Origin of the sequence: Anaeromyxobacter soli (assembly GCF_022808855.1) — a bacterium.
Taxonomy (GTDB): Bacteria; Myxococcota; Myxococcia; order Myxococcales; family Anaeromyxobacteraceae; genus Anaeromyxobacter; species Anaeromyxobacter soli.
In genome coordinates this window covers 113,169-227,783 of record NZ_JAKZLF010000001.1, presented here as the reverse complement: position 1 = coordinate 227,783, position 114,615 = coordinate 113,169, and the positions used below count along the sequence as shown (strand labels likewise).

General features: G+C 74.2%; 93 protein-coding genes and 1 pseudogene (2 of these 94 running past the window's edge). 60 read left to right on the top strand and 34 right to left on the bottom strand.

The features are described from left to right. Positions 1–147 carry the 5' end (the start) of a CHASE domain-containing sensor histidine kinase gene (locus MLV88_RS00925; RefSeq protein WP_243336594.1) on the bottom strand. 2,148 nt of this gene lie to the left of the window's left edge, so only the first 147 of its 2,295 coding nucleotides appear in the window; the start codon lies at positions 145–147; its stop codon lies beyond the left edge, outside the window. A 323-nt stretch (positions 148–470) separates the two neighbouring features. Here MLV88_RS00925 and MLV88_RS00920 point away from each other — a divergent pair, with 323 nt between their 5' ends. From MLV88_RS00920 to MLV88_RS00890, 7 genes are all read left to right on the top strand, one after another. Next, the gene (locus MLV88_RS00920; RefSeq protein WP_243336592.1) at positions 471–692 is read left to right on the top strand and encodes a hypothetical protein; all 222 of its coding nucleotides are present in this window, start codon (positions 471–473) and stop codon (positions 690–692) included. After that, positions 689–892 (top strand): (2Fe-2S)-binding protein, encoded by a 204-nt coding sequence (locus tag MLV88_RS00915; protein WP_243336588.1) that lies wholly within the window; start codon positions 689–691, stop codon positions 890–892. Before MLV88_RS00920 ends, MLV88_RS00915 begins: the two co-directional genes overlap by 4 nt. A 14-nt stretch (positions 893–906) precedes the next feature. Next, positions 907–5,553, top strand: coding sequence for an Lhr family helicase (locus tag MLV88_RS00910; RefSeq protein WP_243336586.1), 4,647 nt, complete (start codon positions 907–909; stop codon positions 5,551–5,553). Between the two features lie 15 nt (positions 5,554–5,568). Further along, a complete protein-coding gene (locus MLV88_RS00905; RefSeq protein ID WP_243336584.1) occupies positions 5,569–6,408 on the top strand; it encodes an Fpg/Nei family DNA glycosylase in 840 nt (279 codons plus the stop codon). A gap of 90 nt (positions 6,409–6,498) precedes the next feature. Then, on the top strand, positions 6,499–6,888 hold the full coding sequence (locus MLV88_RS00900; RefSeq protein WP_242340460.1) for a cupin domain-containing protein: 390 nt from the start codon (positions 6,499–6,501) through the stop codon (positions 6,886–6,888). Positions 6,889–6,965: 77 nt separating this feature from the next. Then, positions 6,966–7,478, top strand: a complete 513-nt coding sequence (locus tag MLV88_RS00895) for a tellurite resistance TerB family protein (protein WP_242340461.1) — start codon at positions 6,966–6,968, stop codon at positions 7,476–7,478. After that, positions 7,475–8,263, top strand: coding sequence for a spermidine synthase (locus MLV88_RS00890; protein ID WP_243336582.1), 789 nt, complete (start codon positions 7,475–7,477; stop codon positions 8,261–8,263). Before MLV88_RS00895 ends, MLV88_RS00890 begins: the two co-directional genes overlap by 4 nt. Here the strand turns inward: MLV88_RS00890 and MLV88_RS00885 are convergent. Together MLV88_RS00885 and MLV88_RS00880 are read right to left on the bottom strand one after the other, a co-directional pair. Further along, on the bottom strand, positions 8,203–9,153 hold the full coding sequence (locus MLV88_RS00885) for a cation diffusion facilitator family transporter (RefSeq protein WP_243336581.1): 951 nt from the start codon (positions 9,151–9,153) through the stop codon (positions 8,203–8,205). The two genes, MLV88_RS00890 and MLV88_RS00885, sit on opposite strands and share 61 nt — an antisense overlap. 130 nt (positions 9,154–9,283) lie before the next feature. Then, positions 9,284–10,468 (bottom strand): 6-phosphofructokinase, encoded by a 1,185-nt coding sequence (locus MLV88_RS00880; protein WP_242340464.1) that lies wholly within the window; start codon positions 10,466–10,468, stop codon positions 9,284–9,286. Between the two features lie 73 nt (positions 10,469–10,541). Between MLV88_RS00880 and MLV88_RS00875 the strand changes: the two genes are divergently transcribed. Further along, the gene (locus MLV88_RS00875; RefSeq protein WP_243336579.1) at positions 10,542–12,314 is read left to right on the top strand and encodes a monovalent cation:proton antiporter-2 (CPA2) family protein; all 1,773 of its coding nucleotides are present in this window, start codon (positions 10,542–10,544) and stop codon (positions 12,312–12,314) included. On the opposite strand, the gene MLV88_RS00870 is transcribed toward MLV88_RS00875, so the two are convergent. After that, positions 12,315–13,064: an NYN domain-containing protein gene (locus tag MLV88_RS00870; RefSeq protein ID WP_242340466.1), complete on the bottom strand. Its 750-nt coding sequence runs from the start codon at positions 13,062–13,064 to the stop codon at positions 12,315–12,317. Positions 13,065–13,282: 218 nt separating this feature from the next. Here MLV88_RS00870 and MLV88_RS00865 point away from each other — a divergent pair, with 218 nt between their 5' ends. Both MLV88_RS00865 and MLV88_RS00860 read left to right on the top strand, forming a co-directional pair. Continuing rightward, positions 13,283–14,371, top strand: a complete 1,089-nt coding sequence (locus MLV88_RS00865; protein ID WP_242340467.1) for a trans-sulfuration enzyme family protein — start codon at positions 13,283–13,285, stop codon at positions 14,369–14,371. Positions 14,372–14,498: 127 nt separating this feature from the next. Next, positions 14,499–15,443 (top strand): Ig-like domain-containing protein, encoded by a 945-nt coding sequence (locus MLV88_RS00860; RefSeq protein ID WP_243336577.1) that lies wholly within the window; start codon positions 14,499–14,501, stop codon positions 15,441–15,443. A gap of 28 nt (positions 15,444–15,471) precedes the next feature. Here MLV88_RS00860 and MLV88_RS00855 read toward each other — a convergent pair whose 3' ends face one another. Beyond that, positions 15,472–16,092 carry a tRNA-uridine aminocarboxypropyltransferase gene (locus MLV88_RS00855; protein WP_242340469.1) on the bottom strand — a complete coding sequence of 207 codons (621 nt, stop codon included), beginning with the start codon at positions 16,090–16,092 and terminating at the stop codon, positions 15,472–15,474. 105 nt (positions 16,093–16,197) lie between these two features. Between MLV88_RS00855 and MLV88_RS00850 the strand changes: the two genes are divergently transcribed. The 3 genes from MLV88_RS00850 to MLV88_RS00840 all read left to right on the top strand — a co-directional run bounded on the left by MLV88_RS00850 (position 16,198) and on the right by MLV88_RS00840 (position 17,897). Beyond that, positions 16,198–16,806: a phosphorylase family protein gene (locus MLV88_RS00850; RefSeq protein WP_243336575.1), complete on the top strand. Its 609-nt coding sequence runs from the start codon at positions 16,198–16,200 to the stop codon at positions 16,804–16,806. Beyond that, positions 16,803–17,285: a Cys-tRNA(Pro) deacylase gene (ybaK, locus tag MLV88_RS00845; protein ID WP_242340471.1), complete on the top strand. Its 483-nt coding sequence runs from the start codon at positions 16,803–16,805 to the stop codon at positions 17,283–17,285. Before MLV88_RS00850 ends, ybaK begins: the two co-directional genes overlap by 4 nt. 84 nt (positions 17,286–17,369) lie before the next feature. Further along, on the top strand, positions 17,370–17,897 hold the full coding sequence (locus tag MLV88_RS00840; protein ID WP_242340472.1) for a ribonuclease H family protein: 528 nt from the start codon (positions 17,370–17,372) through the stop codon (positions 17,895–17,897). Positions 17,898–17,906: 9 nt separating this feature from the next. On the opposite strand, the gene MLV88_RS00835 is transcribed toward MLV88_RS00840, so the two are convergent. Further along, positions 17,907–18,101: a hypothetical protein gene (locus tag MLV88_RS00835; RefSeq protein ID WP_242360983.1), complete on the bottom strand. Its 195-nt coding sequence runs from the start codon at positions 18,099–18,101 to the stop codon at positions 17,907–17,909. A gap of 133 nt (positions 18,102–18,234) precedes the next feature. Here MLV88_RS00835 and MLV88_RS00830 point away from each other — a divergent pair, with 133 nt between their 5' ends. From MLV88_RS00830 to MLV88_RS00810, 5 genes are all read left to right on the top strand, one after another. Further along, complete coding sequence (locus MLV88_RS00830) at positions 18,235–19,683, top strand: aminoacyl-histidine dipeptidase (RefSeq protein ID WP_242340474.1); 1,449 nt, start codon at positions 18,235–18,237, stop codon at positions 19,681–19,683. Between the two features lie 143 nt (positions 19,684–19,826). Further along, positions 19,827–20,978, top strand: a complete 1,152-nt coding sequence (locus tag MLV88_RS00825; protein WP_242360979.1) for a DUF748 domain-containing protein — start codon at positions 19,827–19,829, stop codon at positions 20,976–20,978. Then, positions 20,975–21,388, top strand: coding sequence for a peptidoglycan-binding domain-containing protein (locus tag MLV88_RS24410; RefSeq protein ID WP_243336573.1), 414 nt, complete (start codon positions 20,975–20,977; stop codon positions 21,386–21,388). Before MLV88_RS00825 ends, MLV88_RS24410 begins: the two co-directional genes overlap by 4 nt. Positions 21,389–21,589: 201 nt before the next feature. Beyond that, positions 21,590–21,781 (top strand): hypothetical protein, encoded by a 192-nt coding sequence (locus MLV88_RS00815; protein WP_243336571.1) that lies wholly within the window; start codon positions 21,590–21,592, stop codon positions 21,779–21,781. A gap of 93 nt (positions 21,782–21,874) precedes the next feature. Then, a complete protein-coding gene (locus tag MLV88_RS00810; protein WP_242340478.1) occupies positions 21,875–22,129 on the top strand; it encodes a hypothetical protein in 255 nt (84 codons plus the stop codon). A gap of 14 nt (positions 22,130–22,143) precedes the next feature. Here the strand turns inward: MLV88_RS00810 and MLV88_RS00805 are convergent, their stop codons facing one another. Both MLV88_RS00805 and MLV88_RS00800 read right to left on the bottom strand, forming a co-directional pair. Further along, complete coding sequence (locus MLV88_RS00805; protein WP_242340479.1) at positions 22,144–22,467, bottom strand: FKBP-type peptidyl-prolyl cis-trans isomerase; 324 nt, start codon at positions 22,465–22,467, stop codon at positions 22,144–22,146. A 130-nt stretch (positions 22,468–22,597) separates the two neighbouring features. Beyond that, a complete protein-coding gene (locus tag MLV88_RS00800) occupies positions 22,598–23,128 on the bottom strand; it encodes a ferritin-like domain-containing protein (protein WP_242340480.1) in 531 nt (176 codons plus the stop codon). Between the two features lie 210 nt (positions 23,129–23,338). Here MLV88_RS00800 and MLV88_RS00795 point away from each other — a divergent pair, with 210 nt between their 5' ends. Further along, positions 23,339–24,295, top strand: a complete 957-nt coding sequence (locus MLV88_RS00795; RefSeq protein ID WP_243336570.1) for a 1-acyl-sn-glycerol-3-phosphate acyltransferase — start codon at positions 23,339–23,341, stop codon at positions 24,293–24,295. Positions 24,296–24,423: 128 nt separating this feature from the next. Here the strand turns inward: MLV88_RS00795 and MLV88_RS00790 are convergent. Beyond that, a pseudogene (locus MLV88_RS00790) lies at positions 24,424–24,843 on the bottom strand (DUF4112 domain-containing protein); the annotation flags it as partial. Between MLV88_RS00790 and cimA the strand changes: the two are divergent. The 5 genes from cimA to MLV88_RS00765 all read left to right on the top strand — a co-directional run bounded on the left by cimA (position 24,842) and on the right by MLV88_RS00765 (position 30,683). After that, positions 24,842–26,410 (top strand): citramalate synthase, encoded by a 1,569-nt coding sequence (gene cimA / locus MLV88_RS00785; RefSeq protein ID WP_242360843.1) that lies wholly within the window; start codon positions 24,842–24,844, stop codon positions 26,408–26,410. The pseudogene MLV88_RS00790 and the gene cimA sit on opposite strands and share 2 nt — an antisense overlap. Continuing rightward, positions 26,407–27,471, top strand: coding sequence for a 3-isopropylmalate dehydrogenase (gene leuB, locus MLV88_RS00780; protein ID WP_242356841.1), 1,065 nt, complete (start codon positions 26,407–26,409; stop codon positions 27,469–27,471). Before cimA ends, leuB begins: the two co-directional genes overlap by 4 nt. Before the next feature lie 176 nt (positions 27,472–27,647). Then, positions 27,648–29,129, top strand: a complete 1,482-nt coding sequence (locus MLV88_RS00775) for a M48 family metalloprotease (protein WP_242356843.1) — start codon at positions 27,648–27,650, stop codon at positions 29,127–29,129. A 42-nt stretch (positions 29,130–29,171) separates the two neighbouring features. Next, positions 29,172–30,149, top strand: a complete 978-nt coding sequence (locus MLV88_RS00770; protein ID WP_242356845.1) for an aldo/keto reductase — start codon at positions 29,172–29,174, stop codon at positions 30,147–30,149. Positions 30,150–30,416: 267 nt separating this feature from the next. Next, positions 30,417–30,683: a hypothetical protein gene (locus tag MLV88_RS00765; protein ID WP_242356848.1), complete on the top strand. Its 267-nt coding sequence runs from the start codon at positions 30,417–30,419 to the stop codon at positions 30,681–30,683. A 63-nt stretch (positions 30,684–30,746) separates the two neighbouring features. Here MLV88_RS00765 and fusA read toward each other — a convergent pair whose 3' ends face one another. Then, positions 30,747–32,816 (bottom strand): elongation factor G, encoded by a 2,070-nt coding sequence (gene fusA, locus MLV88_RS00760; protein ID WP_243336568.1) that lies wholly within the window; start codon positions 32,814–32,816, stop codon positions 30,747–30,749. Positions 32,817–33,100: 284 nt separating this feature from the next. Here fusA and MLV88_RS00755 point away from each other — a divergent pair, with 284 nt between their 5' ends. Continuing rightward, positions 33,101–33,697 carry an outer membrane beta-barrel protein gene (locus MLV88_RS00755; protein ID WP_243336566.1) on the top strand — a complete coding sequence of 199 codons (597 nt, stop codon included), beginning with the start codon at positions 33,101–33,103 and terminating at the stop codon, positions 33,695–33,697. 25 nt (positions 33,698–33,722) lie between these two features. Here the strand turns inward: MLV88_RS00755 and MLV88_RS00750 are convergent, their stop codons facing one another. Continuing rightward, positions 33,723–35,309 (bottom strand): sodium:solute symporter family protein, encoded by a 1,587-nt coding sequence (locus MLV88_RS00750; RefSeq protein WP_243336565.1) that lies wholly within the window; start codon positions 35,307–35,309, stop codon positions 33,723–33,725. Between the two features lie 190 nt (positions 35,310–35,499). Here MLV88_RS00750 and MLV88_RS00745 point away from each other — a divergent pair, with 190 nt between their 5' ends. Next, entirely contained in the window at positions 35,500–36,870 is a 1,371-nt protein-coding gene (locus MLV88_RS00745; RefSeq protein WP_242356546.1) for a tryptophanase, read from the top strand. A 13-nt stretch (positions 36,871–36,883) separates the two neighbouring features. Here the strand turns inward: MLV88_RS00745 and MLV88_RS00740 are convergent, their stop codons facing one another. Continuing rightward, on the bottom strand, positions 36,884–37,123 hold the full coding sequence (locus tag MLV88_RS00740; RefSeq protein ID WP_242356544.1) for a hypothetical protein: 240 nt from the start codon (positions 37,121–37,123) through the stop codon (positions 36,884–36,886). A gap of 197 nt (positions 37,124–37,320) precedes the next feature. On the opposite strand from MLV88_RS00740, the gene MLV88_RS00735 reads away from it, so the two are divergent. After that, positions 37,321–38,079, top strand: coding sequence for a YdcF family protein (locus tag MLV88_RS00735; RefSeq protein WP_242356542.1), 759 nt, complete (start codon positions 37,321–37,323; stop codon positions 38,077–38,079). A gap of 18 nt (positions 38,080–38,097) precedes the next feature. On the opposite strand, the gene MLV88_RS00730 is transcribed toward MLV88_RS00735, so the two are convergent. Together MLV88_RS00730 and thiD are read right to left on the bottom strand one after the other, a co-directional pair. Beyond that, complete coding sequence (locus MLV88_RS00730; protein WP_242340715.1) at positions 38,098–38,541, bottom strand: bacteriohemerythrin; 444 nt, start codon at positions 38,539–38,541, stop codon at positions 38,098–38,100. A 321-nt stretch (positions 38,542–38,862) separates the two neighbouring features. Next, positions 38,863–39,645 carry a bifunctional hydroxymethylpyrimidine kinase/phosphomethylpyrimidine kinase gene (gene thiD, locus MLV88_RS00725; RefSeq protein ID WP_242356540.1) on the bottom strand — a complete coding sequence of 261 codons (783 nt, stop codon included), beginning with the start codon at positions 39,643–39,645 and terminating at the stop codon, positions 38,863–38,865. 114 nt (positions 39,646–39,759) lie between these two features. Here thiD and MLV88_RS00720 point away from each other — a divergent pair, with 114 nt between their 5' ends. The 10 genes from MLV88_RS00720 to aceK all read left to right on the top strand — a co-directional run bounded on the left by MLV88_RS00720 (position 39,760) and on the right by aceK (position 54,311). Continuing rightward, a complete protein-coding gene (locus tag MLV88_RS00720; RefSeq protein ID WP_243336563.1) occupies positions 39,760–42,222 on the top strand; it encodes a DUF3536 domain-containing protein in 2,463 nt (820 codons plus the stop codon). A gap of 145 nt (positions 42,223–42,367) precedes the next feature. Next, positions 42,368–42,940 carry a hypothetical protein gene (locus MLV88_RS00715; RefSeq protein ID WP_243336561.1) on the top strand — a complete coding sequence of 191 codons (573 nt, stop codon included), beginning with the start codon at positions 42,368–42,370 and terminating at the stop codon, positions 42,938–42,940. Positions 42,941–43,005: 65 nt separating this feature from the next. After that, positions 43,006–44,058 (top strand): isoaspartyl peptidase/L-asparaginase, encoded by a 1,053-nt coding sequence (locus tag MLV88_RS00710; protein WP_242360861.1) that lies wholly within the window; start codon positions 43,006–43,008, stop codon positions 44,056–44,058. 92 nt (positions 44,059–44,150) lie between these two features. Continuing rightward, positions 44,151–44,393, top strand: a complete 243-nt coding sequence (locus MLV88_RS00705) for a hypothetical protein (RefSeq protein ID WP_242356534.1) — start codon at positions 44,151–44,153, stop codon at positions 44,391–44,393. Further along, a complete protein-coding gene (locus tag MLV88_RS00700; RefSeq protein ID WP_242356532.1) occupies positions 44,390–45,211 on the top strand; it encodes a hypothetical protein in 822 nt (273 codons plus the stop codon). Before MLV88_RS00705 ends, MLV88_RS00700 begins: the two co-directional genes overlap by 4 nt. Positions 45,212–45,275: 64 nt before the next feature. Beyond that, positions 45,276–48,050 (top strand): MASE1 domain-containing protein, encoded by a 2,775-nt coding sequence (locus MLV88_RS00695; RefSeq protein ID WP_242356530.1) that lies wholly within the window; start codon positions 45,276–45,278, stop codon positions 48,048–48,050. A gap of 66 nt (positions 48,051–48,116) precedes the next feature. Beyond that, the gene (locus MLV88_RS00690; protein ID WP_242356528.1) at positions 48,117–48,794 is read left to right on the top strand and encodes an ABC transporter ATP-binding protein; all 678 of its coding nucleotides are present in this window, start codon (positions 48,117–48,119) and stop codon (positions 48,792–48,794) included. A gap of 3 nt (positions 48,795–48,797) precedes the next feature. Further along, positions 48,798–51,323 carry an FtsX-like permease family protein gene (locus MLV88_RS00685; RefSeq protein ID WP_242360865.1) on the top strand — a complete coding sequence of 842 codons (2,526 nt, stop codon included), beginning with the start codon at positions 48,798–48,800 and terminating at the stop codon, positions 51,321–51,323. Further along, positions 51,313–52,422 carry a lipocalin-like domain-containing protein gene (locus MLV88_RS00680; protein ID WP_242341056.1) on the top strand — a complete coding sequence of 370 codons (1,110 nt, stop codon included), beginning with the start codon at positions 51,313–51,315 and terminating at the stop codon, positions 52,420–52,422. The genes MLV88_RS00685 and MLV88_RS00680 overlap by 11 nt, the downstream gene beginning before the upstream one ends. A gap of 143 nt (positions 52,423–52,565) precedes the next feature. Continuing rightward, complete coding sequence (gene aceK, locus MLV88_RS00675; protein WP_242341055.1) at positions 52,566–54,311, top strand: bifunctional isocitrate dehydrogenase kinase/phosphatase; 1,746 nt, start codon at positions 52,566–52,568, stop codon at positions 54,309–54,311. 6 nt (positions 54,312–54,317) lie between these two features. Here aceK and MLV88_RS00670 read toward each other — a convergent pair whose 3' ends face one another. From MLV88_RS00670 to MLV88_RS00655, 4 genes are all read right to left on the bottom strand, one after another. Then, a complete protein-coding gene (locus MLV88_RS00670) occupies positions 54,318–55,925 on the bottom strand; it encodes a protein kinase domain-containing protein (protein ID WP_242352535.1) in 1,608 nt (535 codons plus the stop codon). Between the two features lie 10 nt (positions 55,926–55,935). Beyond that, complete coding sequence (locus MLV88_RS00665) at positions 55,936–58,014, bottom strand: tetratricopeptide repeat protein (RefSeq protein ID WP_242341053.1); 2,079 nt, start codon at positions 58,012–58,014, stop codon at positions 55,936–55,938. 33 nt (positions 58,015–58,047) lie between these two features. Then, positions 58,048–61,440: a glycosyl hydrolase family 8 gene (locus MLV88_RS00660; RefSeq protein WP_242352533.1), complete on the bottom strand. Its 3,393-nt coding sequence runs from the start codon at positions 61,438–61,440 to the stop codon at positions 58,048–58,050. Between the two features lie 160 nt (positions 61,441–61,600). Then, positions 61,601–62,458: a phosphodiester glycosidase family protein gene (locus MLV88_RS00655; RefSeq protein WP_243336559.1), complete on the bottom strand. Its 858-nt coding sequence runs from the start codon at positions 62,456–62,458 to the stop codon at positions 61,601–61,603. A 62-nt stretch (positions 62,459–62,520) separates the two neighbouring features. Here MLV88_RS00655 and pgm point away from each other — a divergent pair, with 62 nt between their 5' ends. Then, positions 62,521–64,164 (top strand): phosphoglucomutase (alpha-D-glucose-1,6-bisphosphate-dependent), encoded by a 1,644-nt coding sequence (gene pgm / locus MLV88_RS00650; protein WP_242352529.1) that lies wholly within the window; start codon positions 62,521–62,523, stop codon positions 64,162–64,164. 76 nt (positions 64,165–64,240) lie between these two features. Here the strand turns inward: pgm and MLV88_RS00645 are convergent, their stop codons facing one another. Continuing rightward, entirely contained in the window at positions 64,241–64,807 is a 567-nt protein-coding gene (locus MLV88_RS00645; protein WP_243336558.1) for an AAA family ATPase, read from the bottom strand. On the opposite strand from MLV88_RS00645, the gene MLV88_RS00640 reads away from it, so the two are divergent. Continuing rightward, entirely contained in the window at positions 64,806–65,651 is an 846-nt protein-coding gene (locus tag MLV88_RS00640) for an NAD-dependent epimerase/dehydratase family protein (RefSeq protein ID WP_242352525.1), read from the top strand. The genes MLV88_RS00645 and MLV88_RS00640 overlap by 2 nt on opposite strands. A 23-nt stretch (positions 65,652–65,674) precedes the next feature. Here the strand turns inward: MLV88_RS00640 and MLV88_RS00635 are convergent, their stop codons facing one another. Continuing rightward, positions 65,675–66,127, bottom strand: coding sequence for an HIT family protein (locus MLV88_RS00635; protein ID WP_242337929.1), 453 nt, complete (start codon positions 66,125–66,127; stop codon positions 65,675–65,677). A gap of 277 nt (positions 66,128–66,404) precedes the next feature. On the opposite strand from MLV88_RS00635, the gene MLV88_RS00630 reads away from it, so the two are divergent. Together MLV88_RS00630 and MLV88_RS00625 are read left to right on the top strand one after the other, a co-directional pair. Further along, the gene (locus tag MLV88_RS00630; RefSeq protein ID WP_242337927.1) at positions 66,405–66,641 is read left to right on the top strand and encodes a hypothetical protein; all 237 of its coding nucleotides are present in this window, start codon (positions 66,405–66,407) and stop codon (positions 66,639–66,641) included. A 121-nt stretch (positions 66,642–66,762) separates the two neighbouring features. Further along, positions 66,763–68,634, top strand: coding sequence for a M2 family metallopeptidase (locus MLV88_RS00625; protein WP_242352524.1), 1,872 nt, complete (start codon positions 66,763–66,765; stop codon positions 68,632–68,634). Between the two features lie 93 nt (positions 68,635–68,727). On the opposite strand, the gene MLV88_RS00620 is transcribed toward MLV88_RS00625, so the two are convergent. The 7 genes from MLV88_RS00620 to nhaR form a co-directional block, all read right to left on the bottom strand. Continuing rightward, positions 68,728–68,940, bottom strand: a complete 213-nt coding sequence (locus tag MLV88_RS00620; RefSeq protein WP_242337923.1) for a CsbD family protein — start codon at positions 68,938–68,940, stop codon at positions 68,728–68,730. A 158-nt stretch (positions 68,941–69,098) separates the two neighbouring features. Beyond that, positions 69,099–72,209 (bottom strand): efflux RND transporter permease subunit, encoded by a 3,111-nt coding sequence (locus MLV88_RS00615; protein WP_242352522.1) that lies wholly within the window; start codon positions 72,207–72,209, stop codon positions 69,099–69,101. Next, positions 72,206–73,348 (bottom strand): efflux RND transporter periplasmic adaptor subunit, encoded by a 1,143-nt coding sequence (locus MLV88_RS00610; protein WP_242337919.1) that lies wholly within the window; start codon positions 73,346–73,348, stop codon positions 72,206–72,208. The genes MLV88_RS00615 and MLV88_RS00610 overlap by 4 nt, the downstream gene beginning before the upstream one ends. Next, positions 73,345–74,847, bottom strand: a complete 1,503-nt coding sequence (locus MLV88_RS00605) for a TolC family protein (RefSeq protein WP_242352520.1) — start codon at positions 74,845–74,847, stop codon at positions 73,345–73,347. The genes MLV88_RS00610 and MLV88_RS00605 overlap by 4 nt, the downstream gene beginning before the upstream one ends. A 66-nt stretch (positions 74,848–74,913) precedes the next feature. After that, complete coding sequence (gene grxC, locus MLV88_RS00600) at positions 74,914–75,180, bottom strand: glutaredoxin 3 (RefSeq protein ID WP_242352518.1); 267 nt, start codon at positions 75,178–75,180, stop codon at positions 74,914–74,916. Positions 75,181–75,316: 136 nt separating this feature from the next. Continuing rightward, a complete protein-coding gene (locus MLV88_RS00595) occupies positions 75,317–76,222 on the bottom strand; it encodes a zinc metalloprotease HtpX (RefSeq protein WP_242352516.1) in 906 nt (301 codons plus the stop codon). Positions 76,223–76,328: 106 nt separating this feature from the next. Further along, a complete protein-coding gene (gene nhaR, locus MLV88_RS00590; RefSeq protein WP_242352539.1) occupies positions 76,329–77,234 on the bottom strand; it encodes a transcriptional activator NhaR in 906 nt (301 codons plus the stop codon). A gap of 107 nt (positions 77,235–77,341) precedes the next feature. Between nhaR and MLV88_RS00585 the strand changes: the two genes are divergently transcribed. After that, positions 77,342–78,304, top strand: coding sequence for a TerC family protein (locus MLV88_RS00585; RefSeq protein ID WP_242352514.1), 963 nt, complete (start codon positions 77,342–77,344; stop codon positions 78,302–78,304). Between the two features lie 28 nt (positions 78,305–78,332). On the opposite strand, the gene MLV88_RS00580 is transcribed toward MLV88_RS00585, so the two are convergent. Both MLV88_RS00580 and purU read right to left on the bottom strand, forming a co-directional pair. Then, complete coding sequence (locus MLV88_RS00580; RefSeq protein WP_242337909.1) at positions 78,333–78,650, bottom strand: SPW repeat domain-containing protein; 318 nt, start codon at positions 78,648–78,650, stop codon at positions 78,333–78,335. A 124-nt stretch (positions 78,651–78,774) separates the two neighbouring features. Next, positions 78,775–79,635 (bottom strand): formyltetrahydrofolate deformylase, encoded by an 861-nt coding sequence (purU, locus tag MLV88_RS00575; protein ID WP_242337907.1) that lies wholly within the window; start codon positions 79,633–79,635, stop codon positions 78,775–78,777. A gap of 497 nt (positions 79,636–80,132) precedes the next feature. Between purU and MLV88_RS00570 the strand changes: the two genes are divergently transcribed. The 15 genes from MLV88_RS00570 to MLV88_RS00500 all read left to right on the top strand — a co-directional run bounded on the left by MLV88_RS00570 (position 80,133) and on the right by MLV88_RS00500 (position 96,837). Continuing rightward, positions 80,133–81,905, top strand: coding sequence for a sensor histidine kinase (locus tag MLV88_RS00570; protein ID WP_242352512.1), 1,773 nt, complete (start codon positions 80,133–80,135; stop codon positions 81,903–81,905). 51 nt (positions 81,906–81,956) lie between these two features. Continuing rightward, the gene (locus MLV88_RS00565; RefSeq protein WP_242352510.1) at positions 81,957–82,490 is read left to right on the top strand and encodes an archaemetzincin family Zn-dependent metalloprotease; all 534 of its coding nucleotides are present in this window, start codon (positions 81,957–81,959) and stop codon (positions 82,488–82,490) included. Between the two features lie 4 nt (positions 82,491–82,494). After that, a complete protein-coding gene (locus tag MLV88_RS00560; protein WP_242352508.1) occupies positions 82,495–83,895 on the top strand; it encodes a sigma-54-dependent transcriptional regulator in 1,401 nt (466 codons plus the stop codon). Between the two features lie 99 nt (positions 83,896–83,994). After that, complete coding sequence (locus MLV88_RS00555) at positions 83,995–85,785, top strand: DUF6311 domain-containing protein (protein WP_242352506.1); 1,791 nt, start codon at positions 83,995–83,997, stop codon at positions 85,783–85,785. A 529-nt stretch (positions 85,786–86,314) separates the two neighbouring features. Further along, positions 86,315–87,208 (top strand): 4Fe-4S dicluster domain-containing protein, encoded by an 894-nt coding sequence (locus MLV88_RS00550; protein WP_242352504.1) that lies wholly within the window; start codon positions 86,315–86,317, stop codon positions 87,206–87,208. Beyond that, positions 87,201–88,430: an NrfD/PsrC family molybdoenzyme membrane anchor subunit gene (gene nrfD, locus MLV88_RS00545; RefSeq protein WP_242352502.1), complete on the top strand. Its 1,230-nt coding sequence runs from the start codon at positions 87,201–87,203 to the stop codon at positions 88,428–88,430. The genes MLV88_RS00550 and nrfD overlap by 8 nt, the downstream gene beginning before the upstream one ends. Positions 88,431–88,441: 11 nt before the next feature. Next, positions 88,442–89,158, top strand: a complete 717-nt coding sequence (locus MLV88_RS00540) for a glycine cleavage system protein H (protein ID WP_242352500.1) — start codon at positions 88,442–88,444, stop codon at positions 89,156–89,158. A 14-nt stretch (positions 89,159–89,172) separates the two neighbouring features. Continuing rightward, entirely contained in the window at positions 89,173–89,514 is a 342-nt protein-coding gene (locus tag MLV88_RS00535; RefSeq protein WP_242360186.1) for a c(7)-type cytochrome triheme domain-containing protein, read from the top strand. 206 nt (positions 89,515–89,720) lie between these two features. Continuing rightward, on the top strand, positions 89,721–90,422 hold the full coding sequence (locus MLV88_RS00530) for a glycine cleavage system protein H (protein WP_242352498.1): 702 nt from the start codon (positions 89,721–89,723) through the stop codon (positions 90,420–90,422). A gap of 538 nt (positions 90,423–90,960) precedes the next feature. Continuing rightward, positions 90,961–92,001, top strand: coding sequence for a cytochrome c3 family protein (locus MLV88_RS00525; RefSeq protein ID WP_242352496.1), 1,041 nt, complete (start codon positions 90,961–90,963; stop codon positions 91,999–92,001). Next, on the top strand, positions 91,998–92,741 hold the full coding sequence (locus MLV88_RS00520; RefSeq protein ID WP_242337888.1) for a formate dehydrogenase subunit gamma: 744 nt from the start codon (positions 91,998–92,000) through the stop codon (positions 92,739–92,741). The genes MLV88_RS00525 and MLV88_RS00520 overlap by 4 nt, the downstream gene beginning before the upstream one ends. After that, positions 92,719–93,708, top strand: a complete 990-nt coding sequence (locus tag MLV88_RS00515; protein ID WP_242352494.1) for a M56 family metallopeptidase — start codon at positions 92,719–92,721, stop codon at positions 93,706–93,708. Before MLV88_RS00520 ends, MLV88_RS00515 begins: the two co-directional genes overlap by 23 nt. After that, positions 93,705–94,286: a hypothetical protein gene (locus tag MLV88_RS00510; RefSeq protein WP_242352492.1), complete on the top strand. Its 582-nt coding sequence runs from the start codon at positions 93,705–93,707 to the stop codon at positions 94,284–94,286. Before MLV88_RS00515 ends, MLV88_RS00510 begins: the two co-directional genes overlap by 4 nt. Further along, on the top strand, positions 94,283–96,184 hold the full coding sequence (locus MLV88_RS00505; protein ID WP_242352490.1) for a sensor histidine kinase: 1,902 nt from the start codon (positions 94,283–94,285) through the stop codon (positions 96,182–96,184). The genes MLV88_RS00510 and MLV88_RS00505 overlap by 4 nt, the downstream gene beginning before the upstream one ends. Beyond that, entirely contained in the window at positions 96,181–96,837 is a 657-nt protein-coding gene (locus tag MLV88_RS00500) for a response regulator (protein ID WP_242352488.1), read from the top strand. Before MLV88_RS00505 ends, MLV88_RS00500 begins: the two co-directional genes overlap by 4 nt. Positions 96,838–96,956: 119 nt before the next feature. On the opposite strand, the gene MLV88_RS00495 is transcribed toward MLV88_RS00500, so the two are convergent. Then, positions 96,957–100,088, bottom strand: a complete 3,132-nt coding sequence (locus tag MLV88_RS00495; protein WP_242352486.1) for a fused MFS/spermidine synthase — start codon at positions 100,086–100,088, stop codon at positions 96,957–96,959. 194 nt (positions 100,089–100,282) lie between these two features. Here MLV88_RS00495 and MLV88_RS00490 point away from each other — a divergent pair, with 194 nt between their 5' ends. Together MLV88_RS00490 and MLV88_RS00485 are read left to right on the top strand one after the other, a co-directional pair. Then, on the top strand, positions 100,283–101,080 hold the full coding sequence (locus tag MLV88_RS00490) for a glycosyltransferase family 2 protein (RefSeq protein ID WP_242352484.1): 798 nt from the start codon (positions 100,283–100,285) through the stop codon (positions 101,078–101,080). Beyond that, entirely contained in the window at positions 101,077–102,525 is a 1,449-nt protein-coding gene (locus tag MLV88_RS00485) for a hypothetical protein (RefSeq protein WP_242352482.1), read from the top strand. The genes MLV88_RS00490 and MLV88_RS00485 overlap by 4 nt, the downstream gene beginning before the upstream one ends. A 193-nt stretch (positions 102,526–102,718) precedes the next feature. On the opposite strand, the gene MLV88_RS00480 is transcribed toward MLV88_RS00485, so the two are convergent. From MLV88_RS00480 to MLV88_RS00465, 4 genes are all read right to left on the bottom strand, one after another. After that, the gene (locus tag MLV88_RS00480) at positions 102,719–103,831 is read right to left on the bottom strand and encodes a cytochrome c3 family protein (RefSeq protein WP_243336556.1); all 1,113 of its coding nucleotides are present in this window, start codon (positions 103,829–103,831) and stop codon (positions 102,719–102,721) included. 242 nt (positions 103,832–104,073) lie between these two features. Next, complete coding sequence (locus MLV88_RS00475; RefSeq protein WP_242352478.1) at positions 104,074–106,098, bottom strand: CxxxxCH/CxxCH domain c-type cytochrome; 2,025 nt, start codon at positions 106,096–106,098, stop codon at positions 104,074–104,076. Positions 106,099–106,172: 74 nt separating this feature from the next. Next, a complete protein-coding gene (locus MLV88_RS00470) occupies positions 106,173–112,208 on the bottom strand; it encodes a CxxxxCH/CxxCH domain c-type cytochrome (protein WP_242352477.1) in 6,036 nt (2,011 codons plus the stop codon). 259 nt (positions 112,209–112,467) lie between these two features. Next, positions 112,468–113,817, bottom strand: a complete 1,350-nt coding sequence (locus tag MLV88_RS00465) for a cytochrome C (RefSeq protein WP_243336554.1) — start codon at positions 113,815–113,817, stop codon at positions 112,468–112,470. A gap of 421 nt (positions 113,818–114,238) precedes the next feature. Between MLV88_RS00465 and MLV88_RS00460 the strand changes: the two genes are divergently transcribed. Continuing rightward, positions 114,239–114,615, top strand: the 5' end (the start) of a protein-coding gene (locus MLV88_RS00460) for a hypothetical protein (RefSeq protein ID WP_242352473.1). It continues 1,015 nt past the right edge of the window; 377 of the gene's 1,392 nt are visible here — the first part of the coding sequence; its start codon is at positions 114,239–114,241; its stop codon lies off the right edge, out of view.

The window sequence follows — 114,615 nt, the reverse complement described above, 5'->3', positions numbered from 1 at the left end:
GAAGCGCTCCCTCGACTGCATCCGGAGCGTCGATCGCGCGAGCGCCCAGGCGGCGAGCGTGGCCGCGAGCCCCAGGGCCAGCACGACGGCGGGCGTCAGGTGATGGCGGAGCGCAGCCCGCGCGGGTGAGAGGAGGCGCCTCGGCATGAGGAAAACCGCCGTCCCGGCGGTTGCGATCAGGGTAAGGACGGCCCGCGTCCGCGCGCATCCCAGCAGGGGCGGCGGGGGGCAGCGGGCCTGGGCATCGAGGCCCCGAGCGTCGAGCGCGCTGAGGCGCTGTCGCGCCGCTCACCCCTCAGTGGCAATGCGGCCCCGAACGGGGCGCCCGCGCGTTTTGCCCAGGATTCGTGAACTTCGCGTTCGGGGCGAGCCTTGATCCGGATCACGTTGCGGCGGAGAACGGCGTGGTACTGAGATTGAGTCTCACGGGTCGTCGCATCGTGCCTCGGCCCAAGCCTCCCGAGCGTGGCGTGAACCCAGGTCCCGAAGCTCCCTCGCCCTCCGTTCCTCCCTTCGCCGGTCGCGATCGCCTGGTCTGCACCCGCTGCGGCGGCGTCACGCCGCTCGACGCGGCGGGCCTGCTCGACGGCGTGCGGGCTCGCGCCGCCGCGCGCGGCGTGCTCGTGGAGGCTCATTCGCTCACCGTGTACGGGCGCTGCTGGCTCTGCCGGGCGTCGCGGGTGCGGGCATGAAGATCTGCATGTGCCGGGACGTGTCGGACGGGGACCTGCGAGCGGCGGTGCGCTGCGGCCGGACGGTCGAGGAGGTCGTCGCGGCGACGGGCGCCGGCTCCGACTGCGGCGCGTGCGAGGAGGCCCTCTCGCGCCTCGCCGACGCGGCGCGCGCCGAGGGCGTCGTCCTGCAGCCGCCCGCGCAGCGGCGCGCCGCGTGAGTTAAACCTGGCGGATGGACGCGAAGGCCCGCGCGGCCGCGCTCGAGCTCTTCCAGCCCGCCGTCCGCGACTGGTTCTCGCGGGCGTTCGAGGCGCCCACGCCGGCGCAGGCGCTCGCCTGGCCGGCCATCCGGCGCGGCGAGAGCACCCTGCTCCTCGCGCCCACCGGGAGCGGCAAGACCCTCGCGGCGTTCCTCTCCTGTCTGGACCGCCTGATGTTCGCGCCGGAGCCGCCCAGGAAGGAGCGGCTCCGGGTGGTCTACGTCTCCCCGCTGAAGGCGCTCGCCGTGGACGTCGAGCGGAACCTGCGCGCGCCGCTCGCGGGCATCGCCCAGGTCGCCGCGGGGCGCGGCGACGCCTACCGCCTCCCGGCGGTGGCGGTGCGGAGCGGAGACACGCCCGCGGCGGAGCGCGCCCGGTTCGCGCGCGTCCCCGCCGACGTCCTCATCACCACGCCCGAGTCGCTCTACCTCGTGCTCACCTCGAACGCGCGAGAGGTGCTGCGCTCGGTCGAGACGGTCATCGTGGACGAGATCCACGCGCTCGTCCCGACCAAGCGCGGCGCGCACCTCGCGCTGTCGCTCGAGCGGCTCGAGGCGCTCGCGGGGCGCCCCCTCCAGCGCATCGGCCTCTCCGCGACGCAGCGGCCGCTCGAGGAGGTGGCGCGCTTCCTCGGGGGCGCCGAGCCCGTCCCGGCCCCGCCGCCCGCGCGGCCCCGCGGGCGCCGCGGCGCGGGGGAGGGCGCCGCCTCCCCTGCGAGCCCGGGCGCCTCGGCGATGGCCGAGTTCCGCGCCGGGGGCGCGCTCCGTCACAGGCCGGTCACCCTCGTGGACGCCGGCGCGCGCAAGGCGCTCGAGCTCCGCGTCGAGGTCCCGGTCGAGGACATGTCGCGCATCGGCGAGGCGCTCGAGCTCGCGAGCGGCGACGCGAGCCAGGCGCCGGTGCGGGCCTCGATCTGGACCGCCATCCACCCGCGCCTGCTCGAGCTCGTGCGCGCCCACCGGACGACCCTCGTCTTCGTGAACAGCCGGCGCATCGCGGAGCGGCTCGCGGCGGCGCTGAACGAGCTCGCGGGCGAGCTGCTCGTGCAGGCTCACCACGGCTCGATCGCGCGCCCGCAGCGGGTGGCGATCGAGGACGCGCTCAAGGCGGGCCGCCTCCGGGGGCTCGTCGCGACGAGCTCGCTCGAGCTCGGCATCGACATGGGCGCCGTCGACCTCGTGGTGCAGATCGAGGCGCCGCCCTCGGTCGCGAGCGGGATGCAGCGCATCGGCCGCGCGGGCCACCGCATCGACGAGCCGAGCCGCGGCGTCATCTTCCCGAAGTACCGGGCCGACCTGCTCGCCTGCGCCGGCCTCACCGAGGCGATGCACGCGGGCGAGGTGGAGGCGACCCGCTACCCGCGGAACCCCCTCGACGTCCTCGCCCAGCAGATCGTCGCGATGGTGTCGCTCGACGACTGGGAGGTCGACGCGCTCTACGACGCCGTCCGACGGGCCGCCCCGTTCGCCGAGCTGTCGCGCTCGGTCTACGAGGGCGTGCTGGACATGCTCTCCGGCCGCTACCCCTCGGAGGAGTTCGCGGAGCTGCGCCCGCGCGTCACCTGGGATCGCGTGCGCGGCAAGCTGCGAGCGCGCGAGGGGGCGCGCCGCGTCGCGGTCGTGAACGGCGGGACCATCCCGGACCGCGGCCTCTACGGCGTCTACCTGGCGGGCGGGAAGCAGGGCCACACCCGCGTCGGCGAGCTGGACGAGGAGATGGTGTTCGAGTCGCGCGTGGGGGAGACGTTCCTCCTCGGCGCCTCGACCTGGCGCATCGAGGAGATCACCCACGACCGCGTGCTCGTCTCGCCCGCGCCGGGCGAGCCTGGGAAGATGCCCTTCTGGCACGGCGACTCGGCGGGGCGGCCGCTCGAGCTCGGCCGCCGCATCGGCCGGCTCGTCCGCGCCCTGCGCGAGACGCCCCGCGAGGCCGCGCGCGCGCGGCTCGTGCGCGTCCACGATCTCGACGCGCGCGCCGCCGACAACCTCCTCCGCTTCCTCGACGACCAGGCCCAGGCGACCGGCGCGGTCCCGGACGACCGAACCCTCCTCGTCGAGCGCTGCCGCGACGAGCTGGGCGACTGGCGCGTGTGCCTGCTCGCGCCGCTCGGCAGCCCGGTCCTCGCGCCGTGGGCGATGGCGGCGACGGTCCGCGCGCGCGAGCGCCTCGGCGCGGACGTCGAGACGCTCTGGACGAACGACGGCTTCGCGGTGCGGGTGCCGGGGTCCGACGAGCCGCCCGACGTGTCGTTCCTGCTGCCGGACCCGGAGGAGGTGGAGGACCTCGTCGTCGGCCAGCTCGGCGCGACCGCGCTCTTCGCGGCCAAGTTCCGCGAGGCCGCCGGCCGCGCCCTGCTCCTGCCGAAGCGCCGCCCCGGCCAGCGCGCCCCGCTCTGGCAGCAGCGCAAGCGCGCCGCGGACCTCCTCGCCGTGGCGTCCCGCTACGGGGCCTTCCCGCTGCTGCTCGAGGCGTACCGCGAGTGCCTGCGCGACGTGTTCGATCTGCCCGCGCTCGAGGAGGTCCTGCGCGACGTCCGCGCGCGGCGCGTCCGCGTCGTCACCGCCGACACGCGCGTCCCGTCGCCGTTCGCGGCCTCGCTGCTCTTCGGGTTCGTGGCGAGCTTCATCTACGACGGCGACGCGCCGCTCGCCGAGCGCCGCGCCCAGGCGCTCACCATCGACCAGGCCCAGCTCCGTGAGCTGCTCGGCGAGGCCGAGCTGCGCGAGCTCCTCGACGCGGACGCGCTCGTCGCCCTGGAGGCGCAGCTCCAGCACCTCGCGCCGGCCGCGCGCGCGCGGAGCGTGGACGGCGTGGCGGATCTCCTGCTCCGCCTCGGCGATCTCTCCCGTGAGGAGATCGCCCGGCGGTCGGCGACCCCCGAGGTGGCCGCCGGCGCCGAGCGGCTCGTGGCGGAGCGGCGGGCGATCCCGCTCCGGATCGCAGGGGAGGAGCGGCTCGTGGCCGTGGAGGACGCCGCGCGCTACCGCGACGCCCTCGGCGTGCCACTCCCGCCCGGCGTGCCCGAGGCGCTGCTCGGGCCGGTGGCCGACGCGCTCGAGGGCCTCGCCGCGCGCCACGCGCGCCGCCACGCGCCGTTTACGACCGGCGAGCTCGCCGCGCGCTTCGGGATCCCGCGCCCCACGGCGGAGGGCGCGCTCCGGCGGCTCCTCGAGCGCGGCCGGCTCCTCGAGGGGGCGTTCCGCCCGCACGGCGCGGAGCGCGAGTGGTGCGACCCGGAGGTCCTGCGCGGCCTCCGCCGCCGCTCGCTCGCGCGGCTGCGCGAGGAGATCGAGCCGGTCGAGCCGCGGGCGTTCGCGCGCATGCTGCTCGGCTGGCACGGCATCCCGCGCAAGGGCCGCGGCCTCGACGCCGTGCTCGACGCGGTCGAGAAGCTCCAGGGCGCGCCGCTCCCCGCCTCGCTCCTCGAGACGGAGATCCTGCCGGCGCGGGTGGACGGGTACCTGCGCGGAGACGTCGACGCGCTCGCCGCGGCGGGGGAGGTGCTCTGGGTGGGGCTCGAGCCCATCGGCGAGCACGACGGACGCATCGCGCTCTACCTCGCGGACGCGTTCCCCCGGCTCCTGCCCACGACCCGCCCGGCGGCGGAGGCGCCCCAGGGCGAGCGCGGCGCGCGGATCCTCGAGCACCTGGCCCGGCGCGGCGCCTCGTTCTTCGCCGAGCTGCACGCCGCCGCGGGCGGCGGGTACGAGCAGCAGACGGTGGACGCGCTCTGGGATCTCGTCTGGCGCGGGCTCGTCACGAACGACACGTTCCAGGTGCTCCGCGCCTACGCCGAGCCCGCCGCCGCCCGCCGCGAGCGCGGCCGGGTCGTCGCGCGCGCTCCGGCCGCGTTCCGGTCGCGCCGGGCCGCACCGCCCGCCGCCGGAGGGCGCTGGACGCTCGTCGCCGCGCGCCGGGAGCTCGCGGGCGGGATCCCGACCGCGACCGAGTGGAGCGCGGCGACGGCGCAGCAGCTCCTCGTCCGCTACGGCCTCGTCACCCGCGGCGCCGCCGCGGCGGAGTCCTTGCCCGGCGGGTTCAGCGCGGTCTACGACGTGCTCCGCCACCTCGAGGAGAGCGGCCGGATCCGGCGCGGCTACTTCGTCGGCGGCGTGGGCGCGATGCAGTTCGCCCAGCCGGGCGTGCTCGACCTGCTGCGCTCCCTGCGCGAGCCCGCGGAGACGCCGGAGGTCGTGACGCTCGCCGCGACGGACCCCGCGAACCCGTACGGCGCGCTGCTCGACTGGCCCGCGGTGCAGGGCGCCCCGGAGGGGAAGCGGCCCGCGCGCGCGGTCGGCGCGTACGTGGTGCTCGTGGACGGCGAGCTCGCGGCCTACGTGGCGCGCGGCGCCCGTCAGCTCTTCGCGTGGCTCCCGGAGTTCGAGCCGGAGCGCTCGCACGCGGGCGCCGCCATCGCGGCGGCGCTCACCGAGCTCGTCCGCGCCCTGCACGGCAAGGCCGAGGCGGCGCTCGTCGTGGAGATCGACGGCGGTCCCGCGGCGGCGCACCCGCTCGCGGGGTATCTCCAGGCGGCCGGGTTCGTGCCCACCGCGGCGGGGCTCCAGCTCACGCGGCGGGCGGCCGCGGCGGCGCTCTCGGCGGGGAGCGAGCTGCCGTAGCGGAGCGAGGCGCGCGTGCCAGAGGGCGACACCATCCACCGCGCGGCTTCGAACCTCCACCGGGCGCTCGCGGGCGAGACCGTGGTCCGGTTCGAGACGGTGCTGCCCCCGCTCGCGCGCGTCGACGCGGATCGCCCCGTCGCCGGTCGCACCGTCGAGGGCGTGAGCGCCCGGGGGAAGCACCTCCTCGTCCGCTTCTCCGGGGACCTCTGGCTGCGCAGCCACCTCCGCATGAACGGGAGCTGGCACCTGTACCGCCCCGGCGAGCGCTGGCGCCGCCCGCGGGACGCCATGCGCGTCCTCGTGGAGACCCGCCCCTGGCTCGCGGTGGGCTTCGACCTGCCCGCGGCGGAGCTCCTCGACGCGAGAGGCCTCGCGCGGCAGCCGGACCTCGCCCGGCTCGGGCCCGACCTGCTCGCCCCGGACTTCGACGCCGCCGAGGCGGAGCGCCGGCTGCGCGCGCGGCCGGCGCGCGAGGTCGGCGAGGCGCTGCTCGATCAGGGTGCGCTCGCGGGCGTGGGCAACGAGCTCAAGTCGGAGATCCTGTTCCTCGCCGGCGTGGACCCCTACCGGACGGTCGCCTCGCTCTCCGCCGCCGCGCTGGCCGCGCTGGTCACCGTCGCCCGCCGGGTCCTCCTCGCGGCGGTGGCGCCGTACGGCGCGAGCACCCCCACCTGGCTCGGCGGCCGGCGCACGACGGGCCGGTCGAACCCCGACGAGCGGCTCTTCGTCTACGGCCGCGCGGGCGAGCCGTGCCGCCGCTGCGGAGCTGCCATCCGGCTCGGGCGCCAGGGCCCCGGCGCCCGCGTGACCTACCACTGCCCGCGCTGCCAGCCGCCGCCGGGCGGGGGTTAGCGGACGGCGCGTGGGAGCGCGCGGCCTCGCGATGGCGCGGTCGGGCGGCCGGCTCTGAGGTATCTTCCGCTCTCTTCTCGGGAGGGTGACATGGCGGGGCAGGACGTCTTCGATCTGGCGAGGCACGTGGCGGCGAGCGCGGCGACGGCGAGGCTGCCGCGGGCGGGGGGCAAGCGGTTCGAGACCGTCTTCCGCCACGGCTCGCTGCAGGTCGAGATCTTCGCGCCGCGCGGCCGCGACACGCAGCGGCCTCACGACCGCGACGAGGTCTACGTCGTCCTCCGCGGCGCCGGCGCCTTCGTGAACGGCACCCAGCGCTTCGCGTTCCGCGCGGGCGACGTGCTCTTCGCCGCCGCCGGCGAGGTCCACTGGTTCGAGGACTTCAGCGAGGATTTCTTCACCTGGGTGCTGTTCTACGGCCCCGAGGGCGGCGAGAAGGCCGCGGCCGCTCCCCCGCCGGCGGGCGGCGCCGCGAAGTAGCAGGAGGCTGCGGCGCCCGCCCAGGGCGTCGGTCGCGACGCGCTGCGCCGCGGCGGGCGACGCGGTAGAAGAAGGCCATGTCGATCCTGGAGTGGCTCGGGCTCGTCCCCCGTGAGGAGCCGGCGCGCGACGCCGGCGTGGTCCATCGCGTCGCCCGTGCCCTCGAGGCGCTCCCGGCGGAGCGCGCGGAGCACCTCGCGCTGTTCGCGTTCCTCCTCGCCCGCGTGGCCAACGTGGATCTCGACGTCCACTCGGCCGAGACCGAGGCCATGGCGCGGATCGTCGAGACCGTCGGCCACCTCCCGAAGGACCAGGCCGCGCTCGTGGTCGAGATCGCGAAGGCGGAGCACCGCGCGAGCGGCGAGACGCAGAACTTCCTCGCGGCCCGGACGTTCCGGGACCAGGCGAGCGACGCCGAGCGGATGGATCTCGTGCACTGCCTCTTCGCGGTCGCCGCCTCGGACGGCGCCATCTCCGTCGCCGAGGAGGAGGCGATCCGCGGGATCTGCGGCGAGCTCCGGCTCACCGAGCGCGACTACGTCGACATCCGCAGCGCGTACTCCGAGCACCGGTCGGTGAACAAGCGGTGATCCCCTGGGAGACGGTGGACCGCGCCCGCGCCCCGGACGGCGCGGAGCTCGTCCTCTCCCGCCGTGGGGAGGAGTGGTCCGTCCGGGCCGCCGGCCGGGTGCTCATGACCAGCCGGACGCACGGCTCGGAGGAGGCGCTCGCCGCCGCGGCGCTCGCGCGGGTCCGCGCCCCGCGCAACGTGCTCGTCGGTGGGCTCGGCCTCGGGTTCACGCTCCGCGCCGCGCTCGACCGGCTCCCGCCCGGCGCGCGCGTGGTGGTGGCCGAGCTGGTCCCCGCGCTCGTGCGCTGGAACCGCGGCCCGGTCGCGCACCTCGCCGGGCGCCCGCTCGACGACCCGCGGGTGCACGTCGCGGAGGGCGACGTCCTCGAGCACGTCACCGCCGGCCGCGGCGCCTGGGACGCGATCCTGCTCGACGTGGACAACGGCCCCTCCGCGCTCGCGCATCCCGCGAACGACCGGCTGTACGGCGAGGCCGGGGTCCGTGCCTGCCGCGACGCGCTCCGCGCCGGCGGCGCGCTCGCGGTCTGGTCGGCCGGTCAGGACCCCCGCTACGTCGCGCGGCTCGGTCGCGCGGGGGTCGCGGCGGAGGCGATCGCCGCGCCAGCGCGCGGCGACGCCGGGGGCAGTGCGGCACGTCGTGATCGTGGGCGTGCGCGGGCCCGCGGCGGGGGCGCTCGGCCGCCGCCGAGGGACGGTGTAGCGGGCTCTTGCGGCGGGTCGGCTCAGCGGCCCTGCCCGGCCGGATCCTGGATGGCCGGGGGGGCGCTGCGGTCGAGCTCCTGATCCTCGAACGACACCGAGTCCTCGATCGGCTCGAGGTGCGTCGTCACGGTGAGGTTCGGGATGGCGGCGCGGAGGTCGCGCTCGATCTCCTCGAGCAGCGCGTGCCCGCGCTGCACGGTCCACGCGCCCGGCACGAGGACGTGCACCGAGACGAACCGGCGCGACCCGGCCTGGCGCGTCCGGAGCGCGTGGAACTGCACGTGCTCGGCCGCGTGGCGCGCGAGGACCTCCTCGAGCGCGCGCCGCTCGGCGGCGGCGAGGCCCGTGTCGAGGAGGCCGAGCGCGGAGCGGCGGACGAGGGTCACCCCCGTCCAGACGATGTTGAGCGCGACCGCGATGGCGACGAGCGGGTCGAGCCGTGTCCAGCCGGTGATCCCGACCGCCCCGATGCCGACGAGCACGCCGGCGCTCGTCCACACGTCCGTCATGAGGTGGTGGCCGTCGGCCTCGAGCGCGATGGAGTGGCGACCCTTGCCGGTGCGGATGAGCACCCGCGCCACGGCGAGGTTCACGAGCGAGGCGCCGACCGAGACCGCGAGGCCGAGCCCGAGCCGCTCGAGCGCGCGCGGGTGGACGAGCCGATCGGCGGCGGTCCAGATGATCCCGCCCGCCGCCACGAGGATGAGCGCGCCCTCGAGCCCGCTCGCGAAGTACTCCGCCTTGCCGTGGCCGTACGCGTGGTCCTCGTCCGGCGGCCGCGCCGCGATGGTCACCATCACGAGCGTCATCACGGCCGCGGCGAGGTTGACGATCGACTCGAGCGCGTCGGAGAGGAGGCCGACGGAGCCGGTCATGCGCCAGGCGAGCGTCTTCAGCGCGATGGTCGCGATCGCCGCGCCGATGGAGAGCCAGGCGAAGCGCGCGAGCGAGGATGGGGCGGACCGGGTCATGGCGGCGCGGGCGCGCCGCGAGGCGGCGCCCGCACCCCTTCTGCCCGACCTGCCTCCGCTCCGCAAGCGGCACGGAGCCGCGCTGCGCCGGCCGCCGGGAGCGCGGGCGCTCCCTCCCGCCTCGCCCCGCTCACGCGCGGTTCAGGAAGACGGGCAGCCCCCGCTTGTTCGCGTAGATCGGCCGCAGCCGGTCGGTGTTGTACATCGACGCCACGTCCACCTTGCGGGGCCCGAGCTTCGGATCCGGGATGGGCATGAGGTCGTACTTGCCGTCGACGATCGCCGACATGAGCCCGCTCTTCCCCTCGAGCAGCGCGTCGAAGGCCATCGTGCCGAAGGTGTTCGCGACGAGCTTGTCGACGAAGTCGGGATCGCCCGAGCGGAGATCGTAGGTGAGGTCCGAGACGATCGTCTCCTCGCCGGCTCGCGCCTTGATCGCGTCGGAGAGCGACTCGGCGACGCTCGCCTTCTTGCGGTGGCCGAAGGCGTCGGGCTCCCCGTACTCCTGGACCTTGTAGCCCTCCCACTCGGCGCCCTCGGAGAGGACGACGAGCGCGTAGCTCGAGGGGTTCTGGCGCTTGTCCGTCACGAGCAGGTCGACGATGTGCTCGAGCTTCGGCTTGTGCTCCGGGATGATGCAGCGGATCGAGGTGACGTACGCCGTGTAGAAGGCGGTGAAGCCCGCGTCGCGGCCGAAGATGCGGAAGATGCCGATCCGCTCGTGCGAGCCGACGGTCGTCCGCTGCCGCTCGATGGCCGAGATCGCGCGCGTGATCGCCGTCGAGAAGCCGACGCAGTACTCGGTGTTCCGCACGTCGTTGTCCATCGTCTTCGGGATGGCGATCACCTTCGCGCCGAGCTCGTGCAGCCGCGCGGCGTAGGAGAGGGTGTCGTCGCCGCCGATGGGCAAGAGGTAGTCGAGCTTCAGGCCCTCGAGGTTCGCGAGCACCGCGCTCGAGACGTCGTGAGTCGTCGAGGTCTGGCCCTGCTTCGTCGTCTGCGCGGTCGGGAAGGTGCGGCCGGCGAGGTGGGGCGGGAGCTGCTTCATCCGCGCGGGGTTCGTCCGGCTCGAGTGCAGGAACGTCCCGCCGGTCCGGTCGATGGTGCGGGTGTTCTCGCGGGTGAGCGGCAGCACGTAGCGGCCGCGGCTCGCCGGATCGTCGAGGTTCAGGTGGGTGAGCCCTTCCCACCCGCGCCGGATGCCGACGACCTCCATCTGGTGGTCCGCGGCCCGGTAGACGACGCTCTTGATGACGGAGTTCAGGCCGGGGACGTCGCCCCCACCCGTGAGGATGCCGACGCGCATGCGTGCCATGCGGGTAATCCTAGGCGCACTTCGCCCGGAGCGCCGCTAAGAACCGGCAGTCGGCCCCCCGCGGAGGTCCCCCGTGCCGTTCCTGCGCTCGGCGTTCGTCTACCTCGCCGCTGCCGTCGTCGTGGTGCCGCTCGCGGCGCGTGTCGGCCTGGGCTCCGTCCTCGGCTACCTGGTCGCCGGGGCGATCGTGGGGCCGCAGGGGCTCGCCCTCTCGGGCGACGCCGAGGGCGTGCTCCGCGTCGCCGAGCTGGGCGTCGTGCTCCTCCTCTTCCTCGTGGGCCTGGAGCTCGACCCCCGCCGCCTCGTCGAGCTGCGCCGGGACGTGTTCGGCCGCGGCGCGCTCCAGGTCGCGGTGACCTCGCTCGCCATCGCCGGGGTGGCGCTCGCCCTCGGGGTGCCGTGGCGAACTGCCGCGGTCGCCGGGCTGGGTCTCTCGCTCTCCTCCACCGCGCTCGTGGTGCAGCTCCTCGGGGAGCGGAACGAGCTCGGGACGCGGCACGGCCAGCTGGCGTTCGCCATCCTGCTCTTCCAGGACCTCGCGGTGATCCCGCTGCTCGCGCTCCTCCCCGCGCTCGGCGCGCCCGCGCCCTCGGCGGCGCCCGCGTGGCTCACGGTCGCGAAGGCGGTGGCGGTCGTCGGCGGGGTGGTGGTCGCGAGCCGCCTCGTCGCACGCCCGGTGTTCCGGTTCGTGGCGTCGCTCAGGAACCCCGAGCTCTTCACCGCGACCGCGCTCCTCCTCGTCGCGGGCACCGCGCTCGCCGTCTCGGCCGCCGGGCTGTCCATGGCGCTCGGCGCCTTCCTCGCCGGCGTGCTGCTCGCCACCTCCGAGTACCGCCACGAGCTCGAGGCGGACGTCGCGCCGTTCAAGGGGCTCCTGCTCGGGCTCTTCTTCCTCGCGGTCGGCATGACCGCCGATCTGCGAGTGCTCGCCCTGCGCCCGCTCGCGGTCGCCGGCGTCGTCCTCGGCCTGGTCGCCCTGAAGGCCCTCGTGGCCTTCGCCGTCGGCCGGCGGGCCCTCGGGAGCGCGGAGCCCGCGCTCGCGCTCGGTCTCCTCCTCTCGCAGGGCGGCGAGTTCGCCTTCGTGCTCTTCCGGCTGGCCGCGGCCGACGGCGTCATGGACCCGGGAATCGCCGCGCTCCTCGTCGTGGCGGTCACGCTCTCGATGGCGACGACGCCCGTGCTCTTCGCGCTCCACGCGCTCGTGGCGAGGCGCCTCCTGCGGCGCGGCCCGGCCCGCGAGTTCGACGTCGTGCCCCCCGGCGATCCCTGCGTGGTGATCGCAGGATTCGGGCGGGTGGGGCAGGTGGTCGGCCGCGTCCTCGCCGCGAAGCGAATCACCTTCACCGCCATCGACGCCAGCCCCGAGCACATCGACTTCATCCGGCGCTTCGGCAACAAGGTCTTCTACGGCGACGTCTCGCGCCTCGACCTCCTGCGCTCGGCGCGGGTCGAGCGGGCGCGCCTGTTCGTCCTCGCCATCGACGACGTGGACGCGTCGGTGCGCACGGCGGAGGTGGTGCGCGAGCACTTCCCGCAGGTGGCGATCCTCGCGCGCGCCCGCAACCGGCAGCACGCGTACCGGCTGCGCCGCCTCGGCATCCGGCGCATCGTGCGCGAGACGCTCCACTCCTCGCTCGTCATGACCTCGGACGTGCTCGAAGCGCTGGGGGTGGATTACGCCGAGGCGCGGAGCGCCGTCGAGCGCTTCCGTGAGCACGACGAGGCGCAGTTCGAGGCCTCCTGGCAGCACCAGGACGACCTCGACAAGCTCACCGACATCGCGCGGCGCGGCCGCGAGGAGCTGGAGCGATTGTTCGAGGAGGACGCGCGCCAGCGCCCGGCCTAGCTACGCCGGGACCACGTACCACTGCCCCTTCGCGCCCTGCTCCAGCTTCAGGAGCCCTTCCTTCTCCATCGCCTCGAGGAGGCGGCTGAAGGACGAGAAGCCGTGGTCGCGCTCGTCGAAGTCCGGCTCGCGACGCACGATGGCGGCCTTGATCGCGGAGGGGTTCACCGGTCCGCTCGCGCGGGCGAGCATCGCCGCGGCCGCCTCGCGGGCGACGACCGGGATCGCCTTCTCCTTCACCGGCCGGTCCTTCTCCTTCGGCTCCGCGGCGCGCCGCTTCCCGCCGGGACGCAGGTAGATGAACTCGTCGCAGGCCTTCACGAACAGCGGGCTCGTCGACTCGCGCACCGCCATCCCGATCACCACGCGGTCGTTCTCGCGCAGCTTGTAGGCGAGCGGGCAGAAGTCGGAGTCGCCGGAGGCGATGACGAAGGTGTCGATGTGCTCGCGCAGGTAGGCGAGCTCGAGGGCGTCGATGACGAGCCGCATGTCGGCGCCGTTCTTCCCGGCGCGGGTCGAGGGCGGCACGTCGACGAGCTCGACGCCCTTGTCGTGGAGCCGCTGCGTCGCGTCGGAGAACCGGGTCCAGTCCGCGTAGGCGCGGCGGAAGACGACCTTGCCCTTCTCGAGGAGCGTGTCGAGCGCCGGCTGGAGGTCGAACGTCTCCGCCGAGAGGCCGGTGCGGGTGACGAGGTTCTCGAAGTCGATGAACAGGGCGATGCGCTGATCGTGGCTGGTGTCGCGCTTCATTCGGTCTCCCGGGCCCGGACGTGGGCCCGCGCGCGCACCCTGTCAGGGAAGAGGCCCCGGCGCAAGCGAATGGCGGCTCGAGCGGGCTCCATGCGGGCTTCGCGGGCGGCGCGCACGCTGAGCGTAATCGGGAGGCCACCCGCGCGCTCGGCGGCCTGTGACGCGCCGCCGGCGCGCAGGGCTTGCCGTGGACCGGCCGGGGCCGGAGGATGCCGCCCATGGACGACCTCCTCCGGCCCGACACCCTCGCCCTCCACGCGGACGCCGCCGTCGAGCCCACCGCCGACATCGCGCCGCCCATCCACGTCTCGACGACCTTCGCGGCGGACAACGACGCCGGGCTCGTCTACGCACGCAACGATCAGCCGACGCGGCGGCGGCTCGAGGCGGTGCTCGGCGCGCTCGACGGCGGACACGCGGTGACGTTCGCCTCCGGGCAGGCGGCCGCCACGGCGGCGCTCCTGCACCTGCGGCCGCGCCGCGTGGCGATCGCGACCGGCGGCTACCACGGGACCCACGCGGCCATCGACGCGCTCGCGCCGTTCGGCGTGGAGAAGGTCGCCCTCGAGGCCGACCTCGGCGCGGGGGACGTGGTGTGGCTCGAGACCCCGAAGAACCCGACCTGCGAGCTGCAGGACATCGCCGCGCACGTCGCGCGCGCGCGACCGGCCGGAGCGCGCGTCGTCGTCGACGGCACGTTCGCGACGCCCGTGCTGCAGGCGCCGCTCGCGCTCGGCGCGGACCTCGTCTACCACTCGATGACGAAGTTCCTCGCCGGCCACTCCGACGCGCTCGGCGGCGTCCTGGTCGCCCGCGATCCCGCCCTGGCGGACGGGCTCCGCGCGACCCGCACCGTCACGGGCGGCGTCCCCGGCGCGCTCGAGACCTGGCTCGTCCTGCGCGGGGTCCGCACGCTCGGCCTGCGGGTGCGGCAGCAGACCGCGACCGCGACCCGGCTCGCGGCGTTCCTCGAGCCGCGCGTCGCGCGCGTGTGGCACCCGTCGCTCCCCTCGCACCCGGGCCACGCCCTGGCGAAGCGGCAGATGCGCGGGCCGGGCCCGATCCTGTCCATCGAGCTCGCGACGGAGGCCGCCGCGCGGGAGCTCCCGGGGGCCCTGCGCCTCTTCCGCGACGCCACGTCCCTCGGCGGGGTGGAGTCGCTCATCGAGTGGCGACGCAAGCAGGATCCGCACGCGCCGCCGGCGCTCCTGCGGCTCGCGGTCGGGATCGAGGATCCCGAGGATCTCGAGCGCGATCTCGCCCGAGGGCTCGCGGCGATCGGCGGGCGCTCTAGCCCCCGGCCGTGACGGCGGGCGGCCTCACGCCCCGTGACAGTGTCCCGACATCGACGGACTCGCATCCGTCCCCCTGCGACATCACCGTCCGGGCGGGCAGGCGTCCGTCCGGGCGCCGCGTCTCCAGGGGGAAGAAAGTATGCTCGCCTACCGTCACACCGCTCGAAGGCTCGCCGTCCTCACGTTCGCCGCCGTCTCGCTCGCCGCCTGCAGCGGCGAGAAGAGCCCCGCTGCAGGCCCGCACCTGGCCGGGATCCAGGTCCAGCCGGCCAGCGCCGGGGTGGTCTCCGTCCTGGTCGGGGAGTCCGTGCGACTCACCGCGGTGGGGACGTACTCCGACGGCACGACGCGCGACGTCACGGCAGAGGTCGTGTGGAGCTCGGCGGCCCCCGAGATCGTCGCCGTCTCGAACGCGGCGGCCGACGCGGGGCTGGCGACGAGCGCGTCCGTCGGGACGAGCGAGGTCAGCGCCACCGAGCCGATGAGCGGGGTCACGGGGAGGGTGACGGTGGAGGTCGTCCCGCCGATCGTGTCGCTCGCCGTGTCGCCCATCGATCCGACGCTGCTCGTGGGCACCACGCTGCAGCTCCAGGCGGACGGCACGCTCGTGGACGACACGACGGCCGACGTCACCGCGACGGTCATCTGGACGACGTCGGACGCCGCCATCGCGACGGTGTCTCCGGGCGGGCTCGTCACCGCGGTCGCGGTCGGGACCGCCACGATCACCGCCGTGGAGCCGGTCTCCGGCGCGACGGCGAGCATCACCGTGGAGGTGACGACGCTGCCGGCGGCGCTCTCCTACCTCGGCCTCTCCCGCGGGTCGGTCATCGGCGGCGGCCCGGTGCAGGTCGTCGGCACCGTCGCGCTGACCTCGTCGGCGACGGAGGACGTCATCGTCACGCTGACGAGCAGCAACGCCGCCGTCGGGGTCCCCGAGACCGTGACCGTGCCGGCCGGCGCGCAGAACGCGACCTTCGCCGTGACGACGTCCGCGGTGACCCGCAGGACCAAGGTGACCCTCACCGCCACGGACGGGACGAGCACCAAGACCGCGTCGCTGAACCTGCGCGTGGCGAAGTAGCGCCCGCGCGCCTTCCGCGGCGTCCCGGCTACCCGCTGCCCGCCCACCGGCTCCCTGGCCGGTGGCGCGGGCTGCGCCGTTCTCCGCGCGCGCAGGCGAGCTGCTTCTCGACGCTCGCGCGGAACGCGCGGACGAGCGGCTCGAAGCGCGCGGGAGCGCCCTCGAGCGCGCCCAGGGCGAACGCGACCGCCTCCGCGGTGGAGAGGTGCTCGGGCCCTGGCTCGCGGCGCAGGCCGCCGTAGCCGCTCGGCCGCGCCGGCACGATCCCGACCCGCGGCAGCGCCGCGAGCGTGGGCGTCGCCCGGATCATCTTCACCGCCTGAGGCCACGTCCCGTCGACGGCGAAGAGCACGGGGGGCGGCGCGCCGGCGAGCGCCTCGGCGGGCACGGCGCCGTCGCCGGGGAAGAGCAGCGCCGCCCCCGGCGTCGCCGCCGCCGCGCGAACGGCGGGGTGATCCTCGAACGCGACGCCGCGGTGGAGCTCGCAGTTCTCGAGCGCGAGCCGGGTGAGCCAGGCGCTGCAGATCGCGAGGCGCGCCTCGCGAGGATGCTGGAGCAGCACGACGCGCGTCCGCGACGGGATCACCGGGAGGTCCGCGCAGGCGCAGAGCTCCGTGGGGCGCAGGCAGCGGCGGCAGGTCGGGCGCATGGGAGAGCGCGGGAGGAAAGCACGGCGCCGGGCGCGCGTCGAGCGGCCCCGGGGCCCGCCAGGAACGCGCCGCCCGTGCGCCCCGGTTGGCGTACCATGCGCGCCATGCCCGCTCGCCCCGCCCGCCTGCTGCTCGCGGCGTTCCCTCCGGAGCTCGCCGGCCTCGACGCCGCGCCGCCCGAGGGCTGGGCGGTCGCCTGCACCGGCGTCGGCGCCCTCGCGGCGGCCGTGGAGACCGCGCGGCTCCTCGCCCTTCACGCGCCGGAGCGCGTCCTGTTCGTCGGGACCTGCGGCGCGTACGACGCGCGGCTCGCGCCGGGCGAGCTCATCGCGGCGTCGGAGGCCATCGCGACCTCGCTCGACGAGCGGGCCGGCCGCGCCTATCGCCCCGCGCTCGAGCGCACCCGCTGGCCCGCCACCTTCACGCTGCCGCTCCCCGCGCACCGCGTGGCCGTCCCGCCCGCGATCACGCTCACGGAGGAGGGCGCGCGCGCGCTCGCGGAGGTGGCCGCCGCGGAGCACCTCGAGCTCACGGGCGTCTTCGCCGCGTGCGCCGCGGCGAACGTGCCTGCGGCCGCGGCGCTCGCCGTCGCGAACCGGGTCGGCCCCGGGGCGCACGAGGAGTGGAAGGCCAACCACGCCGCCGCGAGCCGGGCGCTCGTCGCGGCGCTGCGCGAGCGCGGCGTGTTCGGCGCCGAGGAGCTCCTCGAATGAGCAAGACCCCGTCGACCCCCGCCACCCGGCTCCTGCGCCAGCAGAAGGTCCCGTACACCGAGCACGTCTACCGCTACGAGGAGCACGGCGGCACGGCGGTGTCCTCGCGGGAGCTGGGCGTCCCGGAGCACGCCGTGGTGAAGACGCTCGTCATGGAGGACGAGACCGGCGCCCCGCTCGTCGTGCTCATGCACGGCGACCGCGAGGTCTCGACGAAGGCGCTCGCCCGTCAGCTCGGGAAGAAGACGGTGCAGATCTGCAAGCCGGACGTCGCCCAGCGCCACAGCGGCTATCTCGTCGGCGGCACGAGCCCGTTCGGAACGCGCAAGGCGATGCCGGTGCACGTCGAGCGGACCATTCTCGAGCTGCCGAAGCTCTACGTGAACGGCGGCTCGCGCGGCTTCCTCGTCGGGATCGCGCCCGCCGACCTCGTGCGCGTCCTCTCCCCCGTCCCCGTGGACGTCGCCATCGAGCAGTAGAGGCGGGCGCGTAGACCGCTCGTGGTCACGAGCGGGGTCGAGGTCGGGGTCGGGGTCAGATCCCTCCGCTACCTTGCCGCCCCCATGCCGAAAGACGCTCCCGCCCGCTACATCGCCTTCTCCGACGGCTCCTCCCTCTCGAACCCCGGCGGCCCGGGCGGCACGGGCTTCGTCGTCGTCGACCGCGTCCGGCCCGCGCTCCGCTTCGGCGCGACGCGCTGGGTGCAGGACGGCACGTACGCGGTCACGAACAACCGGATGGAGCTGCGCGCCGTCCTCGAGGCGCTCCAGGGGCTGCCCGCGGGCGAGTCGGTCGAGGTCGTCTCGGACTCGCGCTACGTGGTGGACGCGCTCTCGAAGTGGATCCACGGCTGGCGCAAGAAGGGCTGGAAGACGGCCGCCGGCGAGCCGGTGCTGAACCGCGACCTCATCGAGGCGCTCGACGCGCGCGGCCGGGAGCTCTCCGTCCGCTACGCCTGGGTCCGGGGCCACGACGGGCACGCGGTGAACGAGGTCGTCGACGCGCTGGCCCAGTCGGCGGCGCGGGGTGTCCCCGGGCCGACGGAGGCGAGCGTCGTCGAGGCGCTTCGCGCGGCCGCCGTCATCCGCTGAGCGCCGCGGTCACCAGGAGGCGAGCCGGCACTCCTCGCACGCCTGCATGAAGTGGCCGTACGGGGCGAGGCAGCGCAGGCAGGTGCGGCGGCCGCAGAGCGCGCACGACCGGGCATCCCGGGGCCGGAGCCGCTCGCCGCAGGAGGCGCAGCGCTCGAGGTCTTCCTCCGACCGGGGGCGTGGCGATGGTGCGGCGGGATCCACGCCGGGAACGTCGCACCTCCGCCGCTCCGTGGCACGCCCCCGGGAGGGAGGGGTCGCCTGCCACGCGGTCCGGGCGCCGGGCGGGGCCGTGGTACCCTGCGCGCCCATTCCATTCCGGCACCGGAGGCCACCCATGAGCGATCTCCTCAGCGACCTCGAGCCCAGGCTCCTCTGGCGGTACTTCCTCGAGCTCTCCCGGATCCCGCGCGGCTCGAAGCACGAGGCGCAGGCGGCCCGCTGGGTCGCCGACCAGGGCCGCGCGCTGGGCTGCGAGGTCCTGACCGACGCGCTCGGGAACGTCCTCATCCGCAAGCCGGGCACGAAGGGCCGCGAGGACCGCCCGGGCGTGTGCCTCCAGGGCCACGTCGACATGGTCTGCGAGAAGAACGAGGGCACCCCCCACGACTTCGCGAAGGACCCCATCCCCGTGTACCGCGACGGCGAGGTGGTGCGCGCCCGCGGCACGACGCTCGGCGCCGACAACGGCATCGGCGTCGCGGCGGGCCTCGCGGTGCTCGCGAGCCAGGACGTCCGCCACGGCCCGGTCGAGGTGCTCGTCACGATCGACGAGGAGACGGGGCTCACCGGGGCGAAGGGCGTCGCGCCGGGCTGGTTCCGCTCGCCCTACCTCCTGAACCTCGACAGCGAGGAGGAGGGGGAGCTCACCATCGGCTGCGCCGGCGGCGTGGACACGGTCGCGACCCGCAAGGTCGCCCTCTCGGCGCCCGCCCCGGGCACCCTGCCGCTCCGGATCAAGCTCTCGGGCCTGAAGGGCGGCCACTCCGGCGTGGACATCGCCGCGGGTCGCGGCAACTCCATCCGCATCCTGGCCCAGGTGCTCGACGCGCTCGTGGAGCGGCACGGGATCGCGCTCGCGACGGTGAGCGGCGGGAACAAGCGGAACGCCATCCCGCGCGAGGCCTCGGCGATGGTGCGCGTGGACGCGGGGCGCGAGGCCGCGCTGCGGGAGGACGTGGCGCGCCTCGCGCGCGAGTGGCGCGCCGCGCTCGGCGCGTTCGACCCGAACCTCGCGATCGACGTGGAGCCGGGCGAGGCCGATCGCGTGATGTCGCCCGGCGACGCGCGCGCCGTCCTCGGGCTCCTCCTCGCCGGGCCGCACGGCGTCGAGGCGATGAGCCCGGCCATCCCCGGCCTCGTCCAGACCTCGACGAACCTCGGGCTCGTCCAGACGCAGGACGGGACGGTGCTCGTGACCTTCCTCACCCGCAGCGCCATCGACGCCTCGCGCCAGGCGCTGGCCGCGCGCATCGCGGCGGCGTGCGCGCTCGCCGGCTTCGAGGCGAGCCAGGAGGGCGGCTACCCGGGGTGGAAGCCGGAGCCCGGGTCCTCGCTCGTGAAGCTCGTGGACCGGGTGCACGCGGAGGTGTTCGGGAAGCCGATGATCGTGAAGGCGATCCACGCCGGGCTCGAGTGCGGCCTCATCGGCGAGAAGTACCCGGGCGTCGAGATGGCCTCGATCGGCCCCGACATCAAGGACGCGCACACGCCCGACGAGCACGCGCGCATCGCCTCGGTGGCGGCGTTCTGGAGGCTGCTCGTGGCCGTGCTCGAGCGCGTCTGAGCGCCCGGGGCGCGACGGCGTGAGCCGCTCGCGCGGTGACCAGGGGGCGCGCGCGTCGGGCGGCCGGGCGGCCCCCGCGTCGCCCTCGCCTCGAGTCGCGTGCGCGCGCGGCGGCGGGTTCCCAGCTTTCGCTGGGGGTCTCGATGCGCCGCGGCCGCAAGCGCCTCCTCGTGGCGCTCGCCATCCTGTTCGTCGTGCTGGTCGGCGCTCGCGCGGCGCTCGACCCGCTCGTCACCTGGCGGACGCGCAAGGTGCTCGCGGGGATGGAGGGGATGCGCGGGCGCTTCCAGGACGTCGAGGTGAGCGTCCACGACCTGTCCTACGCCATCCGCGGCCTGCGCATCGAGAAGCTCGCGCCGGGCGGCTCGGCGCTCCCGTACTTCCAGGTCGAGCGCGCGAGCTTCGGCCTCTACTTCAAGGAGCTCGTCCGCGGACACGTCGTCGCCGCCGTCGAGCTCGAGAAGCCCAAGCTCACGCTCGTGAGCGCCAAGGAGCAGCCGAGGAAGCAGGGCGCCGCGGAGGCGCCGCAGGTCGGCCACGGGATCGAGGCGCTCGCGCCGTTCCGGCTCGATCGCCTCCAGGTGAAGGACGGGGAGCTCCGCTGGGTGGACGAGCGCGAGCCGGAGCGGCCGGAGCTCTGGGTGCACCGGATCGAGGGGACGCTCGAGAACTTCGCGACGCGGAAGGCGCTCGCCAAGAACGAGCCGACGGTGCTCGCCGCGCGCGGCGTGCTGCAGCGCTCGGGCGCCGTCTCGCTCTTCGCGACCGCGGACCCGCTCGCGAAGAAGCTCACGTTCGCCGGGCAGGGCCGGCTCGAGCGCCTGCAGCTCGTCGAGCTCGCCTCGATCGTCGGCGCGAAGGCGGGGATCGCGCCCGACAAGGGCGAGCTCGACATGTCGCTCCGCTTCCGCGCCGAGGGCGGGAAGATCTCGGGCGGCGTCCGCCCCATCCTGAAGGACGCCGGGACGAGGCCGGCGAAGCCGGGGCTCGGGCCGAAGCTGAAGTCGCTCCTCGCCGACGTGACGCTCAGCATCTTCAAGGACGACGTCCCCGGCCGCGAGGCGGTCGCCACGACGATCCCGATCCAGGGGACCGTCGACGATCCGGAGGCGCAGGCCGTCCCGACCATCCTGGGGATCGTGCGGAACGCGTTCGTCCGCGGCCTCGAGGACGGCCTCTCCGGCCTGCCGCCGCCCGAGGCGAAGAGGCCCGAGAACGTCGTCGAGCAGGCGAGGCGCGCGCTGTCGCCCAGGCGGGAGGCGCAGCCGCGCGCCCAGCCGACGGGGGAGAAGTGATCCGGCGGCGGACGCTCGTGGTCGCCGTCGCGCTCGCGGCCGCGGCGTGCCGCCATCCGCAGCACCCCACCTCGCCGGCGGGCGGCGAGTCGCCCCGGCCCGAGGCGCCGGACCGCGCCGGGGAGAAGGGCGTCCCGCCGAAGGCCGGGCGGCCGCGCATCCCGGCGGGCCCCGAGGCGCTCCTCGCCCCCGGCGCGGTGAAGGACATCCAGGGCGCCCTCGCGGATCGCGGCCTCCTCGGGGAGCACCGCGCGGGAGAGCTCGACGCGCCGACCTCGCGCGCGCTTCGCAAGTTCCAGGAATCGCAGGACCTCGCCGCGACCGGCTTCCCGGACCGCGAGACCCTGCAGCGGCTGGGGGTCGACCCCGACCGCGCCTACGGGCGCGACGGGGGCGGGAAGGGGGACTGAACGCCCGGTCCGCCGGGGCAGCCATCCTCGCCCGGGCGAGCTCGCCGGATCCGAGCCCGGCTCCCGCGCGGGCCCACGCGCCGGCGGGCGGCAGGCCCGGCGGACACGCGCGCGCCTCCGCGGTAGATTCGGCGCGGGCAAGCCCCGGAGGCGGTCATCGAGCTCTTCCTCGATCGCGGAAACCCCCTGCACTGGCTCGCCGTGGCGGTGCTCCTCGTCTCGGGCCTCGCGTGCGCCTGGCTCGGGGTCCGGGACGGATTCCTGCGCAGGTCGATGCGCACGAGCGCGGGGACGCTGACGGGGGGCCGGGCCATGGCCGCGGGCGCGCTCTACGTCGCGACCGGCCTCGCCGGCCTGTGGGGCGGCGTGGCGTTCCTGCTCCGAGCGCGGTGAAAGCGCACGTCCCCGCTTCGGCCGAACACATCGAGGACGCCGCCGGCGAGCGGGCCACGCTGCTAGCGTGCTCGGAGCAGCGCGGAGGTGAACATGGCCCTGTTGCCGACCGCCCCGGAGCCGGACTGCTGGCAGCTCGAGGGGGAGGACGACGCGTCGACGCCGCCGACCGTCGCCCGGGTGCTGAACACCGTGGGGACCCGCCGCGAGTGGCGACGCGCCGGGTTCCCGGTGCTCTTCGACGAGGCCGGGGAGGTGAGGCACGTCCAGCGCTGCGGGCGGACGTACCGCTTCCGCCGCGTGGACGACGAGCACGCGGCTCGCCTGCCGCACTGCCAGCCGCTCTGATCCGGCCTGCTCGCTCAGTAGACCGCGAGCAGCTCGACCTCGAACACGAGCGTCGCGTCGGGCGGGATCGCCGGCGGCGCTCCGCGCGCCCCGTAGGCGAGGTCCGGGGGCAGCGTGAGCTTTCGCTTGCCGCCGACGCGCATCCCCGCGACGCCGCGGTCCCAGCCCTCGATCACCTCTCCGGCGCCGAGCCGGAACGAGAACGGATCGCCGCCGACGGACGAGTCGAACTGCTTCCCGTCGGTGAGCCAGCCCGTGTAGTGCACCTCGACCGTCTTGCCCCGCACCGCCTCCGGGCCCTTCCCCTTCACGACGTCCTCGATCTTCGGCTTGGCCATGCGTGTACTCCTCGCGCTCGGGTGGTCGGGCCGCATCCTAGACGACAGCTCGTGATTCGCGATCACCTTCGGTGGACGTCGGGGGCCTGTTCGCGAAACGTAATCGGCCGTCGGCGCGCAGGGCCGGCCGTCAATTCCCGGGATCGGAGCCCGGCTCGTCCGCCTCCTCCTCCTCCACGTCCGGGCCGGGCGGCAGCTTCTCGAGCCGGTCCCGCACGAGGGTCTGGTGCTTCTGCTCCTCGGCGCGCAGCTCCTCGAAGAGCGCCCGCACGTCCGGATCCTTCACGTAGGGCAGCGCGGAGGAGAAGAAGTCGAACGCCTTCTTCTCGGACGAGAGCGCGACCTCCAGCGCCTGGCGGGCGGACATGAACACGCGCGGCTGGCCGGGGTCGGGGGCCTCGACGTCGTAGAGCTGCTCGCGCGAGACGCGCCGCGGGGCGTCGCCGAACCTCGCGCGGCGCCGCTCGGCGAGCTCCGTGCCGTGGCGCTTCTCGTAGGAGGCCATGAGCATGAACATGTCGGAGGCGTCCCCGGCGTAGCGGCCGCCCACGATCCGGGTGAACTCCTGGTAACGATCGCGCGCCTCCTCCTCGATCAGGATCGCGAGATCGAGGGCGTCCTGCAGGTTCAGCTTGGCGAAGTCGATCGCGGCGTCGTTCATGGTTCCTCCAGGCGTGGGCGCCTGCGCTGCGCGGGTCGAGGGAGCCCAGCAGACCTAACGCTGCACATCGCCGAGCGATGCACCGCCCTGGGTCTCCGTGTGGGGGCTTCTCGCCCCGGCGGCTGGAGCGCAGCGTTGCCGTGGCCCGCCCGGGAGCCGGACGTGCGGGCGAGGCGGTTCCCGAGCTTGCCCGGCCCACAGGCCCTCAGGATGTCCACGCCGCATCGCCCCTCGGCGCTCGAGCCGGCCGCGCCCCCGGCCATCGACGAGGCGCTCGTCGGCGGGAAGCTCGTCCCCCTGATGGAGCGGCTCGTCCGGCTCGGGTGGTTCTCGTTCGAGGTGGAGGGAGCGGAGCACCTCCCGCGGAGCGGCCGGCTCGTCCTCGCGCCCAACCACGCGGGCTGGTTCGCGCTCGACGCGTTCTTCCTCGCGCTGGCGGTGCGCCGTGTCCTCGGGCGCGAGGCGAGCCCGTACTTCGCCGCGGCCGACGCGGCCCTGGCCGCGCCGGTCCTCGGGCCGTTCCTGCGGCGCCTCGGCGCGCTGCCGGCGTCGTCCTTCCGGCGGCCCGAGCGCCTCCCGCCGGAGATCCGCACGGTCGGCGTGTTCCCGGAGGGCGTCGAGGGGAACACGAAGCCCTTCTGGGAGGCCTACCGGATGCGGCCGTGGAACCGCGGGTTCGTCCGCGTCGCCGCGGCCCTGGACGCGCCCATCGTCCCCGTCGCGATCCTCGGGGGCGAGGAGAGCCTGCCGGTGGCCTGGACGGTGCGCTTCCTCGAGCCGCTCATCGGCTCCTCCATCGGGCTGCCGGTGTTCGCCCTCCCGCTGCCGGCGCGGTGGAAGGTGGTGTTCCACCCGCCCGTCGAGGTCGGCGCGCGCGGGCGCGACGCCCTCGTCGACTCCGAGTACAGCAGCGCCGTCGCGCGCGAGGTGCAGCGCACGGTGCAGGAGACCCTCGACCACGCCGCGGCGCACCGGACGCTCGCGCAGGTCGCCTCGCTCGTCGCGCTCGTGCGCGGAGCGCGCCACGCCGAGGCGGAGGAGGCCGCCGGGCCGCCCACCCCGCCGCGCGGCGCTGCGCGCGAGCGGCGCGCCGCGCCCCCGGCGACGGACGGCCGCGCCCGCGCCCGCGCCCGCCGCGCCGGGCCCCCCGCCCGCAGCGCGCCGTAGGCCCACGCGGCGACGCGAATGGCGGCGAACGCCACCGCCGCCGTCACGGCGAGCGCCGCGGCGAGCACGCCCGCGACGACGAGCCCGCTCGCGCGGCGCGTCGGCGCGGGCGCCGCGAGCCAGGTCTCGAGGAGCCGCACGTTCCTGAGGTTCGCCTTGAAGCCGGCGTCGAAGAGGTCGCCGAGGAGCGGCACCGCGCCGACGACCGCGTCGACGGCGAGGTTCATCCCCATCCGCGCGACGAGCACCGTCGGGGCCCCGAGCCGCCACGCCACGAGGAGCACGTACGCCGCCGCCACGCTCGTCGCGACGTCGCCCACGCCGGGGAAGAGCCCGATGATGGGGTCGAGGCCGATGCGCAGATCGGTCCCGGGGATGCGGAACGCGGCGTCGAGCCAGCGTGCGACGAGCCGCGCCTCGCGCAGCCTGGGATCGGGCGCCCGGCCGGCGCCGCCGATTTCGAAGTCAGCGCCGTCGAGCACGCGACCGCCCCGAGACCCGGGCGCGCGGCGTGTATACTCCCCCTTCTTTCTCGACGGACGGCCCATGATCCAGATCTACGACACCACGCTGCGCGATGGCACCCAGCGCGAGGGGATCTCCCTCTCGTGCGAGGACAAGCTCCGGATCGCGCGCCGCCTCGACGAGCTCGGCGTGGCCTTCGTGGAGGGCGGCTGGCCGGGCTCGAACCCCAAGGACGCCGAGTTCTTCGCGCGCGCGCGGGACCTGCCGTGGCGGCGGGCGGCGATCGCGGCGTTCGGCTCGACCTGCCGCGTCGGCGGGGTGCCGGAGGACGACGCGAACCTCCGGGCGCTCCTCGACTCGGGCGCGCCGGTGTGCACCGTGGTCGGCAAGACCTGGACGCTGCACGTGACCGACGTGCTGCGCGCGAGCCTCGACGAGAACCTGCGGATCATCGAGCAGAGCCTGGCCTGGCTCCGCGAGCGCGGCCGCCGCGTCATCTACGACGCCGAGCACTTCTTCGACGGCTGGCGCGCCGACTCCGGCTACGCGCTCGCCACGCTCGAGGCCGCCACGCGCGGCGGCGCCGAGACGCTGGTGCTGTGCGACACGAACGGCGGGACGCTGCCGTGGCAGGCCGCCGAGATCATCCGCGCGGTCCGCGCCCGGGTGAAGACGCCGCTCGGCGTCCACGCCCACGACGACTCCGGCACGGCGGTGGCGACCTCGCTCGCCGCGGTGCACGAGGGCGCGATCCAGGTGCAGGGCACGATCAACGGCTACGGCGAGCGCTGCGGCAACGCCGACCTCTGCTCGGTCATCCCCGGGCTCGAGCTGAAGCTCGGGCTGCGGTGCCTGCCCGAGGGCCACCTCCAGTCGCTCACCGAGCTCTCCCACTTCGTCGCCGAGGTCGCGAACCTCGCCCCCGACGAGCACCTCCCGTACGTCGGCCGCTCGGCCTTCGCCCACAAGGGCGGGATCCACGTCGCGGCGATGCGGCGCAACGCGGCCTCGTACCAGCACGTCCTGCCCGAGCTCGTCGGCAACCAGATGCGCGTCGTCGTCTCCGAGCTCTCCGGCCGCGGCAACCTGCTCTCGAAGGCGGAGGAGCTGGGGCTCGGCGCGGGCGAGGGGGTCGCCGACGTGCTCGAGGAGATCAAGACGCTCGAGGCGCGCGGCTTCTCGTTCGAGGCGGCCGAGGCGTCGGTGGCGCTCATGATGAAGCGGCACGATCCGGGGTACCGCGCGCCGTTCGAGCTCGTCGACTTCCTCGTGAACGTCGAGCACCGCGACGGGCGAGGGCTCTTCTCGGAGGCGATGGTGAAGGTGCGCGTCGACGGCGAGCTCCTGCACACTGCCGCCGAGGGCGACGGGCCGGTCGACGCGCTCGACGCGGCGCTGCGCAAGGCGCTCCTGCCGCGCTACCCTCGCATCGCCGAGCTCAAGCTCGTCGACTACAAGGTCCGCATCCTGGACGGCAAGAACGGCACCGCGGCGGTCACGCGCGTGCTCGTGGACACGCAGCACGGCAAGCGCGTCTGGAGCACGGTGGGCGCCTCGCCGAACATCATCGAGGCGAGCTGGCGCGCGATCGTGGACGCCCTGGAGTACGGGATCACGATCGCCGCGGAGAACGGAGGGAGCGAAGCGTGAGGGCGAAGATCGTCGTTCTGCCCGGTGACGGCATCGGGCCTGAGGTGACCGCGGAGGCGATCCGCGTGCTCGAGGCGGTGGCGCGGAAGGGCGGCCACGTCTTCGAGCTGTCCGAGCACCTCATGGGCGGGTGCTCCATCGACCGGCACGGCACCGCGCTCACGCCGGAGGTGCTCGCCGCCTGCCAGGCCTCGAGCGCGGTCCTCCTCGGGGCGGTCGGCGGGCCGAAGTGGGACGACCCGGCGGCCAAGGTCCGGCCGGAGCAGGGGCTCCTCGGGCTGCGCAAGGGGCTCGGCGTCTTCGCGAACCTGCGCCCGGTGCGCGTGCACCCCGCGCTCGTGGACGCGTCGCCGCTCAAGGCGGATCGCCTCGCCGGCGTGGACCTGCTCGTGATCCGCGAGCTCACCGGCGGCCTCTACTTCGGCCAGCCGAAGGGCCGGGAGGAGAAGGACGGTCACGTCCGCGCCGTGGACACGCTCGAGTACCACGACTACGAGGTGCAGCGGGTGGTGGAGCTCGCGTTCAGGCTCGCCCGCGGCCGCCGGCGCAAGGTGACGTCGGTCGACAAGGCGAACGTGCTCGAGTCCTCGCGCCTGTGGCGGCAGGTGACGAGCGCGATCGGCGCGGCGAACCCCGACGTGGCGCTCGACCACATGCTCGTGGACACCGCCGCGATGCGGCTCGTCGCGGCGCCCGCGTCGCTCGACGTCGTCGTCACCGAGAACATGTTCGGCGACATCCTCACCGACGAGGCGTCGGTGCTCGCCGGCTCGATGGGCATGCTCCCGTCGGCGTCCATCGGGGCGGGCGGGCCGGGCCTGTACGAGCCGATCCACGGCTCCGCGCCGGACATCGCCGGCAAGGGGATCGCGAACCCGCTCGGGACCATCCTCTCGGCCGCGATGATGCTCCGCCACTCGCTCGGGCTCGAGGCGGAGGCGGCGGCCGTCGAGAAGGCGGCGGACGCGGCCGTCACCGACGGCGCGCGCACCCGCGATCTCGGCGGCACGCTGTCCACCCGGGCGATGGCGGACGAGGTGCTGCGGCGCCTCGCGAGTTGAACGCCCGGGTCCGGCCCCGCCCGGTCGCCCGCGCGACCGCCTCCATCGGGTCCAGGCGACCGAGGGTGAGGCGCGGAGCAGGAACGGTCCGTAAAATGAATTCGAGGCGTGCCCGTCCGTGATCCGCGGGGCGGGCGCCTTCGACTTTCGACCGTTCGCTCGAGGAGACTGCTCCCATGACCCGTCGCTCCACGGCCGCTCGCTCGCTCATCGCCCTCCCGATCGCCCTCGCGCTCGCCGGCGCGTGCGCGGTGAACCCGGTCACCGGAAAGCGCGAGCTCTCGCTCGTCTCCAAGGATCAGGAGATCGCGCTCGGCAAGCAGAGCGCGGAGCAGGTGAAGCAGCAGATGGGCGTCTACCCGGACGAGAAGGTCCAGGCCTACGTCCGCGAGATCGGGATGCGCATCGCCAAGGCCTCGGAGCGGCCGGATCTCCCGTGGCAGTTCACCGTCCTCGACGACCCCACCGTCAACGCGTTCGCGCTGCCGGGCGGTCCGGTGTTCATCACGCGCGGCATCCTCACGTACCTCGGCTCCGAGGCCGAGCTCGCGAGCGTGCTGGGGCACGAGATCGGGCACATCACGGCGCGCCACTCGGTCGAGCAGCTCTCGAAGCAGCAGCTCGCCCAGCTCGGGCTGGGGGTCGGGATGATCGTCTCGCCGGAGCTCGCGCAGATGGGACAGGCGGCCGCCGCGGGGCTCCAGCTCCTGTTCCTCAAGTACGGCCGCGACGCCGAGCGCCAGGCGGATCAGCTCGGCTTCAAGTACATGTCGCAGCAGGGCTACGACGTGCGCGAGATGTCCAAGGTGTTCGTCACTTTGGAGCGCTCCAGCGCGCAGCAGGGGGCGGGGCGCGTGCCGGAGTGGCAGTCGACGCACCCCGACCCGGGCAACCGCGCCGAGACCGCGCGCGAGCGGGCCGCCAAGGCGACGATCCCGCCGGGCGCCAAGGTGGAGCACGATCGCTACGTCCAGCTCGTGTCCGGGATGGTCTTCGGCGACGACCCGCGGCAGGGCTTCTTCAAGGGCGACACGTTCCTGCACCCGGGCCTCAAGTTCCAAATGAAGTTCCCGCAGGGCTGGAAGGCGCAGAACTCCCCGAGCGCGGTCGTGGCGGTGAGCCCGAAGCAGGACGCGGCCCTCCAGCTCGCGGCCGCCGGGAAGCTCTCGCCCGAGGAGGCGACGAAGAAGTTCTTCCAGCAGGAGGGGGTGAAGCCGCTGCAGGCGCCGCAGTCCGGGACGCTCGGGGGACAGCCCGCGACCGCGAGCTACTTCCAGGCGCAGACGGACCAGGGCGTGCTGAACGGGATCGTGTCGTTCGTGTCTCACGGCGGCCTCACGTACCAGCTGGTCGGCTACTCCCCGGCCCAGGCGTTCTCCGGCTACGAGGCGACGTTCAAGCAGGCCCTCTCGACCTTCGGCCCGCTCACGGACAAGTCCGCGGAGAACGTCCAGCCCGCCAAGGTGGAGGTCGTCCGCGTCCCGCGCGAGATGACGATCTCCGAGTTCAACCAGCAGTTCCCGTCCACCGTGCCGCTCGACGTCGTCGCCATCGTGAACGGCGTCGACAAGGACGGGAAGCTCCCCGGCGGCACGACGGCGAAGCGCATCACGGGCGGTGTGCCCGCGAAGCAGCTCCAGCAGCAGCCCGGGTCGTGAAGGGCTCCCTCGCGCCGGCCCGCGTCGGGTAACCTCGCGGCCATGGAACTGGATGCGCTCGGCGCGGCGCGGCTCCGCCGCCTCGCCCTCGGCACGGCTGCCATCGGCCGGCCCGCGTACATGACCCTCGGCCACGCCGAGGACCTCGCGGGCGGCCGCTCGCCGGAGCAGCTGGAGCGCCACGCCCACGCGGTCCTCGACGCCGCCTTTGCAGCCGGCGTCCGATGGGTGGACGCGGCGCGCTCGTACGGCCGCGCGGAGGCGTTCGTCCGCTCGTGGCTCGACGCGCGCGGCCTCGCGCCCGGCGAGGTGACCGTCTCGTCGAAGTGGGGCTACCGCTACGTGGGCGGGTGGCGGCTCGACGTGGAGCGGCACGAGGTGAAGGATCACTCCCTCGCCGCGCTCGAGGAGCAGCTCGCCGAGACGCGCGCGATCCTCGGCACGCACCTCGCCCTCTACCAGATCCACTCCGCGACGCTCGAGACCGGGGTGCTCGACGACGCGGGGGTGCTCGACGCGCTCGCGCGGCTGCGCGACGGCGGGGTCCGCGTGGGCCTCACCGTGACGGGCGTGCGCCAGGCGGAGACGGTCCGGCGCGCGCTCGCGGTGTCGCGCGGGGGGACGCCGCTCTTCGCGAGCGTGCAGGCCACCTGGAACGTGCTGGAGCGCTCCTGCGAGGAGGCGCTCCGCGAGGCGCACGCCGCCGGCCGGACGGTGATGGTGAAGGAGCCGCTCGCGAACGGCCGGCTGACCGCGCGAGGGGACGCGGGCGCGTCGGGCCCGCTCGCGGAGCTCGCGCGCGCCCGGGGCTCGACTCCCGACGCCGTCGCGCTCGCCGCGGCGCTCGCGCAGCCATGGGCCGACGTCGTGCTGCTCGGCCCCACCACCGTGGCGCAGCTCCACTCGAACCTCGCCGCCGCGCTCCTCGTGCTCGCCCCCACCGAGCTCGCCACCCTGGCGACGCTGGCGGAGCCCGCCGCCGCGTACTGGGAGCGGCGCGCGCGGCTCGCGTGGACGTGACGCGCGAGTGCCTGATGGGGCTGGAGTCTCGCCGAGCTCCTCCGGTGAAGGCGTGTGATGGACCGATGTAGTCCATGTTGACTGAATCAGTCCACTTCGTTGTGCCGGTGGGATATCCCGGGACGCGGGTTGGTGGGCGACGTGATCGGCGTCAAAGCGCGGCCTGCAACCCCGCGGATTAATTCAACAGGGCGACAAGTTGCCGCATGGCGCGGGTCAGCCGGGCCCCGTATCCCGAGTCCAAGCACCTGGACACGGGAGACGCCCATGAGCGAGTCCGAGACCGAGGTCGTCACCATCGCGGCAGAGATTCAAGCGGCGCCCGCAGCTCCCCTCTCGATCGCGAAGCGCCTCCGGGCCTTCGGAGACTTCATCTCGCAGGCCGTGGCGGTCGCCTTCACGGTGGCCCTGGCGGCGGTCACGGCGCTCGCGGCCCTGCTCGCCGTGACGCTGTTCGCCCCGGTGTTCCTCTTCCTGTTCGCCCGGGCGCTGCGGCGGCAGGAGCAGCTCAGGCTCTCCCGCGCGGCGGTCTGACGGGCCGTCGAGGATCGACGCTCCACGGCGCCGTCGGGCCCGAGCGCCGCGGCCGCGGGCCGCTCACGACAGGGCGTCGAACCGGTCGAAGCGCATCGTGAATACCGCCCGGCCCTGCGTGAGCGACCGGAGCTCGGTCGCGTACCCGAACATGCGGCGCAGCGGCGCCTCGCTCTGGATCGCCTTCGTGGCGGCGCCGCGATCCGCCACGTCGAGGATCGTCCCGCTGCGCTGGTCGAGGCTGCCGATCACCGCGCCGAGGTGCTCGCCGGGCGCGACGATCTCCACCCGCATCACGGGCTCGAGGAGCACCGGCCGGGCGCGACCGGCGGCCTCGCGCACCGCGTCGGCCGCGGCGACCTTGTAGGCCATCGGCTTCGACCCGCCCTCGCGCCACGTCGCGCCGGTGAGCACCACCTCCACGTCCTGGAGCGGATAGCCCTCGAGGACGCCGGCCTCCGCCGCCTCGCGCGCGCCCTGCTCGACCGCCCCGCGCACCTCGGCGCGCAGGAACGGCAGCGCCGCCGCTGCGGGGTCGACGCGGAAGCGGAACCCGCCGCCCCGCGCGAGCGGGCCCACCCGGACCGTCACCTCGCCGAAGAGCTCGAGCTCCTCGGTCTTCCGCTCGAACGCGGCGGTCGCCTCCCCCTCGGCGGTGAGGGTCTCGCGCATGAGCACCTGCGGCTGGCCGGTGCGGACGGCCAGCCCGAACTCGCGGCGCAGCCGCTCGGCGACGATCTCGAGGTGCAGCTCGCCCATCCCCGACACGATGAGCTGACCGGTGTCCGGGTCCTCGCCGAAGCGGAAGCTCGGGTCCTCGTCCGTGACTTGCGCGAGCGCCTCGAGGAGCGCCTCGCGGTCGGAGAGCGACGCGGCCTCGATCGCCTGCGAGATGACGGGCTCGTACGCCGAGAGCCGCTCGAGCACGACCGGGTGGCCGGGGTCGGAGAGCGTGTCGCCGGTGCGCGTCTCCTTGAGGCCGGTGACCGCGAAGATCTGACCCGCCCCGAGCGCGGGCGCCCGCTTCTTCTGCACGGCGTGCATGAGGAGCACGCGCGAGACCTTCTCGTGCCTGCGCAGGCTCGCGTTCCAGACGGTGTCGCCCTCGGCGATCCGCCCCGAGTAGACGCGCACGAAGACGTGCCGCCGCTTCTCGTCCAGGAGCGACACCTTGAAGGCGAGCGCCACGAGCGGCGCGTGCTCGTCGGCCGGACACGCCACCGCCTCGCCCGTGCGAGGGTCCTCGCCTCGCGCCGGCGGGACGTCGAGCGGGGAGGGGAGGTAGTCGCAGACGGCGTCGAGCACCTGCGGCACCCCCTTGTTGCGGAGCGCGGAGCCGCACAGGAGCGGGACGAACCTCCCGGTCAGCGTGGCGCGCCGGATCGCGCTCCGCAGCGCGCCCTCGTCCACCGAGGCGTCCGAGAGGACCGCCTCGGCCACCGCGTCGTCCACGTCGGCGAGCCGCTCGACGAGCGCCTGGCGCTCGGCCTCGCCCTCGCGCGAGATCCCCTCCGACTCGGTGAACGCCCGCGGGTCGTCCACGTCGCCGAAGCGCAGCGTGCGCCGGGAGACGAGGTCCTCGAACCCCTGGAACGCCGCCTCGGCGCCGAGCGGCCGCTGCACGGGCGCGATCACCTGGTCCGGGAAGCGTCGCCGCATCGAGGCGAGCGTCATCGCGAGGTCGGCGCCGACGCGGTCCATCTTGTTCGCGAAGGCGATGCGCGGCACCCGGTAGCGATCGGCCTGCCGCCACACCGTCTCGCTCTGCGGCTCGACCCCGTGTCCCGCGTCGAAGACCGCGATGGCGCCGTCGAGCACGCGCAGGGAGCGCTCCACCTCGATCGTGAAGTCCACGTGGCCGGGGGTGTCGATGAGGTGCAGCTCGTGCCCGCGCCACTCGAAGCTCGTCACCGCGGAGGTGATGGTGATGCCCCGCTCCCGCTCGAGGTCCATCCAGTCCATCACCGCGAGGCCGTCGTGCACCTCGCCCATCTTGTGCGTGCGCCCGGCGACGAAGAGCAGCCGCTCGGTGAGCGTCGTCTTCCCGGCGTCGATGTGCGCCATGATCCCGATGTTCCGGATGGCGCGGATGCGCCGCTCGCCCGCCGCAGGTCTCGGGCCGTCGCTCGTCATGGCTGCCCCCGGCGCCGCCTCGACCGCGGCGCGCGAGGAGTATACGGCGGCGCGGCGCGCGGCGGCGCGCGACCGGTGCCCGCGCGCACGGGCGGGCGCCGGGCTCCTCGCGCGCGGGGCCTGGCCCGTGCTCCGACGGGGCCCCGGCGCGCACGACACGCGTCCGGCGCGATGCCGCTCCGTGAAGGGCCTCGACAAGTGGTTTCGCTGCGCGCAGCGCCCCCGCCCTCTACAACAGGCGCTTCACCGGCGCCCGCAGCGGGCGCGCTCGACGGGAGGTGGACATGGCAGTTCGCGGCTCAGCCGTCGCGGGGCTCGCCCTCGCGCTCCTCGCCGCCCGCGCAGAGGCGCGGGAGGTGGCGCCGCGTCCGGCGGTGGGGGCGCCGTCCACGGAGCAGGCGCTGAGCGCCGGCGGCCTCGTGGGGTTCGAGTTCGCGAGCGGCACGACCGGCTTCGGGCTGCGGCTGGACGGCGAGCTGCCCGTCCAGGCGCTGGGTCCGAGGATGAACCTCAGCGCCCTGGGCTCGCTCGGGTTCACGCGCTTCTCGGACTCGACCTCGACGGGAGTCGGGGACTACTCGCAGGCCACCAACATCTTCAAGCTCGTGCCGGCGGCGCGCTTCACGCTCCCGCTCGCGCCTGCCGTCGCGGTGTACGGCGACGCGGGGCTCGGGCTGTACTGGGCGCGGTCGACCATCGACACGCCGTTCGGGAGCTCCTCGGATAGCGCGGTGGGCGTCACGATGCGCCTCGCGGCGGGCGGCCTCTACCACGTGAACGACAAGCTCCGGGTCGGCGTGGAGCTCGGCTGGAACCCGTACTTCGGCGACTTCTCGGAGGACACCATCAGCGTGCTCGCCGCGCTGATGGTCCGGCTGTAGCGCGCGGCGCGCCGCGGCGGCGAGCTCACCCCGCCGCGCGCGCGTCGCCGTCCAGGCCCGCCTCCGCGGGCGCGCCCGCGAGGCCGGCCTCGTCCCCGAACGCGCGCGCGACGCGGGCGGCCTCGGGGGCGCGGCCGAGCACGCTCACCAGCGGCAGGACGGCGAGGGGCACGAGGGTCGCGATCGCGCCGGCGAGGGGGACGCCGTCGGGGCCCCAGGCCGGGAAGAGCACGAAGGCCGCCGCGAGACCCGCGGCGATCGCGGCCCAGGCCCCCGCCCGCGTCGCGCGCCGCCAGAAGAGGCCGTAGACGAAGGGCGCGAGGAACACCGCCGAGAGCGTGCCCCAGCTCATCACCATGAGGTTCACGATGACCGCTGGCTTCGCGAGCGCGATGGCGAGCGAGAGCCCCACGAACACCGCGCAGAGCCCGCGCAGCACCGCCATCTGGTGCCGCGGCGTGCGCTCCCGGCCGGCGATCGCGCCGTAGAGGTCGATGCCGATCGCCGAGCTGGAGACGAGCACGAGCGACGACAGGCTCGACATCGACGCCGAGAAGACCATGAGCACGATCACCAGCACGAGCGCCTCGGGCAGCCCGGAGGTCGTGATGAAGTGCGGCATGATCTTGTCCCAGATCGGCCCGGACGGCCCCATGAGCTCGGGCGGCAGGCGCGCCCCGTAGCGGAGGTGCGTGAGCGCCCCGCTGTAGTACGCGCCGAAGGCCATGAAGAGGGCGAAGACGCCGGCGATGACGAGCGCGCGGCTGACGTCGGCGCGCGAGCGGATCGAGTAGAACTTCTGGACCATCTGCGGGAGCGCCCAGGGCCCGAGGCTCGTGATGAGCACGAGCGCGGCGAGCGTGAGCCAGCCGGGCACGGCGAGCGCGAGCGGCGTCCCCGCACCGACGTGCTTCACCGCGACGAGCCCGGGCGCCATCGCGGCGGGATCCCCGAGGAGCCGCCGCGTGGCCTCGACGAAGCCCCCGGCCTCCGGGCGGTGCGCGAGCAGCCACACCATGATCATCACGCCTGCGAACTCGACGATGCCGCGCAGGAAGTCGCTCACCGCGACGGCGAAGTAGCCGCCCATCACGAGGTACACGGCCGTGATGGCGGTGAGGAGGTAGAGCGCCGTCTCGTAGCGGATGTGGAGCGTCAGCTCGAACAGGTACGAGAGCCCCATCAGCACGGACGCGGAGTAGGGGACGAGGAACACGAAGACCACGAGCGCCGCGACGATCTGGAGCGCGCGCGAGCCGTACCGCGCCGCCAGGAGCTGCGGCATGGTGATCGCGTCGAGCCGCGCCGTCATCTCGCGCGTGCGGGCGGCGAGGAGCCTCCAGGCGAGGACCGTCCCGACCACGACGTTGCCGAGGACGATCCAGAGCGTGTGGATCCCGAAGCCCCAGCCGAGCTTGCCGGCGTAGCCGATGAACAGCACCGCCGAGAAGTAGGTCGTCCCGTAGGCGAACGCGCTCATCCACGGCCCGAGGCTGCGGCCGCCGATGAAGAAGTCGTGCACGTCGCGCGTGCGGCGCATGGCGAGCCAGCCGACGGCGAGCATCGCGACCACGTACGCGACGACGATCCCCACGTAGACCCAGGAAGGCATGCCCCGCATGGTAGTCGGGCGACACTCATCCGTGAACACCCGGTGAGCGGGGGAGGGATGCCGGCGGGAGCTATGCTCCGCGGCGCAGGGGCGCAGCCCCGGCGAAGGGGCGCCGGACGACGGGCCGATTCGCGAATCACGCGGCGAGGTCGTCCAGCTCGGCAGCACACCACGGCGGGAGGTTCATCGCGTGCCACGCACCATCATCGAGCCGTTCCGGATCAAGTCCGTCGAGCCCATCCGCATGACCACGCGGGAGGAGCGGGCGCGCCTGCTCGAGGCGGCGCACCTCAACCCGTTCAACCTGCGGGCCGAGGACGTGCTCCTCGACTTCCTCACCGACTCCGGCACCGGTGCGATGTCGGCGCACCAGTGGGCGGCGCTCGTCGAGGGGGACGAGAGCTACGCCGGGGCCCGGAGCTTCTTCCGCTTCGAGCGGGCGGTGCAGGAGCTCACCGGCTACCCGCACGTCATCCCCACGCACCAGGGCCGCGCGTCGGAGCGGATCCTGTTCTCGGTCGCGACGAAGCCGGGCGACGTCGTCCCCTCGAACACGCACTTCGACACGACCCGCGCGAACCTCGAGTACGACGGCGTCGAGCCGCTCGACCTCGTGGTGCCCGAGGGGCTCGAGCCGAGGAGCCGCCACCCGTTCAAGGGGAACATCGATCTCGGCAAGGTCGAGCGCCTGCTCGCGGAGCGCGCGGACCGGGTGCCGTTCGGCATGATCACCCTCACGAACAACTCGGGCGGCGGACAGCCCGTCTCGCTGGAGAACGTCCGCGCCTACGCGGCGCTGCTCCGCAGGCACGGCAAGCCGCTCGTGCTCGACGCCTGCCGCTTCGCCGAGAACGCCATGTTCGTGAAGCTGCGCGAGCCCGGCCAGGCGGACCGCACGCCCCGCGAGATCGCGCGGGAGATCTTCTCGCTCGCCGACGGCTGCCTCGTGTCGGCCAAGAAGGACGGGCTCGCCAACATCGGCGGCTTCATCGCGCTGCGGGACGAGCGCTGGGTGGAGGCGGCGCGGAACCTCCTCATCCTGACGGAGGGGTTCCCCACCTACGGCGGCCTCGCCGGGCGGGACCTCGAGGCGATCGCCGTCGGGCTCGAGGAGGTCCTGCACGAGGACTACCTCCGCTACCGGCTCCGCACCGCCGAGTACCTCGGCGAGAAGCTCCTCGCCGCGGGCGTCGCCATCGTGGAGCCCACCGGCGGCCACGCCGTCTACCTCGACGCGCGGAGCTTCCTCCCGCACCTCTCGCCCGCCGACTATCCGGCCTGGTCGCTCTCGGCCGCGCTCTACCTGGAGGGCGGCATCCGCGGCGTGGAGATCGGCTCGGTCATGTTCGGCAAGCGGCTCGACGACGGCTCCGAGACCTACCACCCGCTCGAGCTGGTGCGGCTCGCCTTCCCGCGCCGGGTCTACACCCAGAGTCACTTCGACTACGCGGCCGAGGTGATCTGCGAGCTCAAGGCGAAGGCGCGCGAGGTGCGCGGGGTGCGCTTCACCCACCAGGCGAAGTACCTCCGCCACTTCACGGCGGAGTTCCGCTGGGCGTGAGCCGGGCGGGGCGCTACTTCGGGACCTTCCGGTCGAACTCCCGCACGTCCTCCGCCGTGGGCGCGCCGCTCGCGTCGGTCTCCTGGGCCGGCGGCGCGGCGAGAGCGGGCCTCGCCGGCTCCGCCGCCGCGGCGAGCGGGATCGCCGGCGGGATGAGGCGCGTCTCGGGCTCGCGCGGCTTCGAGCAGGCGGACGCCGCCGCGATGGCGGCGAGCAGGGTGACGGGGACGAGCGGCAGGTAGATGCGGGACATCGGGGCTCCTCGGTGCTGCGGGTTCGAGGCACGCGAGTGCAGCCGGCGTGCCCGCGCGAGAAGCCTCACGCGGACGGGCGAATCGGCGTGCGGTGGACGGTGGGACACGGCCGGCGTGTCCTCACGCCCACGGCCGCCGTTCCCCGGGCAGGGCGACGCCGTCGAGGGCGCGGATCGGGTATTCATGGCGCCGTCACGTGTTCCTCTCCCTCTCCAAGCTCCTCGACCTCGCGGTCGCGCCCCTCACCTGGAACCTGGTCCTGCTCCTCGGCGCGGCCCTCCTCCACCGCCGCCCGCGCGCGCCGTGGGCGCTCGGGCTCGCCGCGGTCGCAGTGCTCGTCGCGCCGTCGCTCGCGCCGGTGGCCAACGGGATCCAGCGCTTCGCGGAGGCGGGCGCCGAGCGCACCTTCCGCCCCGAGGTCGTCTACGACGCCGCCATCGTGCTCGCCGGGCAGGTGGACGCCGACGCGTCGCGGGAGAGCGGCGAGACCGAGCTCCAGGACGCGGTCGACCGCGTGCTGCGCGGGCTCGAGCTCTGGCGGGCGGGGCGGGTCCGGCACCTCCTCCTCTCCGGCAGTCCGGTCGAGCTGGCGCCGGGCGAGCCGTCCGAGGCGGAGCGGCTGCGCGACGCGCTCGTCCGGTGGGGCGTGCCCGCAGCGGCGATCGTGATCGACCCGCGCAGCCGCAACACGCGCGAGAACGCCATCGAGTCCGCGCGCCTCGTCGCGGCCCACGGGTTTCGCTCGCTCCTCCTCGTCACGAGCGCCGCGCACGTGCCTCGCGCGCTCGGCTGCTTCCGCGCCGTCGGCCTGTCACCGGACGTGTTGCCGGTCGACCGGCGGGCGGGGCGGGGCGGGAGCTGGCTGCCGCGGGCGGGCGCGCTCGCGCAGAGCACGAAGGCCCTGCACGAGCTCGCGGGGAGGGTGGTCTACCGCCTCGCCGGCTACAGCCGGTGAGGCGAGAGATCGCGCGCGCTACGCGACGCGGTCGGCGGCGACGCGTGCGGTGAGCGCGGGCGCGGCGCGCGAGGGGGCGAGCGAGGCGAGATCGCCGTGCGTGCGGGCGACGTGGATGTCGATCCAGCGCGGCAGCCAGGAGGTGAAGCGGACCTCCTGCAGCGCGACGAGGCCCCGCCGCGTGACGCTGTCCACGAGCTCGTCGAGGTCGGAGAGGAAGCGCTCGTGCTCGTGCGCGTGGCGCGCGAGGCTCCTCGCGCCGGCCTGGCGGAGCTTCGCCTCCTCCTCGATGAACTGGGCCTCGGCGGCGACCCGCAGCAGCTCGAGTCTCGTCACCGCCTCGTCCACGCGTCCGGCGCGCACGGTCTCTACGAGGCGATTGGTGCGGTGCAGGAGATCGCGCTGCTTCGCGTCGATCGAGTCGATCCCAACCGCGTGACCCGAGTGCCACTGAATCCACATGAGGCGCGCCTCCTGCCGTGGGAGCTCCGGTGCGTCGGAGCCGTGTTTCGAGTGGAAAGGTCTCGCGAATTACCACGTCGGCCCCATGCGGCGCGAGGCCGCACCCGAGATTTCTAGACATCGCGCTCGAACCGCCGTGTTCCCGCGGGTCTCGCGATCTAGACCGCAATACTCGGCAATGCGCTCGATTCGAGAGTCGGTAGAAGACCGCTCCGCTCGATCTCGGAGATCCTGGCGGGCGGCCGAGCGAGCGATCTGGGTGTAGCACGTACGGTGAACCACCTCCCTCGCCCGTTCATCACGGAGGGTGAGGTGCGCGGCTCACCGCAGTGGGTGCAGGTGGTCGACGACGCCGCGGCCCCGCCCGACGGCGTAGGACCGCCTGAGCCCCTCCGTCAGGTAGGCCTTCGCGGCGCGCACCGCGTCGAGCAGCCCGTCGCCGAGCGCCAGGCGCGCGCAGATCGCCGCGGAGAGGGTGCAGCCGGTGCCGTGCGTGTTCTCGGTCTCGACGCGCGCCGCAGGCAGCTCGATGATGTCCTCGCCGTCGAAGAGCACGTCGACCGGGTCGCCCTCGAGCGCCCCGCCCTTCACGAGCACGGCCCGCGCGCCGAGCGCGGCGAGGTCGCGCGCGGCGGCGCGCATGGCGCGGACGTCGCGAACCGGGCGCCCGAGCAGCGCGGCGGCCTCGTGCAGGTTCGGCGTGACGAGCGTCGCGCGCGGGAACAGGCGCTCGACGTAGGCGCGCTCGGCCGCCGCGTCGAGCAGCGCGTCGCCGCTCTTCGCGATCATGACCGGATCCACCACGAGCGGTCCCAGCGGCAGCCGCGCCGCCGCCTCGGCGACGGCCGCGATGATCCCCGCGTTCGCGAGCATTCCGGTCTTCGTCGCGGCGACCTGCATGTCGGTCGCGACCGCCTCGATCTGCGCCACCACCATGGCGGGCTCGAGCGCCACCCAGGCCGTGACGCCGATCGAGTTCTGCGCGGTGACGGCGGTGAGCGCCGAGGTGCCGTGGAGGCGGTGGGCTGCGAACGTGCGGAGGTCCGCCTGGACGCCGGCGCCGCCTCCGGAGTCGGAGCCGGCGATGGTGAGGGCCACCTTCATGGCGCGGCAACATAACCGAAAGCCCCCGCCCGGGCGGGCCCATGTCGGCGGCCCGCCCGCCCGCGGCCCACCGGGGGGCGGGGCCCGGGGTCCGGGCGCGCCTAACATGCAGCGGTGACGCGCCGCTTCCTCTGCCTGCACGGCCACTTCTACCAGCCGCCGCGCGAGAACCCCTGGATCGAGGCCATCGAGGTCCAGGACTCCGCCGAGCCGTTCCACGACTGGAACGAGCGGATCGCCGTCGAGTGCTACGCGCCGAACGGCGCGGCGCGCCTCAAGAGCGCGGAAGACCGCATCGTCGACATCGTCAACAACTACGTCCACCTGTCGTTCAACTTCGGCCCGACCCTGCTCGCGTGGCTCGAGCGCGAGCGGCCGGACGTTCACGCGCGCGTCGTCGAGGCGGATCAGAAGAGCGTCGATCGGCGCGCGCACGGGAACGCGCTCGCGCAGGGCTACAACCACGCGATCCTCCCGCTCGCGTCGCCGCGCGACCGGCGCACGCAGATCCGCTGGGGCATCGCCGACTTCCGCCGCCGCTTCGGGCGGGCGCCCGAGGGCTTCTGGCTGCCCGAGACCGCCGCGGACACGCCCACGCTCGAGGCGCTCGCGGAGGAGGGGATCCGCTACACCGTGCTCTCGCCCTACCAGGCGCGGCGCGTGCGTCCGCCGGGCGGCGAGTGGCTGGACGCGACGGACGCGCGCTTCGATCCCACCCGGCCCTATCGCGTGCGCGCGGGGCAGCGCGAGCTCGCCGTGTTCTTCTACGACGGGCACATCGCCCGCGACCTCGCCTTCGGCGACGCGCTCTCGTCCCCCGACGCCCTCATCCGCCGCCTCGAGGGCGGCTTCGATCCCGGCCGCGCGCACGACGAGATCCTCACCATCGCCTTCGACGGCGAGACGCTCGGCCACCACAAGAAGGGCGGGGACGAGGTCCTGGCGGCGGCGCTGCGCCTCCTCGGCCGGCGCGACGACCTCGAGCTCGTGAACCTGGGGCAGGCGCTCGACCGGATGGAGCCGGAGTGGGAGGCGGAGATCGCGGAGGGCTCGTCCTGGAGCTGCGCGCACGGGATCGAGCGGTGGCGCTCCGACTGCGGCTGCAACGCGGGGGCCGAGCCGGGCTGGACGCAGGCGTGGCGCGCGCCGCTGCTCGCCGCGCTCGAGACGCTGCGCGCAGCGCTCGGCGACGTGTTCGAGCGCGAGGCCGCGGCCCTGCTCACCGATCCCTGGGGCGCGCGCGACCGGTACGTCGAGGTCGTGCTCGATCCGGATCGGCGCGAGGCGGACGAGTTCCTGCGCCGCGAGGCGGGGCGGCCGCTCGGGGCCGACGAGACGGTGAAGGCGCTCCGCCTCCTGGAGATGCAGCGGCAGGCGCTCCTCATGTTCACGAGCTGCGGCTGGTTCTTCGCGGAGCTCTCCGGGATCGAGACGGTCCAGGTGATGAAGTACGCGGCGCGCGCGATCCAGCTGGTCCGCGACGCGTCCGGCGTGGACCTCGAGCCCGCGTTCGTCGAGGCGCTCGCGCGCGCCCCGTCCAACGTCCCCGCCCTCGGCGACGGGCGGCGGGTCTACGAGAGCCTCGTCCGCCCCAGCGTGGCGTCGCTCGAGGGCGTCGGGGCGCACCTCGCCATCGCGAGCACGGTGCGCGAGCTGCCTCCGGACGGTCAGCTGTTCTGCTTCCGCTACCGGCTCGACTCTGCGCGCCGGGCGCAGTCCGGGCCCGCGACGCTCGCCGTCGGGCGGATGCACCTCGAGAGCGTCATCACGCGAGAGGCCGTCGACGCGCTGTACTGCGTCGTCCACTTCGGCGCGGCGGACTTCCGCTGCGGGCTCGTGCCGTACCCGGGCGCCGAGGCGCAGGCGGAGGTCGAGCGGATCCTCTTCGCGCAGCTCGAGCGCATCTCCTTCGCCCGGCTCCTGCGCGAGGTGGATCGCGCGTTCCCGGGGCGCGACTACGCCCTGCGCGACCTGTTCCTCGACGAGCGCCGCCGCGTGGCGGGCGTGCTGCTCGAGGGGACGATGCGCCGGTACGAGGACGACTACCTGCGGGTGTTCGAGGACAACCGGCGGCTCATGGAGTTCCTGCGGGAGATCGACTCGCCGGTGCCGACGCCGCTCAGGGTCGCCGCGGACGTGACGCTCACCCGCCGCATCCTCGACGTCACGACCCGCGCGCGGGCGGGCGCGGTGAGCATCGAGGAGGGGATCGCCGAGCTCCTCGCGACCGTCCAGCTCGCCAGCGCGCTGGGCGCGCACTTCGACGTCGTGAGGGTTCGCCGCGAGGTCGAGGAGCTCGTGCGGACGCGCCTCGAGGCGCTCGTCGCGGGGCGCGGCGGTCCGGCGCGCGCAGACGAGCTCATCGCGATCCTCGAGCTCGCGCGGCGCGTCGGGCTCTGGCTCGACCTCTGGGAGCCGCAGAACCGCTTCTGGGAGTGGGCGGGCACGCGCGGGATCACGCTCGACCGGGAGCGGACCGCCCGGCTCGCGCGGCGGCTCTGGTTCGACGAGCGGACGCTCCTCCTCCGCGCCGGGTACGCCCCGCGCCGGACCGAGGCGCCGCCCGCGCTCCGCTGATCCCGCCGCGAGGCCGCTCGCGCCGGCGCCTGGGCGACCACATCGCCTCCGTCCGTCCCACCACGGCGAGCGTCGCGCTCGCGCCGCCCCCGTGTAGAATCCGCCGCCCGGCGACTCCTCGCCGGCGGCAGGAGGCACGAGGCGCATGACGAAGACGGAGCGGACGGTCGCGCTGTACGTGGCGGCGAGCATCACGGGTGCGCTCGCCCTCGCGCTCCTCCAGGCGATCGCGGGGGGCGTGCTCACCCGGGCGCTGGAGCTGTCCGAGGACTCGATCTGGCGCGGCCTCGGCGTGGCGCGGTTCGGCCTCTTCAAGCTCGGGCTCTTCTTCGCGGTGTTCGGCGTCCTCTGGCTCGTGCTGCGCGGCGAGAGCCTCGCGCGGCGCGTCGGCGCCGGGCTCCTCGCCACCGCCGTGCTCGGGTGGGTCGGGAAGGAGCTGGTGTTCGCGGATCGCGGTCTCGCCGCGCTCTACGTGCTGCTCGGCCTCGCGGCCACGCTCGCGTCCGCGTTCGAGGCCTGGCGCCGGTGGGCGGCGGCGGGTGTCCTCGGGCTCGTGGTCGCCGCGACGGCGCTCGCCTCGCAGGGCGACTCGCTCGTCGAGGGCCGGAACTTCTTCGCTGCGATCGTGGTGGGCGTGCTCTTCTGCGCGCCGGCGATCGCCTGGGTGGCCGCGACGGGCGAGGCGGTCGACCGCGCCGGCGTGGCGCTCGATCGCTGAGGCCCGCTCGCCCGGGACCAACCCACCGTTGATTCCCGGCGTCTTCGGGGAGACGATGCGCGGGCATGACGACGCTCGTCGCGCTGACCGCCGTGCTCCTCGCGTCCGGCCCCGTGCCGGCCGCGCCGATCGAGCCTCCCCCGCCCGCGCCACCGGCTTCTCCGGCGACGCGCGCACCGCCCGCCGTCGTGGTCCACGGCGGCGCGGGGAGCGCGCGCGTCCGGATGGACGCGACGGGAGCGTCCGCGCAGCGCGGCCTCGAGGTGCTGCGCGAGGGCGGCTCCGCGCTCGACGCGGCGATCGCGGCGGTGGTGCGGCTCGAGGACGACTGCCGGTTCAACGCGGGCACCGGCGCGAACCTCAGGATGGACGGGAAGACCGTGCAGATGGACGCGGCGGTGATGGACGGGGCGACGGGTGGGTTCGGGGCGGTGGCGGCCATCGAGCGGGTGAAGAACCCGGTGCTCGTCGCGCGCAAGGTGCTCGAGACGCCGCACCTCCTCATCGTGGGCGACGGCGCGACGCGGTTCGCCCGCGCCATGGGTTTCCGGGATCACGACCCCGTCTGCCCGGAGAGCCGCGCCCGCTACGAGCGGGTCCGCCGGATCCTGTCGGGCAAGGAGCAGGGGACGGTCCCGGCCTGGCGCCGTTACGACTGGCGCAAGGCGTGGAACTTCCCGGGGCCGATCCCGGCGGCGCTGAAGGAGGCGCTCGGGACGCCCGACACCGTCGGCGCGGTGGTGCGCGACGCGGAGGGCCGCTTCGCCGCCGCGATCAGCACCGGGGGCACGACGATCACCTTCGACGGGCGGGTCGGTGACGTCCCCATCTACGCGGCCGGCATCTACGCCGGCCCACACGGCGCCGTCGCGTGCACGGGCAACGGCGAGGACATCGTGAAGCGGCTCGTCGCGAAGACCGTCTACGACGATCTCGCGCGCGGGGCGCCCGCGCAGGAGGCGGTGGAGCGCGCGCTCGAGGCGTTTCCCCCCGAGGTGGACCTCGGGGTCGTCGCCCTGTCCGCGGACGGCGAGGGCGGCGGCTGCAACTACTCGGCGGAGCGGAAGGCGTTCGACCGTCGCTACCGCGAGAACATGGCCTGGAGCGTGGCCCGGTGAGCGCGTCCGCGCAGGCGAGGAACGCGCCGTCACGAAACCGTCACACTTCACGGCCTTTGCCTGGCGCGCCGCGCGGGTCTAGGCTGCGCGCCGTGCCGGGGGGCAAGTCTAGGGGAGACGTCATCGCGACGGCGCTCGCGAGGTGGATCGGGCCAGACACGGCCCGCGCCGTGGTGCGTACGTTCTCCGATCGCGTGCTCGGCCTGAGACCGGACGAGATCGGCCCCGCTGACGTGCCGCGGCTCCTCGAGTCGCTCCGCCCCATGCTGCGAACGCTGCTCGGGCAGGGGCCAGCGGAGCACGTCCTCGCCGAGCTCGAGGAGGCGCTCCGGTGAGCATGCGCTACGGATGGCTCGCCGCGATCCCCGTCGCGGGCGCCCTCGCGGTCGCCGCGCTCGCGCTGACGACCGGAAGGGAACCCGAGCTCTGGTTCGCGACCCAGCTCGTCACCCAGTCGCTCGCGACCGTCGGGTGCCTGGCCGCCGCCGCGGCGTTCGAGCGGCGTGACTTCATGTTCCGCGCCTGGCTCCTGTCGGCCGTGTCGTTCCTCCTGCCGGTGGTGAACAAGCTCACCACGGGCCCGCACGGCGACTGGCTCGTGGGCCCCGAGCCGGCCTGGCTTCAGGTCGGCTACATCCTCGCGGTGAACGTCGCCGCCGTCGGCAGCGCGCTCCTCTTCGTCGCCGCCTTCTTCCGCGCGGGGCTCGCGCTCACCGGCTCGCGGGTGCAGGGCGCGCTCGACGGCGCCGCGGTCTTCGTCGTGGGGCTCGGGCTGGGGATCCCCACCCTCCTGCGCGACGCCGCCGACGCGCTCGTCGCGGGCGGCGCCTCGCAGGCGTTCTTCGACGCGGTCTCGGTCGCGGGCGACGTCATCTGCTTCGTGCTGGTCGCGCCGCTGTTCCGGATCGCGCGGCAGTTCCGCGGCGGCGCGCTGCAGTGGCCCTGGGGGCTGCTCGCCGCCTCCAACCTGTGCTGGCTCTTCTACGACGCGGCGGCGACCGGCGCGCGGGTCGCGGGCTCGGACGCGCTTCACTCCGTGAGCGAGGTGGTGCTCGCGCTCGCGAGCCTCAGCGCGCTCTCGGCGGCGCTCGCCCACCGGCAGGTCGTCGCGGACTCCCGCCGCGCTCCCGCGCCCTCGCGCTCCGAGCCGTGACCGGGACGCGGGCGGGAGGCGCCCGTGTCACGGAGCGCACTTTCCTGATAGCGTAAGTCGCCCGATGACGCGCCCCGTTCACCCGGGCGTCGGAGGGGACCCGCCGCCTTCCCAGAACGGCGTCGTCCTCGGCCGCGCCGTCGCCTTCTTCGTCGCGTACCTCCTCCTCTGCAGAGCGGGGGACGCCTTCTCGGCCTACCCGGGCGCGTTCGCGACCTACTGGCCGCCGGTCGGGCTGCTCGCGGGTGCCCTCCTCCTGGGCGGTCGCGGTCGCGAGCGGCTCGCGCTCGCCGGCGCCGCGATCGCGGCCGAGATCGTCGCGAGCGGCGCGACCGGCCGCAGCGCCGCCCTCGTCACCGTCAACGTCGTGGTGGACCTCCTCGACGCCGCCCTCGCGGCGGCGCTCGTGTCGAGGCTCGCCGGACCGCGGCGGCCGACGGCCAGCGTGCGCGGCGTCGCCGCCCTCGTGCTGCTCGGGGCGCTCGCTGCGCCGCTCGCGCCGTCCGCGCTGGGCGCGGCGAGCGCCATGGCGCACTACGGCTGGTCGGGGACGGTGCAGTTCCTCCACGTGTGGCGGGCCTGGTGGACGGGCGACGCGCTCGGGATCCTGGTGTTCGCGCCGCTCGTCGTGTCCTGGATGCCCGGCCGGCGGCGGCTGCGCCCGCTCGCCCTCTCGCGCGCGGTCGAGGCCGCCGTCGTGGCCGCAGCGCTGGGCGGGTCGGCGGTGCTCGTCTTCGCGGGCGGCACGCGGCTCGAGCGGAGCTACCTCCTCCTGCCGCCGCTCGTCTGGGCGGGCTCGCGCTTCGGCGTGCGAGGCGCGTCGGCCGGCGCGGCGATCGTGTCGCTCGTCGGCGCCGGGCTCACCTCCCGGACGCGCTTCCTCGATCCGAGCACCACGATCACGGCGGCGGACGTGCAGGTGCAGCTGCTCGTGTTCATCGCGGTGGCGACCGCCCTCGTGCTCGGCGCAGCGCTCGCGGAGCGAGAGCGCACGCTCTCCGCGCTCGCGGAGAGCGAGGCCCGCTTCGACGCGTTCCTGCGCCACACCCCGGCCGTCATCTTCATCAAGGATGCCCAGGGCCGGGTCGTGACCGGGAACCCGAGCTTCGCCCGGGCGCACGGCCTCGGACTGGACGAGCTCCAGGGCAGGTCGGCCGCGGAGATGTTTTCACCGACCGTCGCGCAGCGGGTGGCGGCCGTGGACCGGGCCGTCCTCGAGAACGGGGAGATCGGGCGCGAGGAGATGGAGCTGTCCGGTCGCTCCTTCGTGGCGCTCAAGTTCCGCATGCCTCGCGGCGAGGAGGCTCCGCTGCTCGGCGGGGTGGCGCTCGACGTGACGGACCTCCGCCGCGCCGAGCGTGCCTTGCGCCTCGCGCAGACGGCGCTCGAGCGCGGCTACGCCCCCGTTCTCATCCTCGATCCGGGGGGCCGCATCACCTACGCGAACGACGCGGCGCAGCGGCTCTTCGGGCGCGGGGCCGCGGAGCTCGTAGGCCGTGCGGTGTGGGACGTGGACGGCGGCTTCGCCGAGGCGGGCTGGCCGGCGCGCTGGGAGGAGATCCGGACGCACGGCGCGGCGGTGCTCGACGGGACGGTCCGCCGGCCGGAGGGCCGCGCCGACGCGGAGGTGGGCCTCTCGCACCTCGCCTTCGACGGCGCGGAGTACGCCATCTACACCGCCCGCGACCTCACGGACCGGCGCCGCGCCGAGGCGGCCGAGCGGCTCGCGGCGGTGGGGACGCTCGCCGCGGGGATGGCGCACGAGATCAACAACCCGCTCACCTTCGTCTCTGCGAACCTCGGCTGCGCGCGCGAGGCCCTCGGGGCGCGCGCGGGCGAGCCGGAGGTGTCCGAGGCGCTCCAGGCGCTCGACGACGCCGCGGAGGGGACGCGACGCATCGCGCGCATCATCCGCGATCTCGGGATCGTCTCCCGCTCGCGGCGGGACGGCCGCCGGCCGATCGACGTGCGCGACGAGATCGCGGGGGCCGCGAAGCTCGCCGAGCACGAGATCCGCCACCGCGCGCGCCTCGTGCTGCGGCTCGATCCGGTGCCGCCGGTCCTCGCGTCCGAGTTCCAGGTGGGTCAGGTGGTGCTGAATCTGCTCGTCAACGCCGCGCACGCGATCCCGGAGGGCGACGCCGCCGCGAACGAGATCCGCGTGACCTGCCGCGCCGGTCCCGGCGGGGAGGCCGTCCTGGAGGTCTCGGACACCGGCGCCGGCATCCCGGCGGAGCTGGGGCGACGGGTGTTCGAGCCGTTCTTCACGACGAAGCCGCCGGGCCAGGGCACCGGGCTCGGCCTCTCCGTCTGCCACGGGATCGTGACCGGGCTCGGCGGGAGGATCGAGCTCGAGAGCGAGCCGGGCAGGGGGGCCCTGTTCCGGGTCGTCCTCCCGGGGGCATCGGAGGCCCGCCCCCCCGAGCCGTCCTCCCCGTCCGCCGGGCACGCCGAGCGCGCGCGCATCCTCGTCGTGGACGACGAGCCGCTCATCGGGAGCACAGTCCGGCGGGTCCTCGCCGGTCACGACGTGGACTGCATGACCGACGCACGCGCCGCCCTCGCGCGCCTCGCGGGCGGCGAGCGCTTCGACGTGGTCCTGTGCGATCTGATGATGCCGGACCTCACCGGCATGGATCTCCACGAGGCGCTGGCGCGCGCGGCGCCCGACGCGGCCACTCGGATGGTGTTCATCACAGGGGGCGCGTTCACGGACCGGGCCCGGCGCTTCCTCGAGGCGAGCGGGCTGCCGCGAGTCGAGAAGCCGTTCGCGCCCGCGGTCCTCCGCGAGGTGGTGGGCGCGCTGCTCGCCCGCGAGCAGGTCCGCCGCGCCGGGTGACCCGCCGCCGGCCCGCGGCGGAAAGGCTCGCGCGGCTCGGGGCGCGGCGGCATGGGTGAGGGTGGGATGGAGCCGATCGTCACGTTTCGTGAAGTGGCCCGGGAGTACCGCACCGCGGGCGGGGCGGTGCTCCGCGCCCTGCGGGGCGTGTCCGGGGAGGTGCCCGCCGGCCGGATCGTGGCGGTCACCGGCCGGAGCGGCTCCGGGAAGTCCACGCTGCTCCACCTCGCCGCCGGCATCGACGCTCCCACCTCGGGCGAGGTCGTCCTGCTCGGCCGGCCGCTCGCTGCGCTGTCCGATCGCGAGCGGACTCGGCTCCGGCGCGACCACGTCGGGCTCGTGTTCCAGTTCTTCCACCTCTTGCCCCACCTCTCGGTGGAGGAGAACGTGCTCGTGCCCGCGCTCGTCGCGGGGGATCCGCTCCGCGAGGCCGCGGCCCGTGCCCGCGGCCTGCTCGCGCGCGTGGGCCTCGAGGCCCGCGCCGGGGACGCGGTCCAGAAGCTCTCCGGCGGGGAGATGCAGCGCGTCGCGCTCTGCCGGGCGCTGCTCCGGCGGCCGCGCCTCCTCCTCGCGGACGAGCCCACGGGGAACCTCGACGAGGAGAGCGGCGAGCGCGTCATGGAGCTCCTGCTCGGGCTCGCCCGCGGCGAGGGGAGCGCCGTGCTCTTCGCGACGCACAGCCGCGAGCTCGCCGCCCGCGCCGACGAGACCTGGACCCTCCACTCCGGCCTCAGGGAGCCCTGAGCCATGAGGCGCTACCTCGTGCGCGCCGTCGGGAAGGAGCTGCGCGCCGCGCGCGCGCTGTTCCTCCTCGCCGTCGCCGGGGTGGCCCTGGGCGTCGGCTCGGTGCTCTCCATCCAGCTCCTCAACCGGAGCGCCCTCGGGGCGTTCGCCGGGTCCGTGCGCGCGGTCTCCGGGGAGGCGGACCTCTCCGTGCTGGGCTGGGCGGGGTTCCTCGACGAGCGGCTCCTCGACGAGGTGCTCGCCGTCCCGGGCGTCGCAGCCGCCATCCCGCTCTGGCGCGCGGAGGCGGCGGTGGACGGCCGCGCGGACGCGAGCCTCGAGCTCGTCGGCGCGGATCTCCTCCAGGCCGCAGTGCGGGCCCCGTGGCGGCTCCCCGAGGGGGAGCTCGGCGAGGCGCTCACGCGGAGGGGTTGGGTGGCCGTCACGCCCGCCCTCGCCGCGGAGCTGGGCTGGCGCGTGGGCGACCGGATCCCGGTGTCGCTCGGCTCGAGGCGCGCGACGCTCGTCGTCGGCGCCCTGGTGGACCTGCAGCGCATCGCGCCGCTCGCCAGCCGGCGGCTCGCGGTGATGGACCTCGCCCAGGCCCAGGCGCTCCTCGGCGAGCGCGGGAGGATCCACCAGCTCGACGTGCGCGCCGCGGAGGGGGTCGCGCCGGAGGCGCTCCGCGCGAGGCTCGAGGCCCGCCTCGGCGGGCGCGCCCGGGTGCTCACGCCCGAGCAGCGCACCGCGGAGGCCGAGGGGCTCCTCGCCGCGTTCCGCCTGAACCTCACGGCCCTCTCGCTCGTCTCGCTCCTCGTGGGCGGCTTCCTCGTCTACGCCTCGGTGCGGGCCTCGCTCGCGCGCCGGCGCGAGGAGCTCGGCGTCCTGCGCGCCGTGGGCGCGACCCGCGCGCAGGTCCTCCGGCTCGTGCTCGCCGAGGCGGCGCTCCTCGGCGTCGCGGGCACCGCGGCGGGCATCCCGCTCGGCTGGCTCGCAGCGCGCGCGAACGTGGCGGCCGTGAGCGGCACCATCCGCAGCCTGTACCTGCTCGAGGGGATCGAGGCCGTGACCGTCGGCCCCGGCCTCGTCCTGCTCGCGGTCGCGACCGGCGTCGCGGGCGCGGTGGCGGGTGCGCTCGGGCCGGCGCTCGACGCGAGCCGGGAGGATCCGCGCGCGCTCCTCGCCTCGATCACGCTCGAGGAGCGGGTGCGCGCCCGCTCCGGCCGCACGCTCGCCGCCGGGCTCGCCGCGCTCGCCGCGGGCGCGGCGGCGCACCTCGCGCTCCGGGGCCGCTGGCCGCCCTCCGCGTTCGTGCTCGCGCTCGGGGTCCTCGTCGCCGTCCCGCTCGCCGCGCCGGCCGCCATCCGGCTCCTCGGCCGCGCCGGGCGGCCCCAGCGGCTCGGGGTCGCGTACGGCGCGCGCACGCTCGGGGCGAGGCTCGGCTCCTCGGCCGTCGCGGCGGGGGCGCTCGCGGTCGCGGTGGCGATGCTCGCCGGGGTCACCGTCATGGTCGGCAGCTTCCGCGGCTCCGTGGAGCGCTGGCTCGACGCGACCCTCCGGGCGGACGTGTTCGTCACGACGCCGTCGTGGCGGCGCGCGCGCAGCGACGCGACGCTCGCGCCGGAGGTGGTCGCGCGGCTCCGGCAGGCGCCGGGGCTCGTCGCGGTCGATCTCCTCCGCCAGGTGCAGGTCCAGGCGGCCGGCAGGCGCATCTCGCTCTCCGGGATCGACGGCGCGCTGCCCGGCGGCGAGCGGCGCTTCGCGCTCCTCGCGGGAGACCCCGCCGCGGTGATGGCGGCGCTGCGGAGGGGCGCCGCGCTCGTCTCCGAGCCGCTCGCGCGGAAGGCCGGCCTCGCGCCCGGGTCGCGGCTCGCGGTGCGCGGCCCCGAGGGCGAGATCGCGCTGCCCGTCGCGGGGGTGTACCGCGACTACGGCACCGAGGGGGGCGCCGCGCTCGTGGACCTCTCCACCTTCGCGCGCCTGTTCGGGCCCGGCGCCCCGTCGAACGCCGCGCTGTACCTCGCTCCCGGCGCGGATGCCGAGGCGACCGTCCTCCGGCTCCGCGCGGCGCTGCGGGACCACGCGCTCCAGATCCGCTCCAACCGGACGCTCCGCGCGGAGGTGCTCGCGCTCTTCGAGCAGACGTTCGCCGTGACCCGGCTCCTCCAGGTGATGGGGCTCGTCATCGCGGCCGCCGGGGTGACGCTCTCGCTCCTGGTTCTCGCCCGCGAGCGGCGCGGCGAGCTCGCCCTGTACCGCGCCCTCGGCGCCACGCGTCCGCAGCTCTTCACGGTGTTCCTCGGACGCGGCCTCGGCATCGGCGTCGTCGGCCTCGCGCTCGGCGCGGCCGGCGGCGCCGCGCTCGCGCTCGTGCTCGTCGAGGTGGTGAACCCTGCGTTCTTCGGGTGGAGCATCGCCCTCCACCCTCCCTGGGCCGCGCTCGCAGGGCAGGCCCTCGCGATCCTCGCCGCCGCCGCCGCGGCGAGCCTCTACCCGGCGCTCACGGCGAGCCGCACCCCGGCGGCGGAGCTCTCTCGCGATGCGCTCTAGCCCCCTCGCCGCGCTCCTCGCCGTCGCGCTGGCCGGCGCGCCGGGGTGGCGTCCGGCGGATCCCGCGCATCGCTGGGAGCTGCCCCGCGATCACCACGCGCACCCGGACCACCGGAACGAGTGGTGGTACTTCACGGGGACGCTCGCCGTCGTGGACGCTCCGGCGCGCCGGCTCGGCTACCAGCTCACCTTCTTCCGAGCCGGGCTCTCCCCGGACCCGCCCGCGCTCGACTCCGCCTGGGCGGCGAGCCAGGCGGTGATGGGCCACGCGGCGGTGACCGACCTGCGCTCCGGGAAGCACGTCTTCTCGGAGGTGCTCTGGCGCGCCGCGCCGCTCCTCGGCGGCTTCGGCGCGCCGTCCGATCCCGTCCTGGCCTGGGCGCGCGCGCCCGCGGGCACTCCGGGGCGCTGGACGCTGCGGCTCGAGGACGGCGCGTTCCACCTCGCCATGCGCGACGACGCGCGCGGCATCGCCTTGGACCTCGTCGCCCGCCCGTCGAAGCCCCTCGTCCTGCAGGGGCCGAACGGCTACAGCCGCAAGGCGGCGCAGGAGGGCTACGCGAGCCTCTACGCCTCGTACACGCGGCTCGCGACCGAGGGGACGGTGACGGTGGGCGCGGAGACGCTGCGCGTGCGCGGCGAGAGCTGGATGGATCAGGAGGTCGGCTCGTCGCAGCTCGCCCCCGCGCAGGTCGGCTGGGACTGGTTCAGCCTCCGGCTCGCGGACGGGCGCGACCTCATGCTGTACGTCCTCAGGCGCGCGGACGGGAGCGTGGACTGGCGGAACGGGACGCTCGTCGCGCCCGGCGGCGCGTCGCGCGTGCTCGCGCCGGAGGAGTGGAGCGTCACCGCGCTCTCGACCTGGCGGAGCCCGCGCGGAGTGACGTACCCGGCCGGCTGGCGGATCGAGGTGCCGCGCGAGGGGCTCCGGCTCGTCGCGGCGCCGGAGGTCGCCGGGGCGGAGAACCGCTCCGCGCTGGCCGGCGGCATCTCGTACTGGGAGGGGCCGGTCCGGCTCACGGGCGCGGACGGGCGCGCGGCGGGCGAGGGGTACGTCGAGCTCACCGGCTACGGCGAGGGTACGCGGCCGCCGCTCTGAACGTCCACGGAGGGTTGCCGCACGCCCCGGCGACGGCTGGCGCGTCGTCGCAGGCGGCTCGCCTCGTCGGCGGGTCGCGGAGCCGGGCGGAACCCCAGAGGGCGCCGCGCCGGGGGGCGACGCCCCGGTTACCGTCCAGGGATATGGCGCAGCCGGACGAACTCGCCACCACGGGCGCCCTCGCCGCAGCCGGCGCCGCCGCCATCGCGGCGAGCTTCGAGGCATATCAGGACGAGCGGGTGCGCATCACCGCCCGGGCGCGCGGCCGGTTCGAGGCGAAGGACTGGGCCGGCGGCCAGGCCGACGCGCGTGAGCGGCTGGATCTCCGCGATCGGCTCGTGAACGCCTGCGTCGGCACGGTGCGCGCCGAGCTCGGCGCGGCGGCGCACGATCACCCCCTCTGGCGGAGCATGAAGGAGCTCTACGAGGCGCGGGTGGCGGCGCGGCCGGACCGGGAGATCGCGCAGTCGTTCTTCAACTCCGTCACCCGGCGTGTGTTCGTCACGGTGGGCGTGGATCCCGCCATCGAGTTCCTGGCGGCCGACGGTCCGGCGGTCCGCGAGGGCGGCGTGCCCGTTCATCGGAGCTTCCGGCGCGAGGTCACGACCGAGGCGCTCCTCCGCACCGTCCTCCGCGCCTACGCCTTCGCGGTCCCCTACGAGGACCTCGAGCGCGACGTGCGCATCGCGGCGGTCGAGCTCGACGCGCACCTGCGCGAGCTCGACGACGGCCAGCCGATCGAGACGGTCGAGCTGGTGACGTCGGTCTTCTACCGCGGGAAGGGCGCCTACCTCGTCGGGCGGCTCCGGCGCGGGCGGTTCACGACCCCGCTCGTCCTGGCCCTGGTCCATGGCGCGGGCGGCGTGGTCCTCGACGCCATCCTCCTCACCGCCGAGGACGTCTCGATCGTGTTCAGCTTCACGCGCTCGTACTTCCACGTGGAGGTGGAGCGACCGCGCGAGCTGGTGGCGTTCCTCTCCACGCTCATCCCGCAGAAGCGGGTGTCGGAGCTCTACATCGCGCTCGGCTTCAACAAGCACGGCAAGACCGAGCTGTACCGGGAGATCGCGCGCCACATCGCCGCCACCGGCGAGTCGTTCGTGCCGGCGCGCGGCGACAAGGGGCTCGTGATGAGCGTGTTCACGATCCCGGGGCTCGACGTCGTCTTCAAGGTCATCAAGGACGAGTTCAAGCCGCCCAAGCAGACGACGCGCCGCGAGGTCATGGACAAGTACCGGCACGTCTTCCGCCACGACCGCGCCGGCCGGCTGGTGGACGCGCAGGAGTACGAGCACCTCGCGTTCCCGGCGGACCGCTTCTCGCCCGAGGTGCTGCGCGAGCTCCGGGAGGAGTGCGCCGGGAGCGTGGAGATCGGGCCGCGCGAGGTCGCCGTGCGGCACCTCTACGTGGAGCGGCGCGTGACGCCGCTCAACCTGTTCATCCGCGAGGCGGACGAGTGGACCGCGCGGCAGGCGGTGCTCGACTTCGGCCGCGCGCTCAAGGATCTCTCCGCGACGAACACCTTCCCGGGCGACCTGCTCCTCAAGAACTTCGGCGTGACGCGGCACGGGCGCGTGATCTTCTACGACTACGACGAGCTCACGCGGGTCACGGACTGCGTGTTCCGCGACCTGCCCACCGCCTCGGGCGACGACGAGGAGACGAGCGGGGAGCCCTGGTTCTACGTGGGGGAGAACGACATCTTCCCCGAGGAGCTGCTCCCCTTCCTCGGCCTGACCGGGCGGCTGCGCGAGGTCTTCCTCCACGCGCACGGGGACCTGCTCACCGGGCGCTACTGGCGCGGCATCCAGGAGCGGATCCGGGAGGGGGAGATCGTGGACATCTACCCGTACCGCGAGGAGCAGCGGCTCGTGCACGGATATGCCTAGCCGTGCTCAGTCCGCGGCGGTCCGCTCCGTCTGTCGCGTCGCCAGGATGGCGCGATCGATCGCGTCGCCCGTGCAGAACCAGGAGAAGAGCCCGCCGGCGCGCCGCGCCGACTCGAGCGCGGGGAGCGCCGCCGGGTCGCGCAGCTCGCCGAGGAGCTCCGCCGCCGCGCGGCGCGAGCCGCAGCTCTGGGCGCCGGCGAGGAGCTTCCGGGCGTTCTCGCGGAGCGCCGCGTCCTCGCGCAGCGCCGGGCGGGCGGCGAGCGCGACGCGGTAGCGCCGCAGGCACTCACCGCTCGCGCCGCGGGCGCACGCGACGTCGCCGCGGAGCTTCTCGACGAGCGGATCGCCCGGCCGGCTCCTCGCGGCCTGGTCGACCCGGGCGCGCGCGTCCGCGAGCCGGCCGCTCCTCAGGAGCGATGCGACGTCGCCTGCGAGCGCCGCCTCGCTCCGGGGCAGGTACAGCGCCGCGAGCGCGAGGGCGGGGAGGGCGAGGAGCGTGAGGCGCCGTGGAGAGGCGACGAAAGCGCGAGCGAGGCCCGGCGCCCGGGTGAGCGCGACGAGGATGGCGGGCGGGAAGGGGCGATGGGCGGGGGTCGGAGATGGGGTCGGGGTCGCGGTCGCGGTCAGGGTCGGGGTCGGGGTCAGGGTCGGGGTCGGGGTCAGGGTCGGGGTCGGGGTCAGGGTCGGGGTCGGGGTCCGGGTCGCAGTCGCGGTCGCGGTCGCGGTCGCGGTCGAGGTCGAGGTCGAGGTGTGCAGCCCCGTCGTCTGCGCGGCCGCAGCCGCCGCCGGGAGCGAGGCCGCGCTCGCGGTCGGCTCCCCGAGCCTCGCGCTGCCCAGCACGACGCGGAGCTCCTCGGCGAGCTGCGCCGCGGTCGTCCGTCTCCACGCGCGCCGGGAGAGCCCGCGGGTGACCGCCGCGGCGAGCCCGGCGGGAAGATCGGGGCGAAGCACGGCGAGCGGGACCGGCTCCTCGTGGAGCACGCGGCGGATGGCCTCGAGCGGCGTCTCGGCCGGGAAGGGCGGACGACGGGTGAGCAGCGCGTAGATCATCGCGGCGAGCGCGAACGCGTCTCCGCCGCGGGACGGCGCGCCGCCGCGGAGGAGCTCGGGGGCTGCGAAGCCGAGGGCGGAGGCGGCGGCGGGATCGGCGGGATCGGGGTGGAACGGCAGCTCGGCGTCGACGAGCGTCACGGACCCGTCCGCCGCGACGACGACGTTGCCCGGGTGCAACCGACCGTGCACGCGGCCGCGCCCGTGCAGAACGAGGACGGCGCGGGCGAGCGCGCCGGCGAGGTCGAGAGCCGCGGCGACCGGCGGCGGGGCGGCGAGCACCTCGGTGAGCGTCCGGCCCGGCACGAACGGGCGGAGGAGGTGTGCGGCGCCCTCGTGCTCCAGCACGGCCGCCGAGGCGCCGGCGCAGGCGCGCGCCCGGCGCTCGAGCTCTCCTCGTCCGACGCCCGCCCGGCGGAGCACGGCGAGCGTCCCGGCCGCCTCCGCCCGCACGAGCAGCGTCCGGCCGGGGCGGAGCACCGAGACGAGGGCGTGGCCGGGCATGGGCAGGGTTCGCGCCGCCGCGCCCCCGCTCGCCGTGATCGCCTCGCGCGCCGGAGTCATGGCCGGCCGCTCAGGGGAAGAGCAGCGACGCGGTGAGCGCCGCCTCGAGCCGCGTGTACACGTCCGCCACCCGCTCCGCGCGCGCCTCGCCGCCGACCCGGAGCCGCTGGCCGACGCGCTGCGCGAACGCGAGCCGGGCGTCGCCGCCGGCGCGGACTCCACCTCCCGCGCCGCCCACGACCTGCAGCGCGGGCCCGGCGTCGAGCGAGAGCCAGCCGCGCGCGCCCGCCTCGCGGGTCACGGACAGGCGTGGCGAGGCCGAGACGAAGAGCGGCGGCGAGAACACGCCCGGAGCGGCGTCCAGCGGGTCGCTCGTCGCGGAGAGATCGCGGGCGTGGTGGAGGGCGTCCGCGGAGACGCCCGCCGCGATCGCGAACCCGCGGGCTCGCGTGAGCGCCCGATCGACGCGGGCGCCCAGGCCCGCCGCGAAGACCGGCGAGATCCGCTCGGCGGAGATGGATCCCGCGCGCGCGGTGAGCTCGACCCGCGTGGCGCTGCCGCCTGCCAGGCGAAGCTCCACGAGGTTGTCGCTCGCCGCCCCCACGCGCGCGTCGCCGGCGCCCTCGCCGGCGTAGGCGCGGAAGGAGTCGAGGCGCGAGGCGCGCCGGAGCTCCAGCGAGGCCCGCCGGTCCTCGGTGGCGCGCTGGAGGGCCACGCCGCCCGACAGTCCGGCGGCCCCGCGGCGCACGCCGTCGAGCGCGCCCCGCAGCTCGAGCCGCGTCCCCGGCGACGGGCGCCACTCGCCCTGCACCCTCACGTCGGCCCCCGAGGCCTCGGCGCCCGCCTCCCCGCGCGCGACGGCGAACCCCGCCTCGACGGCGCTCGAGGTGAATGGCGTCGGCTCCGCGGCGCCGGACACGAAGGCGCCCACCCGCGAGAGCCTCGCGCCGCCCGGCTGCGCGAGCACCCGCGCGCCGCCGCCCGCGGCCGGCTCGCGCCCCACGCGGAGCGAGCGCTCCAGCGCGGCGACGTCCGGGCGCGCCGGGCCGTACCGCTCGGCGAGCTCCCCGTGCGCGAGGGCGCGGTCGGCGTCGCCGTTCCAGGCGAAGGCGTGCGCGAGGCCGCGGTGCGCCTCCGCGTCGTTCGGCGCCTCGGCGAGCACGGTCTCGTAGACCGCGATGGCGTCCTTGCTCGTCTCCCGGCGCGCACCGAGGACCCGAGCGAGGCCGACCCGGGCGCGCCGCGAGCGCGGCCGCTCGCGCAGGACCGCCTCGTACTCGCGGCGGGCGGCGTCGGCCGAGGCGGGATCGGCAGCGAGCACCTCGGCGTACTCGAGCCTCGTCTCGGGGGAGGGCCGGAGCGCGAGCGCGCGCGCGTACTCGCCGCGCGCCTCGTCGCGCCGCCCCGCGCGGGCGAGCGCGCGGGCGCGGCCGAGCCGCAGATCGGGATCGTCGGGGTGGCGCTCGAGGAGCGCCGCGTAGCGCCCGGCCGCCTCTCCCGCCCGGCGCGGATCCTCGGCCGTGATCCGGGCGAGCTCGCGCGCGGCGCGCTCGTCCCCGGGGCTCGCGGCGAGGCGTCGCTCGAGCTCGCGCACGGCCTCGTCGCGGTGGCGGCGATCCCAGAGCAGGAGCTTCAGCCACTCGTCGCGCAGCGCCGCGTCCTCCGGCGCGCCCGAGAGGAGCGTCCGGTACTCCGCGAGCGCCTCGTCGAGGGTGGCGCGGTCGCGCCCCAGGAGCCGCGCGAGCTCGTGGCGGCGCGCGGGATCGTCCCGGCGGCCGAGGCCCATGCGCAGGTACCTCACCGCGTCCTTCGAGCGGTACGCGTACCGGGACCACTGCAGCAGGCGGGCTTGCTCGAACGCGAGCTGCCAGTCGTCGGGGAAGCGCGCGAGGTGGCGATCGAGCTCGGCGACGGCGCGGTCCGTCTCGCCGTTCTGGAGCAGCGCCCTGCACAGCTCGTGGGAGGCCTCGCGGCTGTTCGGGTTCAGCTCGAGCGCCTTGCGCCACGCCTCGATGGCGGCGCCGTAGTTCGCGATCTGCATGTTCGCGCGGCCGCGCGACAGGTACCAGGACTCGGCGAGGCCGGCGCGCGCCGCGGGCGCGAGGGCGAGCGCGGCCGCGATGATCGCGGTGCGGATCGAGGGGCTCATGCTGGATCTCTCTCGGGTCTTTGCGAGGGCTCTCTAGGCGGCAAGGTATTCATGCGCCTCGCCGCCCGGGAGCGGGGCGGGCAGGAAGGCGAGCCCCGCGCGCCACAGCCCCGGGAGCACCCGGCGTGCGTGCGCGACGCGCACCCAGCGCACGCCATCGCGCAGCACGACGGGCAGGGCTTCCGCCGGCGGTCTCCCGAGGAAGAGCGCGCCGAGCCCCCCCGGCGAGGTGTCGAGCACGACGCCCCGGACGCGCCGGGAGGCCCCCACCCACGCGAGCCCGCGCAGCGTCCCGCGGCGGGGCGCCAGGCGACGGCGCGCGCGGAGCGGCAGGAACGCGCGGACGATCCCGGCGAGGAGCTGGAGCGCCATCGCGACCTGGCTGCGGGTGCGCCCGTCGTGGGCGCCCGCGAACGCCTCCTCGGCGGAGAAGGCGATCCGCACGAGCGCGCGGCGCGACTCCGCGGGGAGCCCCTCGAACGCGAGGCCGGCCCGGGCCGTCCCCTGCACCTCCTCGCGCCAGGCGACGCGGGCGCGCACTCGCAGCGGCTCGGGCGTCACGAACGAGAGCTCGACCTCGGCGGGCAGGGTCGCGCCCGCGGGCAGCCGGAGCGCCGCGCCGGTGAGGGAGAGGTCCACCGTCTCCGCGGAGAGCGCGAGCCCCGGCGCCTCGACGCGCACGGGCACGCGCCGCCGCACGCGCTCGTCCTCGCGGCGCTGCGGCCGCTCCCACGCGACGAGGAGCGCCGCGAGCACGGCGGCGAGGTTCGCGCCGGCCCAGAACAGGTTGAACGCGTACGCCTCGACCTCGATCCCGAACGCCAGGAGCTCGAACGCACCCTTCCCGAGCGCGACCGCGGCGAGCGCCGCGGCAGCGATCGTGAGCCGCGAGGAGGACGCGTCGAACCGGCGGCGGTCCGACACGATCCCCTTGGGCGTCACCTTGAACCCGAGGCTCTTCGGCAGGAGCAGGTCGAGGGTCGCCCGGGCGAGCGGGAAGGCCACCGCGGCCTCGTAGACGGTCCCCCACAGCAGCCGGGGCCAGCCGGGGAGGAGCGCGTTCGCGGCGAGCGTGGAGAGCAGGAGGTGGGGGACGAGGTACGCGAGGAGGACGGGGAGGTCCGCGAAGAGCGGGTGGAGGTGGAAGAGCAGGTACCAGAGCGGCGTCAGGAAGAAGGCGACCCGCGCCAGCGGGAAGAAGAAGTACCAGAGCGAGGCGAAGTAGCCGACGCGGTGGCGGAGCGGGAGGCCGCGCTCGAGGAGCGGGTTGTCCTTGAAGAAGATCTGCAGGCACCCCAGCATCCAGCGGCGCCGCTGCACGAGGTAGCTCTGCACGTTCTCGGCGGAGAGCCCGACGGCGAGGTCCTCGTCCACGAACGCCGAGCGCCAGCCACGCGCGTGCAGCTTCTGGCTCGTGTGGATGTCCTCGGTGATGGAGAGCAGGTTGAAGCCGCCCACCGAGGCGATGGCGGCGCGGCGGAACACGGCGCCCGAGCCCACGAAGAACGCGCCCCCCCAGCGATCGCGGCCCGCCTGGATGGCGTGGTTGAAGAGGTCCGCCTCGTTCGGCACGGCGGGGCCCGTCCCGAACGCGCGCTGGAAGACGTCGGGGTTGTAGAAGTGGTGGGGCGTCTGGACGACGCCCATGCGCGCGTCGCGGAAGTGCGGGACCGTGCGCTCGAGGAACGCGGCGCTCGGCACGTGGTCGGTGTCGAACACCACGACGAGCTCTCCCGCCGTGAGCGAGAGCGCGTTGTTGAGGTTCCCCGCCTTGGCGTGCCGCTTCGGCCCGGCGATGTACCGCGCGCCGTGCTCGGCGGCGAGCCGCGCGACCGACTCGCGGTGCGAGTCGTCGCAGACGTGGACGGTCATCCTCGAGTAGCGCATGGCCATGCAGGCGGCGAGCGTCTTGTCGAGGATCTCGAGCGACTCGGAGTAGATGGGGACGAACACGTCCACGGACGGTGCGTTCTCGCCCGGCGCGAGCGCCGCGGGCGCCTCGCGCCGGCGCCGCGAGACGCCGACCTGCACGACGAGGAGGAGGACGGTCGAGAACGCGTACGCCTCCGCGGCGAGGAGCGACAGGCTGATGACCGGCCCGAGCGGCTCGACGAAGTTGAGCGTCTCGCGGGCGCGCCAGCCCAGGTAGCGCGCGGAGAGGGCGACCGCGAGCGCGACGAGCCCCGCGCGAGCCCAGGTGAACCGCCTCGCGAGCGGCGCGAGCGCGAGGGCCGCGAGCACCGGCAGGAGCGGGAAGCGCTCCTCGAACGGGCTCCAGTCGATCCCGAGCAGGAACGCGAGCGGCTCGTCGAAGCGGCGCGTGACGCCGAGCTCGAGCGCGCGCCCGAGCCAGAGCCAGTTGTGCAGGTAGTAAGGGGTCTCCTCGCCCGCGAGCGCCCGCTCGAAGATCGAGTCGAGCTTCCCCTCGCGCAGCCCGGCGGCGAGCGCCGGGTCCTCCACCGCCGCGAGGGCCGCGACGGAGGCCATGTGCGGCTGGCCGTCGAGCTCCGACAGCGCGCGGCCGCCGGGGGTGTAGCGATCGCGGAGCCGCCCCTCGGCGCGGAGGGCCTCGCGCGGGAAGGCGAGCATGCGGGCGCGCAGGTCCGCCTCGCCGCGCCTCCCGAACCAGCGCGCGTCGAGCGCGACGCGCCAGAAGATCGGGACTGCGTCGTAGCCGAAGACCTGGGGCGCGCCGCCCCCGGGCTTCTCGAGGAGCAGGGCGCCGGACCGCGGATCCACCCAGATCCGCTCGGGCGGCAGCACGAGCCCCTTGTCGAAGTAGAGGAAGCGGAGGACCTCGTAGCTCCCGCGCACGAGCTCCTTCCACGGGTGGGCCGGATCGACCTCGGCGAAGACCTCGTAGGCGTAGGGGGCGAGGTAGGCGACGTGGATGGTGGGGTAGCGCTCGCGCGGCGCCCAGTTCCCGCCGGTGGGCAGGAACCTCCCGCCTGCCTGGATCACCTCGCGCGCCCAGACGTCCGCGAGGAGGCGCCTCGCCTCCTCGAGGTAGCGCGCCTCGCCGAACCGGCGCGACGCCAGCACGAGCGCGAGGGCGCTGTCCTGATCCGCGTCGGTCGCGGCGTTCCGATCCTGGACGCCGTCCTTCCACTTCCAGGCGAGGAGCCGGTCGTCGCGGACCTGGAGGTTCTCGCGCGTCCAGCGCCACACCTCGTCGAAGGTGGCGCGATCGCCGGCCCACACGGCGCGGAGGAGCGCGTACGACTGGCCCTCGGAGGTCGTGATGCCGCCCTCGTCGCGCTCCACGACGCGGCCGCGCTCCACGTGCGCGTAGCGATAGAAGCTCCACAGGGCGGAGAGCTCGTCGCGCTCGCGCGCCCGGGCGTCGCGCGCGCGGCCCGCGTCGCCGTGGCCGCAGGCGAGGAGGGCGGAGAGGGGGAGGAGGAGGATCCAGGCGAGGTCCCGCATGCGCCCACGGAGGGTGGGGGCGGGCGATCGTCCGAGGAAGCACCCGCCCGGATCACGGGCGAGCGAGGCGCCGAACGGGGGACGCGTGGCGGGCCGGGATCGGCCCGTCTTCGCCCGAGCTGGCCCCCTAGGGAGCGCCGCCCCGACGGGACCGAAGGGCTCAGCGGCGACGGACGGCGGCCACCACGTTGGGGACCGGCCAGGGCTCGTGGTTATCGGCCTGCGGCAGGTGCTCGAATCCGCCCACCCACTCGTGCTCGCCCCCGCCGCCGCGCACGTAGAGCTGAGCCTCGGGGCCGCCCTCGACGTACATCGCCTGGCGCAGGTCGATCGGGAGCGCGAGGAGCGCGTTCACGAGGTCGTAGACGGGCCAGGGTGTCCGCGCGTGGATGAAGAGGACGCGCCCCTTCCCGTCCATGCCGATCGCCGCCGCCGAGAAGCGCCGCTGCGACGGGGCCCACACGTTCCGCCGGTCGCAGGAGACGAGCCGGATCGATTGCACGAGGGTCCCATACGCCTTCGCGACCGTCTCGAGGTCGTCGCAGTCGCGATCGATGAGCCGGACCGGCGCGGCGCCGCGCTCGAGGGGGTCGAAGGCCAGCACCGAGCGGTCCCTCGAGACGCGCCGCTGGTTCACGTGCTGCCGCGTGCGCATGAGCGAGACGCTCGTGCGGTAGTCCTGCTGGTACATGCTCGCGTTGATGGCGGCGGCCGCCCCGGCGCGCGCCGCCCAGGCGCGAGCGCTGCGCAGGCTGCCCTCGCCGGGCGCGGAGGCGTTGAGCAGCCTGAGCTCGAAGCGCGCGGGGTCGATGCGCACGATCGCGATGGGCTGCGCGCGGCCCTCGGCGGCCGGGCCGGCGAACTGGCCGAGCTCGAGCCCGGGCTGGAGCACCCCGAAGCCCCCCGGCGCCGCGTGGCCGGCGCGGGGAGCGGGCGGCGCAGGCGGCGGCCCCGGCGCGCGCGCGGGCGGCGACGAGAGCGAGAGGAGCAGGGCGGCGACCGCCGCCGGGAGGCGCATCGGTCCATTGTCGGGCCCGTCCGTGACGGTGACAAGACCGGCGGGAGTGCGAGATTTCCGCCATGCCCCATCCCCTCGCCGGCAAGCCCGCCCCGAAGGACCTGCTCGTCGACGTCGCGGACCTCCTGCGCCGCTACGTCTCGGAGCGGCCCGACCCCGCCAATCCCGCCGAGCGCGTCGCCTTCGGAACCTCCGGCCACCGCGGCTCGTCCCTGCGCAGGAGCTTCAACGAGGCCCACATCCTCGCCGTGGCGCAGGCCGTGTGCGAGCACCGCGCCCGCGCGGGCGTGACCGGGCCGCTCTTCCTCGGGCGCGACACGCACGCGCTCTCCGAGCCCGCGGAGCGCACGGCGCTGGAGGTGCTCGCCGCGAACGGCGTGGAGGTGGTGATCTCCGAGGGCGGCGCTCCCGTCCCGACGCCGGTCATCTCGCACGCGATCCTCGGCCACAACCGCGGGCGGACGGAGGGGCTCGCCGACGGGATCGTGATCACCCCCTCCCACAACCCGCCCGAGGACGGCGGCATCAAGTACAACCCACCCGACGGCGGGCCGGCCGACACGGCGGTCACCGCGGCCATCGAGGCGCGCGCGAACGCGCTCCTCGAGGCCGGGAACGCCGGGGTGAAGCGGCTCGGCTACGAGGCCGCGCGCCGCGCCGCGAGCGTGCACGTGCGCGACTACGTGCGGCCCTACGTCGAGGAGCTCCGCGCGGCGCTCGACCTCGACGGCGCCCGCGGCCTGCCCCTGCACGTCGGCGTCGACCCGCTGGGCGGCTCGAACGCGCACTACTGGAGCGTGATCGCGGCGGAGTACGGCCTCGACCTCACGGTGGTGAACCCGGTGGTGGATCCGACCTTCGGCTTCATGCCGCTCGACCACGACGGCAAGATCCGGATGGACTGCTCGTCGCCGTTCGCGATGGCGAACCTGGTCGCCATGAAGGACCGGTTCGACCTCGCCTTCGGGAACGACGCCGACTCCGACCGGCACGGCATCGTCACGCCCGCGTCCGGGCTCATGAACCCGAACCACTACCTCGCGGTCGCGATCGACTACCTCTTCCGGAACCGCCCGGCCTGGAGCCCCGCCGCCGGGATCGGGAAGACCCTCGTCTCGTCCGCGCTCATCGACCGCGTCGCGGCGCGGCTCCGGCGGCGCCTCGTGGAGGTGCCCGTCGGGTTCAAGTGGTTCGTGCCGGGGCTCCTCGACGGCTCCATCGGCTTCGGCGGCGAGGAGAGCGCGGGGGCGTCGTTCCTCCGCCGCGACGGCACGACCTGGACGACGGACAAGGACGGGATCGTGATGGACCTCCTCGCGGTGGAGATGAGCGCCCGCACCGGCAGGGACCCCGGAGAGCTCTACCAGGCCCTCGCGGCGGATCTCGGCGCGCCGGTCTACGCGCGCGTGGACGCCGCCGCGACCCCCGCGGAGAAGGCGATCCTGAAGAAGCTCGCCCCGGAGTCGGTGAAGGCGCGGACGCTCGCCGGCGAGCCCATCGTGGCGCGGCTCACGCGCGCGCCCGGGAACGGGGCGGAGATCGGCGGGCTCAAGGTGGTCGCCGAGAACGGCTGGTTCGCGGCGCGCCCGTCCGGCACCGAGGACGTCTACAAGATCTACGCGGAGAGCTTCCGGGACGAGGCGCACCTCGCGCGCATCCTCGAGGAGGCGAGGGCGATCGTCGCGGCGGCGCTCACGAGCGCCTGAAACTCAGGGCTCCGCCGTCGCGGTGGCCCCCTGGGAGGTTCGACCCGCTCGCGGTTCGCGACTGGGTGATCGCCGTTCACCCGGCGGCGAGCTCGGGCCTGGCCACGACGAGGAAGGCGCCCTCCGGCGCGGCGCGCACCTCGTACGCCGCCGCGAACCCCTCCGCCGGCTCCGGCGCCTCGAGCCGCCTGGCGGTGGCGAAGATCGCGACCTTCGGCACCTGCGCCTTCCCGCTGCGCCCCGCGTTCCGCGCGAGCGAGGCGCGCACGTCCGGCGGGAACCAGTACAGCACCGGCCGCAGGCCGAGCGCGCGCGCGAGCTCCACCAGGACGGCGCGATCCTCGCGGCGCGGGTTCGTGTCGTCCACGACGACGGGCAGCCCCGCCGCCGCCGCGGCGTGCACGAGCTCGCGCTGCCTGCGGCGCTTGTCGCGGGCGCTCGGGAAGAGGTCCTTCGACACGTGAGCGTGGGTCGCCGAGAAGCGGGCGCGGAAGAAGCTCGACTTGCCCGCCCCCTGCAGGCCGGCGAGGACGACGAGGGCCGGTCGATCCATGCGCCTCCCCGCGCGCCACGAGAGGAGCGGCTGCACGCGCGCCGCCCTCCGGTCATAATCGGCGCGAACCCTCTCCGCGAGGTGACGCATGCACGTCCTCGTCGCAGGCTGCGGCTGGCTCGGGACGGCGCTCGCGCGCCGCCTCGTCGAGCGAGGCGATCGCGTGACCGGGATCCGCCGCGACCCTGCCCGCGCAGAGGCGCTGCGCGCGCTCGGGGTGGAGCCGCTCGCGGTCGACCTCGCCGCCGGCGGTGCCGCGGCGCGGCTCCCGGAGGTGGACGCGATCGTCGCCTGCCAGGCCGCCGGCGCGGACGGCGTGGAGGCGTACCGGGCGGCGTACGTCGAGGCGAACCGCGCCCTCCTCGCCGCCGCCGCGCGGGGAGGCGCGCGCGCCTTCGTCTACACCGGCTCCACGGGCGTGTTCGGCCAGCGCGACGGGTCGGACGTCGACGAGGGGTCGCCGCCCGCGCCCGCGAGCGCGAGCGCGGAGGTGCTCGTGGAGGCGGAGGCGCTCGTGCGCGGCGCGTCCACCGGTGCGCTGCGGACGGCGGTGGTCCGCCTCTCCGGACTCTACGGCCCGGGCCGGGCTGGAATCGTCGACCGGGTGCGCACGGGGCGGCTCGCGCTCGGGCCGGGTGACGACGCGTGGATGAACTTCTGCCACCGCGAGGACGCGATCTCGTTCGTCCTCGCGGCGCTGGAGCGCACCGCTCCCGGGACCGTCTACCACGGCAGCGACGCCGAGCCCACCCGGCGCCGCGAGGTCGTGGCGTGGATCTGCGGCCGGCTCGGGATCGCGCCGTCCGTCTCGGCGGCCCCGGCCGGCGGCCCGAGCCGCCGCATCCACTCGCAGCGCACGCGCGCCGCGCTCGGCGTCTCGCTCGCCTATCCCTCGTTTCGTGACGGCCTCGCGCCCCTCCTCGGCGGGGGCTAGCGCCCGCCAGGCGGCCGAGCGGCTCAGCGCGCCGCGGGCCGGCGGGGGAGCGCGGCGGCCACGGCGACGGCCGCCGCCGCGAGGTCTGGCTCGGGACGCATGTCCTCCGGCCGCCCCTCGAAGCAGCGGCGCCCCAGCAGCCGCTCCGGCGTGTCCGAGAAGCGCGGAACGAGGTGCAGGTGGAAGTGCCGGAGCACGTCACCGATGGCGAAGGCGTAGACGTGCTCCGCGCCGAGGGCCTCGCGCTGTGCGGCCATGACGCGCGCGACGAGCGGCCCCAGCGCGGCGAGCTCGTCCTCGGGCAGGTCGTACCAGGCGCGGGCGTGACGCTCGCTCGTCAGGACGAGCCAGCCTCGGAGCGGCGACGGGTCCGCGAGGGCGTGCAGGACGAAGCCTCCCTCGCGCCGCAGGAGGCCGCCGGGAACCCGATGAAGGCCGCGCGAGATCGCGCAACCGATGCACTGTGCGTCAACCATCGGGCCTCCGTGGCGCTTCGTCGCAGGGCCCGCGGACCCCCGATGCGTACACTTACAGCGAATACCGGTTGGAGTGAGCCCGTCAGCGGCACAGCGTGGAAAGCGCCGTTATACCGGAGGCACCATCGATTCGCGCATCGGTTCGTCCCGATCGGGGCTTCCGTCCTCGTGGGGTAGCCCCCAAGTTGCGCGCTTTCGAACGACTTTTTCCGCACGGGCCCCGGCCCGGGAATCGACCGGCCGCATGCCTGTTCCGAACGAGACCAGGAGCACCCAGGTGGAAACCAATCCGAACCCGACCCCGCTCACCCAGCTCATCCGCTCCGAGACGACCGTGGCCGGTCACCGGAATCTCTACTGCCTGCACTACGACGCTTGCCTCGACGTCGCGGTGAGGCTCGACTGGGACAGCTGGTCCTGCGAGAAGTGCCCTCTGTTCAAGCTGCACGAGGAGCCTCGCTCGTTCGCAGGGATGTTCGCGAACGACCGGCGCGGCGGCGGCCAGCCACACTGAAGCGGCGCGCACCCCGCCTGGGTCCGTGAGGGGCGCGCGGCAGCGCGCCCCGGCTCGGCTGACCCGGGGTGACGTGCGCGCGCTGGCGCGGGGGGCGGCTCGCCCGTAGGATCCGCGCCCCATGAGACTCCTCCCGTTCGTCCCACTCTTCTCAGCGTGTCTCCTCGCCGGCGCCCCCGCGCAGGCGGCTGCCCCTGCCGCGACCGACACGCGCGCCGTGGTCGTCGCGCCCGCGACGCCCGGGAAGCCCACCGCCGCCGAGGCGAGGGCCTTCGTCGACGGCGTCAACTCCGAGCTGAAGCGGCTCTGGATCCGCTCCTCGACGGCCGACTGGATCAAGGCCACCTACATCACCGACGACACCGAGCGGAACGCCGCGGCCCTCAACGAGGACGTGATGGCCTACCTGTCCGGCGCGATCGCGGCGTCGGTCCGATTCGACGGCCTCGACGTGGACGCGGACACCGCGCGGATGCTGCACCTGCTCAAGGTCGCCACCCCGCTGCCCGCGCCCAGCGATCCGGCGCGCCGCCGGGAGCTCGCCGAGATCGCCGCCAAGCTCGAGGGCATCTACGGCAAGGGCAAGTGGTGCGGCACGCCCGCGCCCGGCAAGCCGGCGCCGCGCTGCCACGACCTGCAGGAGCTCGAGGAGGTCCTCGCGAAGAGCCACAGCTACCCCGAGCTGCTCGACGCCTGGACCGGCTGGCACACGATCTCCCGCGAGATGCGGCCGCTCTACACGCGCCTCGTCGCGCTCGGCAACGAGGGCTCGAAGGAGATCGGCTTCCGCGATCTCGGCGACCTGTGGCGCGCCGACTACGACATGCCGCCCGCGGAGTTCGAGGCGGACGTCGACCGGCTCTGGGCGGAGGTGAAGCCCCTCTACGACGACCTGCACTGCTTCGTCCGCGCCCGGCTCCAGAAGCTCTACGGGAAGGAGAGGGTCCCCGACGGCAAGCCCATCCCGGCGCACCTGCTCGGCAACATGTGGGCGCAGGACTGGTCGAACCTCTACCCGCTCGTCGAGCCGTACAAGGGCGCGGGGAGCCTCGACGTGGACGCGGCGCTGAAGCGCCAGAGGTACGATCCGACCCGGATGGTGAAGCTCGGCGAGGCGTTCTTCAGCTCGCTCGGCCTCGATCCGCTCCCGGCCACGTTCTGGCAGCGCTCGCAGCTCGTGAAGCCGAAGGACCGCGAGGTGGTGTGCCACGCGAGCGCGTGGGACGTGACCTACGACGCCGACCTGCGCGTCAAGATGTGCATCCGGCCGACGGAGGAGGATCTCGTCACGATCCATCACGAGCTCGGACACAACTACTACCAGCGCGCGTACGTGCACCTGCCGGTGCTCTACCAGGACAGCGCCAACGACGGGTTCCACGAGGCGCTCGGCGACGCGATCGCGCTCTCGGTGACGCCCGGCTACCTGAAGCAGGTGGGCCTCGTCCCGGCGGTCGCGAAGGACGACCACGGCGTCATCAACTTCCAGATGAAGAAGGCCCTGGAGAAGGTCTCGTTCCTGCCGTTCGGCCGCCTCATCGACCAGTGGCGCTGGGACGTGTTCAGCGGGAAGGTCGCGCCGGACCGCTACAACGCCGCGTGGTGGGAGCTGCGCCGCAAGTTCCAGGGCGTCGACGCCCCCGTGGCGCGGACCGAGGACGACTTCGACCCGGGCGCGAAGTACCACGTCCCGGCGAACGTGCCGTACACGCGCTACTTCCTCGCCCACGTGTACCAGTTCCAGTTCCACAAGGCGCTCTGCGAGGCCGCCGGGTGGAAGGGCCCCCTGCACCAGTGCTCGATCTACGGCTCGAAGGACGCGGGGAAGCGGCTCCAGGCGATGATGGAGCTCGGCGCGTCGAAGCCGTGGCCGGAGGCGATGGCCGCCCTGACCGGCTCGAGGAAGGCCGACGCGTCCGCACTGCTCGAGTACTTCGCGCCGCTGCGCGCGTGGCTGCGCGCGCAGAACGCGGGCCAGAAGTGCGGCTGGTGAGCGCGCGCCGCTCGAAGGCTCTCGCGCAGGAAAGCGCCCCGGCGGCTCATGGCCGCCGGGGCGCCGTCTTCTCTACGGGCTCGCTCGTCCGCGTCAGACGTCGCGGTCGAGGTCACGGGTCGGGTCGCGCTCGTCCTCGCGCTTGACCTTCTCCTTGAGGTCGCCGACGCCCTGGCGGATCTGGCCCTTCTTCTCCTCCAGCCAGCCCTCGCCCTGCGTCGAGCGGTCCTTCGTGGCGCCGCCGATCCGCTGCTTCACGTCGCCCTTGATCTCCTCGATCTTGCCCTTGATCTGGTCCTTGTTCATCGTTCCCTCCCTTTGGACTTCAACGTAGGGCGCGGGTCCGATGGCGGCCCGCGCGAGGGCCCGCGGCGGGGGCGAGGGAGCGGGCGCGCGGCGCGGAGCCAGACCCGGCGGCGCCCTGGATCCGGGCTCGCGGAGCGCGTCCTCCGGGCGGGCGCGCGTCAGGGCTGCGGGGCGGCGGCGGAGCGGTCGGGCGCGACGCCGCCCGGGGTCGAGGCGCGGCGCCGTCCGAGGCCGGCCCGGAGCCGCTCCATCCAGACGTAGAACACCGGCGTCACGTAGAGCGTGAGGAACTGCGAGAAGACGAGCCCGCCGACGACGGCGAGGCCGAGCGGCTGGCGCGACTCCGCGCCTGCGCCCAGCCCGAACGCGATGGGCAGGGTGCCCATGAGCGCGGCCATCGAGGTCATCATGATCGGCCGGAACCGCACGAGCGACGCCTCGTGGATGGCGTCGCGCGGCGACTTCCCCGTGCGCTGCGCCTCGATCGCGAAGTCGACCATCATGATGCCGTTCTTCTTCACCAGGCCGACGAGCATGATGATGCCGACGAAGGCGTAGATGGAGAGATCGGTGCGGAACAGGAGCAGGGTGACGAGCGCGCCGAAGCCGGCGAAGGGGAGGGCGGTGAGGATCGTGATGGGGTGCACGAAGCTCTCGTAGAGGATCCCGAGCACCACGTAGATGACGAGCACCGCCATCACGAGCAGGAGCCCGAGGCCCCGCATCGACTCCTGGAAGGCCTGCGCCGTGCCCTGGAACCGCGTGGCGACCGTCGCGGGGAGCACCTCCGCGGCGGCGCCCTCGATCCCCTGCATCGCCTCGCCGAGGGAGCGGCCGGGGGCGAGGTTGAAGCTGAGGTTCACCGCCGGGAGCTGCCCGGCGTGGTTCACCGACAGCGGGCCCACCGCGCGGCCCAGCCGCGCGACGGCGTCGAGCGGGACGAGCTTCCCGGACGCGGAGCGGACGTAGACGAGGGAGAGGGCCCCGGGATCGAGGCGGAAGCCCGGGTCGAGCTCCATCAGCACGTCGTACTGGTCCTCGGGCGCGTTGATGACGGAGACCCGGCGCGAGCCGAAGGCGGTGTAGAGCGCGTCCTCGATCGCGAGCGGCGCGATCTGGAGCGCCGCGGCGCGGTCTCGGTCTATCGCGACCGTCACGCGCGGCGACGCGAGCCGCAGGTCGGAGTTCACGTCGGCGAGCGCCGGGAGCGCGCGCATGCGGGCCTCGAGGGCCGGCGCCGCCCTGTAGAGCGCGTCGGTGTCGGCGTCCTGGAGGGTCACCGAGTAGAGGGCGCGGCCGCCGCCGCCGGCGAGCGAGATGGGGGGCGGGTTCATCGGGAACGCCCGGAGCGACGGCACCGCGCCGAGCTCCCCGCGGAGGTCGCGGATCACCTGGTCGACGTGCGCGCGCGTGCCGTCCTTGAGCTTGAGGAACACGAAGCCGCTCGAGACGCTGCGGACCGTCGAGTTCGCGTGCTCGACGGCCGGGTGGCGGGTCGCGATCTCCGCCACCTGCCGGTGCGCGCGCACCATCGCGTCCCAGCTCGTCCCCTCCGCGGGCTCGGTGTTGATGAGGAGCCGCCCCGTGTCCTCGCTCGGGAGGAAGCCCTTCGGGACCGCCTGCCAGAGCGGGATCATCAGGACGAGCACGGCCGCGGAGAAGGCGAGGACCGACCGCGGGTGCGCGAGCGACCAGGTGAGCCCGCGGTCGTAGAAGCGCAGCATCGCGTCGAACGCGCGCTCGGTGCTCCGGTAGAGGCGGCCGTGCCGCTCGGCGGCGTGCGGCTTCAGGAAGCGCGCGCACAGGAGCGGCGTCAGCGTGAGCGACACGAAGCCGGACACCAGGATCGCCGCGCCGATCGTGACCGCGAACTCCTTGAAGAGCCGTCCGACGAGCCCGCCCATGAAGAGGATCGGGAGGAACACCGCCGCGAGCGAGATCGTCATCGAGAGGATCGTGAACGCGATCTCCTTCGACCCGCGGAACGCCGCCTCCCGCGCGGCCTCGCCGCGCTCCATGTGGCGCACGATGTTCTCGAGCATGACGATGGCGTCGTCCACGACGAACCCCACCGCGAGCGTGAGCGCCATGAGCGAGAGGTTGTCGAGCGAGTAGCCCATCGCCGCCATGATCCCGAAGGTGCCGACGAGCGAGACGGGGAGGGCGAGGCTCGGGATGACCGTCGCGGGCAGGTTCCTGAGGAACAGGAAGATGACGAGGACGACGAGGACGAGCGTGAGGAGGAGCGTGAACTGCACGTCCCCGACCGAGTGGCGGATCGACTCGGAGCGATCGTAGATGACCTTGAGCTCGACGGCCGCCGGGAGCTGCTGGTTGATCGTCGGGAGCAGCTCCTGCACCTCCCGCGCGATCCGCACGGTGTTCGTGCCCGGCTGCCTGCGCACCGCGACGGTGACGCTCCGCTGGTCCTTGCCGCCCTGGACGAACCACGCCGCGACGCGGTCGTTCTCGACGCCGTCCTTCACCTCGCCGAGGTCGGCGAGGCGCACCGGCGCCCCGTCCCGGAAGGCGACCACCACCTGGCGGAAGTCGGCGGCGGTGAGGAGCCCGCCGGTCGCCTCGACGGTGTAGGCGCGGTCCCGGCCCTCGACCACGCCGGTGGGCAGGTTCGCGTTCGCGTTGCGGACGGCCGCGGTGACCTCCTCGAGGCCGAGCCCGCGAGCCTGGAGCGCGCGGGGATCGAGCTGGATCCGCACCGCGTACTTCTGCGCGCCGAAGATCGCCACCTCGGCCACCCCGGGGACGGTCGCGACCCGCTGCGCGACGAGGTCCTGCGCGTAGCGGTTCACCGCCGAGAGCGGCAGGGTGGGGGAGGTGAGCGAGAGGTAGAGGATGGGCTGGTCCGCCGGGTTCACCTTCCGGAACGTGGGCGGGTTCGGCATGTTCGACGGGAGCTGGCCGAGGCTCGCCGAGATCGCCGCCTGCACGTCGAGCGCCGCCGAGTCGATGTCCCGGTCGAGGTCGAACTCGAGCGTGATCGAGGTCGAGCTCTGGCTCGACGACGAGTTCATCGTCTTGATGCCGGCGATGTTCGAGAACTGGCGCTCGAGCGGCGTCGCGACGGACGCGGCCATCGTCTCGGGGCTCGCCCCGGGGAGCGAGGCGTTCACCGAGATGGTGGGGAAGTCCACCACGGGGAGGTCGGAGACGGGCAGGCTCCGGTAGGCGAACACGCCGAACAGCGTGAAGCTCGCCATGACGAGCGTCGTCATGACGGGCCGCCGGATGAACGGGGCGGAGAGGTTCATCGCGCCGCGCCCTTCGCGCCGCCGTCGCCGGTCCCGGGCGCGGGCCGCTCGCCGAGGAGCTCGACCGGCGCGTCCGGCCGCAGCTTGAGCTGCCCCTCGGTGACGACGAGCTCGCCCGCCGCGATCCCCTCGCCGATCACCGTCTCCGCGTCGCCCGCCTGCTGGACGACGACCGGGCGCAGCACCGCCTTGCGCTCGGCGCTCACGACGTAGGCGTAGTCGCCCTGCTGGCCGGACGCGACCGCGGACGCCGGCACCACGATGGCGCGGCTCCGCTCTGCGATGCGGAGGAACACGTCCACCACCTGGCCGGGCAAGAGCGCCTCGTCCTCGTTCTCGACGCGCGCCTTGAGCAGGATCGTGCCGGTGGCGGCGTCCACCGCGTTGTCCATGAAGGCGAGCGTCGCCTCGACGTCGGCGTCGCCGCCGGCCGGGCGCACGCGCACCGGCAGGCCGGTCACGCGGCCACGCAGCGCCGCGAGGTGGCGCTCCGGGATGGAGAACGCCGCGAAGACCGGCTTCACCTGCTCGATGGTCACGAGCGGCTCCTGCGCGCCGGAGGAGACGAGGTTCCCGGGGTGCACGAGCAGCCGCCCGGTCCGCCCCGCGGCGGGCGCGCGGAGCGTGCAGTAGGAGAGGTCGAGCGCGGCGCGGTCCACCGCGGCCTGGTCTGCGACCACCGTCGCGTCGAGCGCGGCGGCGTTCGCACGGGCCGCGTCGTGCTGCTGGCGCGTCACGTACTCCTTCTCCACGAGCTCGGCGTAGCGCTTCGCGTCGGCGCGCGCGTTCTCCGCCCGGGCCCGATCCTGCTCGAGCCTCGCCCGCGCGCCGGCGAGCGCGGCGGCGTAGGGGCGGCGGTCGAGCTCGAGGAGCAGGTCGCCCTTCTTCACCTGCTGGCCCTCGGTGAAGTGCACCGCCACGATCGGCCCGGACACCTGCGCGCGCACCGCGACGGACTGGTTCGCGACGATGCGGCCGACGGCGCGCACCTCGACGGGCACGTCCTTCTCCACCGCGCGCTCCGCGCGGACGGGGACGGGGCGTGGCCCGGCCACGCTGCGGGCGTCGCCGCGCGAGCAGCCGGCGAGGGCGCCGGCGAGGACGAGGGCCGCGGCGGTGGAGGCGGTGCGAGGGGTCATGGTGTTCCTTCGAGCGCGGGCGGCGCGACCTGCGGGTCGGACGGCGCGGGGGCCGCGGGCGCCGCGGCGGGGAGATCGAGGCGGCCGCTCGCGCGCGTGAGCTGGGCGAGCGCGACGAGATAGTCGGAGCGCGCGCGCACGTTCTCGGCCTGGGCGGTCTCGAGGGCGGACTGGGCGTTCAGGAGGTCCAGGATCGAGCCGACGCCCTCCTGGTACCGGCCACGCGCCACGTCGGAGGACGCGCGGGCGGAGGCGAGGAGGTCGCGGGAGGTCTCGAGCCGGCGCCCCGCGCTGCTGAGGCCCTGGTAGCTCGTCCAGACGTCGAGCGCGACCCGCTGCCCGGCGGCGTCGGCGCGCGCCCGCGCGGCGTCGGCCGTGGCGCGCGCGGCGAGCGCGTCGTAGGCGGGGCCGAGCCCCTCGAACATCGGGACGCGGAGGACGAGGCCCGCGGACCACGAGGTGGTCGGGTCGAGCCCCTCGGGCGCGAGGTAGTGGGTGCGCCCGGCGCTCGCCTGGAACGAGAGCGTCGGCCAGGCGGCGCGGGAGGCCGCCCGGGCGCGGGCATCGGCCGCGTCGGCCAGGGCGCGCGCCCGGGCGACGTCCGGGTTGCGGGCCGCAGCCAGCGCGAGGAGCTCGTCCACCGTGGGCCGCGCCCGCGCCGTATCCACCTCCGCGGGCAGCGCGCCGACCTCGAGCTCGGCGGTGGGGGAGAGACCCGCCAGCGTGGCGAGCGCGCCGCGGAGGGCGAGCGCCTGGCCCTCCGCCTGCTGCAGCACGAGCTGCACCTGCGAGAGCGCCGTCCGCGCCTGCAGCACGTCGGCGATGGTGGCGAGCCCCGCCTGGCGCCGGGCCTCCGCGGCGGCGAGGCTCGTCTCCGCCTGACGGACGGAGGTCTTCTCCGCCTCGGCGAGGGCGCGCGCGCCGAGGTACTGGAAGTACGTCTGCTGCACCTGCAGCACGAGATCGGCCACCGCCGCGTGCTCGGCGAGCCGCGCCGCCACGAGGAGCCGGTCGGCCGCGTCGACGAGCGCGCCCCGCGCGCCGAGATCGAGGAGCAGCCAGGTGAGGCTCGCGCTCGCGCCCGCGGTCGTGCTCGTCGAGGACGCGCGGTTGGGGCCGCCGCCCGAGCGCTGGCGCAGGAGCGAGGCCGTCGCCTCGAGCGAGGGCCAGTACAGGCTGCGCTGCGAGCCGGCCTGGGCGGCCGCGGCGCGCGCGTCGTGCCACGTGGCCCGGGTCGCCGGCTCGCGCGCGAGCGCGAGGTCGACGAGGTCGGCGAGCGAGCGCGGCGCGGGGACGGGCTCCGGCGCCTGCGGCTGTGGCTGGGGAGGCGCGGCCGGCGCGGGCGCGCCCACCTCGCGAGCGACGTCGCGCGGCGGCGCCGTCCGGCTCGAGACGTAGAGTGAGGGCGAGACCGTGCCGCACGCGCCGAGCAGGGCGAGGGCGGACGCGGCGACGGCGGCCCCACGGACCGCGCTGCTGGAGGGCGTAGGAGGGGGCATCGGCAGCCCCTGTTGTGGAGGAGATGAACCCGCCCGTCAACGGGCTCGACGACCCGCGCGCCGCCCTCAGGACTCTCCGCGCAGGATCGGTTCGAGACGGCCCTCGCGGTCGAGCGCGTCGAGGTCCGAGAACCCGCCCAGCGAGCGTTCGCCCACGAAGACCTGCGGCACCGTCATCTGGCCGCTCTTCTCGACGAGCCAGGTGCGCAGCGCGTCATCGCCCTCCACGCTCACCTCCTCGTACGCGACGCCCTTGCTCGAGAGGAGCGCCTTGGCGCGAACGCAGTAGGGGCAGTTCCGCTTCGTGTAGACGGTCACCTGGGGTGCGGTCATGTCATCTTCATAATCCGATCGGTCCCTCTCCGGCTCGCGAACGACCGAGCCTCGGGCGCCGCCGGGCGCCACCGCGGTGGCGGCGAGGCCGCCCGCGGGGGCGCAGGGGACACGGCGAAGACCTCGAGCCGTCGCTTCAGCGAACGAGGCGCGAGCGGGGCGCGGCGCCGGCCGGCTCGAAGGCGGGCCCGCGGACGGTCTGCGCGAGCGCGCGCAGGCGCCGGATCCGCTCCTCGGCGGGCGGGTGGGTCGAGAACAGGCGCGAGAGCCCGCCCGTCAGCGCGCCGAACGGGTTCACGATGAAAAGGCTCGCCGTGGCGGGGGTGGCGGCGCTCGGGAGCTGCTCCGCCGCCCGGTGGAGCTTCTCCAGCGCGCCGGCGAGGGCGAGCGGATCCCCGGCGAGGCGCGCCCCGGTCTCGTCGGCGAGGTACTCGCGCGAGCGCGAGATGCCGAGCTGGACGAGCGTCGCGCCGATGGGCGCGAGGAGCGCGAGCGCGAGCCCGCCTGCGGGGGAGCCGCCCTCCTCGTCCTGGCTCCCGCCCCCGAACATGCCGGTGAACGCGAGCGCGTTCGCGAGGTGCGAGACGGCGGTCGCGAGCCCCGCGGCCACGCTCGCCACGAGGATGTCGCGGTTCGCCACGTGCGCGAGCTCGTGCGCGAGCACGCCGCGCAGCTCGCGCTCGTCGAGGATCTCCACGATCCCGCGCGTCACCGCCACGACGGCGTGCTTCGGGTCGCGGCCCGTGGCGAACGCGTTCGCGTGCGGGTCGTCCATGAAGAACACCCGCGGCTTCGGGATCCCCGCGCGCCCGGCGAGCTCCGCGACGATCCCGTGCAGCCGGGGCGCCTCGGCCTCGGGCAGCTCGCGGGCGCGGTGCATCCTGAGGACGATCCGGTCGGAGAAGAAGTAGCTGACGAGGTTCATGGCGACCGCGAGCGCGGTGAACAGCCAGAACGCGTTCGGGCCGAGGCTCGCGCCGACGCCGACGAGGATCGCGGAGAGGGCGCCGAGCAAGAGGACGGTCTTGAACTGGTTCATCATGGCAATGCCTCCGGGCAGCGCGGCATTGATGCCGCCCGCGGCATTCCCAGTCCATTTCAAAATGTCGGCGCGAGACTGCGGAAAAGCCTGGGGTAGCGCCGCCGGCTCACGCCGCGGCCCCGAACAGCGCGTCGCGCGCGGCCTCGGCGATCGCGACCACGGCGGGGTGGCGCAGGCGGCGCTCGACGGTGATGGCGTAGAAGGTCTCGCGCACCTCGTCCGCGCGGCCGACGACCTGCACGCCGTGCTCGGAGCGGATCTCCTCCTCGAGCACTCGCGGCGCCGCGAACACGCCGAGCCCGCGCTCGCCGAAAGCCATCATGAGCGCGCTGTCATCGAACTCGCCCGCGAGCTCGGGACGAACGCCGAGCCCGTCGAGCCAGCCGTCCAGCGCACGGCGGAGCGCCGTCCCCGGCGACGGCAGGAGCGAGGGCGCGCCCTGCAGCGAGCGCGGGAAGCCCTTGCGAAGGCCCGCGTGGCGCGCCGCCGCGAAGAACGACGTGCCGCAGTCGCCCAGGCGGTGGTTGAAGGCCTTCACCTTCACCTCCTCGGAGGCGGGCACGTCGGCGATCACGACGTCGAGCTCGTGCAGGGCGAGCGCGGCGAGGAGCTGCGGCAGCGGCCCCTCCCGGCAGACGAGCGTCAGGTCCGGGTGCGCGTCCACCGCCGGCTGGAGCAGGAGGGCCGCCATGCGCTTCGGGATGACGTCCACCACGCCCGCGACGAGCCGGAGCCGCTGGCCGGTCGGAAGGCCCTTCACCGCGCGCTGCAGCTCGCTCCCGGTCCGGAAGATGTCGTCCGCGTAGCGGAGGACCGTGCGGCCGACGTCCGTGAGGACGAGCCGCCGCCCCTGCCGCTCGAGCAGCTTCACGCCCAGGCTCCCCTCGAGCGTCTTCAGCTGGTTCGAGATGGTGGGCTGCGCGAGCCGCAGCTCCTGGCTCGCCTTGGCGATGCTGCCCGCGCGGGCCACGGTCCAGAAGTAGAAGAGGTGATGGTAGTTGAGCCACTCCATGGTGAGGGAAAGTCTAACGGACACCGTGAAACTTTCTCATCCTGAGCGGGGCTGAGCCGTCTATTGAAGAGGCGGGGCCGCGCGACGGCGGCACGGGAGACCAGCGGATGATCGAGAGCGTAGGCACCCCCGGCCTGTGGGCGGGGTTCGTCGTGTTCGTGCTGGTGATGCTCGCGCTCGATCTCGGCGTCTTCAACCGCAAGGACCACGTCGTCTCGACGCGCGAGGCGCTCCGCTGGACCGCGGTGTGGATCGGCCTCGCCCTCGCCTTCGACGGCCTCGTCTGGTGGCGGTTCGGGTCCGGGCCGGCGATCGAGTTCCTGACCGGCTACCTCATCGAGAAGTCGCTCTCCGTCGACAACCTCTTCGTCTTCGTCATCATCTTCGGGACGTTCGCGATCCCCGCGGCCTACCAGCACCGCGTGCTGTTCTGGGGCATCCTCACCGCGCTCGTCCTGCGCGCGCTCATGATCGTGGGCGGGAGCGCGCTCCTCGCGCGCTTCCACTGGCTCATCTACGTGTTCGGCGCGTTCCTGCTCGCCACCGGCGTGCGGCTGTTCTTCCACAAGGGCGAGGAGCACCACCACCCGGAGCGGAGCTGGGCCTTCCAGGTCCTCCGCAAGGTCATCCCGTCGACGCACCGCATCGAGGGGCACGCCTTCTTCCTCCGCGAGGCCGGCCGGCTCGTGGCGACGCCGCTGTTCCTCGCGCTCGCGCTCATCGAGATCTCCGACGTGGTGTTCGCGCTCGACTCCATCCCCGCGATCTTCGGCGTGACGCTCGACCCCTTCATCGTCTTCACGTCCAACATCTTCGCGATCATGGGGCTCCGCTCGCTCTACTTCGCGGTCGCGCAGCTCCTGAACCGCTTCGAGTACCTGTCCGCCGGGCTCGCGGCGGTGCTCGTCTTCATCGGGGCGAAGATGCTCGCGTCGCGCTGGGTCCACGTGCACGCGCTCGTCTCGCTCGCGGTGGTGGTGGCGCTCCTCGGCGGGGCCGTGATCTTCTCGCTCGTGAAGACGCGCCGGGCCGGCGCGCCCGCCGCGGCGCGCGCGTCGTCCGGGACGTGACGGGGCGTCGGCGTCGAGCGCGCGGCGCTCAAGTCCCCGCGCTGACGCGGCGGTACAGCGTGCCCGGCACGAGCGACAGGAGCAGCATCGCGGCCGCAACGGCGAGGTCGTTCCAGCGCGCGGCCGGCGAGCGCTGCGGCAGGACCAGCGCGGCGACGACGAGCCAGGCGGACAGCGCCGTGTTCGCGAAGCGCGCCTTCGCCCGCGTCATCCCCAGGACCGCGAAGATGGCGGCGAGGAGCCCGACCGCCCACGCGTTCGTGAACGAGGGCGTGGTGCGGGGGAACGCGAAGGCCGAGAAGAACAGCCAGAGCGCGAGCATCAGGTTGAGCGTCCGGGCGGGCATTCGGACCTCCTCGCGCTGAAGATGCTCCGGCTCTTCCTCGCCGGCCCGCCCTCCCGCCCGGTGCGCGCGCGCGGTCCCTGCCGCCTGCCCGCTCGCGCACCCGGCGGCCCGCGCGCGGCGTCGCTCAGTCGAAGACGACCGTCTTGTTGCCGTGGACGATGATCCGGTCCTCGCAGTGCCACCGCACGGCGCGCGCGAGGACGCGGCGCTCGAGGTCGCGGCCGAGCCGCTTCAGATCGTCGACCGAGTGCCGGTGCGTCACGCGCCCGACGTCCTGCTCGATGATCGGGCCGGCGTCGAGCTCGGCCGTGACGTAGTGCGCGGTGGCGCCGACGATCTTCACTCCGCGCTCGTGCGCCTGCCGGTAGGGGTCCGCGCCCACGAACGCCGGGAGGAACGAGTGGTGGATGTTGATCATGCGGTTCGGCCAGCGCGAGACGAGCTCGGGTGAGACGATCTGCATGTAGCGCGCGAGGACGACGAGGTCGGCGCGCCCGTCGACGAGCGCGCCCAGCCGAGCCTCCGCCTCGGCGCGGATGTCGCGCGAGTTCGGCACGTGCTCGAACGGGACGCCGAACGCCTCGACGGCGGGGCGCAGATCCGGGTGGTTCGAGACGACGAGCGAGACCTCGCCGCCGAGCTCGCCGCGCTTCCAGGTCCAGAGGAGCTCGAGCAGCGCGTGGTCGTGCTTCGAGACGAGGACCGCGATGCGCTTTCGCCGGGAGGAGAGGGTGAGGCGCCAGTCCATCGCGAACGGGCGCGCGACGTCGAGGGCGAACGCCCGCTCGAGATCCTCCGGCGGGAGGTCCAGCCGGTCCGTCTGGAACTCGAGCCGCGTGAAGTAGACGCCGCCGTCCTCCTCGGCGGTGTGCTGATCGAAGTCGGTGATGTTCGCCCCGTGGCGGAAGAGGAAGCTCGAGATCGCGGCGACGATCCCGGGGCGGTCGGGGCACTGGACGAGGAGGATGGCGCGAGGGTGGGTCACGGGACCGGGCAAACTAGCAAAAAAGCGGGGCTGGACGCGCGCGACCAGCGCTCGCACGCGCGTCCAGCCCGGCCCCCTCCCGTGGAAACCCCTGGGTGCCGCAGGCCATTGCGACCCCCGTGCCATCCGGGCGCGAGGGAGAACCCTGCAATCTCCATGGGTTCCGCCGCGGGCTGGGGCGTCGGCTGCGTTGCGCTGGGGCAATTGACGCAGCGCTGGGGAGGGCGGCCCAGGGTGCGACCGGAGGCCGCATGGACAGCCGCATCGTTCGCCGCGCCCGAGTCTCGTGCCGCCCGCGCGAGGGTTCGCCGCGCGCCGGAGGATGGCGGCTCGACGACTCTGCCCGCACGTTCGAAAGGTGCGACAATACAGCGCAATCCACCCCCAAAGATTGCGCGCCGGAAAGCAACGGTGTTGATGTGGGACAAGGCTATCGTCCCAGGCGCGGGCGTATCGGTGGGCGAGCGTCGCGACGGAGGTCTTCCGGGAGGGGGAGGATGTCCAGGGCCGCAGGGCACCCGGCCGAGAGCACGCCGCCGACAGGCGAGCGGGGGCCCGCGGAGCGCCCTGCGCCGCCCTCCGACGACGCCCGCGCCCTCGAGCGGCTCGCGCGCGCGATCGCGCCGCGCTCGGTCGGCGACCTCGGCTTCGACATTCCCTGGCAGCAGCGGCTCTCGACCCGGTTCTTCACGATGATCGCCGTCGTCGCCCTGGGCGTCGTCGCCGCGTTCTTCTTCGCCGAGGTGGCGGTGCAGCGTCACCTGCTGTCGCAGGTCGTCGCGGAGTCCGATCTCCTCAGCCACACCATCCGCAACGCGCTCCACCGCGCCATGCTCCAGGACCGCCGGGGCGACGCCTACCTCATCATGCAGGACATCGGGCGCCAGCCCGGCATCGAGATGGTGCGCATGATGGACGCAGAGGGGCGGATCACCTACTCGACGGAGCGGGTGGAGATCGGCCGCAGCGTCGATCGCAACGCGGAGGCGTGCTCCGGGTGCCACGCCGCCGACGAGCCGCTCCACCGGGTGGACCTCAAGGAGCGGAGCCGCGTCTTCACCCCGAACGGCCACCGCGTCCTCGGGATCATCACCCCCATCTACAACGAGGCGTCCTGCTCCACCGCCGCCTGCCACGCGCACCCGGCCGAGCGGAAGGTGCTCGGCGTCCTCGACGTCGGGGTGTCGCTGTCGCGCCTCGACGAGGAGACCGCCGGGTTCCGCTGGCGCACGCTCGCGGCCGCGGCCGCCGCCGCCGCGCTCCTCGGCCTGTTCGTCTGGTTCTTCACGGGCCAGCACCTGATGCGCCCCGTCGCGGCGCTCGTCCAGGCGACCCGCCGGGTCGCCCGCGACCAGCTCGAGCTCGAGATCCCCGTCACCTGGAGCGGGGAGCTCGGCCTCCTCGGCGCGTCGTTCAACGAGATGACGCGGTCCCTGCGCAAGGCGAAGGGCGACCTCGACGCGCTCATGCACAGCCTGGAGCGGCAGGTGCAGGAGCGGACGGCGGCGCTCCGCTCGGCGCAGGATCAGCTCGTCCGGAACGAGAAGCTCTCCTCCCTCGGCAAGCTCTCCGCCTCGATCGCGCACGAGATCAACAACCCGCTCGCCGGCATCCTCACCTTCGCGAAGCTCATCGTGCGGACGCTCGAGGCGGGCGTCCCGGACGAGTCGACGCGCCGCGCGCTCATCAAGCACCTCCTCCTCGTCGAGCGCGAGACCGAGCGCTGCAGCGCCATCGTCCGCAACCTGCTCGACTTCGCGCGCGAGCGGCCGCTGGCCGTGAAGGACGTGAACGTGAACGACGTCGTGGAGGAGGCCCTGCAGCTGCTCGCGAACCAGATCCACATCCAGGGCATCACGCTCGAGAAGCGCCTCGCCGAGGTGCCCGTGGTCGCCGCCGACTTCGGCCAGCTCCGCCAGGCGTGCGTGAACGTCATCATGAACGCGTGCGAGGCGATGGGGCGCAGCGGCCGGCTCGAGATCGAGAGCGCGCTCGTGGAGGGCGGCCGGTGGGTGGAGCTCTCGTTCGCCGACACCGGCCCCGGCATCGCGCCCGAGCACCTCTCCAAGATCTTCGACCCGTTCTTCACGACGAAGGAGCGCGGCACGGGGCTCGGGCTCTCCGTCGTCTACGGCATCGTCGAGCGGCACGGCGGCAAGGTCGAGCTCACGAGCGAGGTGGGGAAGGGGACTCGCATCGCGCTGCGGATCCCGCCGCGCCCCGCGGAGGACGCGGCCGCGCCGGTCGTGCCGGCGGGAGGGGCGGGGTGAGCGCGCGTGGACGGCGAGGGGCGGCGTCCTCCGCGGGCTCCGGGAACCTGAATGCTCTCGATCTTCGTCTGGTGGATCGGTGAGGGAGAGGTCGATCGCGAGCTGATGGAGCACGTCCGCGTCCACCTCGCCGCCGCCTTCGGCCGCCCCGTCTTCCTCTGGGAGTCCCCGGAGCGGCCGCGCCACGCCTACGACGAGAAGCGCAAGCAGCACCGGACGACGCCGATCCTGAGCTGGCTCGGCGAGTCCGGGCCGGGCTCCGGGAAGGTGCTCGGCATCACCGACGGCGACCTGTTCATCCCCATCCTCACCTACGTCTTCGGCGAGGCCCAGCTCGGCGGCGGCGCGGCGGTGGTGTCGCTGAAGCGGCTCGTCGAGCCCGGCCCCGGCGGGCGGGCGCTGCTCGCCCTGCGGCTCGCCAAGGAGGCGGTGCACGAGGTCGGGCACGCCTTCGGCCTCGTCCACTGCGGACACGAGCGCTGCGTCATGTCGCGCTCGCCCGCGGTCCGCGAGGTGGACGCGAAGGGCGTCGATCTCTGCCCCGAGTGCCGCAGCCACCTGGACGACGTCTCCGAAGGAGCGTGAAGCCATGGCGAACGAGAGGACCCGCATCCTGGTGGTGGACGACGAGGAGATCGTCCGGGAGTCGCTCGGCGGCTGGCTCGAGAAGGACGGCTACACCGTCGGGACGATGCCCGAGGGCCGCTCGGCGATCGAGGCGCTCAAGAGAGAGCGCTGGTCCATCATGATCGTCGATCTGAAGATGCCGGGGATGGACGGCCTCCAGGTGCTCGAGGAGGCGAAGAAGCTCCAGCCGGACGTCGCCGTCGTGATCATGACGGCCTACGCCACGGTCGACACCGCCGTGAGCGCGATGAAGATGGGCGCCTACGACTACCTCGTGAAGCCGTTCGATCCCGAGGAGCTGTCGCTCATGATGCAGAAGATCGTCTCCCAGCAGTCGCTCGTGCGGGAGAACGCGGTGCTGCGCCAGGCGCTCCGGCAGGAGTACCGCTTCCGCGACCTGCTCTCGAAGAGCCCGGCCATGCAGTCCGTGTTCGAGCTCGCCCGCACCGCCGCGCGCTCGAACTCGACGATCCTCGTCCTCGGCGAGTCCGGCAGCGGCAAGGAGGTGCTCGCCCGGGCCATCCACGCCGAGAGCCCGCGGACGGAGGGACCGTTCGTGGCGGTCTCCTGCGCGGCGCTGACCGAGAGCCTGCTCGAGTCGGAGCTGTTCGGTCACGAGAAGGGGGCGTTCACCGGCGCCATCTCGCGGCGAAAGGGGAAGTTCGAGGCGGCGCACGGCGGCACCCTGTTCCTCGACGAGGTGGGCGACATCGGTCCGAAGCTGCAGCTCGATCTGCTGCGCGTGCTCGAGGAGCGCCGCTTCCATCGCGTGGGCGGCAACGAGCCCATCGAGGTGGACGTCCGGATCGTGGCGGCGACGAACCGCGACCTGCGCCGCGCGGCCCGCGAGGGCAAGTTCCGCGAGGACCTGTTCTACCGCCTGAACGTCATCCCGATCCTCATCCCGCCGCTGCGCGAGCGGCGGGAGGACATCCCGCTCCTCGTCGAGAACTTCGTCGAGCGGCTCTCGGTGGAGATGAAGCGGCGGATCGAGGGGCTCACGCCCGAGGCGATGAGCGCCCTCATGGCGCACGACTGGCCGGGCAACGTGCGCGAGCTCCGGAACGTGCTCGAGCGCGGCGCCGTCGTCGCCTCGGGGCCCGTCATCCAGCTCTCCGATCTCGGGCTCCCCACCAAGCTCGACGCGCCGCCCCGGCACGGGACGCTCGCGTCGCTCGAGGAGGTCGAGCGGCGGCACGTCGCGGCGATGCTGGCGCACACCAACGGGAACGTGAGCCAGTCGGCCCGCATCCTCGGGATCGACCGCGTGACCCTCTACAACAAGATGAAGAAGTGGGGGCTCCGCAGGGACGGCGAGGAGGCGGAGCTCGCGCCAGGAAGCGAGCCGAGCGCGGGCGGGTAGGCGCCCGCTCGCGAGCCTTCGGCGCTCGGTCGCCCCCCCGCGGCTCGGCAGCAGGTGGGTTTGACACCCCGGGCGGTCAGCGGCGATTCTCCCGCCGCCGTGAGAGGTCCATCGGAGGCGAAGATCGCCGGGCCCGCGATCGACGCGTGCGCACCCGAGCAGCGCGCGCTGCCGCCGCTCGCTTCGCTCGCTCGCGCGCACGGCCCCGCGCTCGCGGCTGCCGCCGTCGGCATCGCCTGGTTCGCTTCGAAGGTGGGGCTCGCGGTCGCCCACCCCTCCCACGTCGGCTGGCTGATGTCGGGCGACTGGAGCGCGAACTACATGGGCTGGCTGTTCTTCCGGTCCGCGCCCATCTCCCTGCCGCTCGGGGCCAACCCCTTCTACCCGTTCCCGGTCGGCTCGACGCTGGGCTTCACCGACTCGATCCCGCTCGTCGCGATCCTCCTGAGGCCCTGGGCGTCATTCCTCCCGCGGGACTTCCAGTACGTCGGCGCGTGGCTCCTCCTGGCCTTCGCGCTGCAGGGTTACGTCGGCGCGAAGCTCGTGAAGCTCGCGACGCCGCACCCGGCTGCGCAGGCGCTCGGGGGCGCGCTGTTCGCGCTGTCGCCGCCGCTGCTCAATCGCCTCGGCCACGCGAGCCTGTCCGCCCACTGGATCGTCCTCGTCGCGCTCTGGCTCGCGCTCGCGTCGGTCGAGCCCCGGCGGGTGCGTGGACGCATCGTGGCCGTCCTGCTGCTCGTCTTCCTCTGCGCGGGCGTGCACCCGTACTTCGTGGTGATGACCGCGGCATTGGCGGCCGCGCTCGTCGTGCGGCTCGTGGCCGTGGAGCGCCTCGGCGGGTCCGCGCTGCTCCTCGGCGGCCTCTCCGGCATCGCGGTCGCGGCCGCCGCCGGGCTCCTCCTCTTCGGATTCTTCGGGAGTGGCGTGCGCTCCGAGGCGCCAGGGTTCGGGTTCTTCTCCGCCGATCTCGCCACGCTCGTGAACCCGATGGGCTGGTCACGCGTGCTCGGGAGCCTCCCGGTCCAGGGCGGACAGTACGAAGGCTTCGGCTACCTCGGCGCGGGCGCGCTCCTCCTCGTGCTCCTCGGGATCGGCCTCACCCTCGCGCTGCGTGGGACACGGCCCTCGCCCGGCGCGCTCGCGCGGTCGGCGCCGATCGGGGCGGTCACGCTGCTCCTCTTCGTCTTCGCGCTCTCGGACGCGATCACCTTCGCGGGAGAGCGCATCCTGACGGTCCGGCTGTACGCGCTCGTTCCCCAGCTGGGGAGCACGTTCAGGTCCTCTGGCCGGTTCGTCTGGCCGCTCCATTACCTCATCGTCCTGGCTGCGATCGCGGCGGTCGCGACCGCGCTGCGGACGCGACCACGTGCGCTCGTGGGCGCACTGGCAGTCGCCTTCGCGGTGCAGGCTGCGGACGTGAATCCTCCCGTTCCGCTGCAGCTCGGGACCGAGCCGTGGCGTCCCCCGGGTTCCGAGGTATGGGAGCTCGCGCGCGGCGGGTACCAGCACCTCGCGATGTACCCGCCCTATCTCAACGCGGGCGGGGAGCCCGTGGCGGAGGACGCGTGCGGACCGCCCGTCTGGCCGCCTGACGCGCAGCTCGGTCTCGCGCACGTCGCGTACAGGCTCGGGCTCACGTTCAACGGGGCGTACGCTGCGCGCCTCGATCCGGATCGCGCCGGGGCCTACTGCCGGGAGCTCTACGGCGCCGTCTCCGGGGCGCGGCTGGATCCTGCGACGATCTACGTGGTCCGTCCGCAAGAGGTCGAGGCGTTCCGTCGCGCGCACGGGATCTGCGGTCGAGTCGACGGGGCCCCTGTCTGCGTCAGCGGCGAACGGGAGCCTGGCGACCCGTTCGCGCGAGCGGTGCGAATGAACCCGCTCCCCTGACGTGGCAGCGCGCGCGCGACGAACGGTCGCGCGCGTCCGGTCGCCTCCACCCGGGATCGCATGCGCGCGGGGCATGGGCCGTCTCCTGCGGGAGCGCAGGTCTCGGCGTCCACGCGCGCCGTTGAATCCCTCCACGGCCGTGGAGTAACTCGCCATCGCGCCCGCGATCGCTCGCAACCGCGCGTGATCGCGCGCGAAGGTTCCCGCCATACGAGCGGCCCCCGCTGCGGGTCGTCGAGATTCTCGACGGCCGGCGCCGCTCGAGCGGGGAGCCGCGGCGAGGGGTGGACGCGGCGCCCCCGCAGTAACCCTGCGTAAACAATCCCGAACCGACGCTCCGGCCGCGCCCGCCGCGGCGATGGCCCGGCGCGTGCTCTAGCGACCAAGCGGGAAGGCCACCACCCCCGCAGGAATCGAAAGGAGCACGCCATGATGTTCGCCTTCGTGTTCGCGCTTTTCGGAGTCGCGGTGCTCGGAACCCTGAACCTCGTCGCCGCCCGCTAGGCGCCTCGAGCTGCCCGGAGACACCATGAGGATCGGACGCAGAGGGTTCTTCAAGATCGCCGCAGTGACGGCAGGGGCCGCGGGCGCCGCGTCGGCGTCGGCGGCCTTGCCGCACGCGGAGGGGACGGACACGCCAGGCGTGCTCGTCGACACGACCCTCTGCGTCGGCTGCCGCGCCTGCGAGGCCGCGTGTGCCGAGAAGAACGCGCTCCCGGCGCCGCCGGCGAGCGACGACGTGATGAAGCAGCGGCGCGACACCGCCCCCCAGGTCTTCACCGTCGTGAACCGCGCCGAGAAGGAGGACGGGACCGTCCGCTTCGCGAAGAAGCAGTGCATGCACTGCCTCGCGCCCGGGTGCGCGTCCGCGTGCCCGGTCCGGGCCATGGACAAGACGCCGGCCGGGCCGGTGGTCTACGACCCGTCGAAGTGCATGGGCTGCCGCTACTGCATGATCGCCTGCCCGTTCGACGTGCCGAAGTACGAGTACGACAGCTGGAAGCCGCGCGTCCGGAAGTGCGGGTTCTGCGCGGACCGCCAGGCGAAGGGGCTGAAGCCCGCGTGCACCGAGGTGTGCCCCTCCGGCGCGCTCACCTTCGGTCACCGGGCGGAGCTCATCGAGCTCGCGAAGACCCGCATCTACACGAACCCCGGCAAGTACGTGCCGCACGTCTTCGGCGAGCACGAGGCCGGCGGGACGAGCTGGCTGTACATCACCGACGTCGACCTCGAGAAGCTCGCGCTCCGCACCGACGTCCCGGAGAAGGACATCCCGAGCCTCGTGTCCGGCGCGCTGGGCGCCCCGCCGTTCGTGATGACCCTGTGGCCCCCGCTGCTGATGGGGCTCTACGCCTTCTCGCGCCGCCGCGACACGGTCGAGGGCGACGCGCAGGAGAACGCAAAGGAGGACCGCCATGGCTAGCGCGCAGGCCGGTGCCGCCGTCGCGGCGCACCCGTCGTTCGTCCGCGAGAAGATCCTGCTCGGCATGAGCGTGCGCGAGTACGTCCGCTCCTGCTGCACGCCCGCGAACGCGGTGGCCGCGGCCATCCTGGTCGTCGGCGTCCCGATCCTCGTCTACCGGTTCATCGCCGGTCTCGGCGCCACGACGGCCCTGTCCCAGACCGCCCCGTGGGGCCTCTGGATCGGGTTCGACATGATGACCGGGATCGCGCTCGCCGCGGGTGGGTTCACCATCGGCGCGACCGTCCAGCTCTTCGGGCTGAAGGCGTACCACCCGATCGAGCGGCCGGCGATCCTCACGGCCTTCCTCGGCTACGTGATGGCCGTCATCGGGCTGCTCGCCGACCTCGGCCGGCCGTGGAACATCGTCATGGCGATCTTCAACTACGGCACCGCGTCGGCGCTGTTCGAGGTCGCCTGGTGCGTCATGTGCTACACGACCGTGCTCCTCCTCGAGTTCACGGTCCCCGTGTTCGAGTGGCTCGGCTGGAAGAAGCTCCACTCGGTCATGCGCAACGCGCTCATCGGGCTCACGGTCCTGTCCGTGATGTTCTCGACGATGCACCAGAGCGCGCTCGGCTCGCTCTTCCTGCTCGCGCCGACGAAGCTCCACCCGCTCTGGTACACGCCGTACATCTTCGTCTTCTTCTTCATCTCCGCGATCATCGCGGGGATCTCGATGGTCATCGTCGAGTCGATGCTCTCGCACCGCGCGTTCCACTCCCAGGTCGCCGGGCAGCACGTCGACATCGACAAGCTGACGCTGGGGCTCGGGAAGGCGGGGGCGCTCGTGATGTTCGCCTACTTCTTCCTCAAGCTGCAGGGGGTCATCGACGGGCACGCCTGGGGCTACCTCGCCACCGGCTACGGGGCGTGGTTCCTCGTGGAGATCGTCGGGTTCGTCCTCGTCCCGGCGCTCCTCTTCGCCTACGGCTCGCGGAACGGCAACGTGACGCTCGTCCGGGTCGCCGCCGTGATGGGCGTCCTCTCCATCATCCTGAACCGCCTCAACGTCTCGATCGTCGCATTCAACTGGAACCAGCCGGTCCGCTACGTGCCGTCGGTGAGCGAGGTGATCGTCTCGATCACCCTCGTGACCATCGGCGTGCTGGCGTTCCGGTGGATCGTGAACCGCATGCCCATCCTCCGCGAAGACCCGCGCTTCGCGGAAGGGCATCACTGAGGGAGGACGCCATGGCTCATGACTTCCTGAGCATCTACCCGGCCAAGCTCCTCGAGTACGGCCTCGCCGTCGCCTACCTGCTCATGTTCATCCCGTTCTGGCGGTACGTGCAGGGCGGCCGCGCCAAGGAGGCGGTGGTCCCCGTCACCGCGCCGCGTCCCGTCGCCCGCCCCGCCGCCGTGCGCGCGGCACGGCCCACCGCCGGGTGGTTCCAGCTCCCCGCGGGCCTGCACCTGCACCCCGGCCACACCTGGGCGCGGCTCGAGAACGACGGGCTCATCGCGGTGGGCGTGGACGACTTCGCCCACAAGCTCGTCGGCCCGGCGCGCCTCGACCTCCCCGCCATCGGCGAGCGGGTCGCGCAGGGTGAGGCCGCCTTCGCGATGGGCGACTCGGACCGGACGGTCCCGCTCCTCTCCCCGATCGACGGCACGGTCGTCGCGGTGAACACGGCGATCCGGGACGGCAAGGACGGCCTCGAGGACCCGTACGGCGCGGGCTGGCTGTTCAAGGTGAAGGCGTCGCGCCTCGCCGCGAACCTCCGCCAGCTCCTCACGGACGGCCCCGCGCGCCACTTCCTCGAGGACGCGGGCGAGCGGCTCGCCCTGCGGATGAGCCCCGAGATCGCCCACGTGCTGCAGGACGGCGGCACGCCCATCCACGGCATCGCCCACGCGCTCGCCGGCGACGAGTGGGAGCGGCTCGCCCGCGAGCACTTCCTCACCTAGCGACGGAGACGGCCATGACGACGACGAAGCTCATGAGGATCGGCGCGGTGCTCGGGGCGCTCATCGCGGGCGGCGCGCTCGCCGAAGGCCTGCCGCGGCTGCCGCAGCCGCTGCAGCTCCCGCAGGGCGCGGACAGCCCGGGGGTGGTGACCTTCCGCCACGACAGCCACCTCGACGCGAAGAGGCCGGCTTGCGTGGAGTGCCACGCCGGGAGGTTCAGCATCCTCGGCCGGTCGGGGGAGCGCCCGGGCGCGAAGGTGACGCACGCGGCGATGGAGAAGGGAGAAGCCTGCGGCGCGTGCCACGGGAAGCAGGCGTTCGGGTTCGACGACTGCACCACCTGTCACGCGCAGTGAGTCGAGGGGCCCGCCCGCCCCGGTCGCGCGAGCGGAAGGGGCGGGCGGGGGTGGTGGCGGCCCGGGGGGGCGCGCGGCAGCCCCGGGGGGGGGAAGTGCCCCGGGCGTTGTTGTTGGGGGGCCCCCCCCCCCCGGGGGGGGGGGGGGTTGGGGGGGGGCGGGGGTGGTCGCGGCGCGGTGCGCCGCGAGGAAGCGAGGAGGGGGTCATGTCCGCGGTGCTCGAGGTCTTGCAGGCGGTCGGCGTGTTCCTCGGCGGGATCGTGGCGCGGTTCGGGGTCTTCCTCGCCATGATCGCGCTCTTCGCGGTCCCTGCCGTCGTGCTGGCGCTCGCGATGCGCGCCATCGAGAGGCGGCGCGAGCGGCGGCTCGGGCTGCGCAGCGTGTCCGGCGTGCTCTTCCGGCCGGGCCTCGTCTACGCGCCGGGCCACACCTGGCTCCAGCCGCGCATCGGCGGGGCCCTCGAGCTCGGCATCGACGGCCTCGCGCAGCGCCTGCTCCCCGCGGTGTCCTCGGTGGAGGTGCCGCGGGCAGGGACGCAGGTCGCGCGCGGCGAGACCATCGCGACGCTCTCGGGCGGAGGCCGCGAGGTGCGCGTCCGCGCGCCGATGCCGGGCGTCGTCGCGGGCGTGAACGCGGCGGTGGTGCGCGACCCCGCGCTCGTCAAGCGAGACGGCTACGGGCGCGGGTGGCTCGTCCGGATCTCCCCCGCGGATGGATCGTGGGCCTCGCTGCCGCGCGGCGAGGCTGCGGAGGGCTGGATGCGACGCGAGGCCGTGCGCTGGAACCGCTTCCTCGAGGACCAGCTCGGGTTCGCCGCGGCGGACGGAGGCGAGCTCGTCGCTCCTGCGCCGTGGCTCATCGGCGAGTCCGGCTGGCGCGCGCTCGCGACGGCCTTCCTCTCGGTGTGAGCTCCGCGATGGTGCGGCAATCAACCGCGGGCCGCATCTCTTTCGCGGACTCCCCGGGTAGGGTTCACGGTCCGGAAATGGCGCGACACGGTGCCGCACGTCTCTTCGGTCAGGGCGTGCGGCTTCTTGTCACGCCACTCGTCGCGCTCGGGGTGCTCGCCGCGGGCGCACTTTACGTGATTCTCCTGCCGGTATGCGGGATTGCGTCTACCGCGCAGGCGCTCGCCACCGCCGGCTGGCGCCACCTCCGTGCGACGCCCCCGTTCAGGCCGCGCTCTCGGGTGATGCAGCGTTGATTGCAGTCAAACCTCCCCCGCCGTCTCGTCGCATTTTGCGAGAATTGCGCAAAAGGCGGGGGAGGCGTGCGATCCCGGCGAGTTTTGCGTGAGGCGCGTCCGGGTGGACGTTTGTCGAATGTTGCTGGGTTTACGCGTGCTTAAGCGCTGAAACCCGTTGGACATCCCCCCGGATTCCCTGGTAGGAATCGCTCGTCCGTTTCGTGCAACGGATTGTGACGACTCCCTCCAGGGTGGGGCCAATGAAGAGATTTCTGCTGCCGCTCCTCGTCGCTTTCGCCGCATCCCCGGCCTGGGCCGGAATCCCGGCGGAGTCCGAGGACTGTCTGGGCTGCCACAGCGACCCGGACCAGACGTACGACCTGCCGAGTGGCGAGAAGCTGTCGCTCTACGTGAACCAGGAAGCGTTCGCCAAGTCGGTGCACGGCGAGATGCTCCGGTGCACCGAATGTCACACCGACAAGACGAGCGACCACGCGACCGGCGAGCTCAAGTTCAAGACGCGTCGCGAGGTCACCCGCGCGTATTACGAGCAGTGCAAGGGCTGCCACTTCGCCAACTACACGAAGACGCTCGACGGCGTGCACTTCGCCGTGATGGCGAAGGGCAACGACAAGGCCGCCCTGTGCGTCGACTGCCACGGCGCTCACGACATCTCCCGGCCCGGGCAGCCTCGGGCGCGCATCTCGCAGATGTGCTCGGGCTGCCACGGCAAGGAGGCCGCCATCTACGCGCGGAGCGTGCACGGCCGCCTGGCCGGCTCGAGCTCCGACGTGCCGGTCTGCACCGACTGTCACCGCGCGCACGACACGACGGATCCGCGCGACGGCGCGCTCGCGGCGCGGACCCCGGAGATCTGCGGCCGCTGCCACACCGACGAGAAGCTCATGAAGCGGTACGGCCTCTCGACGAAGGTCGTCGACACCTACCTCGCCGACTTCCACGGCATGGCCGCGAGCCTGCAGCAGGGCAAGAAGAAGGGCCCGGGCGTGCGCCTCGCCGCCGTCTGCACCGACTGCCACGGCGTGCACGACATCGAGAAGTCCGACAGCCCGAACTCCTCCGTGATGGCGGCGAACCTCCAGAAGACCTGCGCGAAGTGCCACGAGGGGGCGAGCGAGAGCTTCCCGAAGGCGTGGCTCTCGCACTACGAGCCGACGCCCGAGAAGGCGCCGATCGTCTGGGCGGTGCAGCTCTTCTACAAGCTGATGATCCCGTTCATGGTGGGCGGGCTCGTGCTCCAGATCGCGCTGCACCTCTGGCGCGTCGTGGTGAATCGATGAGCAACTACATCGTCCGTTTCAGCCTCAAGCAGCGGATCGAGCACTTCGTCACGATGACGACCTTCGCGGCGCTGTGCCTCACCGGCCTGCCGCAGAAGTTCTACACGACGGGGTGGGCGCACACGTTCGTCGACCTGTTCGGCGGCATCGACAACACGCGCTGGATCCACCGCTTCTTCGGGGTCGTGCTGGCCCTCTCCACGATCGTGCACTTCGCGAGCGGCATCGCGGCGATCCTGTCGCGCAAGATCGGCTTCTCGATGGTCCCGACCAAGCGGGACTTCGAGGACGCGATCCAGCAGCTGCGCTACTACCTGGGGATGACGGATCAGCACCCTCAGTACGATCGCTTCACGTACAAGGAGAAGTTCGAGTACTGGGGCCTCGTCGCCGGGAACGTGATCATGGTCGTCACCGGGTTCATGCTCTTCTTCCCGGTGAAGGCCGCGACGCTCATCCCTGGCCAGATCATCCCGGCCGCGAAGGTGGCCCACTCGAACGAGGGCCTCATGGCCTTCTTCGTCATCACCGTCTGGCACATCTTCAACGCGCACCTCAACCCGGACGTCTTCCCGTTCGACGCGTCGATCTTCACCGGCAAGGTGAGCAGGGAGCGCTACGTGCACGAGCATCCGCTCGAGCTCGCGCGCCTCGAGGGCGGGCTGCCGCCGGACGCGCACGGGCACGCCGGGCACGGGGATGCGCCGCCGGGGCACGGTGGAAAGCGCGTCGTGGGCTGACATCCTGGCGCAAGCCATCTTCCACACCCTCGTCGCCTCGCTGTTCGTCGAGGCGCTGGTGCGGAGCTGGGGCGTGCGCGAACCTCGCCAGCGGATGGCCCTACGCCTCACGGCGCTGGGCTATCCGCTGGTCCTGTTTCCGGCGCTCGTCGCGCTCTTCCCCTCCCGCGGGGAGGAGGGGTTCCGGGAGGACCTCGCGCTCTTCGACGCGCGGAGCTGGGAGACGGTTCGGCTCCTCGGCGTCGGCCTGTTCTGGTGGTGGCTCGCCGCCTTCGCGGCCGCGGGGGCGGGGCTGTTCCTCATGGACCTCTGGCCGGTGCTGCGCGGCCGCGGCCGCCGCGCGCCGGCGGGCGAGCTGCCCGATCCCGCCAGCGCGGCCGTCCTCGCCGCCGAGCTCCCGCGCGCCGCGGCGGCGCTCGGCGTCAGGGAGCCGCCGCTCGTCTTCCTCGGCCGCGACCTGCCGGTGCTCTTCTGCACCGGCGTCCGGCGTCCGGCCCTCGTCGTCTCCGGGGGGACGCTGTCCCGGCTCGATCGCGACGAGCTCGCAGCCGCGCTCGCCCACGAGCTCGCTCACGTGGCGGGTCGCGACCCGCTCAAGAGCTGGGTCCTCATGGGGCTCCGGGCGGTGATGTTCTGGAACCCGGCGTTCCAGGTGGTCTCTCGTGCGCTGGCGCGCGACGCGGAGTGGCTCGCGGACGAGCGCGGCGCCGCCGCGTGTGGCGACCGGCTGGCGCTCGCGAGCGGGCTGCTCAAGCTGCACCGCGCGACGGCCGGCGCGAGCGGGGTGCCGCGCTCGCTGCCCTTCGCCGCGGCGCTCGCCGAGCCGCTCGCGCGGGTCCGCTCGCACGACATCGAGGTCCGGTGCCGGCGGCTGCTCGACGGTGCGCCCGCCCGGCTCCCGTATGCTGGCGTCCGCGTGGCGCTCGCGGGCGGCGCCCTCGCGGCCCTGCTGTTCTTCGTGATATGACCGAGCGTACGGCCATGGGCGCGGTGCGGGCGAGCGGCGCGGGCGTGGAGATCGCCCGGATGCTGGTGACGCTCGCGTACGTGCTGGCGGGGACCGCGGCGGCGATCGTCGGCCTCGGCGCGCTGCCGCGCCTGCTCGCCGGCGACACCGGGCCGCACCGGGCCGCGTCGATCCAGGAGGCGGAGCGCCGCCTCGGCGCGCGCATCCTCCTCCCCGGCTACTACCCCGAGCGCCTGGCCTGGCCGCCCGCGGCGATCCACGTGGCGGGCGGGCGCCACGGCTCGGTGCGCCTCGCCTTCGCCGCACGCGACGGCGGGACCGGCCTCGAGCTCGTCGCCGCCACGGACGCCGGCGTGGACATCGCGCCCGCGCTCCTCTCGGATCGCACCGTGCTCGGCGCCCGTCCCACCGTCGTGGGCGGGCACCCCGCGACGCTCGCGTCGGTGCTCGTCGAGGGCGTGGCGTGGCAGGAGCTGTCGTGGTCGGTGAACGGCCGCGCGGTGGTGCTCCGGTCGCAGGGAGATCTCGACGAGCTCGTGCGGATCGCGCGGAGCCTGCACGGGGTGAGCGGGCGATGAGCACGACGAGCCACGCGGTCGGCGGGATCTCGCTGCGGACGCGGGTGTACCTGCTCATGGCGATCGGGATCTTCTTCCCGATCGTGCTCCTGGCGGCCGCCGGCCTCTACTGGATGCGCGGCTTCGACGAGCGCATCCTGGCGGGCCGCAACGCCGCGGCGACCGCGGTGGCCGCCCACTTCGACGAGGGGCTCACGGCCGACCTCGAGTCGCTGCAGCGGCTCGCCTCGGCGCTCTCGGCGGGGTTCGGCGACGCGGATCTCTCCGACGAGCGGCGCCTCGTCCGCACCGGCCACGAGTCCTTCCGGCACCGCGACACGATCTTCCTGCTCGACCGCGAGCAGAACGTGATCGCCGAGGAGCCGATCGGTGCGGTCACCGAGGTCCCGCTGGCCGCCCAGGCCCTGGTGGAGGAGGTGCTCGCGAGCGGCCGCCCGCGGCTGTCGGGGCTCGTCCTCGAGCCGCGCGGGCAGGTGATCCACGAGCTCGTCCCGGTGCGCAGCTGGAAGGGCGAGGTCGTCGGCGTCATGGGCGGGACCTTCCGGCCCGACCGGCGCGACTTCGGCCGCATGCTCCAGCATCTCCGCCGGGGCCGGACCGGCTTCGCGGATCTCCTCGACGCGGATGGCCACGTGATCGCCTCGAGCGAGCGCGGCCGGGCGGGGCGGGCGGCCGGATGCACGGGCGGCGTCCGAAAGCTGCTCGAGGCGCGCCGGACCACGTCCGTGAGCTGCCGGGAGTGCCACGAGGACGGGAGCACGCCCGCCACCAACGACGAGCTCATGACCTTCGCGCCGCTCGGGAGCGCGCCGTGGGCCGTCGTCGTGCGGCAGCCCATGGCCGAGGCGCTGCCGACCCAGGGCGCGGTGCCGTGGTACATCGTGGGCTTCGGGCTCTTCCTCCAGCTCGCGCTCGTGGGCACGTTCGCGTGGGGGGCCGCGCAGAGCGTCACGCGCCCGGTGGGCGTGCTCACCTTCGAGGCGGAGCGGATCGCCCGGGGCGAGCTCGGCTGGCCCATCCCGGATCTCGGCTCGGACGAGGTCGGCCGGCTCGGCCAGGCGCTGGAGCGGATGCGCGGGGCGCTGCGCGCGACGCTCGCGCAGGTGGCCGAGGTGAACGCGCAGCTCGAGCAGCGCGTGGAGGAGCGCACCCGCGAGCTGAACGACGCGCTCGGGCAGGTCCGCGAGCGCGACGCGGATCGTGGCCAGCTCCTGAGCAAGGTGATCACCGCGCAGGAGGACGAGCGGAAGCGGATCGCCCGGGAGCTGCACGACGAGACGACCCAGAGCCTCGCGGTGCTGGCCATGGGGCTCGAGGCCGCGCAGGACGCCATGCGCGCGGGAAAGACGCCGCGGCTCGACGAGGTGAAGGCGGTCGCGGTGCGCACGCTCGAGGACGTGCACCGGCTCATCCTCGACCTGCGGCCCTCGGTGCTCGACGACCTGGGCCTCTTCTCCGCCATCCGCTGGTACGCGGAGCGGAGCCTCGAGACGCGCGGGATCTCGGTCCGCTGCGAGTTCGGCGAGCTCGACCGCCGCCTGCCGCCCGAGCTGGAGACGGCGCTCTTCCGCATGTGCCAGGAGACGATGAGCAACGTCGCGCGCCACGCCCAGGCGACCGCGGTGCTCGTCCAGGTGGGCGTCGAGGGCGACCAGCTCCAGATCGAGATCGAGGACGACGGGCGCGGCTTCGACGTCGAGGCGGCGGCGCGGCGCGAGGGGCGCCGCCCGTGGGGGCTCCTCGGAATTCGTGAGCGAGCGGAGATCCTCGGGGGCTCGGCCCGGATAGACTCCGCGCCGGGGAAGGGGACGCGGGTGCAGGTGCGCGTCCCGCTGCCACCGGCCGAGCCGCCGCGGCCCGAGGGAGCGAGGGAAGGGCGGGGAGGAGTCGTCGCATGAGCAAGATCCGCGTCGTCATCGTGGACGATCACGCCATCCTGCGCGAGGGCATCCGCGCGCTCCTGCAGCTCCACCCGGACATCGAGGTGGTGGGCGAGGGCGCGAACGGGACGGAGGCCATCGCCGCGGTGGAGCGGCTCGATCCCGACGTCCTCCTCATGGACATCGCCATGCCCGGGCTGGGAGGCATCGAGGCCGCGCTCGAGATCCACAAGCTCGGCCGGCGCACGCGGATCCTCATCCTGTCGCAGTACGAGGATCGCGAGTACGTCCGCAGGCTCCTCAAGGCCGGCGTCGCGGGCTACGTCCTCAAGAAGTCGGCCGGCTCCGAGCTCGCGAACGCGATCCGCGCCGTGAACCGCGGCGGCCTCGTGCTCGATCCCGAGGTGGCGCGCACCGCCATGGCGGACGCCGGGCAGGCGACGACCGGCGGCGCCGCCGATCCCTACGAGGCGCTCACCGACCGCGAGAAGCAGGTCCTGAAGCTCGTCGCCGAGGGACGCAGCAACAAGGAGGTCGCCGACGTGCTCGGCATCAGCGTGAAGACCGCCATGAGCCACCGCGAGCACGTCATGGAGAAGCTCGCCGTGCACAATCGGACCGAGCTCGTGCGCTTCGCGCTGAAGCGGGGCGTCATCCGGGTGGACGAGTGACCGGCGGCCGCGTGGCCTCCGGGCGCCTGGCGCTTCGCCCCGGAGCCTGACGGTCCAGGGCATCCGGAGCCGCGATCGCCCGGCTCCGTCGCCCGCAGCGCTCCGCGCCTCGCGTCACCTCAAGGAGAGGCGCGTCCGGAGTCACGCGCGCCGCCGTCGGCGCGCAGGGCCATCAGCCGTTCGCGGGGCGCTTGCCAGGATGGTGCGAGCCGCGCCGCCGCCTCGTACTCCCGGGCGGCGTCCGGCGGCGAGTCGTCCTCGTACAGGAGGCCGAGGAAGTAGTGGGCGTCGGCGCTCTTCGGCTCCAGCTCGGCTGCCCTCCGCAGGACGGGCTCCGCGACGCCGCGCCTCCCCATCGCGAGCAGCACCTTCCCTGCGCCCACGTAGAAGGACGCGGTCCCTGGCTCGAGCGCGCTCGCGGCCTCGAACTGCTCGAGGGCGACGGGCAGCAGCTCCGGCGCGCGCTCCGAGACCGCGACCGTCATCAGAAGATTACCCAGTCGGTGAAACGCCCAGGCAGGACCGGTGGTCTCGAGGCGCCACGGGCCGACCTCGTGCACGATGCGCCGGCCGAGCGCGTGATCGGCGAGGTAGCGCGCGGTGGAGCGATAGCCCTCGAGCCGCTCGTCTCGCGTCCGCACCCCGTCGAGGAGCCGGGCCGCTTCATCCGGGTTGCCGAGCGCGATGAGCAGGCGCGCGCGCTCGACGAGGATGCCGGGCTCCGAAGCGGCCTGCAGCTGCTGGAGGTGGTCCCGGGCGGCCTCGGGATCGCCGCGCAGCCAGGCGGCGCGTGCAGCGCGCAGCCGTCCCTCCGGGCCGTCGAGCCGCGCCGCCGCCGACGCTCCGACCACGGGCGGAAGGGTCGCGCGCTGGAACGAGCGGAGCGAGCGATCGTTGTCCTCGTCGGTCGAGGCGTACATCGCGCGCGGCGCGGCGAACTCGAGCAGCGGGAGGTCGTCCGTGTTCAGGGACGCGCCCTCCGCGAAGCGGCGCGTGTCGTCCTCGGAGAGCACGAACTGCTGCAGCACGTCCTCGGGGTCGCCCCAGTACCGCGCCAGATCGGCGCGCGCGCCCGGCGATTGGGCGATCCGGCGCGCCGCCGCGTCCAGGTCGACCCGGAGCGGCTTCTTCCCGCCCACGAGCAGGTAGTCGCCTGCGCCGCCGCGCCACACGGTGACGTCCGGGAACACCTCCCGGAACGTCCGGACCACCATGCGGATCTCGCTCGGGAAGATCGCGTACGACTGGAGCCACTGCACCATGACGCCGTCGTCCGAGAGGTGCTCCCGTGCGACGCGGTAGAACTCGCGGGTGAAGAGGTTCGCCACCCCGGCGATCCACGGGTTCGAGGGCTCCGAGACGATGAGGTCGTAGGGCTGCGCCGCGGCGGCGAGGATGTGTCGCCCGTCTCCGGCGATCACCCGGAGCCGCGCATCGCCGAGCACGTCGTGATTCTCGCGCGCGAACAGCCTCGCGGCGTCGACGACCGCCGGCTCGAGCTCCGCGACGTCGATGGCGCGGAGCGGGTACTGCGCGAGCGCGCCGGCCGTGATGCCGCTGCCGAGCCCGATCACGAGCGCGCGGCTCGCGTCGGGCGCGAGCAGCGCGGGGAGGTGACCCAGCAGGAGCTGGGTCCTCATGTCGAGACCGTTCGTGCTCGCGTCGGTCTTGCCGTCCACCGAGAGGAACAGGTGCTCGCCGGTGCGCGTGACCGAGACGGTCGTGGTCAACCCCTCGGCATAGAACAGGAGCTCCTTGGAGGCGGACTTCTCGCGAGGCGACTGCGCCCCTGCGTCCTTGCCCAGGTGGCGGGCGGCGTAGATCGACACGCCGCTCGTCATGAGGAGCCGGTCCCAGCGCGGCACGGCGAACACGGCGATCGCGAACGCCGAGGCGGCCGCGAGCGCGGCCAGCCATCTCCTCGGCCGCGCGTCCAGGGCGAGCAGGAGGCCGAGGCCCGCGGCCAGGTTCGCGGCCGCGGCGGCCACCACCGTGCCGTGGATCCCGATCTGCGGCACGAGCACGAACCCGGCGCCGACCGAGCCGACGATGGTCCCGATGGTGTTCGCGCCGTAGACGCGCCCGACGTCGTCTCCCACGCTCGAGATCCCGCGCGTCAGCCCCGCGAGCACGAGCGGGAACGTCGCGCCGATCGCGGCGGAGGGCACGATCATGACGAGGAAGCTCGCGCCGAACTGCGCGAGGAGGGCGCTCTCGTGCGAGAGCCCCAGCCGCCCGAGGATCTGGAGGACGATCTGCGGCAGCATCCCGAGCACCGGGAGCGTCGCGACGGCCAGCGCCGCGACCGCGCACTCGAGGACGCCGAACGCGGTGAGCCGGAGACGCCACCGCCGGAGCGCCTGCGAGGCGGCGAACGCGCCGCCGGCGAGCCCGACGAGGAAGGTGGCGAGCATCGCGGTGAACGCATAGGTCGAGCTTCCGACCGCGAGGCAGAGGGCCCGCGTCCAGGCGACCTCGTAGGCCATGGAGGCCGCCCCGGAGATCCCGATGGCCGCGAGCGCGACCCGCGCGGCCACGCGGGAGGGGGCGGGCTCGTCTCCGGCGACCGGGGGCGCCTCGGACCTCGATGGCGCCTCGGATGGCGCCGGCACAGGAGGGCGACCGCGGCCGGTGCGCTCGAGCAGCAAGGCGGCGATCCCGACGCCCAGGTTGAGCGCCACGCCGATCCAGACCGTCGCGCGCAGGCCGAAGGTGGGGAGGAGGCCGAACCCGGTGGCGACCACCCCGAGCACGGCGCCCATCGTGTTCACGGCGTAGAGGAGGCCGACCCGGGATCCCGTCGTGCCGGACCGCTCGACCACTGCCCGGCTCAGGAACGGCAGCGTGGCGCCCATGACGGCGGTGGCGGGCACGAGCAGCAGGGCGGAGAGCGAGAACTGGAGCAGCGTCGCGCCGACCGGGCCGGGCTCCAGGACCCGGTGCGCGGCGATGTAGGCGGCGTCCGCCCCAGCGAACAGGAGCGGCGTGGTGAGGCAGTAGAGGCCGATGACGATCTCGGCGAGCCCGTAGACGAGCAGCGGCCTCCGCGAGCCGTCCGCGCGCTTCCCGAGGAGCAGGCTGCCGAGGGCGAGGCCGCCCATGTAGGCGGCGAGCACGGTCGTCACCGCGAAGACCGTGTGGCCGAACGTGAGGGAGAGGAGCCGGAACCAGACAACCTCGTACAGCAGCGCGGCGGCGCCGGAGGCGAAGAAGCACGCCGCCGCGACGCCCGTGGAGAGTCGTGTCTTCATTCCTGTCCCTCTGTCCGAAACGAAACGCCTAGGAACGCCTCCGCGCCCGTCTTTGTCAACCGTCGGGAAGCGCGCGCCGTTCCGCGCTCGGCACTGGAGGTGCGCGTGCGGGGGCGACCCTCGGAAGCGGGCGAGCGTGCGTGCCCGGCGCGGTGCGCGGTATCATGCGCTCCCTTCGAGCCAACGGGAGCGGCATGATCTCCGGGAAGCGCGTGTGCGTCGTGATGCCGGCCTACAACGCCGCGAAGACGTTGCGGCGCACGGTCGACGAGCTCGATCGCACGGTGGTGGACGACGTCATCCTCGTGGACGACGCGAGCCCGGACGAGACCGTGGCCGTCGCTCGCGAGCTCGGGCTCCACCACGTCGTGCACGCGAAGAACCGCGGGTACGGCGGCAACCAGAAGACGTGCTACGCGGAGGCGCTCGCGCGCGGCGCCGAGATCGTGGTGATGCTCCACCCCGACTACCAGTATTCGCCCGCGCTGGTCCCGGCGATGGCGGCGATGGTGGCGAGCGGGCACTTCGACTGCGTCCTCGGCTCCCGCATCCTGGGGGTCGGAGCGCTGCGCGGCGGCATGCCCCTGTGGAAGTACGTGGCGAACCGCTTCCTGACGTTCTTCGAGAACGTGCTGCTCGGCTACAAGCTCGCCGAGTACCACACCGGCTATCGCGCGTTCTCGCGCGAGCTCCTCGAGGCGCTGCCGCTGGAGGAGAACTCCGACGACTTCGTGTTCGACAACCAGTTCCTGGCGCAGGCGCTCTGGTTCGGGTTCGACATCGGCGAGATCTCGTGTCCGGCGCGCTACTTCGAGGAAGCCTCCTCCATCAACTTCCGGAGGAGCGTGAAGTACGGCTTCGGCGTGCTCGGCACGGCCATCGAGTTCCGCCTCGCGAAGATGGGGCTGCGCAGGTCCGCGCGGCTGTCGGACACGGGTCGCAAGCTCGCCGTGGTGCCGGCCCCTGCGGCGTCCCGCGGCGGCGCCGCGTGAGGTCTTCCGTCGCCATTTCGGACGGAGCGCCCGAGGCCGAGCACGAACCCGCCAGGACGGCCCCCGGCTCCGTCCTCGTCGCGGTCGCGGCGCTCTCCCTCGGCTTCGCGCTCGGCGTGTCGGACGGGAACTTCGATCCCTTCGCGCTGCTCCTCGTGACGGGGAGCGCGTTCGCGAGCGTCGCAGCCCTGGTCATGGAGCGCCGGCGCGACCGAGCGATCGGAGCCGGAGCTCCGGGGCGGGACTGGCGCGCTCGCGTCCTCTGCGGCGGCGTCCTGGCGAGCGTCGCGTTCGACGCGCTGCGCCAGCCCGGGATCTTCGTCCCTCCCGACACGCTCGGCTTCTTCCGGCCGGTGCTCGCGGTCGCGGGGGTGGCGGCGCTCACCTATCTGTGGACGGGGGCACCGGCGCTCGTGGCGCGGTTGCGGTTCCCGCTGCTCGTCGCCGCCGCGGCCGTGCTCGCCGGCTTCGTGATCCGCACCACGCCCGGTCCGCCGATCGACGTCTGGTTCTTCCAGCAGATGGGCTCGTTCGCGATGATGCAGGGAGTGGACCCGTACGCCGTCGCGTATCCGAACATCTACGGACCGTTCACCCCCTTCTATTCGCCGGAGGTGTTGAGCCCGGACCAGGCGTACGTGCTCGGGAATCCCTATCCCCCGCTGACGCTGCTCGTGGCGGTTCCCACGACGCTGCTCCACGCCGACGTGCGGTGGACGCACCTCGCGCTCGTGCTGTTCTCGGCCTGGGCCATTCGCCGGCTCGGCAGGGGCTCGCGTGTCGCCGAGCTGGCGGCGGTGTTCGTCCTCTTGCAGCCGAGGACCTTCTTCGTCCTCGAGCAGTCGTGGACCGAGCCCATCGTGCTGGCCTCGGCGCTGCTGGCGCTCGTCGTCGTCGACGCCACGTACCGACGCGACGGCGCCTCGGGAGAGGGCCCGCTCGGCCCCATCGTCACGGGGATCGCGGGGGCGTTGGCGCTGAGCAGCAAGCAGTACGCGCCCGTCCTGCTCGCACCGATCCTCCTCGCGTTGCCTCCGGCGCATCGGTGGAAGAGCGCGGCCACCGCGGTCGCCGGCGCGGCGCTCGTCATGCTGCCGTTCGTGCTGTGGGATGCGCCGGCGCTCTACCGGGGGGTCGTCGCCTTCCAGCTCCAGCAGCCGTTCCGCGCGGACTCGCTCTCCTGGCCCGCGGCCGTGGTGAGGATGGGAGGGCCGGTCCTCTCGCCATGGATCGCGCTCCCGGCCGCGGTCGCGGTGCTGGCGCTCGGCGTGGCGAGACGCGCGTCGCTGGAGCGGGCGGTGCTCACCGGCGCCGCGGCGTGGCTGGCGTTCTTGCTCTTCAGCAAGCAGGCGTTCTGCAACTACTACTGGCTGGTCGCCGGTCTCCTCTGCGCCGCCGTCGCGCTGCGCGCGGGGAGTGACTCCGGCTCGACGCGAATGCCCTGATTCCGCCCTCGTGCTGGAGCCAGTCGGCGCGAGCTTCGTGGCGAAGGGACCTCGACCTGACGCTGGGACGGAATGGGACGGGAAGCGGCACCTTCACCGTCACGTCTGGTGAGGTGGCGCTGTTCGAGTGCGCCGTGGACCGACGAACACGTCCTGCGTGAACGCGGCGCCGCGCGCCTCCGGACTAGCGAGCCTATCGCGGCCCGAGGGGCACGCCCGCCGCGATCGTCGCGAAGAAGGTCGCGCCCCCGACCTCCTGGCCGAGCGGGTGGCTGCGGGCCAGGTCTGCGACTCCCGTGAACGAGACGTCGATCGTCTCCACGAAGCGGTGCCGGACGGACCAGAGCACGCCGATGCGTGCACCCGCGGCAGGCAGCAGCGTCGCCGCCGGGCTCTCCACCACGTCGATCCCGCCGAGCCCGAGCGCGAACACGTCGACGCCCTCCTGAACGGAGAAGCACTTCCCTATCCCGAGGAGCCCGAGGCTCCTCGCCCGGCCGCCGCCGACCCGGTCGAAGCTGTGCGACAGGACCGCGTTCTCCTGGCGCGAGAGGAGGCGCACCGCGGGGCCGAACCCCGACCCGCCGGCGAGGCCGACCTCGAGCACGCGCCGGAGGGGCACGTTGAGGGGGTTCGTGGGGTCGGCGCTTGCCTCGCCCGTGATCCTCGCGACCGGCGTCGCACGCGCCGGCCCTGACGAGGTCGAGGCGACGCGCACCGTCGCCGGCGAGATCGTCCCCGGCGACGTCGAGGCGACGCGTGTCGCCGGCGAGGTCGCCGGCGCGGGCGAGGACGGGATCGTCGAGCGGTCCGGTGCAGCGCCCGAGGCCACCCCTGCGGCGGCGCCAGCCGCCGTCCCGCGATCTGCGCGCGCGCCCCCCACCGCCGGCGGGGCCGCGGCGTGCTCCGCCACGAGCGGCTTCTCCGCGGCGGCGGGGAGGGCGTGGCACCCCCGGCACGTGAGCGGGCCCGCCTGCTGCTCCTTGTGGCACCCGCGGCAGCGCTCGTGGGCGAGCTTGGGGGTGAACTCGATCTTCTGGATCGGTCCCTCGCCGTGGCAGCTCACGCAATGCGCCCTGCGCGCGAGGTGCGCGGGGTGGTCCACCGTGACCGTCCCGAAGGTGCGGGTCTTCAGCGAGATCTGCTGGGGCGCCGCAGGGAGCGCCTGCTCCGCGAGCTCGGGCACGAGCCGGGGTCCGGCGCCGAGCATCGCGACCCGCTGGGCGTCCGAGGGCGCGTCGAGCGCCGCGGCGGCGCCGACCGAGAGGAGCGCCGCGAGCGCGATGACGAGCAGCCCCCTGGGCATGGCGCGGCAAGGTACACGAACGTGCGGACCGAGACGAGAGAGCGGCCGCCGCGCCGGATCGTACTCAAACGCAGCGCCTCGCGAACGTCCGGCGATCGCGGGACGGGGCCGCGGCGCGCAGGGAGAGAGGCGACCTCACGTGCGCGGCTGGCGAGCCCGCTGCCGTCAGCCGGCGGCGCGACGGGTCCGTCGAGGCGCCTGGCGCCGCGTGCCGCCCCGGCGGACGGCACGCGGCGCTCGCCTCAATGACAGTTGAAGCAGGACGCGTCCCACGCCGGATTCACGTCCACGGCGCCGTTCAGGTGCAAGGCCGGGTTGGTGATGGCCGTGCCGGTCGCGTTGGCGTCCGCATGACACAGGTCGCAGTTGCTCCCGCCCCCGTGGGCACCCAGGTGCCACGAGCCCGTCTGCGGTGGGTTGCCGTGGCACGACCCGCATGTCGCCGGCCCGTCGCTCCAGCGCGGCGCCGCTCGCTTCCCGGCGTAAGGCACGCTGTAGTAGCCGTCGAAGAAGAAGTACGTGAAGGTGCCGGCGTAGTTGCCGTGACAGTACGTCGCGGCGCAGGTGCCGGCCGTGCGGTCCCAGCTCGGCGCGGCGCCGCCGGTCCGCGCCAGCCCGCCCCAGGTCACCGTCACCGTGGAGCCGTCCATGTGACCCGCGTCGAGCGCGTCGGCGGGCTTCACGTGACACTCCGTGCACGCGTAGGCGGCCGCCGTGGCGTTCGCGCTCACGTGCGCCGTGTGCGCCCCCACGCGAAGCGCGTCGGTCTCGTGCCCCCAGGTGCCGGAGGGCGGCGCGCCGGTCGCGTCCGCGACGCCGCCGTGGCACATGAGGCAGCTCGTGCGCCAGCCCGCGCCGTGGCAGGTCGCGCAGGACGTCGTGGCGGAGCCGCCCACGCCGTCGAGGTTCGTCCCGTGGCAGCCCTGGCACCCGGCTATCCCTGCGTTCGCCGAGTACGCGTGGAAGCCCGCGCTCGCGGTGTCCATCCATCCGGCCGGGTGGCCGCCCGACGCCTGCACGAGGCCGTCGAGGTGCTTGCCGCCGGCCGAAGGCGCGATGACGACGCCGCCCGCGTCCATGGTGTCCGGATGACAGGAGGCGCAGCGCGTGAGATCGGCGGCGACCGTCGGGTGCGGCGACGGAGGCGGCAGCCCGTGGCAGGTGCCGCAGGCGGCCTCGCCCAGGCCGACGCGGGTCCAGACGGGCGCGGTCTTCGTGCCGCCTCCCATCGTCCCTCCGTGACAGTAGACGCCGGAGCAGGTCGCGGTCGCGCGATCCCAGGACGGCGCCGCGTTGCGCGCCGTGGCGACGCCGCTGAACGTCAGCTCCGCCGTCCCGCCGTCCACGTGGCCGCCCGCGAGCGCGTCGGCAGGCTTCACGTGGCAGACGCCGCAGTCGTAGGCGGGCGCGATGGCGCTCCCGGCGCCGTGGATGGTGTGGGCGCCCACCCGGACGGTGTCGGCCGCGTTCCCCCACGTCGCCTTCGGCGGCGCGCCCGACGCGGTCTCCGTCCCGCCGTGGCACATGACGCAGCTCACCTTCCAGCTCGCGATGCCGGCGGGCAGCCCGACGTCGTGGCACGTCGCGCACGCCGAGCGCGCGGCCCCGCCGGCGAGGTCGGCGCCATGGCAGTCCTGGCACGCGCCGAGCCCGGCGTTCGCCTGGAACGCGTGGAAGCCGGGGCTCGTCTTGTCCGACCACGCCGTGTCGTGCGCGACGAGCGCGACCGTGCCGCCGAGGTGGTTGCCGAGCGTGTGGCAGCGCTGGCAGTCGGTCCGGGTCGCGTTCGCGGCCACCGCGGGGTGACCGGCGGGGAGCGAGGTCGTCGCGTGGCAGTCGACGCAGGCGAGCGGGCCGGGCGCGTCCCAGGCCACCGACTTCGCCGGCCCGCCCTTCGGGAAGTGGCAGGCGACCGTGCAGGTCGTGGCGGTCGTCGCGGTGTGCAGCGCGATCGTGCCGCCCGCGGTCGTGGTGCCCCCCGGGAACGTGTAAGGCACCTCGAACCCGAACGTCGCGCCCGTCGGGTGACAGGTCGCGCACGCGAACATGTTGAGGTGCCGCGCGTGGACGCTCGTCTCGGGGCAGCTCGTGCCCGACGAGAGCGCGGACGCGTGGGCCGCGCGCGGGCGGAGCGCCGACGCCGACGCAGGCTCGGGCGTGGCTGGCGATCCACCCCGACCGCACGCGCCGAGCGCGACGAGCGCCGCCGCCGCGAGCGCGAGACCCCGCGCTGAACGGAACTCATCCCACCCACGCCTGCGCTTCATGGCGGCCCCTTCGTGGCGCTCCGGAAGCTCTCTCCCGACACGGCTCGGCATCGCGTCCACCCTCGGCATCGACGTCACCATGTCTCGCTCCCGTGGCAGCTCAGGCTGGAGCACGACCGCGTCGAGGCGTTCCAGGTTCCGGTCACGGTACGGCCGCTGTAAGTGCCGCCGAGCTTGACGTTGTCCGCGCCGTTCACGTGGAGCGTCTTGTCCACGAACCCGTTCGACGCGTTCACCACCGCGTTGTGGCAGTTCGTGCAGGGCACGCTCCTGCTCTGGTGCGTCGAGTGCCGGCCGGTGCTCGGCGGGTTGCCGTGGCAGGACGTGCAGCCGACCTGCGTCGTGCTCGTCCACGCCACGGTCGCGCCCGAGCCGGAGTTCACGCCGCCCGAGAAGCGGCCGTGGCAGTACGTCGAGGCGCAGGTCGCGCTCGTCGCGCTCGTCCGTGTGTAGGTCGCCGGCGCGCCGCCCGTCTTGGCGAGCGTGCCGAGGACGACCTCGGCGATCCCGTTGCCGTCCACGTGGGCGGTGTCGGTCCGGACGCTCGCGGTGCGCGCCGGGTGGCACTGCACGCAGGTGAGCGGCGCGGAGATGGTCGTCGTCGCGTGCGCCTCGTGGACGCCCACGCTCACGTTCGTCGTGACGGTCCGGCCCTGGATGTCCACCGGCGGGTTCTGGCGGCCCGTGGTCGTGCTGCCGTGGCAGAACGTGCAGCTCGTGTCCCACGTCGCGAAGCCGGCGCTCGTGTGGCAGGTGCCGCACGAGGTGCTCGCGCCGAGGTCGCCGTGGCAGCTCTTGCAGCCCGCGAGGCCGGTGAGGTTCGCCTGGTAGCCGTGCTGCGCCTTGTCGGCCCAGCCGGGCGCGTGCGGCGAGGCCTGCGCCTCGACGATCCCGTTCACGTGCGTCGCGAGGTTGACGCTCGTCTGCGTGTAGCCCTCGTGGCAGCTCCCGCACGCGGTGTTCGCGCTGTGCGGCGCCGGCGGCGGCGCGCCGTGGCAGGTGCCGCAGGCGGCCTCGGTTCCGTTCACCGTGGTCCAGGACGGCGCGTTGAGCAGGTCCCCGCCGACGAACTGACCGTGGCAGTAGCTCGAGGAGCAGGTGGCCGTGACCGGATCCCAGGCGGGAGCCGCGCCTCCTGTCTTGGCGAGCGTGCCGAAGGCGAGCTGCACCGCGGCGTCGGCGTGGCTCATCGCCGTCGGGACCACGTGGCACTCGGAGCAGGCGATCGGGTTCGAGTAAGCGCCGCCGGCGAGGTGCTGCTGGTGGGCGCCGACCGCGAGGGACGTCGTGAGAGTCTCGCCATCCGTGCCCACCGGCGGAGCCGCGTTCTGCGCGGAGCCGTGGCACGACGTGCAGGAGAGCGGGACCACGTCGAGCGTCCCGTTCACGTGCGTCGCGAGGTTCACGGTCGTGGCCGTGTAGCCGGTGTGGCAGTTGCCGCAGCTCGGGTTCGAGCTGTGCGGCGCGGGCGGCGGCGCGCCGTGGCAGGCGCCGCACGCGGCCTGCGTGCCGTCCACCGCAGTCCACAGCGGCGTGGTGTTCGAGCCGCCTGCCGCGAGCGTCGCGCCGTGGCAGTAGTTCGTGCAGGTGAGGGCCGTCGTGTCGAACGACGTCACCGCGCCACCGGCCGACGCGAGCGGACCCCAGGCGAGCTGGGCCACGCCGTCCTTGTGGTTCATGCCCGTCGGCACCACGTGGCACTCGGCGCAGGCGACCGGGTTCGCGATCGCCCCGCCGGCGAGGTGCTGCTGGTGCGCGCCGACCGCGCGCGCCGTCGTCGCCGTCTCGCCCGCCGTGCCCTGCGGCGGCGCGGCGTTCGAGGCGTTGCCGTGGCAGGAGTTGCAGGCCATGGCGCTGATCTCGACCGTGCCGTTCACGTGCTGCGCGAGGTTCACGCTCGTCGCGGTGTAGCCCTCGTGGCAGCCGCCGCAGCTCGTGTTCTGGGTGTGCGGCAGCGGCGGCGGTGCGCCGTGGCAGGTGCCGCAGGCGGCCTCGGCCGCGCCGCCCGTCCAGGTGGGTGCGTGGCTCGTGCCGCCCGCCCCGAGCGTCGCGCCGTGGCAGTAGGTGGAGGCGCAGGAGACGGCGACCGGATCGAACACCGGCGCGGCGCCCTTCAGCGTCGCGCGCCCGCCGAAGGCGATCAGGACGGCGCCGTTCGCGTGATCCATCGCGGTGGGCACCGGGTGGCACTCCGAGCAGGCGGCGGGCCCGGCGAGCGTGCCGGCGGCCGGGCTCACGTGGGCGAGGTGCGCGCCCACGGCGCGGGTGGTCGGCTCGGTCTCACCGCGCGTCCCGAACGGCGGCGCCGACTTCACGTTCGCGTCTGCGCCCGCGGGAGCTTGCCGGGCCTGATCGCCGTGGCAGGTCTGGCAGCCGTAGGTGCCCACGCCGCCGCCGCCCACCTGGACGTAGCCGTCGTTGTGCGTGCCGTCCGGCACCACCTGGTTGCTCGAATTGACCGTGGTCGGGTGGCAGCCGTAGCAGTTCGAGTCCGCGGGGTGCGTGCCGCCCTTGCGCGTGGCCGTCGGGGGGAAGCCGTGGCAGCTCTGGCAGCCCTGGCCGGAGATGTCGAGCGTACCGTTGTTGTGGGTGTCCGTGAGGACGCCCGACGGCAGCATGCTCGGGTGGCAGCTCTGGCAGGCCGTGTCCTGCGGGTGCGGCGCCGCCGGCGGGAAGCCGTGGCAGTTCGCGCAGTTCGGCGTCACCGGGGAGGGCGTGCCCCAGCGCTGGTAGCCGTGGCAGCCGGTGTTCGAGCAGGTGTGCGTGGTCCGGTCGTAGAACGCGAACGGCACGTCCGCGACGCTGTTCATGTGCGTCGCCGTGTTCGTGGTCGTCGTCGAGTAGCCGGTCCCGTGGCAGCGGCTGCACGCGTACTCGCTGTGCTCGAAGTGCTCGCCGGACGCGGGCGGCACGCCGTGGCACTGGTTGCAGCTCTGCCGCGCGGCCTGGCCGGTGCGGCCCCAGTACTCGCTCCCGTGGCAGCCGATGTTGTTGCACGTGCGGCGCACCGGGTCCCAGCCGGAGAGCGTCACGTCCTGGCGAGCGTTCCGGTGGAGGACCGGGTTCTCGCTCGTCGTCGTGTAGCCCGCGTGGCACCGGTCGCAGGTGATGCGCTCGTGGAGGTGCTCGAGGTGCTCACCCGTCATCGGCGGGATGTCGTGGCAGCTGTTGCAGCCGCTCGGGAAGTCCGAGACCCCGTTCACGTGCGTCGCCTTGCGGACGCTCGTCGAGGTGTAGCCCGGGTGGCAGCGGATGCAGTCGGAGTCCTGCGGGTGCGGCGCCGGCGGCGGCGCGCCGTGGCAGGTCGTGCAGGTCACGGGCGCCGGGTTCGTCCAGTTCGGGCTGTGGTCCGTGCCGCCGCGGCCGAGCGTCGAGCCGTGGCAGTAGGTGTTCGAGCAGGTCTGGCCGTCGAAGGTGGGCGTCGCGCCGTCCATCGTGGCGAGGCTGCCGAACGTGACCTGCGCGACCCCGTTCGCGTGATCGAACGTGGTCGGGACGGCGTGGCAGTAGCGGCACTTGTTCGGGATGGAGAGCCCGTTGCCGCGGTTCACGTGCGCCTGGTGCTGGCCGACCGAGCGCGAGGTGGAGAGCGTCTCGCCGCGCGAGCCGTACGGCGGCGCCGCGATGGCGAGCGGGTCCGCCTGCATGACGAGCACGCGCGAGTTGTCGCCGTGGCAGGAGGAGCAGGTGAGGTTCGTGGCCTCCACCACGCCGTTCACGTGCTTCGTGAGATCGACGCTGGTGATCGTGTAGCCCGGGTGGCAGTTGTCGCAGATCTGCGTGCGCGGGTGCGGCGGGGGCGGAGGCGTGAGGTGGCAGGTGCCGCAGGCCGTCTGCGCCGTGCCGCCCGTCCAGACCGGCGCCTGGTTCGTGCCGCCGCCGCGGAGGAGCGCGCCGTGGCACCAGGTGGAGGAGCAGGTGAGGGTCTGCGGGTCCCAGATCGCCGCCGCGCCGTCGGTCCTGGAGAGGGTGCCGAAGGTGATCTCCGGTGTGCCGTTGGCGTGGTCCATCGAGGCCGGCACGACGTGGCACTCCGCGCAGTCCATCGGGCCGCGGAGCGGGCCGCCCGCGAGGTGCTTCTGGTGCGCGCCGACCGCCCGCTGCGTCTCGAGCGTCTCCCCGTGGGTGCCGGCCGGCGGCGCCGCGTTCGTCGCGGAGCCGTGGCAGGAGTTGCAGGACAGCGCCACCTCGACCGTGCCGTTCACGTGCGTCGCGAGGGCGACGGAGCTCGCCGTGTAGCCGGGGTGGCAGCCCCCGCAGGCCGCGTTCGCCGGGTGGGGCGCGGGAGGCGGCGCGCCGTGGCAGGTCCCGCAGGCCGCCTGCGTCCCGTTCACCGTCGTCCAGGAGGGTGCGTTGAGCGGGTTACCGCCCACGAACTGGCCGTGACAGTACGTCGAGGAGCAGGTCGCGGTCGTGCGATCCCACTGCGGGATTGCGCCGTTCTTCGCCGCGAGGGCGCCCCAGGCGAGCCCCACCCCGCCGTCGGCGTGATCCATCGCCGCCGGCACGAGGTGGCACTCCCCGCAGGCGATCGGGTTCGAGACGAGCCCGCCGGCGAGGTGCTGCTGGTGGGCGCCCACCGCGAGGTCCGTGGTGGCCGTCTCTCCGCGCGTGCCGTAAGGCGGCGCGGCGTTCTGCACCGAGCCGTGGCACGAGGTGCAGGTCATGCTCTTCACGTCGAGCGCGCCGTCGAGGTGCGTCGCGAGGTTGACCGACGTCGCGGTGTAGCCGACGTGGCAGAGCTCGCACGCGGGGTTCTGCGTGTGCGGCGCCGGCGGGGGCGCGCCGTGGCAGCTGCCGCAGGTGACCTGCGTGCCGTCCACCTTGGTCCAGAGCGGCGTCGTGCTCGCGCCGCCGGCGGCGAGCGTCTGGCCATGGCAGTAGTTGGCGCAGGTGAGGGCCACCGGGTCGAAGCCCGGGACCGCGCCGCGCGCGGAGGCGAGGGGACCCCAGGCGAGCTGCACGGGCCCGTCGGCGTGGCTCGTCGCGGTGGGGACGACGTGGCACTCCGCGCAGGCGATCGGGCTCGCGATGGGGCTGCCGGCGAGGTGCATCTGGTGCGCGCCCACCGCGCGCTGCGAGGTGAGCGTCTCACCGCGGGTGCCGCGCGGCGGGGCCGCGTTCGCCGCGGAGCCGTGGCAGGAGGTGCAGGTGACGGTCGCGTCGACCTTGCCGTCCACGTGGAGGGCCGCGTTCACCGTCGCCGCCCCGTAGCCGCTGTGGCACTCGCCGCAGGCGGGGTTCTGCACGTGCGGCGGGGGCGGCGGGGCGCCGTGGCACGCCGAGCACGCGCGCTGCGAGCCGTCGGTGACCGTCCAGATGGGAGTGCGGCTCGCGCCGCCGGCGAGCGTCGCGCCGTGGCAGTAGGTGTTCGCGCAGGTCGCCTGCGCGCGGTCCCACGTGGGCGTCAGGATCACGCCCTGCACGGCGAGGCCGGTGAACGCCACGGTCGCCGTGGTCGCGTCCGCGTGGCCCGCGGAGAGCGCATCCGCGGGGACGGGGTGGCAGATCGCGCAGCCCACCGGGCCCGCGAGCGCGTGCGCCGCGGCGACGTGAGAGGTGTGCGTCCCGATGCGGACCGCGTCCGAGGCATTCCCCCACGTCGCCTTCGGCGGCGCGCCGGTCGTCCCGTCCGTGCCGCCGTGACACAGCGTGCAGGTCGTCTTCCAGGAAGCGCCATGGCACTGCGCGCAGGACACCGTGACCGAGCCGCCGACGCCGTCCAGGTTTGCCCCGTGGCAGGGCTTGCAGCTCGCGAGGTCGCGGTTGGCAGAGGCGGCGTGGAACTCGGGGCTCGCCTGGTCCATCCAGGTGACGCCGTGACCATCCGGCGAGCGGGTGCCGCACGGGTGGCAGGCCTCGCAGCTGAAGCCCTTCGAGGCGTAGAGCTCGTGGGCGGGCGATCCCGCGCCGGCGACGAGCGCCGCGGACTGGGCGCGCGGCGCCGCGCGGTCCGCGGGGCGCTGTGCGCCGGAGTCGCCGCAGGCAACGGAGAGGAGGAGCGTGAGGGCCGCCGCGAGCGGCGGGAGCGAACGAGGCGCGCGTGCGCGGCCGGAGGGCTGGCGCAGCGCGGGGCGCGACGCGCGAGTGCGTCGGGTCGTGTCGGGCACGGCGACCTCTCCCTCACGCGCCGGGGGAGATCTCGGCGTCGTGAAACTGACCACACGTGGAAAGGCCGACCCTACTGAACGGGAGTGAACCCAGAGTTGACCGCGGTCACACGGTCAGTGCGGCCATGCGTCGCATGGCTGGGCGAGCACGACTCCCGAGAGCCGGCGCGAGGGATATGAGGCGGGCGCCCGGGCAGGGAGAGCGGCGGCGACGACCTATGGTCGATGATGCGATTGATTCACTGCCTACAGCACTGGATCAGTCCTTCGCGTGGCACTTGTTGCAGAGCGAGCGCTGGAAGAAGGCGTAGCGCGTCGCCGGGCGGTCGTACATGGCCGCCTTGTACTCGGCCTGCGTCAGGCCCTGGTTGAACTCGCCGTTCGCCATCTCGGTGCCCGCGGCGGCGTCCTTGCCCGGCCACTGGCCGTCGACGGCGACGAAGGGCGCGTTGTTGTTCCAGCGGGAGAGCTGCGGGAACGCAGTGGCGTGCGCACGGTGGCAGGAGAGGCACATCACGTTCTCGTTCCCCGTCACTGGACCATCCTTCACCGAACCGTCGATGACGGCATGCGAAGCCAGCGTGGCGATGTCGGTGGTGCCCTCCTCGAACGGGACCATCGAGTCGTACGAGGAGGTCTGCGTGCCGGTGAGGTCGCCCGAGCCCTTGTACGCGTTGTAGATGGCCGCGATCGTCGTGCCGAGCGGGTTGCCGGCGAGGTCGTTCGCCTGCGCCGTCAGGAGCGCGCCGTTGCCGGCCGGGTGGATGAGCTTCGTGTTACCGGCGTTGATGCCGTTGTTGTGGATCGCGCCGTGGCAGTTCGCGCACCACTCGGACATGCCCGAGCCGTAGGCGACGCGCGTGTCGAACGTCGCCTCGGAGCGGTTGTAGGTCGACGGAGCGACCGCGATGGGCGGGTCGGCCGTGAACGCCGTGGCGGTCGGGACCGACATCGGAACGTAGCCAATGGGGGCGAGGAGGCGGTACACGCCGACGGCCGCGTCAACGGTCGGGGTGGCGCCGTAGGAGCCGGAGCCGTCGATCGGGAGGACCTTCGCGCCGAGCGCGGAGGACGCGATCGTGCCGGCCGCGTCGACGATGCGGGCGCGGCTGTGCGGATCGTGGCAGGAGATGCAGGAGAGCTTCGTCGCGTCGTAGTTGCCGCCCGGCGCCGTCGTCAGCTTCGTGTCGGCGCTGAGGCCGTAGTCGGCCGCGATGACGTTGTGGCCGTGCTTGTCGGCCGCGTTAGTGGGGGGCGCACCACGGATCGGCGTGACGTAGCTCTTCGTCAGGTAAGCGAAGTCGCCGCCGGGGGTCATCTCGACCACGCCGCCGCCCGTCGTCATGACGTGGTAGCTCTTCGGCGCCGTGTCGGCCGCCGCGTGGCAGTTGAGGCACGTCGAGCTCTGGTCGCTACCCTGGAGCAGGTAGGCGAAGCCCTGGAACTGCGTGCTGGCCCCCTTCTTGGCCATCGCAGTGTTGCCCTTCGAGTTGTGCATCGTGTGGCAGCCGTCGCAGGTCGCGACGCCGCCGTCGTGGAACGCGAGCACGGAACATGGCACGGCCAGGGCGAGCGCGACGAGCGCGCCCGCGGTCCTCTTGAAACGCATGGGTGGTCCCCCAGATTGCTGCGAGTTGAGGGCGCGGAAGATACCGGGCGGTCGGACATCCGCGATACGAAAATGTCCCGGCACGCAATTGCACGAGCCATTGACGGTTGCGGCGCTACCGTTGCTCGTCGCCGTCGGATTGCGTTGAGTCCCAGGCCTATCGCGAAGAATAGCCGTGCTCGCAGATGACGGTAAGTGAACAGGCGTGTGCCATCGTCACGGGACTCGAACATTTGACTGTGGTCAGCCTTCGGGCAGGAGCCTCCCGCCCGTGCGCATGGACAAAGCCGGCGAACACGTCCACGCCTCACCGCTGGCTCCGCAGCGCAGATGGCGGACGTCCCGGCTTCCCTCGCCGCTTGACGCTGCCGAGAGGCCCACGCGATAACGGCTGCGTCCCAGGGGGGCGGACGGGAGCGCGATGAAGCTGAATCTGGGTGGGGCCGGGGCTGCGACGGAGCGCCTTGTTCTCGCGGCGGCGGGCGTGGTCGTGTTCGCGCTCGCCATCTCCTTGCTCTCCGCGCACCGCGACCTCGACTACATCGTCTGGGCCTCCCACTACGTCGCGGAGGGACGCTGGAACGTCTACCAGGCCGTCTACGACGGCCCCGCGCGCCCGTTCATCGAGGGGTTCACGTACCCGCCGCTCGCGTATCTGTGGTTCGGCGCGATCGTGGCGGTGGGAAAGCTGTTCGGGCTCTACGGCTACGCGCCCTGGCTCGTGCCGCAGCCGCTCACCGCCGCCGAGTACCTGCTGCCGAGGCTGAGCTACGTGCCGGCGCTCCTCCTCGTCGCGTG

Coding starts and splice junctions, on each gene's coding strand:
- MLV88_RS00810 (WP_242340478.1), top strand. CDS start 21,875: ATGGCCCTGTTGCCGACCGCCCCGGAGCCGGACTGCTGGCAGCTCGAG.
- nhaR (WP_242352539.1), bottom strand. CDS start 77,234: ATGGAGTGGCTCAACTACCATCACCTCTTCTACTTCTGGACCGTGGCC.
- ybaK (WP_242340471.1), top strand. CDS start 16,803: ATGAGCAAGACCCCGTCGACCCCCGCCACCCGGCTCCTGCGCCAGCAG.
- MLV88_RS00595 (WP_242352516.1), bottom strand. CDS start 76,222: ATGATGAACCAGTTCAAGACCGTCCTCTTGCTCGGCGCCCTCTCCGCG.
- MLV88_RS00585 (WP_242352514.1), top strand. CDS start 77,342: ATGATCGAGAGCGTAGGCACCCCCGGCCTGTGGGCGGGGTTCGTCGTG.
- MLV88_RS00895 (WP_242340461.1), top strand. CDS start 6,966: ATGTCGATCCTGGAGTGGCTCGGGCTCGTCCCCCGTGAGGAGCCGGCG.
- MLV88_RS00865 (WP_242340467.1), top strand. CDS start 13,283: ATGGACGACCTCCTCCGGCCCGACACCCTCGCCCTCCACGCGGACGCC.
- MLV88_RS00640 (WP_242352525.1), top strand. CDS start 64,806: ATGCACGTCCTCGTCGCAGGCTGCGGCTGGCTCGGGACGGCGCTCGCG.
- MLV88_RS00710 (WP_242360861.1), top strand. CDS start 43,006: ATGACGACGCTCGTCGCGCTGACCGCCGTGCTCCTCGCGTCCGGCCCC.
- MLV88_RS00615 (WP_242352522.1), bottom strand. CDS start 72,209: ATGAACCTCTCCGCCCCGTTCATCCGGCGGCCCGTCATGACGACGCTC.
- MLV88_RS00550 (WP_242352504.1), top strand. CDS start 86,315: ATGAGGATCGGACGCAGAGGGTTCTTCAAGATCGCCGCAGTGACGGCA.
- grxC (WP_242352518.1), bottom strand. CDS start 75,180: ATGACCGCACCCCAGGTGACCGTCTACACGAAGCGGAACTGCCCCTAC.
- MLV88_RS00505 (WP_242352490.1), top strand. CDS start 94,283: ATGAGCACGACGAGCCACGCGGTCGGCGGGATCTCGCTGCGGACGCGG.
- MLV88_RS00660 (WP_242352533.1), bottom strand. CDS start 61,440: ATGCGGGACCTCGCCTGGATCCTCCTCCTCCCCCTCTCCGCCCTCCTC.
- MLV88_RS00605 (WP_242352520.1), bottom strand. CDS start 74,847: ATGCCCCCTCCTACGCCCTCCAGCAGCGCGGTCCGTGGGGCCGCCGTC.
- nrfD (WP_242352502.1), top strand. CDS start 87,201: ATGGCTAGCGCGCAGGCCGGTGCCGCCGTCGCGGCGCACCCGTCGTTC.
- MLV88_RS00870 (WP_242340466.1), bottom strand. CDS start 13,064: ATGAAGCGCGACACCAGCCACGATCAGCGCATCGCCCTGTTCATCGAC.
- MLV88_RS00800 (WP_242340480.1), bottom strand. CDS start 23,128: ATGAACGACGCCGCGATCGACTTCGCCAAGCTGAACCTGCAGGACGCC.
- MLV88_RS00730 (WP_242340715.1), bottom strand. CDS start 38,541: ATGTGGATTCAGTGGCACTCGGGTCACGCGGTTGGGATCGACTCGATC.
- MLV88_RS00490 (WP_242352484.1), top strand. CDS start 100,283: ATGATCTCCGGGAAGCGCGTGTGCGTCGTGATGCCGGCCTACAACGCC.
- MLV88_RS00695 (WP_242356530.1), top strand. CDS start 45,276: ATGACGCGCCCCGTTCACCCGGGCGTCGGAGGGGACCCGCCGCCTTCC.
- MLV88_RS00570 (WP_242352512.1), top strand. CDS start 80,133: ATGTCCAGGGCCGCAGGGCACCCGGCCGAGAGCACGCCGCCGACAGGC.
- MLV88_RS00565 (WP_242352510.1), top strand. CDS start 81,957: ATGCTCTCGATCTTCGTCTGGTGGATCGGTGAGGGAGAGGTCGATCGC.
- MLV88_RS00500 (WP_242352488.1), top strand. CDS start 96,181: ATGAGCAAGATCCGCGTCGTCATCGTGGACGATCACGCCATCCTGCGC.
- MLV88_RS00830 (WP_242340474.1), top strand. CDS start 18,235: ATGAGCGATCTCCTCAGCGACCTCGAGCCCAGGCTCCTCTGGCGGTAC.
- MLV88_RS00915 (WP_243336588.1), top strand. CDS start 689: ATGAAGATCTGCATGTGCCGGGACGTGTCGGACGGGGACCTGCGAGCG.
- MLV88_RS00580 (WP_242337909.1), bottom strand. CDS start 78,650: ATGCCCGCCCGGACGCTCAACCTGATGCTCGCGCTCTGGCTGTTCTTC.
- MLV88_RS00560 (WP_242352508.1), top strand. CDS start 82,495: ATGGCGAACGAGAGGACCCGCATCCTGGTGGTGGACGACGAGGAGATC.
- MLV88_RS00645 (WP_243336558.1), bottom strand. CDS start 64,807: ATGCGTCACCTCGCGGAGAGGGTTCGCGCCGATTATGACCGGAGGGCG.
- MLV88_RS00680 (WP_242341056.1), top strand. CDS start 51,313: ATGCGCTCTAGCCCCCTCGCCGCGCTCCTCGCCGTCGCGCTGGCCGGC.
- aceK (WP_242341055.1), top strand. CDS start 52,566: ATGGCGCAGCCGGACGAACTCGCCACCACGGGCGCCCTCGCCGCAGCC.
- MLV88_RS00715 (WP_243336561.1), top strand. CDS start 42,368: ATGACGAAGACGGAGCGGACGGTCGCGCTGTACGTGGCGGCGAGCATC.
- cimA (WP_242360843.1), top strand. CDS start 24,842: ATGATCCAGATCTACGACACCACGCTGCGCGATGGCACCCAGCGCGAG.
- MLV88_RS00900 (WP_242340460.1), top strand. CDS start 6,499: ATGGCGGGGCAGGACGTCTTCGATCTGGCGAGGCACGTGGCGGCGAGC.
- MLV88_RS00825 (WP_242360979.1), top strand. CDS start 19,827: ATGCGCCGCGGCCGCAAGCGCCTCCTCGTGGCGCTCGCCATCCTGTTC.
- MLV88_RS00535 (WP_242360186.1), top strand. CDS start 89,173: ATGACGACGACGAAGCTCATGAGGATCGGCGCGGTGCTCGGGGCGCTC.
- MLV88_RS00610 (WP_242337919.1), bottom strand. CDS start 73,348: ATGACCCCTCGCACCGCCTCCACCGCCGCGGCCCTCGTCCTCGCCGGC.
- MLV88_RS00770 (WP_242356845.1), top strand. CDS start 29,172: ATGGAACTGGATGCGCTCGGCGCGGCGCGGCTCCGCCGCCTCGCCCTC.
- MLV88_RS00855 (WP_242340469.1), bottom strand. CDS start 16,092: ATGCGCCCGACCTGCCGCCGCTGCCTGCGCCCCACGGAGCTCTGCGCC.
- MLV88_RS00840 (WP_242340472.1), top strand. CDS start 17,370: ATGCCGAAAGACGCTCCCGCCCGCTACATCGCCTTCTCCGACGGCTCC.
- MLV88_RS00635 (WP_242337929.1), bottom strand. CDS start 66,127: ATGGTTGACGCACAGTGCATCGGTTGCGCGATCTCGCGCGGCCTTCAT.
- MLV88_RS00685 (WP_242360865.1), top strand. CDS start 48,798: ATGAGGCGCTACCTCGTGCGCGCCGTCGGGAAGGAGCTGCGCGCCGCG.
- MLV88_RS00690 (WP_242356528.1), top strand. CDS start 48,117: ATGGAGCCGATCGTCACGTTTCGTGAAGTGGCCCGGGAGTACCGCACC.
- MLV88_RS00525 (WP_242352496.1), top strand. CDS start 90,961: ATGAAGAGATTTCTGCTGCCGCTCCTCGTCGCTTTCGCCGCATCCCCG.
- MLV88_RS00520 (WP_242337888.1), top strand. CDS start 91,998: ATGAGCAACTACATCGTCCGTTTCAGCCTCAAGCAGCGGATCGAGCAC.
- MLV88_RS00510 (WP_242352492.1), top strand. CDS start 93,705: ATGACCGAGCGTACGGCCATGGGCGCGGTGCGGGCGAGCGGCGCGGGC.
- MLV88_RS00475 (WP_242352478.1), bottom strand. CDS start 106,098: ATGAAGCGCAGGCGTGGGTGGGATGAGTTCCGTTCAGCGCGGGGTCTC.
- MLV88_RS00775 (WP_242356843.1), top strand. CDS start 27,648: ATGACCCGTCGCTCCACGGCCGCTCGCTCGCTCATCGCCCTCCCGATC.
- MLV88_RS00625 (WP_242352524.1), top strand. CDS start 66,763: ATGAGACTCCTCCCGTTCGTCCCACTCTTCTCAGCGTGTCTCCTCGCC.
- MLV88_RS00480 (WP_243336556.1), bottom strand. CDS start 103,831: ATGCCCAGGGGGCTGCTCGTCATCGCGCTCGCGGCGCTCCTCTCGGTC.
- MLV88_RS00885 (WP_243336581.1), bottom strand. CDS start 9,153: ATGACCCGGTCCGCCCCATCCTCGCTCGCGCGCTTCGCCTGGCTCTCC.
- MLV88_RS00750 (WP_243336565.1), bottom strand. CDS start 35,309: ATGCCTTCCTGGGTCTACGTGGGGATCGTCGTCGCGTACGTGGTCGCG.
- thiD (WP_242356540.1), bottom strand. CDS start 39,645: ATGAAGGTGGCCCTCACCATCGCCGGCTCCGACTCCGGAGGCGGCGCC.
- MLV88_RS00910 (WP_243336586.1), top strand. CDS start 907: ATGGACGCGAAGGCCCGCGCGGCCGCGCTCGAGCTCTTCCAGCCCGCC.
- MLV88_RS00765 (WP_242356848.1), top strand. CDS start 30,417: ATGAGCGAGTCCGAGACCGAGGTCGTCACCATCGCGGCAGAGATTCAA.
- MLV88_RS00620 (WP_242337923.1), bottom strand. CDS start 68,940: ATGAACAAGGACCAGATCAAGGGCAAGATCGAGGAGATCAAGGGCGAC.
- MLV88_RS00665 (WP_242341053.1), bottom strand. CDS start 58,014: ATGAGCCCCTCGATCCGCACCGCGATCATCGCGGCCGCGCTCGCCCTC.
- MLV88_RS00795 (WP_243336570.1), top strand. CDS start 23,339: ATGTCCACGCCGCATCGCCCCTCGGCGCTCGAGCCGGCCGCGCCCCCG.
- MLV88_RS00495 (WP_242352486.1), bottom strand. CDS start 100,088: ATGAAGACACGACTCTCCACGGGCGTCGCGGCGGCGTGCTTCTTCGCC.
- MLV88_RS00540 (WP_242352500.1), top strand. CDS start 88,442: ATGGCTCATGACTTCCTGAGCATCTACCCGGCCAAGCTCCTCGAGTAC.
- MLV88_RS00850 (WP_243336575.1), top strand. CDS start 16,198: ATGCCCGCTCGCCCCGCCCGCCTGCTGCTCGCGGCGTTCCCTCCGGAG.
- MLV88_RS00655 (WP_243336559.1), bottom strand. CDS start 62,458: ATGCGCCTCCCGGCGGCGGTCGCCGCCCTGCTCCTCTCGCTCTCGTCG.
- MLV88_RS00465 (WP_243336554.1), bottom strand. CDS start 113,817: ATGCGTTTCAAGAGGACCGCGGGCGCGCTCGTCGCGCTCGCCCTGGCC.
- pgm (WP_242352529.1), top strand. CDS start 62,521: ATGCCCCATCCCCTCGCCGGCAAGCCCGCCCCGAAGGACCTGCTCGTC.
- fusA (WP_243336568.1), bottom strand. CDS start 32,816: ATGACGAGCGACGGCCCGAGACCTGCGGCGGGCGAGCGGCGCATCCGC.
- MLV88_RS00670 (WP_242352535.1), bottom strand. CDS start 55,925: ATGACTCCGGCGCGCGAGGCGATCACGGCGAGCGGGGGCGCGGCGGCG.
- MLV88_RS00530 (WP_242352498.1), top strand. CDS start 89,721: ATGTCCGCGGTGCTCGAGGTCTTGCAGGCGGTCGGCGTGTTCCTCGGC.
- MLV88_RS00860 (WP_243336577.1), top strand. CDS start 14,499: ATGCTCGCCTACCGTCACACCGCTCGAAGGCTCGCCGTCCTCACGTTC.
- MLV88_RS00755 (WP_243336566.1), top strand. CDS start 33,101: ATGGCAGTTCGCGGCTCAGCCGTCGCGGGGCTCGCCCTCGCGCTCCTC.
- MLV88_RS00880 (WP_242340464.1), bottom strand. CDS start 10,468: ATGGCACGCATGCGCGTCGGCATCCTCACGGGTGGGGGCGACGTCCCC.
- MLV88_RS00805 (WP_242340479.1), bottom strand. CDS start 22,467: ATGGCCAAGCCGAAGATCGAGGACGTCGTGAAGGGGAAGGGCCCGGAG.
- MLV88_RS00740 (WP_242356544.1), bottom strand. CDS start 37,123: ATGTCCCGCATCTACCTGCCGCTCGTCCCCGTCACCCTGCTCGCCGCC.